Annotated in this window: 106 protein-coding genes, 1 pseudogene and 1 riboswitch (1 of these 108 running past the window's edge); of the genes and pseudogenes, 36 read left to right on the forward strand and 71 right to left on the reverse strand. The window is 72.2% G+C overall.

Annotation, left to right across the window (positions count from 1 at the left end; all coding sequences use genetic code 11):
- Nucleotides 1-67 precede the first annotated feature (67 nt).
- The gene (locus AQJ64_RS11630) at nt 68-832 is read right to left on the reverse strand and encodes an acyltransferase (RefSeq protein ID WP_055638107.1); all 765 of its coding nucleotides are present in this window, start codon (nt 830-832) and stop codon (nt 68-70) included.
- 132 nt (nt 833-964) lie between these two features.
- Here AQJ64_RS11630 and AQJ64_RS11635 point away from each other — a divergent pair, with 132 nt between their 5' ends.
- Nucleotides 965-1,495, forward strand: coding sequence for a gamma carbonic anhydrase family protein (locus AQJ64_RS11635; RefSeq protein ID WP_055638116.1), 531 nt, complete (start codon nt 965-967; stop codon nt 1,493-1,495).
- A gap of 9 nt (nt 1,496-1,504) precedes the next feature.
- On the opposite strand, the gene AQJ64_RS11640 is transcribed toward AQJ64_RS11635, so the two are convergent.
- A complete protein-coding gene (locus tag AQJ64_RS11640) occupies nt 1,505-2,149 on the reverse strand; it encodes a DedA family protein (RefSeq protein ID WP_055638106.1) in 645 nt (214 codons plus the stop codon).
- A gap of 214 nt (nt 2,150-2,363) precedes the next feature.
- On the opposite strand from AQJ64_RS11640, the gene AQJ64_RS11645 reads away from it, so the two are divergent.
- Nucleotides 2,364-2,762: a hypothetical protein gene (locus AQJ64_RS11645; protein WP_059202601.1), complete on the forward strand. Its 399-nt coding sequence runs from the start codon at nt 2,364-2,366 to the stop codon at nt 2,760-2,762.
- A gap of 361 nt (nt 2,763-3,123) precedes the next feature.
- Here AQJ64_RS11645 and AQJ64_RS11650 read toward each other — a convergent pair whose 3' ends face one another.
- Nucleotides 3,124-4,890, reverse strand: coding sequence for an RICIN domain-containing protein (locus AQJ64_RS11650; RefSeq protein WP_059202602.1), 1,767 nt, complete (start codon nt 4,888-4,890; stop codon nt 3,124-3,126).
- Between the two features lie 404 nt (nt 4,891-5,294).
- On the opposite strand from AQJ64_RS11650, the gene galU reads away from it, so the two are divergent.
- Nucleotides 5,295-6,275 carry a UTP--glucose-1-phosphate uridylyltransferase GalU gene (gene galU / locus AQJ64_RS11655; protein ID WP_059202603.1) on the forward strand — a complete coding sequence of 327 codons (981 nt, stop codon included), beginning with the start codon at nt 5,295-5,297 and terminating at the stop codon, nt 6,273-6,275.
- A 70-nt stretch (nt 6,276-6,345) separates the two neighbouring features.
- On the opposite strand, the gene AQJ64_RS11660 is transcribed toward galU, so the two are convergent.
- A complete protein-coding gene (locus AQJ64_RS11660; protein ID WP_055637426.1) occupies nt 6,346-6,783 on the reverse strand; it encodes a DUF4442 domain-containing protein in 438 nt (145 codons plus the stop codon).
- 154 nt (nt 6,784-6,937) lie between these two features.
- On the opposite strand from AQJ64_RS11660, the gene AQJ64_RS11665 reads away from it, so the two are divergent.
- Both AQJ64_RS11665 and AQJ64_RS11670 read left to right on the forward strand, forming a co-directional pair.
- Nucleotides 6,938-7,990 carry a DUF8017 domain-containing protein gene (locus tag AQJ64_RS11665; protein WP_055637425.1) on the forward strand — a complete coding sequence of 351 codons (1,053 nt, stop codon included), beginning with the start codon at nt 6,938-6,940 and terminating at the stop codon, nt 7,988-7,990.
- Nucleotides 7,991-8,069: 79 nt separating this feature from the next.
- Nucleotides 8,070-9,374 (forward strand): MFS transporter, encoded by a 1,305-nt coding sequence (locus AQJ64_RS11670; protein ID WP_055637424.1) that lies wholly within the window; start codon nt 8,070-8,072, stop codon nt 9,372-9,374.
- 11 nt (nt 9,375-9,385) lie between these two features.
- Here the strand turns inward: AQJ64_RS11670 and AQJ64_RS11675 are convergent, their stop codons facing one another.
- Both AQJ64_RS11675 and tuf read right to left on the reverse strand, forming a co-directional pair.
- A complete protein-coding gene (locus AQJ64_RS11675; RefSeq protein WP_055637428.1) occupies nt 9,386-10,177 on the reverse strand; it encodes a spermidine synthase in 792 nt (263 codons plus the stop codon).
- Nucleotides 10,178-10,344: 167 nt separating this feature from the next.
- A complete protein-coding gene (gene tuf / locus AQJ64_RS11680; protein ID WP_055637423.1) occupies nt 10,345-11,514 on the reverse strand; it encodes an elongation factor Tu in 1,170 nt (389 codons plus the stop codon).
- Between the two features lie 184 nt (nt 11,515-11,698).
- Here tuf and AQJ64_RS11685 point away from each other — a divergent pair, with 184 nt between their 5' ends.
- Nucleotides 11,699-12,082 carry a hypothetical protein gene (locus tag AQJ64_RS11685; RefSeq protein ID WP_162252549.1) on the forward strand — a complete coding sequence of 128 codons (384 nt, stop codon included), beginning with the start codon at nt 11,699-11,701 and terminating at the stop codon, nt 12,080-12,082.
- Here the strand turns inward: AQJ64_RS11685 and AQJ64_RS11690 are convergent.
- Nucleotides 12,079-12,807, reverse strand: coding sequence for a DNA alkylation repair protein (locus tag AQJ64_RS11690; RefSeq protein ID WP_055637421.1), 729 nt, complete (start codon nt 12,805-12,807; stop codon nt 12,079-12,081). The genes AQJ64_RS11685 and AQJ64_RS11690 overlap by 4 nt on opposite strands.
- A gap of 49 nt (nt 12,808-12,856) precedes the next feature.
- Here AQJ64_RS11690 and AQJ64_RS11695 point away from each other — a divergent pair, with 49 nt between their 5' ends.
- A complete protein-coding gene (locus AQJ64_RS11695; protein WP_055637427.1) occupies nt 12,857-13,639 on the forward strand; it encodes a TVP38/TMEM64 family protein in 783 nt (260 codons plus the stop codon).
- Between the two features lie 27 nt (nt 13,640-13,666).
- Here the strand turns inward: AQJ64_RS11695 and AQJ64_RS11700 are convergent, their stop codons facing one another.
- Nucleotides 13,667-14,836, reverse strand: a complete 1,170-nt coding sequence (locus AQJ64_RS11700) for a thiolase family protein (protein ID WP_055637420.1) — start codon at nt 14,834-14,836, stop codon at nt 13,667-13,669.
- Between the two features lie 116 nt (nt 14,837-14,952).
- On the opposite strand from AQJ64_RS11700, the gene AQJ64_RS11705 reads away from it, so the two are divergent.
- Nucleotides 14,953-15,432, forward strand: coding sequence for a winged helix-turn-helix transcriptional regulator (locus AQJ64_RS11705; protein WP_055637419.1), 480 nt, complete (start codon nt 14,953-14,955; stop codon nt 15,430-15,432).
- A gap of 455 nt (nt 15,433-15,887) precedes the next feature.
- Here AQJ64_RS11705 and AQJ64_RS49000 read toward each other — a convergent pair whose 3' ends face one another.
- Genes AQJ64_RS49000 through AQJ64_RS11720 form a run of 4 tightly spaced genes read right to left on the reverse strand, consistent with a single transcriptional unit; the run spans nt 15,888 to nt 18,850 of the window.
- A complete protein-coding gene (locus tag AQJ64_RS49000) occupies nt 15,888-16,040 on the reverse strand; it encodes a hypothetical protein (RefSeq protein WP_157881118.1) in 153 nt (50 codons plus the stop codon).
- Nucleotides 16,041-16,068: 28 nt separating this feature from the next.
- Nucleotides 16,069-16,776, reverse strand: a complete 708-nt coding sequence (locus AQJ64_RS11710) for a cupin domain-containing protein (protein WP_055637417.1) — start codon at nt 16,774-16,776, stop codon at nt 16,069-16,071.
- Nucleotides 16,770-17,699: a DUF6807 domain-containing protein gene (locus AQJ64_RS11715; RefSeq protein WP_055637416.1), complete on the reverse strand. Its 930-nt coding sequence runs from the start codon at nt 17,697-17,699 to the stop codon at nt 16,770-16,772. Before AQJ64_RS11715 ends, AQJ64_RS11710 begins: the two co-directional genes overlap by 7 nt.
- The gene (locus AQJ64_RS11720; RefSeq protein ID WP_099054093.1) at nt 17,696-18,850 is read right to left on the reverse strand and encodes a Gfo/Idh/MocA family protein; all 1,155 of its coding nucleotides are present in this window, start codon (nt 18,848-18,850) and stop codon (nt 17,696-17,698) included. Before AQJ64_RS11720 ends, AQJ64_RS11715 begins: the two co-directional genes overlap by 4 nt.
- A gap of 741 nt (nt 18,851-19,591) precedes the next feature.
- Between AQJ64_RS11720 and AQJ64_RS11725 the strand changes: the two genes are divergently transcribed.
- Nucleotides 19,592-20,467, forward strand: coding sequence for an undecaprenyl-diphosphate phosphatase (locus AQJ64_RS11725; RefSeq protein WP_059202604.1), 876 nt, complete (start codon nt 19,592-19,594; stop codon nt 20,465-20,467).
- 146 nt (nt 20,468-20,613) lie between these two features.
- The gene (locus AQJ64_RS45570) at nt 20,614-20,793 is read left to right on the forward strand and encodes a hypothetical protein (protein ID WP_079061590.1); all 180 of its coding nucleotides are present in this window, start codon (nt 20,614-20,616) and stop codon (nt 20,791-20,793) included.
- Between the two features lie 29 nt (nt 20,794-20,822).
- On the opposite strand, the gene AQJ64_RS11730 is transcribed toward AQJ64_RS45570, so the two are convergent.
- Entirely contained in the window at nt 20,823-21,950 is a 1,128-nt protein-coding gene (locus AQJ64_RS11730; protein ID WP_055637214.1) for an AI-2E family transporter, read from the reverse strand.
- Nucleotides 21,951-22,255: 305 nt separating this feature from the next.
- Here AQJ64_RS11730 and AQJ64_RS11735 point away from each other — a divergent pair, with 305 nt between their 5' ends.
- A complete protein-coding gene (locus tag AQJ64_RS11735) occupies nt 22,256-22,822 on the forward strand; it encodes a P-loop nucleotide/nucleoside kinase family protein (RefSeq protein ID WP_055637213.1) in 567 nt (188 codons plus the stop codon).
- A 30-nt stretch (nt 22,823-22,852) separates the two neighbouring features.
- On the opposite strand, the gene AQJ64_RS11740 is transcribed toward AQJ64_RS11735, so the two are convergent.
- A complete protein-coding gene (locus AQJ64_RS11740; protein ID WP_055637212.1) occupies nt 22,853-23,215 on the reverse strand; it encodes a hypothetical protein in 363 nt (120 codons plus the stop codon).
- A 159-nt stretch (nt 23,216-23,374) separates the two neighbouring features.
- On the opposite strand from AQJ64_RS11740, the gene AQJ64_RS11745 reads away from it, so the two are divergent.
- The 4 genes from AQJ64_RS11745 (at nt 23,375) to lnt (ending at nt 27,433) form a co-directional block, all read left to right on the forward strand.
- On the forward strand, nt 23,375-24,202 hold the full coding sequence (locus AQJ64_RS11745) for a DUF6585 family protein (RefSeq protein WP_055637211.1): 828 nt from the start codon (nt 23,375-23,377) through the stop codon (nt 24,200-24,202).
- Nucleotides 24,203-24,266: 64 nt separating this feature from the next.
- Nucleotides 24,267-25,238, forward strand: coding sequence for a threonine ammonia-lyase (locus tag AQJ64_RS11750; protein WP_055637210.1), 972 nt, complete (start codon nt 24,267-24,269; stop codon nt 25,236-25,238).
- A 69-nt stretch (nt 25,239-25,307) separates the two neighbouring features.
- Nucleotides 25,308-25,772 (forward strand): nuclear transport factor 2 family protein, encoded by a 465-nt coding sequence (locus tag AQJ64_RS11755; protein ID WP_055637209.1) that lies wholly within the window; start codon nt 25,308-25,310, stop codon nt 25,770-25,772.
- Nucleotides 25,773-25,855: 83 nt separating this feature from the next.
- Entirely contained in the window at nt 25,856-27,433 is a 1,578-nt protein-coding gene (gene lnt, locus AQJ64_RS11760; protein ID WP_059202605.1) for an apolipoprotein N-acyltransferase, read from the forward strand.
- On the opposite strand, the gene AQJ64_RS11765 is transcribed toward lnt, so the two are convergent.
- Nucleotides 27,351-28,262, reverse strand: coding sequence for a Gfo/Idh/MocA family protein (locus AQJ64_RS11765; RefSeq protein WP_055638937.1), 912 nt, complete (start codon nt 28,260-28,262; stop codon nt 27,351-27,353). The genes lnt and AQJ64_RS11765 overlap by 83 nt on opposite strands.
- Nucleotides 28,263-28,463: 201 nt before the next feature.
- Here AQJ64_RS11765 and AQJ64_RS11770 point away from each other — a divergent pair.
- The 3 genes and pseudogenes from AQJ64_RS11770 (at nt 28,464) to AQJ64_RS11780 (ending at nt 30,211) form a co-directional block, all read left to right on the forward strand.
- A pseudogene (locus AQJ64_RS11770) lies at nt 28,464-29,083 on the forward strand (TetR/AcrR family transcriptional regulator).
- 14 nt (nt 29,084-29,097) lie between these two features.
- Nucleotides 29,098-29,610 carry a DinB family protein gene (locus AQJ64_RS11775; protein WP_055638936.1) on the forward strand — a complete coding sequence of 171 codons (513 nt, stop codon included), beginning with the start codon at nt 29,098-29,100 and terminating at the stop codon, nt 29,608-29,610.
- A 112-nt stretch (nt 29,611-29,722) separates the two neighbouring features.
- Nucleotides 29,723-30,211 carry a hypothetical protein gene (locus AQJ64_RS11780; RefSeq protein ID WP_244902647.1) on the forward strand — a complete coding sequence of 163 codons (489 nt, stop codon included), beginning with the start codon at nt 29,723-29,725 and terminating at the stop codon, nt 30,209-30,211.
- Nucleotides 30,212-30,297: 86 nt separating this feature from the next.
- On the opposite strand, the gene AQJ64_RS11785 is transcribed toward AQJ64_RS11780, so the two are convergent.
- From AQJ64_RS11785 to AQJ64_RS11815, 7 genes are all read right to left on the reverse strand, one after another.
- A complete protein-coding gene (locus tag AQJ64_RS11785) occupies nt 30,298-30,762 on the reverse strand; it encodes a hypothetical protein (RefSeq protein WP_055635514.1) in 465 nt (154 codons plus the stop codon).
- Nucleotides 30,763-30,905: 143 nt separating this feature from the next.
- Nucleotides 30,906-31,592: a uracil-DNA glycosylase gene (gene ung, locus AQJ64_RS11790; protein WP_055635515.1), complete on the reverse strand. Its 687-nt coding sequence runs from the start codon at nt 31,590-31,592 to the stop codon at nt 30,906-30,908.
- A gap of 90 nt (nt 31,593-31,682) precedes the next feature.
- On the reverse strand, nt 31,683-33,263 hold the full coding sequence (locus tag AQJ64_RS11795; protein WP_055635516.1) for an ABC transporter substrate-binding protein: 1,581 nt from the start codon (nt 33,261-33,263) through the stop codon (nt 31,683-31,685).
- 199 nt (nt 33,264-33,462) lie between these two features.
- A complete protein-coding gene (locus AQJ64_RS11800; RefSeq protein ID WP_055635517.1) occupies nt 33,463-34,218 on the reverse strand; it encodes an SDR family oxidoreductase in 756 nt (251 codons plus the stop codon).
- A 12-nt stretch (nt 34,219-34,230) separates the two neighbouring features.
- Nucleotides 34,231-34,992 carry a 3-oxoacyl-ACP reductase FabG gene (fabG, locus tag AQJ64_RS11805; protein ID WP_055635518.1) on the reverse strand — a complete coding sequence of 254 codons (762 nt, stop codon included), beginning with the start codon at nt 34,990-34,992 and terminating at the stop codon, nt 34,231-34,233.
- A 125-nt stretch (nt 34,993-35,117) separates the two neighbouring features.
- Nucleotides 35,118-35,567, reverse strand: a complete 450-nt coding sequence (locus AQJ64_RS11810; RefSeq protein WP_055635519.1) for a DUF3037 domain-containing protein — start codon at nt 35,565-35,567, stop codon at nt 35,118-35,120.
- Nucleotides 35,564-36,328 carry a HipA family kinase gene (locus AQJ64_RS11815; RefSeq protein ID WP_055635520.1) on the reverse strand — a complete coding sequence of 255 codons (765 nt, stop codon included), beginning with the start codon at nt 36,326-36,328 and terminating at the stop codon, nt 35,564-35,566. Before AQJ64_RS11815 ends, AQJ64_RS11810 begins: the two co-directional genes overlap by 4 nt.
- Nucleotides 36,329-36,520: 192 nt before the next feature.
- Between AQJ64_RS11815 and AQJ64_RS11820 the strand changes: the two genes are divergently transcribed.
- Complete coding sequence (locus tag AQJ64_RS11820) at nt 36,521-37,021, forward strand: Rieske (2Fe-2S) protein (protein WP_055635521.1); 501 nt, start codon at nt 36,521-36,523, stop codon at nt 37,019-37,021.
- Here AQJ64_RS11820 and AQJ64_RS11825 read toward each other — a convergent pair.
- Nucleotides 37,008-37,655 (reverse strand): cysteine hydrolase family protein, encoded by a 648-nt coding sequence (locus AQJ64_RS11825; protein WP_055635522.1) that lies wholly within the window; start codon nt 37,653-37,655, stop codon nt 37,008-37,010. The genes AQJ64_RS11820 and AQJ64_RS11825 overlap by 14 nt on opposite strands.
- 110 nt (nt 37,656-37,765) lie before the next feature.
- Here AQJ64_RS11825 and AQJ64_RS11830 point away from each other — a divergent pair, with 110 nt between their 5' ends.
- Nucleotides 37,766-38,233: a pyridoxamine 5'-phosphate oxidase family protein gene (locus tag AQJ64_RS11830; protein WP_055635523.1), complete on the forward strand. Its 468-nt coding sequence runs from the start codon at nt 37,766-37,768 to the stop codon at nt 38,231-38,233.
- A gap of 10 nt (nt 38,234-38,243) precedes the next feature.
- Here AQJ64_RS11830 and AQJ64_RS11835 read toward each other — a convergent pair whose 3' ends face one another.
- Nucleotides 38,244-39,146 carry a LysR family transcriptional regulator gene (locus AQJ64_RS11835; RefSeq protein WP_055635524.1) on the reverse strand — a complete coding sequence of 301 codons (903 nt, stop codon included), beginning with the start codon at nt 39,144-39,146 and terminating at the stop codon, nt 38,244-38,246.
- A 74-nt stretch (nt 39,147-39,220) separates the two neighbouring features.
- Here AQJ64_RS11835 and AQJ64_RS11840 point away from each other — a divergent pair, with 74 nt between their 5' ends.
- Entirely contained in the window at nt 39,221-40,156 is a 936-nt protein-coding gene (locus AQJ64_RS11840; RefSeq protein ID WP_397799545.1) for a DMT family transporter, read from the forward strand.
- Nucleotides 40,157-40,257: 101 nt separating this feature from the next.
- Here the strand turns inward: AQJ64_RS11840 and AQJ64_RS11845 are convergent, their stop codons facing one another.
- Entirely contained in the window at nt 40,258-41,589 is a 1,332-nt protein-coding gene (locus tag AQJ64_RS11845; RefSeq protein WP_055635526.1) for an aminotransferase class I/II-fold pyridoxal phosphate-dependent enzyme, read from the reverse strand.
- 35 nt (nt 41,590-41,624) lie between these two features.
- Here AQJ64_RS11845 and AQJ64_RS11850 point away from each other — a divergent pair, with 35 nt between their 5' ends.
- Nucleotides 41,625-42,308, forward strand: a complete 684-nt coding sequence (locus AQJ64_RS11850) for a pyridoxamine 5'-phosphate oxidase family protein (RefSeq protein ID WP_055635527.1) — start codon at nt 41,625-41,627, stop codon at nt 42,306-42,308.
- Nucleotides 42,309-42,355: 47 nt separating this feature from the next.
- Here AQJ64_RS11850 and AQJ64_RS11855 read toward each other — a convergent pair whose 3' ends face one another.
- Entirely contained in the window at nt 42,356-43,360 is a 1,005-nt protein-coding gene (locus AQJ64_RS11855) for an EamA family transporter (protein ID WP_059202607.1), read from the reverse strand.
- A gap of 95 nt (nt 43,361-43,455) precedes the next feature.
- Nucleotides 43,456-44,088 (reverse strand): Clp protease N-terminal domain-containing protein, encoded by a 633-nt coding sequence (locus AQJ64_RS11860; protein WP_079061591.1) that lies wholly within the window; start codon nt 44,086-44,088, stop codon nt 43,456-43,458.
- A gap of 231 nt (nt 44,089-44,319) precedes the next feature.
- On the opposite strand from AQJ64_RS11860, the gene AQJ64_RS11865 reads away from it, so the two are divergent.
- Nucleotides 44,320-44,748: a type II toxin-antitoxin system Rv0910 family toxin gene (locus tag AQJ64_RS11865; RefSeq protein ID WP_055632335.1), complete on the forward strand. Its 429-nt coding sequence runs from the start codon at nt 44,320-44,322 to the stop codon at nt 44,746-44,748.
- A 110-nt stretch (nt 44,749-44,858) separates the two neighbouring features.
- Here AQJ64_RS11865 and AQJ64_RS45575 read toward each other — a convergent pair whose 3' ends face one another.
- Nucleotides 44,859-45,503, reverse strand: a complete 645-nt coding sequence (locus AQJ64_RS45575) for a PadR family transcriptional regulator (RefSeq protein WP_079061592.1) — start codon at nt 45,501-45,503, stop codon at nt 44,859-44,861.
- A gap of 95 nt (nt 45,504-45,598) precedes the next feature.
- On the opposite strand from AQJ64_RS45575, the gene AQJ64_RS11875 reads away from it, so the two are divergent.
- Nucleotides 45,599-46,390, forward strand: a complete 792-nt coding sequence (locus AQJ64_RS11875; RefSeq protein WP_055632333.1) for an SDR family NAD(P)-dependent oxidoreductase — start codon at nt 45,599-45,601, stop codon at nt 46,388-46,390.
- A 40-nt stretch (nt 46,391-46,430) separates the two neighbouring features.
- Here the strand turns inward: AQJ64_RS11875 and AQJ64_RS11880 are convergent, their stop codons facing one another.
- From AQJ64_RS11880 to AQJ64_RS11930, 11 genes are all read right to left on the reverse strand, one after another.
- Nucleotides 46,431-47,270, reverse strand: coding sequence for a class II glutamine amidotransferase (locus AQJ64_RS11880; RefSeq protein WP_055632332.1), 840 nt, complete (start codon nt 47,268-47,270; stop codon nt 46,431-46,433).
- A gap of 27 nt (nt 47,271-47,297) precedes the next feature.
- On the reverse strand, nt 47,298-47,717 hold the full coding sequence (locus AQJ64_RS11885) for a DUF7144 family membrane protein (protein WP_055632331.1): 420 nt from the start codon (nt 47,715-47,717) through the stop codon (nt 47,298-47,300).
- Nucleotides 47,718-47,757: 40 nt separating this feature from the next.
- The gene (locus AQJ64_RS11890; RefSeq protein WP_055632330.1) at nt 47,758-48,201 is read right to left on the reverse strand and encodes an SHOCT domain-containing protein; all 444 of its coding nucleotides are present in this window, start codon (nt 48,199-48,201) and stop codon (nt 47,758-47,760) included.
- Between the two features lie 80 nt (nt 48,202-48,281).
- The gene (locus AQJ64_RS11895; protein ID WP_055632329.1) at nt 48,282-48,869 is read right to left on the reverse strand and encodes an HdeD family acid-resistance protein; all 588 of its coding nucleotides are present in this window, start codon (nt 48,867-48,869) and stop codon (nt 48,282-48,284) included.
- Between the two features lie 157 nt (nt 48,870-49,026).
- Nucleotides 49,027-49,224 (reverse strand): hypothetical protein, encoded by a 198-nt coding sequence (locus AQJ64_RS11900; protein ID WP_055632328.1) that lies wholly within the window; start codon nt 49,222-49,224, stop codon nt 49,027-49,029.
- 115 nt (nt 49,225-49,339) lie between these two features.
- Entirely contained in the window at nt 49,340-49,858 is a 519-nt protein-coding gene (locus tag AQJ64_RS11905; protein ID WP_055632327.1) for a hypothetical protein, read from the reverse strand.
- Between the two features lie 19 nt (nt 49,859-49,877).
- On the reverse strand, nt 49,878-51,482 hold the full coding sequence (locus AQJ64_RS11910) for an MFS transporter (RefSeq protein WP_055632337.1): 1,605 nt from the start codon (nt 51,480-51,482) through the stop codon (nt 49,878-49,880).
- A 267-nt stretch (nt 51,483-51,749) separates the two neighbouring features.
- On the reverse strand, nt 51,750-51,986 hold the full coding sequence (locus tag AQJ64_RS11915) for a CDGSH iron-sulfur domain-containing protein (RefSeq protein WP_206189633.1): 237 nt from the start codon (nt 51,984-51,986) through the stop codon (nt 51,750-51,752).
- Nucleotides 51,967-52,635, reverse strand: a complete 669-nt coding sequence (locus AQJ64_RS11920) for a HemK2/MTQ2 family protein methyltransferase (protein ID WP_055632326.1) — start codon at nt 52,633-52,635, stop codon at nt 51,967-51,969. Before AQJ64_RS11920 ends, AQJ64_RS11915 begins: the two co-directional genes overlap by 20 nt.
- A gap of 61 nt (nt 52,636-52,696) precedes the next feature.
- Nucleotides 52,697-53,686: an iron-containing redox enzyme family protein gene (locus tag AQJ64_RS11925; protein ID WP_055632325.1), complete on the reverse strand. Its 990-nt coding sequence runs from the start codon at nt 53,684-53,686 to the stop codon at nt 52,697-52,699.
- A 633-nt stretch (nt 53,687-54,319) separates the two neighbouring features.
- Entirely contained in the window at nt 54,320-54,796 is a 477-nt protein-coding gene (locus AQJ64_RS11930) for an SRPBCC family protein (RefSeq protein ID WP_055632197.1), read from the reverse strand.
- Between the two features lie 293 nt (nt 54,797-55,089).
- On the opposite strand from AQJ64_RS11930, the gene AQJ64_RS11935 reads away from it, so the two are divergent.
- Nucleotides 55,090-56,190, forward strand: a complete 1,101-nt coding sequence (locus tag AQJ64_RS11935) for a fatty acid desaturase family protein (protein WP_055632198.1) — start codon at nt 55,090-55,092, stop codon at nt 56,188-56,190.
- Nucleotides 56,191-56,232: 42 nt separating this feature from the next.
- Here the strand turns inward: AQJ64_RS11935 and AQJ64_RS11940 are convergent, their stop codons facing one another.
- The 20 genes from AQJ64_RS11940 to AQJ64_RS12035 form a co-directional block, all read right to left on the reverse strand.
- Nucleotides 56,233-57,690 (reverse strand): DUF6519 domain-containing protein, encoded by a 1,458-nt coding sequence (locus AQJ64_RS11940; RefSeq protein ID WP_055632199.1) that lies wholly within the window; start codon nt 57,688-57,690, stop codon nt 56,233-56,235.
- Nucleotides 57,691-57,722: 32 nt separating this feature from the next.
- Nucleotides 57,723-59,927 carry a hypothetical protein gene (locus tag AQJ64_RS11945; RefSeq protein WP_055632200.1) on the reverse strand — a complete coding sequence of 735 codons (2,205 nt, stop codon included), beginning with the start codon at nt 59,925-59,927 and terminating at the stop codon, nt 57,723-57,725.
- On the reverse strand, nt 59,924-63,787 hold the full coding sequence (locus tag AQJ64_RS11950) for a putative baseplate assembly protein (RefSeq protein ID WP_055632201.1): 3,864 nt from the start codon (nt 63,785-63,787) through the stop codon (nt 59,924-59,926). The genes AQJ64_RS11945 and AQJ64_RS11950 overlap by 4 nt, the downstream gene beginning before the upstream one ends.
- Nucleotides 63,784-66,849, reverse strand: a complete 3,066-nt coding sequence (locus AQJ64_RS11955) for a putative baseplate assembly protein (RefSeq protein WP_055632202.1) — start codon at nt 66,847-66,849, stop codon at nt 63,784-63,786. Before AQJ64_RS11955 ends, AQJ64_RS11950 begins: the two co-directional genes overlap by 4 nt.
- Nucleotides 66,846-67,217 (reverse strand): GPW/gp25 family protein, encoded by a 372-nt coding sequence (locus AQJ64_RS11960; protein ID WP_055632203.1) that lies wholly within the window; start codon nt 67,215-67,217, stop codon nt 66,846-66,848. The genes AQJ64_RS11955 and AQJ64_RS11960 overlap by 4 nt, the downstream gene beginning before the upstream one ends.
- A 4-nt stretch (nt 67,218-67,221) precedes the next feature.
- Nucleotides 67,222-67,551: a hypothetical protein gene (locus AQJ64_RS11965; RefSeq protein WP_055632204.1), complete on the reverse strand. Its 330-nt coding sequence runs from the start codon at nt 67,549-67,551 to the stop codon at nt 67,222-67,224.
- A gap of 2 nt (nt 67,552-67,553) precedes the next feature.
- Nucleotides 67,554-68,066, reverse strand: coding sequence for a phage baseplate assembly protein V (locus tag AQJ64_RS11970; protein WP_055632205.1), 513 nt, complete (start codon nt 68,064-68,066; stop codon nt 67,554-67,556).
- A gap of 9 nt (nt 68,067-68,075) precedes the next feature.
- Nucleotides 68,076-69,203 (reverse strand): hypothetical protein, encoded by a 1,128-nt coding sequence (locus AQJ64_RS11975; protein ID WP_055632206.1) that lies wholly within the window; start codon nt 69,201-69,203, stop codon nt 68,076-68,078.
- A gap of 83 nt (nt 69,204-69,286) precedes the next feature.
- The gene (locus AQJ64_RS11980) at nt 69,287-69,619 is read right to left on the reverse strand and encodes a tail protein X (RefSeq protein WP_055632207.1); all 333 of its coding nucleotides are present in this window, start codon (nt 69,617-69,619) and stop codon (nt 69,287-69,289) included.
- 124 nt (nt 69,620-69,743) lie between these two features.
- Nucleotides 69,744-70,385, reverse strand: coding sequence for a hypothetical protein (locus AQJ64_RS11985; RefSeq protein ID WP_055632208.1), 642 nt, complete (start codon nt 70,383-70,385; stop codon nt 69,744-69,746).
- Nucleotides 70,382-70,945, reverse strand: coding sequence for a hypothetical protein (locus tag AQJ64_RS11990; RefSeq protein WP_055632209.1), 564 nt, complete (start codon nt 70,943-70,945; stop codon nt 70,382-70,384). Before AQJ64_RS11990 ends, AQJ64_RS11985 begins: the two co-directional genes overlap by 4 nt.
- Nucleotides 70,946-70,977: 32 nt before the next feature.
- Nucleotides 70,978-77,271, reverse strand: a complete 6,294-nt coding sequence (locus tag AQJ64_RS11995) for an eCIS core domain-containing protein (RefSeq protein WP_055632210.1) — start codon at nt 77,269-77,271, stop codon at nt 70,978-70,980.
- Entirely contained in the window at nt 77,268-77,510 is a 243-nt protein-coding gene (locus AQJ64_RS12000; RefSeq protein ID WP_157880849.1) for a hypothetical protein, read from the reverse strand. Before AQJ64_RS12000 ends, AQJ64_RS11995 begins: the two co-directional genes overlap by 4 nt.
- Entirely contained in the window at nt 77,507-79,477 is a 1,971-nt protein-coding gene (locus AQJ64_RS12005; RefSeq protein ID WP_055632212.1) for an ATP-binding protein, read from the reverse strand. The genes AQJ64_RS12000 and AQJ64_RS12005 overlap by 4 nt, the downstream gene beginning before the upstream one ends.
- The gene (locus AQJ64_RS12010) at nt 79,477-80,664 is read right to left on the reverse strand and encodes a Pvc16 family protein (RefSeq protein WP_055632213.1); all 1,188 of its coding nucleotides are present in this window, start codon (nt 80,662-80,664) and stop codon (nt 79,477-79,479) included. Before AQJ64_RS12010 ends, AQJ64_RS12005 begins: the two co-directional genes overlap by 1 nt.
- Nucleotides 80,661-81,377 (reverse strand): hypothetical protein, encoded by a 717-nt coding sequence (locus AQJ64_RS12015; protein WP_055632214.1) that lies wholly within the window; start codon nt 81,375-81,377, stop codon nt 80,661-80,663. Before AQJ64_RS12015 ends, AQJ64_RS12010 begins: the two co-directional genes overlap by 4 nt.
- A complete protein-coding gene (locus tag AQJ64_RS12020) occupies nt 81,370-82,098 on the reverse strand; it encodes a T4 family baseplate hub assembly chaperone (protein ID WP_055632215.1) in 729 nt (242 codons plus the stop codon). Before AQJ64_RS12020 ends, AQJ64_RS12015 begins: the two co-directional genes overlap by 8 nt.
- Before the next feature lie 9 nt (nt 82,099-82,107).
- Nucleotides 82,108-82,629 (reverse strand): phage tail protein, encoded by a 522-nt coding sequence (locus AQJ64_RS12025; RefSeq protein WP_055632216.1) that lies wholly within the window; start codon nt 82,627-82,629, stop codon nt 82,108-82,110.
- 10 nt (nt 82,630-82,639) lie between these two features.
- Nucleotides 82,640-84,442 carry a phage tail sheath subtilisin-like domain-containing protein gene (locus AQJ64_RS12030; RefSeq protein WP_055632217.1) on the reverse strand — a complete coding sequence of 601 codons (1,803 nt, stop codon included), beginning with the start codon at nt 84,440-84,442 and terminating at the stop codon, nt 82,640-82,642.
- A gap of 310 nt (nt 84,443-84,752) precedes the next feature.
- Nucleotides 84,753-87,533, reverse strand: a complete 2,781-nt coding sequence (locus AQJ64_RS12035; RefSeq protein WP_055632218.1) for a winged helix-turn-helix domain-containing protein — start codon at nt 87,531-87,533, stop codon at nt 84,753-84,755.
- 224 nt (nt 87,534-87,757) lie between these two features.
- Here AQJ64_RS12035 and AQJ64_RS12040 point away from each other — a divergent pair, with 224 nt between their 5' ends.
- Entirely contained in the window at nt 87,758-88,570 is an 813-nt protein-coding gene (locus AQJ64_RS12040; RefSeq protein ID WP_055632219.1) for a PhzF family phenazine biosynthesis protein, read from the forward strand.
- Nucleotides 88,571-88,582: 12 nt separating this feature from the next.
- Here AQJ64_RS12040 and AQJ64_RS12045 read toward each other — a convergent pair whose 3' ends face one another.
- Together AQJ64_RS12045 and AQJ64_RS12050 are read right to left on the reverse strand one after the other, a co-directional pair.
- A complete protein-coding gene (locus AQJ64_RS12045) occupies nt 88,583-89,368 on the reverse strand; it encodes a CPBP family intramembrane glutamic endopeptidase (protein WP_055632220.1) in 786 nt (261 codons plus the stop codon).
- A 171-nt stretch (nt 89,369-89,539) separates the two neighbouring features.
- Nucleotides 89,540-91,057, reverse strand: a complete 1,518-nt coding sequence (locus AQJ64_RS12050; protein ID WP_055632221.1) for a glutamate-cysteine ligase family protein — start codon at nt 91,055-91,057, stop codon at nt 89,540-89,542.
- A gap of 581 nt (nt 91,058-91,638) precedes the next feature.
- Between AQJ64_RS12050 and AQJ64_RS12055 the strand changes: the two genes are divergently transcribed.
- The 3 genes from AQJ64_RS12055 to AQJ64_RS12065 all read left to right on the forward strand — a co-directional run bounded on the left by AQJ64_RS12055 (nt 91,639) and on the right by AQJ64_RS12065 (nt 94,076).
- Nucleotides 91,639-92,232 carry a hypothetical protein gene (locus AQJ64_RS12055; RefSeq protein WP_055632222.1) on the forward strand — a complete coding sequence of 198 codons (594 nt, stop codon included), beginning with the start codon at nt 91,639-91,641 and terminating at the stop codon, nt 92,230-92,232.
- A gap of 374 nt (nt 92,233-92,606) precedes the next feature.
- Nucleotides 92,607-92,795, forward strand: coding sequence for a DUF5999 family protein (locus AQJ64_RS12060; protein WP_055632223.1), 189 nt, complete (start codon nt 92,607-92,609; stop codon nt 92,793-92,795).
- Nucleotides 92,796-92,996: 201 nt separating this feature from the next.
- Nucleotides 92,997-94,076: a LacI family DNA-binding transcriptional regulator gene (locus AQJ64_RS12065; protein WP_055632224.1), complete on the forward strand. Its 1,080-nt coding sequence runs from the start codon at nt 92,997-92,999 to the stop codon at nt 94,074-94,076.
- Here the strand turns inward: AQJ64_RS12065 and AQJ64_RS12070 are convergent.
- The 4 genes from AQJ64_RS12070 to AQJ64_RS12085 form a co-directional block, all read right to left on the reverse strand.
- The gene (locus AQJ64_RS12070; protein WP_055632225.1) at nt 94,073-95,128 is read right to left on the reverse strand and encodes an endo-1,4-beta-xylanase; all 1,056 of its coding nucleotides are present in this window, start codon (nt 95,126-95,128) and stop codon (nt 94,073-94,075) included. The two genes, AQJ64_RS12065 and AQJ64_RS12070, sit on opposite strands and share 4 nt — an antisense overlap.
- Nucleotides 95,129-95,170: 42 nt before the next feature.
- Nucleotides 95,171-95,935: a carbohydrate ABC transporter permease gene (locus tag AQJ64_RS12075; protein ID WP_240512496.1), complete on the reverse strand. Its 765-nt coding sequence runs from the start codon at nt 95,933-95,935 to the stop codon at nt 95,171-95,173.
- A 62-nt stretch (nt 95,936-95,997) separates the two neighbouring features.
- Nucleotides 95,998-96,993, reverse strand: coding sequence for a carbohydrate ABC transporter permease (locus AQJ64_RS12080; protein ID WP_055632227.1), 996 nt, complete (start codon nt 96,991-96,993; stop codon nt 95,998-96,000).
- Between the two features lie 4 nt (nt 96,994-96,997).
- Complete coding sequence (locus AQJ64_RS12085) at nt 96,998-98,290, reverse strand: extracellular solute-binding protein (protein WP_055632228.1); 1,293 nt, start codon at nt 98,288-98,290, stop codon at nt 96,998-97,000.
- A 397-nt stretch (nt 98,291-98,687) separates the two neighbouring features.
- Here AQJ64_RS12085 and AQJ64_RS12090 point away from each other — a divergent pair, with 397 nt between their 5' ends.
- The 6 genes from AQJ64_RS12090 to AQJ64_RS12115 all read left to right on the forward strand — a co-directional run bounded on the left by AQJ64_RS12090 (nt 98,688) and on the right by AQJ64_RS12115 (nt 104,502).
- Entirely contained in the window at nt 98,688-100,640 is a 1,953-nt protein-coding gene (locus tag AQJ64_RS12090) for an APC family permease (protein ID WP_055632229.1), read from the forward strand.
- 94 nt (nt 100,641-100,734) lie between these two features.
- Nucleotides 100,735-101,130, forward strand: coding sequence for a TOBE domain-containing protein (locus tag AQJ64_RS12095; RefSeq protein WP_055634831.1), 396 nt, complete (start codon nt 100,735-100,737; stop codon nt 101,128-101,130).
- 160 nt (nt 101,131-101,290) lie between these two features.
- Nucleotides 101,291-102,118, forward strand: coding sequence for a molybdate ABC transporter substrate-binding protein (modA, locus tag AQJ64_RS12100; protein ID WP_055634830.1), 828 nt, complete (start codon nt 101,291-101,293; stop codon nt 102,116-102,118).
- Nucleotides 102,115-102,972, forward strand: a complete 858-nt coding sequence (gene modB / locus AQJ64_RS12105) for a molybdate ABC transporter permease subunit (RefSeq protein WP_055634829.1) — start codon at nt 102,115-102,117, stop codon at nt 102,970-102,972. Before modA ends, modB begins: the two co-directional genes overlap by 4 nt.
- Entirely contained in the window at nt 102,969-104,054 is a 1,086-nt protein-coding gene (locus AQJ64_RS12110; protein ID WP_055634828.1) for an ABC transporter ATP-binding protein, read from the forward strand. Before modB ends, AQJ64_RS12110 begins: the two co-directional genes overlap by 4 nt.
- Nucleotides 104,055-104,082: 28 nt before the next feature.
- Nucleotides 104,083-104,502 carry a TOBE domain-containing protein gene (locus AQJ64_RS12115; protein WP_055634827.1) on the forward strand — a complete coding sequence of 140 codons (420 nt, stop codon included), beginning with the start codon at nt 104,083-104,085 and terminating at the stop codon, nt 104,500-104,502.
- A 53-nt stretch (nt 104,503-104,555) separates the two neighbouring features.
- Here the strand turns inward: AQJ64_RS12115 and gcvP are convergent, their stop codons facing one another.
- Complete coding sequence (gcvP, locus tag AQJ64_RS12120) at nt 104,556-107,441, reverse strand: aminomethyl-transferring glycine dehydrogenase (protein ID WP_055634826.1); 2,886 nt, start codon at nt 107,439-107,441, stop codon at nt 104,556-104,558.
- Between the two features lie 185 nt (nt 107,442-107,626).
- A riboswitch (glycine riboswitch) is annotated at nt 107,627-107,722 on the reverse strand.
- A 112-nt stretch (nt 107,723-107,834) separates the two neighbouring features.
- Between gcvP and AQJ64_RS12125 the strand changes: the two genes are divergently transcribed.
- Nucleotides 107,835-108,206, forward strand: a complete 372-nt coding sequence (locus AQJ64_RS12125; protein ID WP_055634825.1) for a PRC-barrel domain-containing protein — start codon at nt 107,835-107,837, stop codon at nt 108,204-108,206.
- Nucleotides 108,207-108,230: 24 nt separating this feature from the next.
- Here AQJ64_RS12125 and AQJ64_RS12130 read toward each other — a convergent pair whose 3' ends face one another.
- From AQJ64_RS12130 to AQJ64_RS45580, 5 genes are all read right to left on the reverse strand, one after another.
- Nucleotides 108,231-109,655 (reverse strand): DNA polymerase IV, encoded by a 1,425-nt coding sequence (locus AQJ64_RS12130; protein WP_169809743.1) that lies wholly within the window; start codon nt 109,653-109,655, stop codon nt 108,231-108,233.
- A gap of 55 nt (nt 109,656-109,710) precedes the next feature.
- Nucleotides 109,711-110,397 carry a MerR family transcriptional regulator gene (locus tag AQJ64_RS12135; protein WP_079061595.1) on the reverse strand — a complete coding sequence of 229 codons (687 nt, stop codon included), beginning with the start codon at nt 110,395-110,397 and terminating at the stop codon, nt 109,711-109,713.
- 244 nt (nt 110,398-110,641) lie between these two features.
- On the reverse strand, nt 110,642-111,115 hold the full coding sequence (locus tag AQJ64_RS12140; protein WP_055634823.1) for a bifunctional nuclease family protein: 474 nt from the start codon (nt 111,113-111,115) through the stop codon (nt 110,642-110,644).
- 84 nt (nt 111,116-111,199) lie between these two features.
- Nucleotides 111,200-111,937 carry a transcriptional regulator FtsR gene (gene ftsR, locus AQJ64_RS12145; RefSeq protein WP_055634822.1) on the reverse strand — a complete coding sequence of 246 codons (738 nt, stop codon included), beginning with the start codon at nt 111,935-111,937 and terminating at the stop codon, nt 111,200-111,202.
- 42 nt (nt 111,938-111,979) lie between these two features.
- A protein-coding gene (locus AQJ64_RS45580) for a zinc-ribbon and FHA domain-containing protein (protein WP_079061596.1) crosses the window boundary here: on the reverse strand, nt 111,980-112,602 show its 3' portion. The gene runs 262 nt beyond the window's last position; only the last 623 of its 885 coding nucleotides appear in the window; the start codon falls outside the window, past its right edge; it ends in the stop codon at nt 111,980-111,982.

The following is a 112,602-nucleotide window of genomic DNA, read 5'->3' on the forward strand; positions in this document are numbered from 1 at the left end:
CGCGCGGTCCAGGCGGCCGGCGCGGGACTGGCCCTGCTGGGCACCCTGCTGCCGGCGACCGGCTGAGTCAGCCCTCGGGCTCCAGCCGCGCGAGCCGCTCCACCGTCTCCTCGTCCAGTTCCGACAGCGCGACCAGCTGGTCCGAGGTGACCCCGTCCGGGATCGGGACCGGCGCGGGCGTCCGCAGCGGCGGCTGCCAGCCCTCGGCGGGAGTCCAGCGTCGTACGACCTTGGCGGGCGCGCCCGCGACGACGGCGTGGTCGGGCACGGTCCCGCGCACCACGGCCCCCGCCGCGACGACGACGTTCCGCCCGATCCGCGCCCCCGGCAGGATCACCGCTCCGGTGCCGATCCAGCAGCCGGGCCCGATCCGCACCGGCTCCATGCGCGGCCACTGCTTGCCGATGGGCTCGTGCGGGTCGTCGTAGGAATGATTGGTGGACGTCACATAGACGTACGGTCCGAAGTAGCAGTCGCTGCCGATGGTGACCGTCGTGTCGGCGATGACATGGCTGCCGCGGCCGAGGACGACACCGTCGCCGATGCGCAGGATCGGGTCGGGTCCGAGGTCGAGGTCGGGCATCAGACCGGCCGTCAGGGTGACCTGCTCGCCGACGATGCAGTGCGAGCCCATGTGGATCCAGGGTTCGCCGAAGACCGTGCCGAGCGGGAAGGCGAGCCGGGTCGCCGGGCCGATCGAGCCGAAGCGCAGCCTGCCGGGACGCTCGGCGGTCACGGAGCCGGTGCGCTGCACCCACGCCCAGCCCGCGTGGACGGCGCGCTGCAGGAGGCGGCCCCGCCAGGATGAGAACGTGTTCTTGCGCTTCGGCACCCGCTCACCGTACTCAGCGCGCCCTACCGGGATACGGCCCCGGGCCTGTGATCTTCGCCCCACCGGCTGGCGTACGGTACGACGGACACAAGGACATGGGCATGAGGCAAGAGGCGTGAGGAGACGGTGACGGTGACGACGCACAAGGCGCTGATCGTGGGCATCGGCGGCAGGGAACCGAAGGTCGACGCGGAGGCGTTCGTGGCGCCGACGGCCTCGGTTGTCGGGGACGTGACGCTGGAGGCGGGGGCGAGCGTCTGGTACGGGGCGGTCGTGCGCGGGGACGTCGAGCGGATCACCGTCCGCCGTGACGCCAACATCCAGGACAACGTGACCCTGCACGCGGACCCCGGCTTCCCCGTGACGGTCGGCGAGCGGGTGTCCGTCGGCCACAACGCGGTCGTCCACGGCGCGACCGTCGGCGACGACTGCCTGATCGGCATGGGCGCGACGGTCCTCAACGGCGCGGTGATCGGAGCGGGTTCCCTGATCGCGGCACAGGCCCTGGTCCCCCAGGGGATGGAGGTCCCCCCGGGCTCCCTGGTGGCGGGCGTCCCGGCGAAGGTCAAGCGCGAACTGACGGAGGAGGAGCGGCAGGGCGTGACGTTGAACGGCACCCTGTACGCGGACCTGGCCAAGGCCCACAAGGAGGTTCATGAGTGAGGGCGCGGCTCACTCCCCGGCAGGAACCGGTTCCGCTTCCTGCTGTGCCGCCTGTGCCTTCTTGGCCTTGCGCTTGATGACCAGGAACGAGGTGAGCCCGATCAGGACGGCCGCCACCAGCCCCAGGTACGAGAACCTCTTCAGCCAGGACTCCGCGACCACGCCCACGTAGTAGATGACGGCCGTGGTTCCGCCCGCCCAGACGATCCCGCCCAGCACATTGGCGATGAGGAACTTCCAGTACGGCATGTGCAGCACACCCGCGAGCGGCCCGGCGAAGATCCGCAGCAGCGCGATGAAACGGCCGAAGAACACGGCCCACATGCCCCACTTCTCGAAGGACCGCTCGGCGGTGGCGATGTGCCCCTCGCCGAAGTGCTTCGGGAACTTCCTGCCCAGCCAGGCGAGCAGCGGGCGTCCGCCCTTGCGGCCGATGGCATAGCCGATGGAGTCGCCGATCACCGCACCGGCGGAGGCGACCGCGCCGAGCACGACGGGGTTGACACCCGCGTGCTGGGACGAGAGCAGCGCGGCCGAGACCAGGATGATCTCGCCGGGCAACGGGATGCCGAGGCTCTCCAGCCCGATGACCAGACCGACCACGGCGTAGACGGCCGCCGCGGGCACCGTGTCGAGCCACTCCTGGACGTGCACCGGCGGGCCTCCCCTTCGACATTCCTTTTGACATTCTTGAACATCGCCTGCTGCCGGGAAGCCTACCGGTTCGCCCCGGCCCGGCCGGGCCCGTGGTGGAGCGGGCTCCACCACGGACCGGGGAGCAGGGCCCCTCGTGACGGCGCCCCGCGCACGTGATCGTGGTCGGTGAGGACACCAACGCGATCCGCGCAGTGAAGAAGGGACCCCTCCCATGCCCATGACCCGCCCGCCCCGCCGCCGTACCGCCGTCATCGCCTCCGCCGTCGCAGCCCTCGCGCTGACCACCGGCCTGCTCACCGGCTGCGAGTTCGGTGACACGGTCGACTGCCTGTCGAACGCCGACGACATCACGGACAGCATCACGGCGATCAACAAGGCGGGCGCGGACGCGATCGAGGACCCCTCGAAGACGGAGGACTCCCTCGCCACCATCGAGAAGAACCTCGACAAGATCAACGACAGGTCGGACGACGGCAAGGTCGACAAGGCGGTGGACAAGCTCAACCGGGCGATCGAGGACTACAACCGCGACATCCTCGACGGCCGCACCCCGGACTCGTCCGCGGTGGACAAGGCGTCCGCCGAACTGAGGGATGTCTGCGCCTCCTAGCCCTCGCTCAGCTCCCGACGCGTACGAGGGTGGATCTGCGGCGGTCGAGACGGACGGTGGCCGGTGCGGACGCCCTCCGCGCAGTCCCGCCGGTCCGCGCGGGCCAGGGCATCGCCGTCGAAGAGGACGTGTCAAGGACGACGGTGTCAGCGGCCCCCAGTGGGCCCCCTGTGGGCGACTGCCGTCGTCACCTGTGCGACACCGTCGCCCCTGCCCGGACCTGCGCCGACCGGACGGCGTGCAGTGGTCCGACAGGGTGCGGTGGCCCGACAGGGTGCGGCAGCCCGACCGGCCTCGGCACCGCCGCCGTCACCGCACCGGCACCGGCGCGGCGAGCTCCGGCAGCCGCGGCGGCTCATGGTCACCGCAGCAGTCGACCTGGGCGGCCTTCTTCTCGAACTCCCCCGCGGGTGGCGTCGGCCGGGGGCGCGACCGGCGCGGCACCGCGCGGTGCGGGAGGCGTCGGCCCCGTGTCGCGGGAGAGCGGCGGGTCGGCCTGGGGTGCCGGCGGCCGCGGCGTCGCCCCCGCCCCGGAAACCGCCGCCTCGAACTCCCACCGCTGCCCCGTCGAGCCGTCCCGCTGCGCGACGACGGCCTTCGCGCCGGCCTTCCCGGTGCCGGGGGCGACGAGCAGGCCGCCGTCGCGGCGCAGCAGGAGTTCACCGCGCGCGGTCAGGTCGAAGAAGACCTCGCCGGAGTGGACCGCACAGCCGGCCGGCGCGACCGACGCGTGGCCGGGGTCGGCGGCCAGGCAGAGCGCCGGGGCGGCGGCGCCGCGCAGCGGCCCGTCGTCCTGGTACGACCACTGCTGGGAGGCGGCCGAGGAGCAGACCGCCAGCACGGCCGCCGCACCGGACTCGGCCCTGCCGCCCGCGACGTCGAGGCAGTGTCCCGTCGCCGGGCTGCGCAGCCGGCCGTGGGCGGGCGCGGCGGAGCGGGCGGCGGAGGCGGCCGGAGGGGAGCCGGAGGACGAGGGTTCCTCGTCGCCGGGGGTGCGGACGCCCGGGGTGCCGGTGCCCGGCGTGCCGGTGCCCGGCGTGCCGGTGCCCGGCGTGCCGGTGCCCGGCGTGCCGGTGCCGCCGGCCGGGGCGCCCCAGGTGGCCCGGGGCCCGGGGACACCGTTGTCGTCGGACCAGCTCTTGGCCACGAGGACGGTCGCCAGCAGGGCGAGGGAGGTGAGGCCGACGAGGACGGCCTTGGGACGCCGGCCCGGCAGATCGAGCAGGCCGTTCGGCACGACGCGATGCCGGCCCGTCGGGCGGGCCGCAGCGGTCGGCCGGGACGGACGGGCGCCGGACGCGAGACGGGCGGGGCGCGAGTCGAGATAGCGGTGCGCGCCCCAGGAGAGCACGGTCTCGGCGAGCAGGGTGTCCAGTCCGCCGTCGAAGTGGCTGAGCTGTTCGGCGGCGTGCCGGCAGTAGCGGCACTGCGCGAGATGCCGGCGGACATCGGGCAGCAGCGTTCCCCCGCGACGCAGGGGAACGTCGAGGAGACGGTTGTAGAAACGGCATTCGGCGGTGGGCGCGAGTTCCCGGTGGGCGCGGACACAGCCCGCCCGGAATTGCTCGCGTGCCTGTTCCAGTCCGGCCGTCGCGGTGAGATCGTCGACGCCCAGCAGACCGGCCGGTACGGATAGGGGTTCCGCTTCCACCTCGGCGTGCCACAACAGGCATTGGGAGGCGGCGGGAAGCAAGGAGAAAGCACGTTCGGCGAGTTGCCGCCTTTCGGGGGTGACCGGCCGGACGGCGCGCAGTCCGCGGCCGCCGACGGTTTTGCGCAACTCCGGCAGGACGGCGGCGAGTCCTTCGGTCCCGGCCCATTCCCGGACCGTGTTCCGCACGGCGACGAGGAGTTGGGGCCGCAGCGCGCCGCCGCTGTGCCCCTTGGCGAGCCGGCCGAACACCGTGTGGAACGCGGCGGCGGCCACCAGCCGCGCCGATTCCCCGGAGTCGGCCAGGCAGACGGCCGCGTAGTCGTGGGTGGCCCGCCAGTGGCGGGCGAGCAGCAGGGCGACCGCACGGCCGGTGTCGCCCCGGGCCAGCCGGGACGCGAGATGGGGGTCGGAATCGCCGGGAGGCCAGCCGGGGCGGGGCGGGTAGGGGGGTCGCGGGGGGTTCGGGGATTGCACGGAACCAATTCCTTCCAAGCCGACGGACCGCCCGCGAATAGTGCGGCCGCCGGAAAGCAGGTGCCTGATTGGTGCGTACCTTCGGACCGGCCGGGTGGGGGAACCGATTCGGTCCGCGTAAGGGGAGGCTCACCTTCGCACACACGTCTCACGGGAAACAAGGAGTTCGATCGACCACAGTTCAAAGCGAGGGAATTCCAGAAAAGTTACCGCCGGTATCCGTACCCGCATTCGACATCCGTCCCGGACGGTCCGGCTCAACTTGTGAACGTGCAAAGGCTGTTGCCACACGGAATCTTCAACTTCTCGACGAGAGCCGATTCCCGGCCGGTACCGAACGCCGCACAGGAATCTCCCAGGGGACTCCCGGGGTTCTCCCATCCCCTTCGTCCACCCTGATCGTCATGAGTACCCCCCACTCCGCACCCACGGTCCGCAAGGCGGTCGTCCCGGCGGCGGGCCTCGGCACCCGCTTCCTGCCCGCGACGAAGGCGACCCCGAAGGAGATGCTCCCGGTCGTCGACAAGCCGGCCATCCAGTACGTCGTCGAGGAGGCCGCCGCGGCCGGTCTGGACGACGTCCTGATGGTCACCGGCCGCCACAAGCGGGCCATCGAGGACCACTTCGACCATGCCTTCGAGCTGGAGCAGGCCCTGGCCGCCAAGGGCGACACCGTCCGGCTGGACGCCGTGCGCGACCCGGCCCGGCTCGCCGACATCCACCACATCCGGCAGGGCGACCCGCTCGGCCTCGGCCACGCGGTGCTGTGCGCCCGCCACCATGTCGGCGACCAGCCCTTCGCCGTCCTTCTCGGCGACGACCTCATCGACCCGCGCGAGACCCTGCTCAGCCGGATGCTGGAGGTCCGCGACCGGTACGCGGGCAGTGTCGTCGCCCTCATGGAGGTCCCGCCGGAGCAGGTACACCTCTACGGCTGCGCGGCGGTCGAACCGTCCGGCGAGGACGGCGTCGTACGGGTCACGGGACTGGTGGAGAAGCCCTCGCGGGAGGCGGCGCCGAGCCGGTACGCGGTCATCGGGCGCTATGTCCTCGACCCGGCGGTCTTCGACGTCCTGGAGCGCACCGAGCCCGGGCGCGGCGGCGAGATCCAGCTCACCGACGCGCTCCAGGAACTCGCCGCGGACGGCACGGTGCACGGCGTGGTCTTCTCCGGCCGCCGCTACGACACCGGCGACAAGGCCGACTACCTGCGCACGGTGGTCCGGCTGGCCTGCGACCGGCCCGACCTGGGACCGGAGTTCACAGCCTGGCTGAAGGAGTTCGTGGCGGACCTGGAGACCGGCGCGACGGGCGCGAAGGGCGCGGGCAACGGGGACGGCCGGGACGGCAAGGGCGGCTCCGGCAGGGAGCGGCTGGCGGCCTGAGCCGGCTCTACGACCTCGGCAACCTCTACGACCTCGGCGACCTCGGCAGCCGACCACCGGTCCGCACCGCTCAGCCGTTGGGACGCAGGGTCCATACGACGGTCATCTCGCCGGTGACCGCACCGTCGGCGCGCCGGATCTCGATGGCCACCGGGAACTCGGGGCGCTCCCCCGCGTCCAGCTCGGCGACGACCTCGGCGGCCGGGCGGCCCAGGGTCGCGGTGGCGGTGACCGCGCCCATCGCGAGCTTGCGGTAGGCGATCTCGGCGCGGACGGCGAGCGGCACGGCGCGCGAGAGCTGGTCCCCGAACGCGGCCAGCACGATCGCACCGCTGGCGGACTCGCCGAGCGTGAACATCGCACCGGCGTGCGGACCGCCCACGTGGTTGTGGAAGTCACCCTGGTCCGGCAGGGCGACCACGGCCCGGTCCCGGCCGGTCTCCACGAACTCCAGGTTGAGGGTCCGGGCCATGGGCACGGTGGCGGCGAGCATCTCGCCGATGGACATCTGGTCTGCGCTCATGCCGCGATGTTACCCATGAGTAGCCTAACTGACCAGGGCCGGCGCGAGCGGGGTCGAGCCGACCGGCTCCTGATGCGGTACGGCCCCGTTGACGGGCGGTGACCACACCGTGTCCCGGACGGCACTAGGGTTTCAGGCCATGTGGCCAGGAAATCAGCCGCCCGGGGGAGAGCAGAACCCGCAGGCGCAGAACAATCCGTACCAGCAGCCGGGATACCAGCAGCCGAATCCTTACCAGCAGCCCGGCTACCAGCAGACCGGGCAGCCGGGGCAGCCCGGCCCCCCGCAGCCCAACCCCTACGGGCAGCAACCCCAGTGGGGCGCCCCGACGGCCGTCGGCGGACCTCAGCCCGCACCCGGGGGCGGCGGGGGCGGCGGCGACCGCACGAAGCTGGTCGCGATCATCGCCGCCACGGCCGTGGTCGTCGCCGCCGGTGTCACCGGCTATCTGGTGCTGGGCGCCAAGGACGACGGCAAGGGCGATGTGGCCAAGGGCAGCGCGAGCCCCTCGGCGTCCGCGTCCGCCTCCCCCTCCGTGTCCGCCGGCACCGACGACAACCCTCGTGACAACGAGGAGGAGAAGGCGACCGTCCCGGGCTGGAAGGTCGTGGTGAACCCGAAGTGGGGCCTCGCCTTCGACGTGCCCGCGGACTGGGAGGTCGAGAAGCCGGGTGTCGGCCGCGGCTTCGAGTGGGAGGACAAGAAGGAGCCCAGCGGCTACGGCTCGATCCTGATGTCGGGGGTGGCCGAGTACAAGTCCAAGTGGTGCGGCACGGACAGCGACAAGGACGGCAAGACCGACTACACGGCGCTGGCGATGGTCGGCACCAAGGGCGCCGAGGGCGCCAAGAACACCGACGAGATCGCCGTCAACACCCCGGCGTGGTGGGTCTTCGGCGGCTACACCGAGCCGGACAAGAAGAGCCTCACCTTCGACGAGAAGGCGACCCCGTTCACCACCGCCTCCGGCATCGAGGGCAGCTACGCCTGGGCCCAGTCGTCGAACACGCCCCAGAAGGGCAAGTGCGACAGCGACGGCAAGGCGATCACGTTCGGTTTCAAGAACTCCAAGGGCGACTACGTGTCGTGGAACTGGTTCGGGGCCAAGGGGGTCAAGGACGAGGTCCCGAAGGCGACGGTCATGCAGATCCTGAGCACCGTGCGCTGGCACGGGGAGCCCACGGCGAACTGAGCGGGCGGCCGGACCCCCGGGGTGTCTCCGACGGGTAATCCGTTTGGCGTACCGGGGGCCGGGCGGGGATAGTCGGCCGGTGACCCCATCCGCCGACACCCCCCGCCGCCTGCGCAAACCCGCCTGGGCGGGCCGCAACTACAGCCTGCTGACCGCCGCCGCGTTCGTGACGAACCTGGGCAGCCACGGCGCGCTCGTCGCCGCCGCGTTCGCCGTCCTGGGGTCGGGCGGCGACGGCGGTGACGTGGGGCTGGTGGCCGCCGCCCGCACCCTGCCGCTGGTGCTGTTCCTGCTGATCGGCGGCGCGGTCGCCGACCGGCTGCCCCGGCACCGGGTGATGGTCGCCGCCAACGCCCTGAACTGTCTCTCGCAGGGCGCCTTCGCGGCCCTCGTGCTGCTCGGCGAGCCCCGGCTCTGGCAGATGATGCTGCTGACCGCGCTGGGCGGCACCGGCCAGGCGTTCTTCTCACCGGCGGCCGAGGGCATGCTGCTCTCCTCCGTCCGGGGCGAACAGGCCGGGCGGGCGTTCGCGGTGTTCCGTATGGCGATGCAGGGCGCGGGCCTCGGCGGCGCCGCCCTCGGCGGCGCGCTGGTCGCCGTGATCGGCCCCGGCTGGGTCCTCGCGGCGGACGCGGCCGCCTTCGCGCTCGCGGGCTCCCTGCGCTCCCTCCTCGACGTACGGGACCTTCCCGCGCGCGAAGCGGGCGGCGGGATGCTCGCCGACCTGCGGGAGGGCTGGCAGGAGTTCAGGAGCCGGCCCTGGCTGTGGGGCATCGTCCTGCAGTTCTCCCTCGCGAACGCCGTCGTGGCCGCGGCGGACTCGGTCTACGGCCCCCTCGTCGCCCGCGACCACCTGGGCGGAGCGGGCCCCTGGGGACTGGCCCTGGGCTTCTTCGGCGCCGGCACGGTGGTCGGCGCCTTCCTGATGACCCGCTGGAAACCCCACCGCCTCCTCCTCGTCGGCACCCTCTGCGTCTTCCCCCTGGCCCTCCCCTCCGCGGCCCTCGCCGTACCGGTGCCGATCGGCGCCCTGTGCGCGGTGATGTTCACGACCGGGGTGACGCTGGAGGTGTTCGGGGTGTCCTGGATGACCTCGCTGCACCAGGAGATCCCCGAGGACAGGCTCTCCCGCGTCTGTGCCTACGACTGGTTCGGCTCGGTGGCGATGGTTCCGGTCGCGACGGCGCTCGCGGGCCCGGCCGAGTCCGCCTTCGGCCGCACGGCCGCGCTGTGGGGGTGCGCCGCTCTGGTCGTCGTGGTCACGGCGGCGGTCCTGTGCGTGCCGGACGTACGGAACCTGACCCGACGGGGTACGAGGCCGGTGACGGGTGGGAGCGCGGCCGTGGACAGCGAACCGGAGGGCGGCCGGAGTGCGGTGCGCTGAGGCCGGCCGTCTCAGCCGATGCCGAACGCCCCGTCCGGTGGCTCGGGGGACGGTACGGCGTCCTCGTCCCGGACCGGACGCGCGTCGCCGATGAACCGACGTACTCCGGGGCCGTGCTCCACCCGGGCCGGGAACGCGTCCGAGGCGGTGCGGCGGGCCAGCGCGGTCACGTCGACGGGGTGGTGCGCGGCGACGAGGACCGCGTTGCCGAACCGGCGGCCCCGCAGCACGGCCGGCTCGGCGATGAGTACGAGCTCCTCGAACACGGCCGCCAAGGTGGCCAGTTGGGAGCGCAGGAAGCCGAAGGGCGCCGCGTCGGCGAGGTTGGCGAGGTAGACGCCGTCGCCGCGCAGGACCCGGCCGGCCTCCCGGGCGTAGGCCAGGGAGGTCAGGTGCGCGGGGACCCGGGAGCCGCCGAAGACGTCCGCCACCAGCACATCGGCCGAGTCCGCGGGCGCCGCCTCCAGCCAGGCGCGGGCGTCGGCCGGGTGCAGTGCGACACCGGATCCGGCCGGCAGCGGCAGCTGCTCGACGACCAGTTCCAGCAGCCCCCGGTCGGCCTCGACGACGTCCTGCCGGGACCCCGGCCGGGTGGCGGCCACGTACCGGGGCAGGGTGAGCGCCCCGCCCCCGAGGTGCAGCACGTCCAGGGGCCGTCCGGGCTCCGCCACGACGTCGAGCACATGGCCGAGCCGCCGCGCGTACTCGAACTCCAGGTGCTCCGGCTCGTCGAGATCGACGTACGACTGCGGCGCCCCGTCGACCGTCAGCAGCCAGGCCCGCTCCCGGTCGACATCGGGCATGAGCTTGGCGGTGCCGTGGTCGACGACGCGGCTGACGGGTATGGACTCCACCTGTTCATTGTGCCTGGTGGGCAGCGTGCCCCCGAACGGGCGCGGGGCACTGCGCGACCGGCCACGAACCGGCCGGGCAGTCTCCCACCCGCATCAGCCACCCACCTCAGCCCCCCTCACAGAACGGACGTCACGGTCCCCGCCCCCACGGTCCGCCCGCCTTCCCGGATCGCGAACCCGAGCCCGGCCTCCAACGGCACGTCCCGCCCCAGCTCGACGGTCATCGCCACCCGCTCCCCGGGCCGCGCCACCGCCGCCTCCCCCAGGTCCACGTCCCCGACGACGTCCGCCGTACGGATGTAGAACTGCGGCCGGTACCCGGTGGAAATCGCGCTCGTACGACCGCCCTCGCGCGCCGACAGGACGTACACCTGCGCGGAGAACCGCCGGCGCGGGACGACACTCCCCGGCGCCGCCACGACATGGCCCCGTCGGACGGCGTCCCGGGGCACGCCCCGCAGCAACAGCGCCACGCTGTCGCCGGCCTGGGCCTCCTCCATCGGCTTGCCGAAGGTCTCGATCCCGGTCACCACGGTCTCCACGCCGGCGCCGAGTACCTGGACCGGGTCCCCGAGGCGGAGGGTCCCCCGCTCGACCGCACCGGTGACGACGGTCCCCCGCCCGGTGATGGTGAGCACGTTCTCCACGGACAGCAGGAACGGCGCGTCCAGATACCGCTCCGGCATCGGCACATACGTGTCCACCGCGTCGAGCAGCGCGTCGACCGACGCCGTCCAGCGCGGGTCGCCCTCCAGGGCCTTCAGCCCCGACACCCGTACGACGGGTGCGGCGTCACCGCCGTAGCCGTGGGCGGTGAGCAGGTCGCGGACCTCCAGCTCGACGAGTTCGGCCAGTTCGTCGTCGGCCCGGTCGGCCATCGTCAGCGCGACGACGATGTGGTCGACGCCCACCTGCCGGGCGAGCAGCACGTGTTCGGCGGTCTGCGGCATGATCCCGTCGAGCGCGGAGACGACGAGGATCGCCCCGTCGAGCTGTGCGGCGCCGGTGACCATGTTCTTGACGTAGTCGGCGTGGCCCGGCATGTCGACGTGCGCGTAGTGGCGGGTGTCGGTCTCGTACTCGACGTGCGCGATGTTGATGGTGATGCCGCGGGCGGCCTCCTCGGGGGCGCGGTCGATGCGGTCGAAGGGCACGAAGGTGCCGGCGCCGCGGTCGGCGAGGACCTTGGTGATGGCGGCGGTCAGGGTGGTCTTGCCGTGGTCGACGTGGCCCATGGTGCCGATGTTGAGATGCGGCTTGGTGCGTACGTACGCGGTCTTGGGCATGGCGGTACCTCGAAGCGTCTGCGTGGAAGATCTCCGATGGGAGAGGGGACCCCGGGAACCGGCCGACCCTCCCCCTGCGGGGTCCGCCGGACGATCCGGGGAGGGTCAGCTTCGGGCGCCGTCGAAAACGGCCGGGTACGGCGGGACGGCAGCCTTCGGGGCATCCGCGACGGCGGATGCTGTGATGACGAAGGCGTACCGGAACATGGTGCCGATCCTCGCCGATGGTTCGTTCGGCGTCGAATGGTTTTCGGGCGGGGGAGAGGGGTGCGGTTGCGGGGAGCGGGCTCGCCGCGGCCGAGTGGTGGGAACGGCTGCCGAGGAAGTACGGGCGCAGGCGGACGAGTTGATCCTGCGGGCCGCCGTCCTCCAGGCGGTGCGCGTCGTTCCGCAGCGGCGGACAGCACGGCGCGGGGCGCGCGACCGGCCGCTCGCGCTGACCGCCCGCGCGGCCCGTGCCGGTCCGGACGTCTGTTTCCTCCGGTCCGCAGGAGGGCCGACCCTCGCCCGGTTCGTCGACATCCACCTCACGGAGACCCGGCGCGGCACCCTCCGGCACCAGGACTAGCCCATGGCGCCGATGTTCTTGAGCGCCTCACGGACCGTCAGCGGCGCGAACCGGCCGCGCTCGCGGGCGAGGAAGGCGCGGACGGCCGCCGGGTCGGTCTTGGCGTACTCGCGCAGGCACCAGCCGATCGCCTTGCGGATGAAGAAGTCCGGGTGGCCGGACTGGCGCAGGCAGTAGGCGAAGAGGCGTTCGGTGTCGGTGCGGTCCTTGTAGCGGAGCTGGTGGAGCAGGGCCGTGCGGGCGACCCAGAGGTCGTCGTCGGCGATCCAGTCGTCCATGGTGGCGGTGAGCCGGGGGTCGGCCTCGACGAGGGCGCCGACGACATGCGCGGCGAGCAGGTCGACCGTGTCCCACCAGGAGGTCGTGGTGATCAGCCGGTGGGCCACGGGGAGGAACGCCGACGAGCAGCGTCCGGCGTGCCGGCGCAGATAGTCGACGGCGAAGTAGTGGTACTCGCGCTCCGGCAGGGCCCAGCAGCGCAGGGCGACGGCCGTGCAGTCGGCCTCGGCGGGCCGGGGCGTGCCGGCGAGGACGGTCCGGGACAGGGCGCGGCGCTCGGGGGTGGGCAGGCCCAGGAAGGGGGCCACGTCCTTCATGTACGCCCGCATGGCGGCGGCCCGGGCGGGGTCGGCCGCGCCCGCGTACACGGCGGTGAGGCGTTCCAGCACGGTGTCGGCGAGGGCGCTGCGCGGTACGTCCGTGGTGCCCGCGCCGGTGACGGTCATGAGACGAACCATACGGCGATCACACATGTCCGTCGGTTACTGTCGCGGGATGCTCGATGCCACCACCCGCTCTGGGGGCACCGCCGCGGCCACTCCCCGGGCCGCCGCCACGGAGCTCCTGCTTCCCGTGCCCCTCGTCACCCCCACCGCGCCCGCCCGTCCCCTGGCGCGCCTCGGCAGAGTGCTGCTGTCGCCCTGGTCGCGGTTCTCGCTGCTCGTCGCGCTCCTCGCGCTGGCCGGTTCGAGCGTGCTGCTGTTCGAGCCGCAGAGACTCCTCGCGGACGGCTGGCCGCCGCAGGTGGGCGGGGTGACGGCCGCCGTGGTGTTCGCGGCGGCGTACGGGCTGTGCACGGTCGCGTTCGTGCCCCGGCCGCTGCTGAACCTGGCGGCGGGGGCGGTGTTCGGCTCGGCCGTCGGGCTCGGTACGGCCCTGGCGGGCACCGTGCTGGGCGCCGGGCTCGCCTTCGGCCTCGGCCGGGTGCTCGGTCAGGACGCGCTACGGCCCCTGCTGCGCGGCCGGCTGCTGAGGGCGGCGGACGGTCAGCTGAGCCGGCACGGGATGCGGTCGATGCTGGGGGCGCGGCTGTTCCCGGGGCTGCCGTTCTGGGGCGTGAACTACGCCGCGGCCGTCTCCCGGATGCGCTGGACGCCGTACCTGGTCGCGACCGCGCTGGGCTCGATCCCGAACACGGCCGCCTACGTCGTCGCCGGGGCCCGGGCCTCCACCCCGACGTCCCCGGTCTTCCTGATCGCGCTGGCCTCGATCGCCCTGCCGACGGTGGCGGGCGCGGTGGTGGCCTGGCGCAAGCGCCACCATCTGCGCCGCCGGTAACCCACCAGCCGCGCCGCCGGTGGGCCCTTACACCGACTCCAGGATCATCGCGTTGGCCAGCCCGCCCGCCTCGCACATCGTCTGCAGGGCGTAGCGGGCGCCGCGCTCGCGCATCGCGTGGACGAGGGTCGTCGTCAGACGGGTGCCGCTCGCGCCGAGCGGGTGGCCGAGCGCGATCGCGCCGCCGTGGACGTTGACCTTGGCGAGGTCGGCGCCGGTCTCCTGACGCCAGGCCAGGACGACACTGGCGAACGCCTCGTTGACCTCGAACAGGTCGATGTCGTCGAGGCGCAGTCCGGCGCGGCGCAGCACCTTGTCGGTCGCCGGGATCACGCCGGTGAGCATCAGCAGCGGGTCGGAGCCGGTGACGGCGAAGCTGTGCAGCCGGGCGAGCGGGCGCAGGCCGAGGCGGGCGGCGGTCTCGGAGGAGGTGATGAGCACGGCGGAGGCGCCGTCGTTGACGGGACTGGCGTTGCCCGCGGTGACGTTCCACTCGATCTGGGGGAAGCGGGCGGCGAACACCGGGTCGTGGTAGGCCGGCCTGAGTCCGGCGAGGATCTCCGGGGTGCTGCCGGGCCGTACGCTCTCGTCGCGCGCGACGCCGTCGAGGGGGGCGACCTCGGCGTCGAAGAGGCCCTGCTGCCAGGCGTCGGCGGCCCGGTGGTGGGAGGTCGCGGCGAAGGTGTCCATCTGCTCGCGGGTGATCGACCACTTGGCGGCGATGAGTTCGGCGCTGATGCCCTGCGGGACCAGTCCGTCGGGGTAACGCTCGGCGATCCCGGGGCCGAAGGGGTCCTTGCCGGGCGGCACGTTGGACCACATCGGCACCCGGCTCATCGACTCGACCCCGCAGGCGACGACGAGGTCGTAGGCGCCGGCCAGCACACCCTGCGCCGCGAAGTGCACGGCCTGCTGGGAGGAGCCGCACTGGCGGTCCACGGTGGTCGCGGGGACCGTCTCCGGGAAGCCCGCCGAGAGGGCGGCGTAGCGGGTGGTGTTCATGGCCTGCTCGCCGACCTGGTCGACGGTGCCGCCGATGACGTCGTCGATCAGCGCGGGGTCGACTCCGGAGCGCTCGACGAGGGTGCGCAGGGTGTGGGCGAGGAGTTCGACGGGGTGGACGTGCGCGAGGGAACCGTTCGGCTTGCCCTTGCCGATCGGGGTGCGTACGGCTTCGACGACGACTGCGTCACGCATGGGCGGGCCTCCGCGACTACCGGTGAGTAGGAAATCCGAACTCACCATAACGCGGCGAGTTTGAAAAACCAACTCACCAGAGTCCGCTTTTCCAACCCTCCCCTAGACTGATCGGCATGGCCGCCTCCCGGAGCTCCAGAGAACCGCGCCCCTGCTCGATCGCGGACGCCCTCGCCCTCGTCGGCGAGAAGTACTCGCTGCTCGTCCTGCGGGAGGTCTGCCTGGGCAACGGCCGCTTCGACCAGCTGGTCCGCAACATCGGCGCCCCGCGCGACGTCCTGGCCACCCGGCTGCGCCGGCTCGTCGACGCCGGGATCCTCACCAAGCAGGCCTACAGCGAACGCCCGCAGCGCTTCGAGTACCGGCCCACGCGGGCCGGGCTGGAACTGGAGCCGATCCTGATGACCCTGATGACCTGGGGCGACCGCCATCTCCGCAAGGACACCGGCCGTCCGATGGTGATCGAGCACGTCTGCGGCCACGAACTGCTCGCCGTGGTCACCTGCACGGCCTGCGGCGGTGTGGTGCACCACGAGGACCTCACCGCCCATCCGCAGGCACCGGGGTGGACGGTGACGGGTCCGACGGCGGCCTAGCGTCCGGCCGACCGGTTCACGCGTGCGCGTGGCAGAACGCGCGCACGGCCCGGTTGAAGCTTTCCGGCGCCTCCAGGGCGGGCGCCGCCCTCCGGAGAAGGCCTCGGACCCGGGCGCCCCCCCGGACCCCACCTCACACCCGCGCGGCGCTCCCGGACCAGACCGCACACCCGCGCGGCGCTGTCCGCGAGGTCGAAGACCGTCTCGCACCCGGCGCACGTCCCCCGGCCGAACAGGCGGGTCACCCACCCGGCCACGGCGTCCTGGCCGGCCCGGAGGGCCATCGCGTGCCGCCGCGCGCCGATGCCGGTCAGTGCGGCGGGGTCCGCCGGAGGGAACGCGGCCGCGCAGTCGTCCGGGTACTCCCCCGGCATGACCTCGGTGAAGGCCTCGCACCGCGGGCACGGCACCCCCTCGCAGGCGAGCAGGAGGCGCGAACCGCCGATCCCGTCCTCCTACCTGCGCCGGTCCTCCGGCTCGGCCTCGCCCACGATGAACCCGGCCGGCGAGACCGCGTCGCCCCGGTCGCCGGCCGACCGCCCCGTGACCACGTCCGCGAGCCCGCAGGCGTGGCCGAGCGTCGCCCCGTCGGTCGTGGGATGCGTCATGGCCGGATGACGCACCGGCGAAAAGACGTCAGCCCTGCGAGTACACGTCCAACCGCCCGCACATCCCGAACTTCCCGTGCCAGGAGGGCTGTTCGGCCCGCACGACGGCGTCGGCGAGGTGAGCGGCATCGCCCCGCGCCAGCCGGTCGAGCTGCTCCCCCGTGGTCTCGGCCGCCGCCCGCGCACCGCGCCGCCAGCGTTCGCGCCACTCGTCGATCCGGGGCCGTACGAGCGCGGCGGCGGCCCCGTGGAAGGCGGCCAGCCCCTCGGGGGCCTCCCGCAGCGCGCGGTACCCCTCCAGGGCGAGGTCGCGCCGGGCCAGGGCGATCCGGGCCTGCTCCTCCTCGGGGGCGTCGGCCGGGACCGTGGTCGCGGCGGCGTACGCCTGCGGGTCGGCCAGGTACTCCGGGGGCAGGGTGAGGACCGCGTCGCCCGCCTCCGGGAGGCCGCTGTTCTGCATCAGCACGGTGATGCGCAGATCGCCCTCGTTGACCAGCCGGTGGATCGTGCCCGGCGTGAACCAGGCGACGGTGCCGGGCGCGAGGGGCGTGACCTCGTACCCGGACGCGGTCAGCGTCTGGACCGCGCCCCGGCCGCCCGTCACGACGTACCCCTCCGAACAGGCCAGGTGCATATGGGGGGTGCCGCCGTGCAGACCGTCGGCGGCGGGCCAGTCGTACACGCACAGGTGCGACAGCGCGACCCCGCCGGGCAGCCCGCCGTACGCGCTCACCACGGATGGGTCTCCAGGTACTTGGCGATCTCCTCCCGCTCCCAGGCGCCGTCGGCCACGACCACGCGGTAGCGGCGGGCGAGGGTGTCGCCCGGGGCGAGTTCCAGCTCGTCGAAGAAGGCCCAGGACGGGGCGATGCCCGCGAAGGGCTCGTTGCGGACGAACCAGTGCGCGGGGTGGCCGCCGTGCGCGCCCGCGTGGTCGTTCTCCGGGGCGTGCGCGAAGACGACGGTGGCGTGGCCGTCGGTGCCGTCGTGCTCGCCGGAGAGGGCGAGCCAGGGGCTCTGCGAGGCCATGAGGTCGGGGCCCTCGCCGTCGGGGCCGATGATCCGGCCGTCGCGGAAGGCGCGCGGTCCGCGCCAGAACAGGCCGGTGTAGCCGGCCAGCTCGCGTCCGGCGGTGGTCGGGCTGCCGAAGCGCAGCGGCTCGTCCCGCCGGTTGGTGATCGCGCTGGTCCAGGTCAGCGCCCACGACCCGGACTCGGCGTCCACGTCGTGGATCTCGATCCGGCGGGTCTCCTCGGCCCACAGCTCTCCGCTGTACGGGTGCCAGGTCAGTCGCTCGGCGATCACGGCGCGTCCCTCACCGGCGGACACCTCGTCGAACCCGACGTGGGCCATCGAGCCGACGCGCTCGGGGATCGCGACGTACCCCTCGCCGTGGATGTACGAATTGCCGCCCCACAGGTTCGCGCCGGAGAGGTGCGAAGCCGTCAGCGACAGCCCCTTGTGCCAGCGGTGGTCGTTGGGCCGGTAGTCGGTGACGACGTCGCCCGCGAGGGTGCGCAGCGGGTGCAGGTACGGCCTGGACGCCTCCCAGGCCGCCTCCGGCCGGTAGACGTAGGCCAGCAGCTCGACGCCGGTGGCCGGGTCGGTCACCGTGATCCGGTCGCCGTGGGCGTGGACGAGACGCAGGTCGCCGCTCATGCGGGCACCTCCACGTCCACCGGGGCCGTGCGGGGCGCCCAGCCGGGGGCGCCGCCGTGCAGGGCGGTGTAGTACGGGTCGCCGGGGCCGATCTCCCCGCGCCGAACCGTGGTGTCCGTGAAGGCGGACTTGTACAGCGAGGTGATCAGCTCCAGGCTGGTCCGCCCGTCGGCGCCGCTGCTGCGCGGCCGCTCACCGGCGCGCATGCTGGCGACCAGCTCCCGCAGCTGCGCCAGGTGCGAGCTGGGCACGTCCGTGCCGAAGTCCTGCCAGGCGGCCACCTCGTCGCCGGTCGCGTCGGGGGCCGGGGTGATGCGCCAGTCGGCGTTGGAGTGGCCGTAGAGGTGGGTGAGCTCGACGGTGGCGCGCTCACAGTCGATACGGATGCGGCTGACCTCGTCGGGGCTCAGCACGCTGTTGACGACCGTCGCCATCGCGCCGTTCTCGAAACGGAGCAGGGCCGTCGACACGTCCTCGGTCTCGACGTCGTGGACGAGCCGCCCGGCCATGGCGCGCACCTCGCTCCACGGCCCGAGGATGTCGAGCAGCAGATCCATCTGGTGGATCCCGTGGCCCATCGCGGGACCACCGCCCTCGGTCTGCCAGCGGCCCCGCCAGGGCACGGCGTAGTAGGCGGTGTCGCGGTACCAGGTGGTCTGGCAGTGCGCGACGAGCGGCCGCCCGAGGGCGCCGTCGGCGAGCAACCGCTTCACGTGCCGGGTGCCGGAGCCGAACCGGTGCTGGAAGACGATCGAGGAGTACGGCCCGTGCTCCGCGCCCTCCTCGGCCTGTACGGCGTCGTAGTCGGCGAGGGTGGGCACCGGCGGCTTCTCGCACCACACCCAGGCACCGGCCCGCAGCGCGGCCACGCTCTGCTCGCGGTGCAGGGTCGGCGGGGTGCAGATGGTCACCAGGTCGGGGCGCTGCTCGGCGAGCATCCGCTCCAGGTCGGTGTAGGCGTGCGGAACCCCGCCCTCCGCGCAGAACGCCTCGACCGCCGCGGCATCGATGTCAACGGCCGCGACCACCTCGGTCTCCCCCTCGGCGGCGAGCTGCTTGAGGGCCGAGAGATGGGAGCCGCGCCCGATGGCACCGGTCCCTACGACGGCGGCCCGGACCGGACGGCCGGAGAGCGGTGTGGTGGGGGACATGGGCGTGATCAGCACTCCTCCGAGGTACGGCCCGAAGGACCGGTGAGCGGCAAACGGAGCAGCAAGCACGCTCAGCAAGCGCTTTCCGCTCGGCAGCAACGTATGCGGCGCCCCTGGGGCCGGTCAACCATCCGCGCCTCTCCTCGCCTCCCGTCGAGGGGACGACTGTTCCGACCGGCCGGAGTGGGCCGGGGCGACGAAGGGGGGCGGGAGCCTGCGGGAGCGTTGGCCGGGGAGCCGCACGGATCGGCGGGCGGGGGTCGCACGGAGCGAACGTCGGGAGCCGGGCGGATCGGCGGACGGGAGCCGGGCGGATCGGCGGACGGGAGCTGCCCGGGCCGATCGCCGGGAGCCGGTCAGACCGACCGTCGGTCCCTCCGCCCGACCAGACGGTCGGCACATTCCCGACGACGGGCCGCCAGACCTCCGCCGCCCCACCGTCAGTACCCGGCCCGGGCCGGCCACCGGAACATCACGGAACCGGCCGGCTGCTCGCTCTTCCCCGGCCCGGCTCGACGGGCCGCCCGCTCCCCCCTGCCCCACTCACCGACTCCCATCCCCTGCCCCGTGCCCCGCACCCCGCCCGTGCCGTCAGCCCCCTCCCCCGGCGCCTACGAAACCCCTGTGGTGGGGCTGTCTCCCGGGACCGCTACGCTTCCCCCTGGCACACCCTTGATCACCGCGCGCGGGCGGCCGTCGCCCGTCGCCTCGCTCCGATCGGCGCTTGGACTCCTTAACCTCATGTCTTGGTTTGAATCGCTCATCCTCGGACTCGTCCAGGGGCTGACCGAGTTCCTCCCCGTCTCCTCCAGCGCACATCTGCGGCTGACCGCAGCCTTCTCGGGCTGGAAGGACCCCGGCGCAGCCTTCACGGCGATCACTCAGATCGGCACGGAGGCAGCGGTGCTGATCTACTTCCGCAAGGACATCGGGCGGATCATCGCCGCTTGGTCGAAGTCCCTGTTCGACAAGACGATGCGCAAGGACCACGACGCCCAGATGGGCTGGCTGGTGATCGTCGGCTCGATCCCGATCGGTGTGCTGGGCCTCACGCTCAAGGACCAGATCGAGGGCCCGTTCCGCGATCTGCGGGTCACCGCGACCATGCTCGTGGTGATCGGCATCGTCATCGGCATAGCCGACCGGCTGGCCGCACGTGACGAGACGGGCGGAAAGCACCGCGCGCCCAAGCAGCGCAAGCAGCTGGAGAACCTGGGCGTCCGGGACGGTCTGATCTTCGGTCTCTGCCAGGCCTGCGCGCTGATCCCGGGCGTCTCCCGCTCCGGTGCCACCATCAGCGGCGGCCTGTTCATGGGCTACAAGCGTGAGGCGGCGGCCCGTTACTCGTTCCTGCTCGCCATCCCGGCCGTCCTGGCCTCCGGGACCTTCGAGGTGAAGGACGCGCTGGAGACCGGCCATGTGGCGTGGGGTCCGACGCTGTTCGCGACGGTGATCGCGTTCGCGTCCGGTTACGCCGTGATCGCCTGGTTCATGAAATTCATCTCCACCAAATCCTTCATGCCGTTCGTCTACTACCGCGTCGCCCTCGGCGCCGTGATCATCGCCCTCGTCGCGACCGGCGCACTCAGCCCGCACGCGGCGGAGTCGGCGGGCTGAGTCAGGCCCGGCGGCGGCCCGTCCGGAAGATCTCCGAACTCCCGGGCGGAGCCGTCCGGTTGATCGATCAACCGTGACCAAGCCCATAACGGTTCACGTAGCGGGGGCATAGCGCGCTGTCAGTTGCGCCCCCTACGCTGACAGCCATGTCCCCCAATTCTGATGCCCCTGGTTCCGTGCGGTCCGCTTCCGAGGTGAACGAGCGGATCCGGTCCTTGTGGCTGCGCGCGGGCGGCTCGCTGTCGGCCCAGGAACGGGCGGAGTACGAGCTGTTGGTGGTGGAGTGGGCAGCGGCCATCCGCGGAGAGATGGTCAAGGCGGCCTGAAGGCCGGCCCGGGGCAAGGCCGCCGGGCCTCACCCGGCGACCACCGGGGCCGGCGCTCCCTCGGGCTCCCCGCCCTCCTCTTCCTGCGGCGCCTCCGGCTCGGTGAGCTGCTCCCGTACGTAGTTCCAGACCACCCCGATCAGTGCGGCGACCGGAACGGCGAGCAGACTGCCCACGATCCCGGCGAGACTGCCGCCCAGCGTCACCGCGAGCAGGATGACCGCCGCGTGCAGACCGAGCCCCCTGCTCTGGATCATCGGCTGGAACACATTGCCCTCCAGCTGCTGCACCACCACGATGATCGCCAGCACGACGAGGGCGTCCGTCGGACCGTTCGACACCAGCGCGATGAGAACGGCCACGAAACCGGCGAACAGGGCCCCCACGATCGGCACGAACGCGGAGACGAACGTCAGCACCGCCAGCGGCAGCACCAGCGGTACCCCCAGGATCCACAGGCCCAGACCGATGAAGACGGCGTCGAGCACACCGACGAGCGCCTGGGAGCGGACGAAGGCGCCGAGGGTCTCCCAGCCGCGCAGGGCGACGATCGGGACGTCGGTGGCGAACCGGCCGGGCAACTGGCGGGTGAGCCAGGGCAGGAACCGCGGGCCGTCCTTGAGGAAGAAGAACATCAGGAAGACCGCCAGGACCGCGGTGACCACGCCGTCGACCACCGTGCCCACTCCCGAGGCGACCGTGCCGACCACACTGCCGACGCTGCTCTGAACGCGGTCGACCGCCGCGTCGAAGGCACCGGCGATCTGCTCGTCACCGATGTTCAGCGGCGGCCCCTCGGCCCACTCGCGCACCCTCTGCATACCGGCGACCACCCCGTCGGTCAGCTCACCGGACTGCGAGGCGACCGGTACGGCGATCAGCGCCAGGATGCCCAGCACGACCAGGACGAACAGCAGGGTCACCAGCGACGCCGCGGCAGCCGGCCGCCAGCCGCGCCGACGCAGGAACCGGGTCGGCGGCCAGGTGAGAGTGGTGAGAAACAGGGCGACGGTGAGCGGCCACACCACCGACCACATCCGACCGAGCACCCACAGCGCCACCGTGAGCATCACGAGGACCAGCAGCAACTCACCGGAAACACGCGCCGATCCACGCAGCGCGGCGCGGCTTCTCGCGGAACTCAGCGGGGCAGACATGCGATCACCCTATGGCCGGCCTCGGCACCCCCTGTGACCAGGGCCCGACGGGCCACCTGTGCAACGGCTCGGCACAGTGCCGTACTGCACGGATCGGGGATGTCTGGTCAGCCGTCGGCGCGGTGAGCACAGCGCTCGGAACCGTCGTCGTCATCGCAGTCCCGAGCGGCGAGTCCGGACCGCCCGAGCGTTTCGATCCGGCCCACCGCTGTCCGCCCCGGGCATGGAACACCGTCGAGCCCTTGAAACGTGCTGTAGTACGCCTACTGGCGCGGCATGCGAGGCAACGGGGCGGGAGGATCGTGTTGATCGTCTGGGTGAACGGTGCGTTCGGCAGCGGGAAGACCACGCTGGTGGACGAGTTGCGTCCGCGCTGGCCCGAGGCACTGGTCTACGACCCGGAGATGGTCGGCTTCGTACTGCGGAAGATCGTGGAGGTGCCGACCGGCGACTTCCAGGACCTGCGGCTGTGGCGGCGTCAGGTCGCCGACCTGGCGGTGGGGCTGGTCGAGGAGTACGGCCGCCCGCTCCTGATTCCCATGACCTTGGTCAACCCCGGCTATGTGAGCGAGATCTTCGACGCGTTGCAGAACGCCGGCATCGAGGTTCACCACTTCTTCCTCAAGGTCTCCCGGCAGGAGCTGGAAAAGCGCATCGAGGGCCGCTCCTTCTGCCCTGACGATCCCGAACGGGACGAACAGATCCGGAGCTGGGCCAAGCACCGGATCGCACCGTGCATGGCCGCGGTGGACACCCTGCCCACCAGCACCGTGTTCCTGAACGGCGCACTGCCCCCGCGAAACCTGGCCGACCAGGTACTGGCCCGCGTGTCCGTCCCGCCCCGCGCCGTTGGGCAGGGTGCGACGCCGTGATCGACCTGTCGGTCTCGCGGTGCGCGCCACTCAGCCGTCGTGTCGGGTGGAGAGCAGCCACCGCCAGCGTCGGCGTTCCGTGACAAGGGTCGTGACCGCCAGGAGGGACACCAGGACTGCCGCGTAGGTGGGCCACACCACCCATGCGGCGATCGTGGCGGCGGCGAGCTGGAGCAGCACGAGCAGGATGGTGACCACGCCGGGAACGGGAACGATCACCTGTGCCTTGTCCCCCGGAGTGGAGAAAACGGTGGGCAGGCCGACCAGTACCACCACGGCCACGACAGCGAGCGGCCACGAGTGGGTGGACAGGGCCCACGGAGTCGCGACCCAGGCGACGAGTTCAGCGGCGAAGCGCGGGACGGAGGCGATGCGGTCGTCCGGCTTCTCCATGTACGTCCCCCAGGCTGCGTCGGCCGTCAGCGGGAGATCGTACGACAGGCGACTACCGGTTTCCAGCCAGACGCCGTAGCATCGCGATGGCACGCGGGATCGTCAACTCACCTTGTTGACAGGCCTGTTGGGGAACGGCAGCACGCGGTGGGAGTGACGATGGGGGCTCAAAACCTGTGGGATGAGATCCCGGCCACCGTGCCGGGCGCGGCGGCTCGGCGGCAGCTCGGCGCCGCCCGGTACGCGTTTCGCACACAGACCAGCTCGGTGGCCTGGTGGGGCTCGTTCATGCTCCTCCTGGTCACGGGGTTCTGCGTGATGATGGTCTTCGTCATCAGTGACGAGAGTGAGTGGACGAACGCGATCCTCTTCATCATCCTCGGCGGGTGCGCCTTCCTCGGGGCGGTCGCCGTCCCCCTGGCCGCACGGTTCAGACCGGTCGCCTGGTGTGCCGTCTTCGACCACGGCGTCGTCTACCAGTACGGCTCGCAGGCACCGATCGCCGGGGCCTGGGACGAGATCACCGGATGTCAGCGACACGCGACGGACCTCGTACGCAACGGGGTCAAGATGTCCACCACGTACTCCGTGTACGTCCAGATGCAGGCCGGCAACTTCATGGTGTCGGGTGACACGCCCGGCGCGCAGGAGATCGGCTCCCTGATCGCGAACGGCTGGGCCGCGGTCCAGAACCGGATCGCGGAAGAGGACGCCACGGCCCGACTGGCCGAACTCGCCGAGGTGTTGCAGGCCGGTGGGCGAGTGGCGTTCGGTCCGTTCACGGTGGGTCCGGCCGGACTCGAACACGGGGGAACTGTCCTGGACTGGAGGAGGATCAGCGAGGTCGAGCTGATGGGATCGACCATCTGCGTGGTGATCACCGGTGAGCGCAAGCCGGTGCGGGAGCCGGTCTCCGGCGTGCCGGACCCCGTTCTGTTCCTCACCGTGGCGGACGCCTTGCGGCGGGCTGCGCGGCAGCCCGGCTGAGTGAGATGCTGATCCACGGGAAGCGGCCGTCGCTCCGTCGACGGCGGCGCTACGCTCCTGTGCCGTGCGGAAGACGCGTCTCGACACCGCTCGGATCCGGGCGGCACGCCGGGTGATCGACCCGGTCTTTCTCGACAGTCCGCTGTACCGCTGCGAGGCGCTGGAACCCGCCCTCGGGTGCGCGGTGAGCATCAAGCTCGAAACGGCGAACCCGGTCCGCAGCTTCAAGGCCCGCGGCACCGAGGTCGTCGCGAGTCTGCTCGCCGACAGTGACGCGCGAGCCGTGGTCTGCGCCAGCGCGGGCAACCTCGGCCAGGCCCTCGCCTGGTCCGGTCGTGGCCGGGGGCTCGACGTCACCGTCGTGGCATCGCGCTTCGCGACTGCGGCCAAGCTTGACCGTATCCGCGCACTGGAGGCCAGGCTGGAGCTGGTGGACGGCGACCACGAGCTGGCTCGCGAGCGGGCGGCGGCCCTCGCACGGTACGAGGGCATCCGGCTGCTCGAAGACAGTCTGGACATCGAGACCTGCGAGGGCGCGGCGACCATCGGCCTGGAACTGGTGGACACCGCACCGTCGTTCGACACCGTCCTGATCGCCCTCGGTGGCGGCGCGCTGGCCACCGGCGTGGGTCATGTGGTGAAGGCCTTGGCACCCGGGGTCGAGGTGATCTGCGTCCAGCCGCTGGGCGCACCGGCGATGACCCACTCGTGGCGCCAACGGCGCGTCGTCACCACCGACTCGACCGAGACCATCGCGGACGGCGTCGCCGGCCGGTGTCCCGTCCCGGCCGCCCTGACCGACCTGCTGCTGGTCGCCGACGACGCCGTCCTGGTCCAGGAGGCGTCGATCATCACCGGTATGAGGATGTTCCTCGACCACGCCGGCCTCGTCGTCGAACCGTCGGCCGCGCTCGGCGTCGCGGCGATCCTCGAAGACCGTGACCGCTTCGCCGGCCGACACATCGTCACCATCGTCTGCGGGAGCAACGTTGACGTGGACGCCTATCACCACTGGGTCGGTGCGGCTTCGCTGTGAACCCGGTGAATGTCGCCGTTCGCCGCACGCCCCCTTGGCTCAGGAGCGTGGATGCCCAACACTCGGCCCATGACGCAGCGTGTGGAGCTCGCCACGGTGATGGATCGGCTGGCCGTCGACGGACTGGTCACCGAGTACGCGGTGGCCGTGGACGACGGCGACTGGGCGGCGTACCGGGAACTGTTCACACCGGACGGACGGGCGGACTACCGTTCGGCGGGCGGGATCGAGGGGGACGTCGGCAGTGTCGCGGCGTGGCTCGCGGAGAATCTGCGCCTGTTCTCGATGCGGCAGCACCTCATCGTCAACCGGCGCGTGCGGTTCGGGGTCCGGGAGCAGGACGCGGGCGACACCGCCCGGGTCGGCGCCGACTACGTCAATCCGATGCGGTTGGCCGGTCACGGGGACGAGGGCGGGGCACCCGACTTCGTCTGCGGGGGGCGCTACTCCTTCGGGCTGCTGCGCACGTACGACGGCTGGCGGTTGCGTGAGGTGGTCGTCGAGGAGAAGTGGCGGCGCCTGCCGACGGCGTGACGCCGGGCGCGCCCGAAAGCAGCCTGTCGGAGATCGTCCGTCGGGGCGCACACTGGAGGGCACCACGGGGTAGGAGGTGCCGCATGAACGCGTCCGGCCACTGGCTCACCTCCCCCTGGCGGCGCTCGGCCGCCGCGGCGGGTGCCGGTGCGCTGCCGGTGCTCGCCTTCCCGGCGCCCGCCCTGTGGTGGTGGGCGTACGTCGCCCTCGTCCCCTGGATGCTGCTCATCCGTTCCGCGCCGACCGGACGGCGCGCGGCCCGGGACGGCTGGTGCGGGGGCTTCGGCTTCATGCTGGCGATGCATCACTGGCTGTTGCCGAGCCTGCATGTGTTCACGCTCGTGATCGCCGCGCTGCTCGGTGCCCTGTGGGCGCCCTGGGGCTGGCTGGTGCGCCGTTCTCTCGCCCCGAGCGGGTCCGGGACGCCGGCCCGGGGGCGGGTCTGCGGCGCGCTCGTCGTGCTGCCCTCCGCCTGGCTGGCCGTCGAACTCGTGCGGTCCTGGCAGGGGTTGGGCGGGCCCTGGGGCATGCTCGGCTCCAGTCAGTGGCAGGTGGAGCCCGCGCTGCGGCTCGCGTCGGTGGGCGGGGTGTGGCTGCTGAGCTTCCTGGTGGTGGCGGTGAATGTGGCCGTCGCCGTGATCGTCTCCGTGCCCGGCTCGCGGACGCCGGCCCTCGCCGGGCTCGTCGCGACGGCGGCCACCGCCTCGGCGGCCTGGGTGTGGGCGCCGCGCCCCGACGTCGAGGGACGGGCGCGGATCGCCGTCGTCCAGCCGGGGGTGGTGGACGGGACCCAGCGCCGCTTCGACGTCGAGGAGCGGCTCACCCGGCGGCTGATCGGACAGGACGTCGATCTGATCGTCTGGGGGGAGAGCAGTGTCGGGTACGACCTCGGGGACCATCCGGGGCTGGCGACGCGGATAGCCGAGCTGTCGCGGGCCACGGGTGCGGACATTCTCGTCAACGTCGACGCGCGCCGCTCGGACCGGCCCGGTATCTACAAGAGTGCGATCCTGGTCGGTCCGGACGGCCCGACCGGCGACCGGTACGACAAGATGCGGCTGGTGCCGTTCGGGGAGTACATACCGGCGCGTTCGCTGTTCGGCTGGGCGACCTCGGTCGGCAAGGCGGCCGGTGAGGACCGGCGGCGCGGCGGCGAGCAGGTGGTGATGCACATCGGGCCGGGGCTGCGGATCGGGCCGATGATCTGCTTCGAGACCGCGTTCCCCGACATGAGCCGCCATCTCGCGGAGGACGGCGCGGACCTCCTCGTCGCGCAGTCCTCGACCTCCACGTTCCAGCACAGCTGGGCGCCCGCGCAGCACGCCTCCCTGGCCGCGCTGCGCGCCGCCGAGACCGGTCGATCGTTCGTGCACACCACGCTGACCGGCGACTCCGCGGTGTACGACGCGAGCGGCCGGCGCCTCGGCCCCTGGCTGGGCACGGAGGCGAGCACCGCGGCCGTGTACGACGTCCCGCTCGCCGACGGCGTCACCCCGTACGTCCGCTACGGCGACTGGCCGGTCCACGGAGCCCTGCTGGTGCTGGTGGCGCTGGGGCTGACGGAAGGGGCGCGGGCGATCAGGCTGCGGCGGACTGTTCCCGCACCGCTCGGACCACCCGCTCGCACAGTTCATGGGTCGCCAGCGCGTCCCGGGCGCTGAGCACCCTGCCCGCCCGCACCGCGTCCAGGAAGGCCAGCACCGCCTGCTCCATCCCGCGCTGACGGGCCACCGGCACCCAGTCGCCGCGTCGGCGCACGGTCGGCTGGCCCTTGTGGTCGATCACCTCGGCGAGGTTGACGACCTGCCGCTTGGTGTCCTGGCCGGAGACCTCGAGGATCTCCTCGTTGGAGCCGCTGAGCCGGTTCATCACGCCGAGCGCGGTGAAGCCGTACCCGGAGAGCTGGAGGACGACGTGGTGCAGCAGCCCGTCCTCGACCCGGGCCCGCACGGTGACGTCGTCGACCGGGGCCGGGGCCAGGAAGCGCAGGGTGTCGACGACGTGGATGAAGTCGTCGAGGATCATCGTGCGGGGTTCCTCGGGCAGGCCGACCCGGTTCTTCTGGAGGAGGATCAGGTCGCGCGGATGGTCGGCGCACTGCGTGTAGCCGGGCGCGAAGCGGCGGTTGAAGCCGACGGCCAGGGACACTCCGTGCCGCTCGGCGCGTTCCACCAGCCGCTCGGAGTCGGCCAGCCGGTACGCCAGCGGTTTGTCGACGTACGTCGCGACGCCCGCCTCCAGCAGCCGGGCGACGATCTCGGGGTGGGCGCCGGTGGGCGCGTGCACGAAGGCCGCGTCGAGGCCCGCGGCGAGCAGTGCGTCGAGGTCGCGGTGGCGCCGGTCGGCGGGCAGCCGGTAGGCGTCGGCGACCCGGTCGAGCGTGGCCGGCGTGCGGGTCTGCAGGTGCAGCTCGATCCCGGGCAGCGCGCCGAGGACCGGCAGGTACGCCTTCTGCGCGATGTCACCGAGTCCGATGCAGCCGACCTTCACGGGCGCTCCCTCATGTCGCACTCGTCCCGAACTCATCCCGGACTCATCCCGGACTCATCCCGGACTCATCCCGGGCTCATCTCGAACCACCTCGAACCGCGGGCCTCCACCGCAGCATACGGGGGCTGCGGCGGCCGCCAGCCGGCGATCCCGTCGGAGCTGCGCAGGAACAGCGCGGGTCCCGCCGCCGACAGCGCGGCGATCAGGGTGTCGCGTACGGCGACGGCGGCCGGGTTGGCCGTCGCCGAGCGCGGGATGCGCGGGCCGACCCATCGGGCGGTCGACGAGGCCGCGGGGCTGCCGCAGGGCTCCACCTCCCATCCGGCCCGCACCCGCGAGGCCCTGCTCGGCCTCGCCGTCCGGCGGCTCGCCGAGCGGGAGGCACGGGTGCTGGGCCTGGACGAGATGCCGGATCCGGCCGGCGGCCTCGACGGACCGGCCGCCGCCCTGGCCCTGGCGGTGCACCGCTCGCTGACGGGCCACCGCGACCTGCTCGTCGCCCGCCGCGAACTCGCCCTGGAGGCGACCCGGCGCCCCGGTCTGCGCGCGTTCCACGACACGACCGGCGCCGTCTTCCGCGACCGGCTGACGGCCCCGGCGGCGGCGTTCGGCTCACCCGACCCGGCCCGGCACGCGCTGTCGCCGGCGGCCTGGGCGGACGCGCCGACGTTCTCCTGCGTGGCCGGGTCCTCCAGCACCCGGCCCCCGGCCTGGACGAGGTGCGCACGGGAGTGCGGGAGCTGCTCGGCGGGATGCTGGGCGGCTGCAACGCCCGGAGAGCCGGGCCGCCGAAAACCCGTGGTCGCGCGCTGATGCGGTGAGCGATCATGCGGGGATGACGACTCAGCGCACCGAGCCCGCCCAGAACGCCGACGAACGCGCCATGCTGGAAGGCTGGTTGGACTACCACCGCCAGACGCTCGAGTGGAAGTGCGAGGGGCTCACCGACGCCCAGCTGCGCACCGCCGCGGTGCCGCCCTCCGAACTGTCGCTGCTGGGGCTGGTCCGGCACATGGCGGACGTGGAGCGCGGCTGGTTCCGCAAGGTGCTCGTGGGCGAGGACCTCGGTCCGATCCACTACAGCGAGGCCGACCCCGACGGCGAGTTCCATCTCACCGAGGAGGACACCTGGGAGGCGGCGTACGCCACCTGGCAGACCGAGATCGCGGAGGCCCGGCGGTGCGCGGCCGGCTTCGCCCTGGACGACCTCTCGCGCGGCACCAGCAGGCATACGAAGGAGCCGTTCAACCTGCGCTGGATCTACACGCACATGATCGAGGAGTACGCCCGTCACAACGGCCACGCCGACCTGCTGCGCGAGCGCATCGACGGCGCGACCGGCGAGTGACGTCAGCGCCGGCGGGGCCGAGCCCTCCCTGAGGGGGACGTGTTCACCCGTGCGGGGCAACCTGCGCCCGTCCGATGTCGCGCGCCCGGCCGGAACCAGCAGAGTTGCGCGGGTGCATCGAACGACGACGACAACCGCGGCGCTCCTGGTGATGGCCCTCTCGGCCCTCTCCGGCTGCGTCACCGTCCAGCGCCCGCCCGTGCCCGGCCCGCCCGCCGCCGTGCCGTCCCCGCCGTCGGCGCCCCGCCCCGGGGCGGACGCCGAACCCCAGGTCGTCCAGGCGCCGGCCCGTGAGGCGCTGGAGATGGTCGGGCCGGCCCGGGAGCGGGCGGCCACGACACTCCGTCAACGGCACCGGCCGGCCCCGTCCGCCGTCCCGGACGGACACGCGCCGGCGTACCGCGCCCACCCCCAGCACCCGCGCCCCAGGCCGGCGCATCCGGACCCGCGCAGGCGCGTACCGCGGCACGTCGATGTCCCGGACGTCGAGACGGAGATCCGCCGGAACACCGATGTGTGCGCCCTCGGCAGAAAGTACGGCGGCTGGCGCGACGACAGCCCGGAGGCGCTGGCCTGCCGACAGGTGTACGGCCACCGCTAGGGGCTGTCGTCCGGATCAGGCCGCAGGAAACGACAGGCCCCCAGGGCCGGCCGATCACCCACCCTGCGGCGCGTCCGGGACTGGTCCTAGCCCTCCGCGCCGCCCTCGCCCAGGCGGAGTTCCATTCTGCTGATCGCCGCCCGCACGCCGTCGCCGTAGCTGTCGTCGCCGAGGACACCGGCCGCCCCGCGTGCCCTGCGCACATGGGTGCGGGCGGCTCCGGCACGGCCGAGTCTGACGTAGTCCGCCGCCAGGTTCAGATGGAGCGAGGGGTACAGGGCCCGTACGGCGGGGGATTCCTCGTGCTCCTCGGCGGCGGTCAGGGCCCGCAGGTCCCAGGCCAGTTCGTCGAACGGGTCGTCCTGGGTGTCGGCCAGATAGTGCGCGAGGGTGCAGCGGTGCAGCGGATCGCCGTCCTCGCCCAGCTCGGTCCACAGGTCGAGGAGTCTGCGGCGGGCCTCCTCGCGGTCTCCCCCGTGATGCAGCATGACGACCTGCCCGATCCGCGTCAGCACGGCGTCGGGCGCCACCTGTTCCTGTCGCTCCGCCACGTCGTCCTCCTTAGCGTCCTCGCGACGGCACCGCGTCCCCGGGACGGCACCGCGCCCATGCACGACGCTAACGGCAGCGGGCGGCGATCCCGGTCAGGCGGCACCGGGCCGGCCCCCGGAGGAACCGGCGCGGCGGCACGGGCTCAGTCGGCCAGGTTCGGGATCGTCCAGTCGACCGGGGTGTGGCCCTGCGCCGCGATCGCCTCGTCGATCTGCGTGAACGGGCGGGAGCCGAAGAACTTCTTCGCCGACAGCGGGGAGGGGTGCGCGCCCTTGACCACGATGTGCCGGGACTCGTCGATCAGCGGGAGCTTCTTCTGCGCGTAGTTGCCCCACAGGACGAACACCGCCGGGTCGGGCCGGTCGGCCACGGCGCGGATCACCGCGTCCGTGAACTTCTCCCAGCCCTTGCCCTTGTGCGAGTTCGCCTCCCCCGAGCGGACCGTCAGGACCGCGTTCAGCAGCAGGACGCCCTGCTGGGCCCACGGCATCAGATAGCCGTTGTCCGGGATGGGCGTGCCCAGCTCCGCGTGCATCTCCTTGTAGATGTTGCGCAGGGAGGGCGGGATCTTGACGCCCGGCCGCACCGAGAAGCACAGGCCGTGGCCCTGGCCCTCGCCGTGGTACGGGTCCTGGCCGAGGACGAGGACCTTCACCTGGTCGTACGGCGTGGCGTCGAGCGCGGCGAACACCTCCTCGCGCGGAGGGTAGACGGGACCCTTCGCTCGCTCCTCCTCGACGAACTCGGTCAGCTCCTTGAAGTAGGGCTGCTGCAGCTCGTCGCCCAGGACCCCGCGCCAGGACTCGGGCAGCATGGCGATGTCGGTCACGTCAACGTCCTCCGTTGTGCGGTCACTTGCTCACCACAGAACCTACAGGCGACCACTGACAACGGCGCCACGGACCGTGCTTCGGGCCCGCTACCAGCTCGTCTTCCGGTACAGCTCCCACATCGTCATCATGGTCGCCGGGTCGATGACCTTCTCGAGGCCGGAGATCTCCTCGTCCGCGGCCACGTACTGCTTGCCCTGCCACAACGGCAGCAGGCGCGCGTCGTTCACGAAGATCTGCTGCGCGTCCTCGATCTCCTGTGTCACCGCCCCGCGGTCGCTCTCCGCGCGCGACTCCGGCAGCAGCTTGTCGGTGATCACCGGGGCCTTGTACGGGGTCCCGAGCGCGTTCTGCTCGCCCACGAAGGGCGCGATGAAGTTGTCGGCGTCGTTGAAGTCGGGGAACCAACCGCGCCCGAACACCGGGTACTCGCCGTCCTGGTAGCCCTTGACGTAGGTCTTCCACGGGCGGCTCTTGAGGGTGATCTTGAAGAGGCCGGAGGCCTCCAGCTGCCGCTTCAGCTCCTCGAAGGCGGGCTTGGTCGTCGAGCCGTAGCGGTCGGTGGTGTACCAGAGGGTCAACGGGACGGTCTCGGTGATCCCCGCTTCCCTGAGGAGCGCCTTGGCCTTGGTCACACTGGGGTTCCCGAAGTCGTCGAAGAAGCCCGTGGTGTGGCCGGTGAGTCCGGCCGGGACCATCGAGTACAGCGGCTCGACGGTGTCCTTGTAGATGTTGTGCACGAGCGCCGAGCGGTCGACGATCTGGGCGATGGCCTTGCGGACCGCGAGCTTCGCGGCCCACGGGTCGCTGGGATTGAACACCAGGTAACTGATCTCGGTGGTGGGGTTCTCCACGAGCTGGAGCCCCTCCGCGTTCTGGTTGGTGTCGATGTCCACGATGTCGGAGGCGCCGAGACCGCGGTAGACGACCGAGATCTCCTTGCTCTTGAGGGCCTTGACCAGCTCGTCCGACTGCTGGAAGTAGCGGATGGTGACGGCGTTGTTCTTCAGGTCCGCTATGCCCTTGTAGTTGTCGTTGCGGACGAGTTCCGCCTGCTTGCCCTCGTCGTAGGACTGGAGCCGGTACGGTCCGGAGCCGATGATCCCGGCGTCCTTGCGGAGCGCGTTCGCGGGATACTCCTCGGGATCCACGATCGACATGGCGGGCGTGGTGAGCACCAGGGGGAACGTGGCGTCGGGCTGGCTGAGACGGAAGACGACCTCGCGGTCGCCCTTCGTCTGCACCTGGGAGAGCGTTCCCAGCAGGCCCGCGGGTCCGCCGTTGACGTTGATCTTCTTGATCCGGTCGAACGAGTACTTGACCGCCTTGGCGTCCAGCGTGTGCCCGTTGGAGAACTTCAGGCCCTCGCGCAGTGTGCAGCTGTACACGGTGCTCTTGCTGTCCGTGAACTCACAGCTCTCGGCGGCGTCGGGTTCGGGGGTGGTTCCACCGGGGTTGTAGTTCAGAAGCGTCTGATAGACGTTGCGGAACAGCTCCCAGGAGCTGTCCCAGGAGGCCGCGGGGTCCAGCGTGCTCGGAGAGCTGGTGGTGCCCACGACGATCGGCCCGGCGTCATCGGAGCTCTCGTCTCCCAGAAGACCGCATCCACTCACCAGGGACAGGGACGCGATCACCGCTACATGCTGCAACGATCGATTCCGGTAGAACACGCACACGCTCCTCGTAAAAGCCATGCCAAGAGTGGCCAGACCATACCGCAGGCCTGGAAAGGCTCAACCGGTGAGGGGAAAGCGTTATTGATCAGGGAGAAATCGTGACGACGTTGTCATGCCCCTGGGCGGGTCGGGGAATGGACACGGGCCCCGTTTCCGTCAAGGAACCGGGGCCCGCGGCGGTGTCCGATGAGACTCAGGCCACACCGGCGTTGAGCAGGATGCCGCCGTCGACGACGAGCGTCTGACCGGTGATCCAGTCCGACTGCTCGGAGGTGAGGAAGGCGGCGGTGCCGCCGATGTCGGACGGCACGCCGAGCCGGCCCAGCGGGTAGCCGGCGGCCGCCTCCGCCTCCCGGCCCTCGTACAGGGCCTGGGCGAACTTGGTCTTCACGACGGCCGGGGCGATCGCGTTGACCCGTACGCGGGGCGCGAACTCGTGCGCGAGCTGCTGGGTCAGGTTGATCATCGCGGCCTTGCTGATGCCGTACGCGCCGATGAAGGGCGAGGCCGACAGTCCCGCGAGGGAGGCGATGTTGACGATCGCGCCGCCGTTGTCCTTCTGCCAGGCGTGCCAGGTCTTCTGGGCGAAGCCGAGGGCGGAGACCACGTTGGTCTCGAAGACCTTGCGCGCCACCTCGAGGTCGAGGTCGGCGATCGGCCCGAACACCGGGTTGGTGCCCGCGTTGTTGACGAGGTAGTCGACGCGGCCGAAGGCCTCCATCGTCGCCTCGACGGCGGCCGTCTGGTGGTCGAGGTCGTGCGCCTTGCCGGCCACGCCGATGACCCGGTCGGCGCCGAGCTGCTCGACGGCCTCCTTCAGCGCGTCCTCGTTGCGGCCGGTGATGCAGACCCGGTCGCCGCGGGCGACGAGGGCCTCGGCGACGCCGTAGCCGATGCCACGGCTCGCGCCCGTGACGAGCGCGACCTTGCCGGAGAGTTCCACGGTCATGGTTCCTGGTCCCTAGTCGAGCGGTCCGCCGGCGACGTACAGCACCTGGCCGGAGACGAAGCCGGCGGCCTCGTTCGTGAAGAAGGCGATGGCGTTGGCGATGTCGTCGGGCTCGCCGACGCGGGCCACGGGGATCTGGGTGGCGGCGGCGGCCTTGAACTCCTCGAAGCCCATGCCGACCCGGGCGGCGGTCGCGGCGGTCATGTCGGTGGCGATGAAGCCGGGGGCGACGGCGTTGGCGGTGATGCCGAACTTGCCGAGTTCGATGGCGAGGGTCTTGGTGAAGCCCTGCAGACCGGCCTTGGCGGCCGAGTAGTTGGCCTGGCCGCGGTTGCCGAGCGCGGAGGAGGAGGACAGGTTGACGATCCGGCCGAAGCCCGCGTCGACCATGTGCTTCTGGATGGCCTTGGACATCAGGAACGAGCCGCGCAGATGCACGTTCAGGACGGTGTCCCAGTCGGAGGCGCTCATCTTGAACAGCAGGTTGTCGCGGAGCACACCCGCGTTGTTGACGAGGATCGTCGGGGCACCCAGCTCCGCGACGACACGGGCGATCGCCGCCTCGACCTGGGCCTCGTCGGAGACGTCGGCGCCGATCGCGACGGCCTTGCCGCCGGCCGCGGTGATCTTCTCCACGGTGTCCTTGCAGGCGGCCTCGTCGAGGTCGATCACGGCGACCGCGCGGCCCTCGGCGGCCAGCCGTACGGCGGTGGCGGCTCCGATGCCGCGCGCCGCGCCCGTGACTACGGCGACCCGCTGTTCAGTGGTGGACATTCCTGTGTCTCCTCGCCCTTGAGAGAACCTGTGGTGCGGTGAGCGACCGCTTAGTACCTTCGGCAGACGTGACGCTAGAAGCCCTGGCACCCGGTGTCAACGCCACACGGCGCCGGTGTGATCCATTACCTCACCAGGAGGTCCAGCAACCGCTCGGCCTCGCCCGCCGGATCGGTGGTGAGTCCGGTGTGCACCGGCCCCGGCTGCACCATCGCCGAGCGCGGCGCGACCAGCCAGCGAAACCGCCGTCCCGGGTCGTCGCCGGCTGCCTGCCCGGCGGACGCGCCGCCGCCGCACACCCCCTCGACGGCCGCCAGCGCCGCCCTGATCCCGGCCACGTCGGCGCCCGGGTCCAGGGCGCGCAGCCGTGCCTCGTCGAGATGGGTGCGGGCGCCGACATAGGCCCGGGCGCGGCAGTAGACCAGCACGCCCGCGTTGATGCACTCGCCGCGCTCGACCCTCGGTACGACCCTCAGCAGGGCGTACTCGAAGACGTCCCGGTCGCCGCCCTGGCCGGACCGGGTGATGTGGCGCTCGGCCACATGGCCGGCCATGTGGATGTGGCGCTCGCTCACTTGCTCTCCTCGATGCCGGTGATGCGGTCGGCGATGACGGCCGCCCGGGCGAGCAGCGGCCGGGCGTAGGCCCGTCTGAGGTCGTCCGGGGTGTCGAAGCCCGGTTCGTCCTGGAGCCAGACGTCGGGGATCTCGGCGGTGACCTCGGCGAGCAGATCGGCGGTGACCAGCGGGGCGAGCCGCTCGGCCGCGCCGGCGATGTCCGGGGCGAAGGAGGCGAGGGCGTGGTCGCAGGCGTCGTAGGGGCGGGCCGCGGAGGTCTCGACCGTGGGCCAGTTGTGGTGCCAGATCAGGGTGGCGCCGTGGTCGATGAGCCACAGGTCGCCCTGCCGGAGCAGCAGGTTGGGGTTGCGCCAGGAGCGGTCCACGTTGTTGACCAGTGCGTCGAACCAGATGACCGCACCGGCTTCCGCGGGGCTCACCGGGAAGGCGAGGGGGTCGTAGCCCAGCGCGCCGGAGAGGAAGTCCATGCCGAGGTTGGTGCCGCCGCTGGACCTGAGCAGCTCCTGCACCTGCGGGTCGGGTTCGCCGAGGCCGAGGACGGGGTCGAGGGCGATGGTCACGAGCCGGGGCATCCGCAGGCCCAGCCGGCGGGCGAGTTCGCCGCAGACGACCTCCGCGACGAGGGTCTTGCGGCCCTGTCCTGCGCCGGTGAACTTCATGACGTACGTTCCGAGGTCGTCGGCCTCGACGAGTCCCGGCAGCGAGCCGCCCTCACGCAAGGCCGTGATGTAGCGCGTGGCGGTGACTTCCTTGAGCATCGCCCCAGGTTACTGGGGCCTGGTGGGACGGCGTTCGACAGCTCCGCGACAGCTCTGGCTTACGCGGGCCTGATCTCGAAAAGGTCAATATCTCGACACTGTCCGGACTTGGCGAGGGTTCTGAACAAGCGGCGTCCACCGCCCGTACCTCTCGGCAGATCCACGCACCCCCTCTGGAAGGAAATCCTCAGCATGACCAGCGCATCGATCAACTCCGCGTCGAAGCCCGCCCGCCGTACGGTCATGGCGGCCGCCGGAGCCGCGGGGCTCTCCGTCGCGCTGACGGCGTGCGGAGGGTCCGACGACGACTCCTCCTCGTCGGCCTCGACCGGCGGGACGACGGGTTCGACAGGGGCCAGTGAGGCCGCGAGCACCGGTGGCACGGGCGGCGGGGACAGCGCGGCCGGCGCGGCGCTCGCCGCGACCGCCGACATCCCCGAGGGCGGCGGCAAGATCTTCGACTCGCAGAAGGTGGTCGTCACCCAGCCGGCGGCCGGCACCTACAAGGCGTTCTCGGCCGTGTGCACCCACCAGGGCTGTGCGGTGAAGACCATCGCGGACGGGGTCATCAACTGCCCCTGCCACAACAGCAACTTCTCGATCGAGGACGGCAGCGTGAAGAGCGGTCCGGCGACCCAGGCACTGCCCGAGGTGAAGATCACCGTCAGCGGCGACTCGATCACGCTGGCCTGACGTCCGGCCGCCGGAAGGCCGCGAGCACCTCGTCCGTGGTCACGACCGTGGCGACCAGCGCGAGGGTGTGGCGGATCATCGCGGGGGTGTAGTCGGCAGGCACCCCCGCGATGGCGTCCGAGGGCACGACGGCGGTGTAGCCCCGGTTGACCGCGTCGAAGACGGCGTTCGGGATCGCCACGTTGGCCGAGACGCCGGTCACGACCAGGGTGCGGCAGCCGAGGTTGCGCAGCAGGGCGTCGAGGCCGGTGCCCTGGATCGGCGACAGCCCGTGCAGCCGTCGTACGACGAGATCCTGTCCGGCGACCTCGATCGGGGGCGCGACACGGGTGGCGTCCGTACCGGTGAGCTGCTGGACGGGCAGGCGCTCGGCGGCGCGGAAGAGGCGCGCGTTGCGGTTGGCGCCCCGGCCGTCGGGGCGGCGCTCGGCGACGGCGTGGACGACCTGGACGCCGCTCCGGTGCGCGGCGCCGACCAGCCGGGCCACCTGGGCCAGGGCGCCCGACTCCCTGGCGGCGGCGGCGAGTTGGGGCAGTGCGGCACCGGGGCCGACGACGCCCCGCTGGCACTCCACCGTGAGCAGCACGGTGGAGTCGGGGTCGAGGAGGTCCCGGAGCTCTTCGGACGACGGCACGGCTCCCCCTGGTGTCGGGATACTTGCCTTTCTGACACAGTGTCAGAAAAGTCGTACTGGTAAGCAGTACACGGGAAGCAGTGACAAGAGAAGAAGAATGAGGGGGCCGGATGACCGTCACTCAGCGCCGGGGCCGGAAGATCATGATGTCGCCGGGAGAGCTGGACGCGTTCCTCACCACCCAGCGCACCTGCCGTGTGGCCACCGTGTCCGCCGACGGCGCCCCGCACGTGAGCGCGCTGTGGTTCCTGTGGGACGGCAGCGCGCTGTGGCTGTACTCCGTCGTGCGCAGCAAGCGCTGGACGCAGCTGCGCCGCGATCCGCGGGTCGCGATCGTGGTCGACACGGGTGAGGAGTACGAGTCGCTGCGGGGCGTCGAGCTGTCCGGCGCCGTGGAGTTCGTGGGCGAGGCTCCGCGCACGGGCGAGCTGTGCGCCGAACTCGACGCCGTGGAGACGCTGTTCGCGCGCAAGAACTTCCACCTGGACGCGATGCCGCACGACGGGCGGCACGCATGGGTGCGGCTGCGGCCGGAGAAGGTCGTCTCCTGGGACTTCCGCAAGCTGGGCGACGGCTGACGCCCACCGGTCAACTCAGTGCAGCTCCGGCCGACTTGAGGGCCTCGACCGCCGCCCGGATCGACGGACGGCGGTCCGCGTCCGCCCGCCAGACCACGTACACATGGCGGCGCACCCGCTGCTTGAGCGGGACCATGACGACCCCTCCGGGCACGGGGTCGCGTCCGAGCAGCGGCACGATGCAGACACCCAACCCGGCCGCGACGAGCGCGAGTTGGGTGTGGGTCTCGGCGGCCCGATGGCCGACGATCGGTTCGACGCCCCGCGAGCGCAGGGTGAACATCAGCCACTCGTGACAGAACTCGCCCTCGCCCCAGGTGATCCACTCGTCCCCGGCGAACTCCCCGAGATCCACCTCGTCCCGGCCCGCGAGGGGATGCCCGGCCGGCAGGGCGACCTCGGCGGGGTCGTCCAGGACGGGTGCCTTGACCAGCCCGTCCGGCACGGGCATCGGCTTGTTGTACCAGTCCAGGACGACCGCGAGATCGAGATCCCCGCGGACGACCCCCGCGACGCCGTTCTCCGGCTCCAGTTCGCAGGAGCGCAGCCGCAGCCCGGGGTGCGCCTTGCGCAGCTCGGCGAACGCGACGGGGAACAGGCCGCGCGCGGCGGTGGGGAACGCGGAGATCCGCAGCTCCCCCGCCACCTGCCCGCGCCGGGCCTCCAGATCGGACTGCGCCAGCTCCACCTGGGACAGGATCCGGGCCGCGTGCTCGGCCAGCAGCCGCCCCGCGTCGGTCAGCCGCACCCCCCGGCCGTGCTTGGCCAGCAGCCGCTGCCCGACCTCCCGCTCCAGCTTGGCCAGCTGCTGCGAGACGGCCGAGGTCGTGATGTGCAGGCCCGCGGCGGCGGCACTGACCGAGCCGTGCCGGGCGAGGGCGTCGAGGGTCCGCAGGCGCTCCAGGTTCAACATGTAAGCAATGCTACGAGGTATCGGGTTCGAATTCTCGATTGTGCTACGAGGTTCCGTGCAGCATCGTTACGGCCATGACCACCGCCGCCGACGCCGCCGCCACCCGCGCCTCCGCGCCCGCAGCCCCCCGCACCCGTCGCACCCTGGACTGGCGTCTGCGCTTCGGCGCGCTCTCGCTGATATGGGGCTTCAGCTTCCTGCTCATCAAGGTGGGCACCCACGGCTACGCCCCGTTCCAGGTCACCCTGGGCCGGCTGGTGTTCGGGACGGCGGTGCTGGCGGCCGCGATGGTGGTGAGGCGGGAGCGGCTTCCGCGCGGGGCCCGAACCTGGGCGCATCTGACGGTCGCCGCGTTCCTGCTCAACGCCCTGCCGTTCTCGCTGTTCGCCTACTCCGAGCTGACGATCCCCTCCACCCTGGCCGGTATCTGCAACGCCACCTCGCCCCTGTGGGGCATGGTCCTCTCCCTGGTCGCCCTGTCCGAGGACCGGCCCACCCGGGTCCGGGTCGCGGGGCTCGGCCTGGGCTTCCTCGGGGTCCTGACGGTCCTGGGCGCCTGGCAGGGCTTCCACGGCCTGGACGCCCGCGGCACGGCGATGGCCCTGCTGGCCTCGCTGAGCTACCCGATCGGCTGGATCCACGTCCGCCGCACCCTGGCCGGGACGGGGGCCTCGGCACTGTCGATGACCGGCGCGCAACTGGGCGTGGCCAGCCTGCAGCTGGCCGTGGTCACCCCGCTGTTCACGAGCGTTCCCGACCGCTTCCCGCTCCTGCCGCTGCTGGCGATCGCCGCGCTGGGCGCCCTGGGCACGGGTCTGGCCCTGCTGATCCAGTACGGCCTGGTCGCCGAGGTCGGTCCCACGACCGCGCAGATGGTCACGTACTTCATCCCGGTGATCGCGACGGCGGCGGGGGTGGCGCTCCTCGGCGAGTCGCTGAGCTGGTCGACGCCGGTGGGGGCGGTGATCGTGCTGGCGGGGGCGGCACTCACCCAGGCACGGACGAGATGACCGACCCGAAGGGGCGCGGGGAACGGCGCGACCGGCCACGACGCACGCGCACGCGCAGACGACCGACGCCCACGCCGACGCCCCCACCCCCACAGCACTAGCTAGACGTAGGTACGAGAAGAAACCGGCCCCACGGCCGAGGCCACCGCGTCCGCCAGTGGGCCCGTCTCCTGTTCCGTGAGCGTCGACACGGTGATCCGGATGCCCGGCCCGGCGCTCAGCCGAAAACGCGCCCCCGGCGACACCGCCCACCCCGCGTGCAGCAGCCTGGCCACCACCCCGGTCTCGTCCGGCACCGGCACCCACACGTTCATCCCGCTGCGCCCGTGCGCGGCGACCCCCCGCTCGGCCAGCGCGGCGATCAGCGCCTCGCGCCGTTCCCGGTACGCCGACGCCACCGCCGTACCGTCCACCGCGCCGTCGCCCCACAGCAGCACCACGGCCCGCTGGACGAGCAGGCTCACCCAGCCGGGCCCCAGCCGCTGGCGGCCCCGCACCCGGTCCACGGTGACCTCGTCGCCGGTCAGCACGGCGAGCCGCAGGTCGGGGCCGTAGGCCTTGGCGACCGAGCGGACGAAGGCCCAGTGCCGGGTGACGCCCGCGAGGGGACTCAGGGGCAGGTCGACGATGCCGTGTCCGTGGTCGTCCTCGATCAGCAGGACCCCGGGGTGGTCGGCGAGGACCGAGCGCAGCGCACGCGCGCGGGCCGCGGTCACGGAGGCGCCGGTGGGGTTCTGGGCGCGGTCGGTGATCAGTACGGCGCGCGCCCCGCCCTCCAGGGCCGCGCGCAGGTCGTCCGGGAGCGGACCCTCGTCGTCGACACCGACCGGGACCGGGCGCAGCCCGAGCGCCGGGACGAGGTCGAGGGTGCGCCCCCAGCCGGGGTCCTCCACCGCGACGCCGTCCCCCGGCCTGAGGTGGGCGGCGAGGACGCGTTCGACGGCGTCCAGGGAGCCGGAGGCCACGGTGAGCGGTCCGGCGGGCACACCGTCGGCGTCGAGCGCGGCGCGGGCCGCGCGGGCCAGGCCGGGGTCCACGGGATCGGCGCCGTACAGGACCGGCTCGCGGTCGGCGCGTGCGGCGGCCGCCGCGAAGGCGCTCGCGAGCGGGGGCAGCAGGGCCGGGTCGGGGTTGCCGTCCGCCAGGTCGCGGACCCCCTCCGGCACGTCGAGGCGCACCTTCTCACGGCCGGTGGTGGCGGGCTTGGGGCGCACCCGGCTGCCCCGGCGCCCGTGCGTCTCGATGACCCCGCGCTCGCGCAGGGTGCGATACGCGGCCGCGACCGTGTTCGGATTCACCCCGAGCGTGACCGCCAACTCCCGCATCGGCGGGAGCGGTTGGCCCGGCTCTAGGGCGCCTTCGCCCACCGCGCGCTCGATGTTCGCGGAAATGTCTGCTGCGCGCCGACCTGCGATCCGATACTCTCCTAGCACAAAGCAGATTATGCACTAGTGCAATGGAGAGCGCAATGCAGGGGACCCACCAGCCGACGCCGCGGCCCGCCGCGTATCCCGTGACCGACCGCACGGTCCCCACCCGTGCCGCGCAGAAGGCCTCCTACGACAAGGACCTGGTGCACGCGATACTCGACGAGGGGTACGTCTGCCACCTCGGCTTCGTCCGCGACGGCGCGCCGGTCGTGCTGCCGACGCTGTACGGACGGGTCGGGGAGGTCCTGTACGTGCACGGTTCCACGGGCTCGCGTCCGCTGCGGATGGCGGGCCAGACCGACCCGGGGCTGCCGGTGTGCCTCACGGTGACGCACGTGGACGGTCTGGTGCTGGCCCGCTCGGCCTTCCACCACTCGATCAACTACCGCTCGGTCGTGGTGCACGGCCTCGCGTACGACGTCACCGACCCGGAGGAGAAGCGCGCCGCCCTCGACGCCGTGGTCGACCAGGTCGTCCCGGGCCGCGTCGCCGACTCCCGCCCGGCGAACAAGAAGGAACTGGCGGCGACCGCGGTCATCCGCCTCGATCTGAACGAGGTCTCCGCCAAGACCCGCACCGGCGGGGTCAACGACGAGCCCGAGGACCTGGCCCTGCCGCACTGGGCCGGAGTGCTCCCGCTGCGCAAGGGGTACGGCACCCCGCTCCCGGAGGCCGACCTCGCCCCCGGCACCCCGGTCCCGGACTACCTGGCGGCCCTGTGACGCGCTGACGCCGCCGGAACGCCCTCCCCCGCCTTCCCCCGCCCGCGTCAGGCCGTGGCCTCGTGGGCGGACGGATCCCGCTCGGGCTCACCGCCGGCGACCGGCCGCGGGGAGCCCTTGGCGGGCGCGGACGACTGGGCGATGTACGCGCCCAGCAGCACCATCGCGCCACCGGCGAGCTGCGGCGCCGAGAGGTGCTCGCCCAGCAGGACCCAGGCCAGCACGGTCGCGACGACCGCCTCCAGACAGGCCACGACCCCCGCGACCTGCGGGGAGAGCCGGCGCACGGAGAGCACCCCGGTGACGTACGCGACGACCGTGGCGATCAGCACGATCCAGCCGAGCAGCAGCCAGGCCGGGACCCGGGTGCCGTTCAGGTCGGCGGAACCCGTGAGGACGGAGAAGTCCAGGTTCCAGGGGCGGGCCACGACGGTGAGCACCAGCGCGCCGATCAGCAGACCGTAGGCGATCACACCGAGCGGGTCGGGGGCGTCGTCGCCGGCGTCGCCACCCTGGTCGGCCAGCACGAAGTAGCCGACCTGGCAGCAGGCGGCGGCCAGCGCGAGCACCAGCCCGAGGGCGTCGAAGCGGAGCCCCGACCACACCTCGACGACACAGGTGAGCCCGCCGACCGCGAGGACCACCCCGAGCGCGGCGGCGCGGGTCACCGGACGCCGCTGCACGAACCGCACCCAGCCCAGCACCAGGGCGGGCGCGAGGTATTCGAGGAGCAGGGACACCGCGACGGGCATCCGGGAGATCGAGGCGAAGTAGAAGGCCTGGACACCGGCCACCGCGAGCAGACCGAACCCGGCGAGAAGCGCGGGGCGACGGCGCAGCAGCGCGCGGTGGCGCACGGCGAGCGGCAGCATGACCAGGGCGGCGCCGGTCACCCTCAGCCAGACGACGTGCAGCGGGTCGAGCCCCGCCTCGATCAGCGGCTTGGCCGCGACCCCCGATCCGCCGAAGGCGATCGCCGACCCGACCGCCAGCCCGAGCCCGATGCCCTTGCCGCGGCCGCTCTGACTGCTCCCAGAGGTACGCACCGGCACATGATGACAGGCGATGACAGGACCGTCATCCCCGATGACACCTGTCTCAGGAACCGGACGGCGGCCGGCGGGAGGGGCTGGGCGCCGGGTGGATCTCAGTGGGCCGGTTCGGCGCCGCCCCCGGCGTACTCCTCCAGTTCCTCCAGCTCCTCCAGCTCCTCCAGCTCCTCCAGTTCCCCCAGTTCCCCCAGTTCCTCCCGTTCCTGTGCCGCGAGGCTCTCCTCGACGCGGGCGCGCAGGTCGCGCACGTCCACCCCGGCATGGGCGAGGACCTCGACGGCCCGGGCCTGCGGGTCCGCGACGAGCGCGGCGAGGAGGTCGAGTCCCAGGGCCCGGACACCGCCCGGCCGGCCGCCGCGCGCACCCGCCTGCTCCAGCGCGGCGGCGGCGAGCGGCGAGAACCCCTCCACCGCCGGGGCGACGGGCAGCGCCCCGGAGTCCTCGACACCGCTCTGCCAGCGCAGGCCGTAGCCGATGCTGCGCTGGACGAGATAGCCGAGCAGCCGCGCGAGCTGCGGCCCGTCACCGAAGGCGGCGCGGACCAGGGGGTCGTGTTCGAGGAGGGAGTGCAGCAGGTGGGCGGTGTCGATCTGCCGGTCCCCGTCGCGCACCGCGCGGCGGCGGGCAGCGGCGAGAACCGCCGCGGACTCGTCGTCGAGTCTCAGGTCGTCGTCCGTCCCGCGCGCCGCCTGGTCACCTGTCGACTGCCGGGGAATACGGGGTTGCACATCCCCACCTCATCAGCCCCGTCCGGTCGCGTCATCCCCGGAGGGAAGCATCTGCGCGTCCCACGCAGAGCGGACACCGGCGGACGGAATCTCCTCCTTACGGATGAGATCAGGCCAGTGAAGGACTTCCTCCACATTCCCTGACGGTTCATCAGTATTGAATGTTCGAGGCCCTGGAGCTACGTTCCGCGACACCGCAGCCCAGTTGCCCGACACGAGGAGGGTGGTCTCATGGCCGAAGTCAGCGCGGAGGCACGCATCCAGGCACCGGCCGAGAAGGTGTGGGCCCAGCTCACCGACTGGCCGGCCTACGGGGAGTGGAACGCGACGCACACCAACTTCCCCCGGGGCGGCCCCGAGACCCTCGAGGTGGGCGCGACCTTCCAGGAGAACATGAAGCTGATGGGCTTCCCGGCCGAGGTCGAGTGGACGGTCGCGGAGCTGGAACCGGCACGGGTGCTGGTGATCCGCGGCAAGGGCCCGATGGCGGTGTCCGTGGCCACCCGCTACACCCTCACCCCGGACGGGGACGCCACGACGGTCCGTATCGACGGCGAGTTCACGGGCGCCGCCGTGTCGCTGATGGCGGGCAAGCTCAAGGACTCCGGAACCGCCGCCCTGAACGAGTCGCTGCGCAAACTGGGCGGACTCGTGGCCTGACCCGGCCCGGCCCGGCCACGGTCGCCGTACGGCACGGGAAGGCGCCCCGCGGATCGCTCCACGGGGCGCCTTCGTCGTCGTACGACCGCCGTCGCGCCGTACGACCGCCGTCAGTCCTCGTCGGCGAGGATCAGGTACAGCTTCTTGCGGGCCTCGTTGATGACCGTGAGCGCCTTGTCGCGCTGGTCCTTGCTGCCGGTCTTCCAGACCTGCCCGAAGGCCTCCATCAGACCGAACCCGGCCTGGCGGATCTCGCCCAGCGCCTCCCAGTCGACGCCACGCGTGGCCTCCTCCCAGGGGGCTTCCGGGCCCTCCCCGGCCGCCGTACGGCCCTCCTCGGTGAGCGAGAACAGCTTCTTGCCGCCTTCGCTCTCACTGCTGATCAGGCCCTCGTCCTCCAGGAGCTGGAGGGTCGGGTACACCGAGCCGGGGCTGGGCTTCCACGCCCCGCCGCTGCGCTCGGCGATCTCCTGGATCATCTCGTAACCGTGCATCGGACGGTCCTTGAGCAGGGCCAGGATCGATGCCCGTACGTCACCGCGCCGCGCCCTTCCCCTGGGTCCGCCGCGCCCTCGCCCGCCCCAGGGGCCGGGACCGAAGCCCGGTCCGCCCGGACCGAAACCGGGACCACCGGGGCCGAAGCCGGGGCCGCCCGGACCGAAGGGCCCGAAGGCCGCACGCCGGCCGCCCCGTCCACCGCGGCCGCTCCAGGGGCCGTCCTCACCATGTCCACGCTCGAATCCGTGGGTACGCATCGCCCATCACTCCATTCCATCGTTGATCTGTCGCGATGCGTCAACGATATATCGGAATAGTTCGCTTGGCAAGGCTCCACCGATAGGGTGCGGGCATGACATCGCAGCGCGGCCCGCACGCCTACCTCTCCGAACTGTTCTCGCTGGACGGCCTGGTCGCCGTGGTGACGGGCGGCAGTTCCGGCATCGGACGGGCCATCGCCGGCGCGCTCGCGCGGGCCGGCGCGAGTGTGGTGGTCGTGGCCCGCCGGGAGTCGGAACTGGTCGCCACCGTCGAGGAGTTGACGGCGGAGGGCGGCCGGGCGGCCTGGGTGGGCGCGGATCTGAGCACCCGCGACGGGGTGCGCGCGGCGGCGGAGAAGGCGGCCGCCGTGTTCGGCGAGCCTGACATCCTCGTCAACAGCGCGGGCATCAACCTGCGGCCGCCGATGGGCGAGCTGGGCGAGGACGTGTGGGACGCCACGATGGCCGTGAACCTGGAGGCGCCCTACCTGCTGGGCCTGCGGTTCGGCCCCGGCATGGCCGAACGGGGCTTCGGACGGATCATCCACCTCACGTCCCAGCAGGCGCACCGGGCCTTCGTCCAGAGCGGCGCGTACGGGGTCTCCAAGGGGGCACTGGAGTCGCTGGCCCGTTCCCAGGCGGAGGCGTGGTCGCCGCACGGCGTCACCTGCAACACCCTGGTGCCCGGCTTCGTCATGACCCCGCTCAACACACGGCTGTCGGCCGACCCGGAGCGCGTGGCCGCACTGGCCGCGCGCACCATGGTCGGCCGCAACGGGCTGGCCGAGGACTTCGCCGGGGCGGCGGTGTTCCTGGCCTCCCGCGCCTCCGGCTATGTCACGGGACAGGCGATCTTCGTCGACGGCGGGTTCTCCGTCCACTGAACCGCCTGCCCCACAACCGCCTGGCCGGTGGACGGGACGGCTAGGCCGCCTGTGGGGTGAACTGGTGCAGCTGGTCGTTGCCCGGTTCGACGACGCCGTAGCTGCTCTCGGGCACCTCGTTCCAGGCGCCCGGGAGGTCACCCAGGGGCTCGGAGACGACGAGCCGGGTGTCGTCGGAGACCTCGCGCAGAAAGGCGAGGTCGGGGTGGAGCTGACGCAGGGTCTCCACCGCGGTGCTGTAGAAGAGCGAGCGGGACTGTCCCTGGCTGGAGTAGCGGAAGCCCCACAGCCGCTCGCCGTCGGCCACGGAGACCGTCATCTGGAGCGGGAACTCCACGTCGTGGTCGTGCCCGACCTGCTCCACGAACCCCGCCATCCGCTCGACGGCGGCCGCCGGGTCCTTCTCCAGGCCGAAGGTGAGGGCCAGGTAGAACATCATCTCGGAGTCCGTCGAGCCCTCCATGTCGAGGAACAGCTCCGGGTCGACGGCGAGGGCGAGGTCGCGGCGTATCCGGCGGAAGTCGGCGATCGCCCCGTTGTGCATCCACAACCAGCGGCCGTGCCGGAAGGGGTGGCAGTTGGTCTGCTGCACCGCCGTGCCGGTCGTCGCCCGGATGTGGGCGAAGAACAGCGGGGAGCGGACATGGCGGGCGATCTCCCGCAGATTGCGGTTGCTCCACGCCGGTCCGACGTCCCGGAAGACCGCCGGGACCTGGTCGTCCGACTCGGGCGCGTACCAGCCGATGCCGAAGCCGTCGCCGTTGGTCGTCTCCACGCCCATCCGGGAGTGCAGACTCTGGTCGATCAGCGAGTGTTCCGGCTTGTACAGGATCGTGTCGAGAAGGATGGGGGTCCCCGAGTAGGCCAGCCATCGGCACATGTCGTCAGTCCTCCTGTGGCGAACGGGTCAGGCGTACCGGTCGGGTCGTACGACGCACAGCGCCCAGATGACGAACGCGGAGAAGGCGATCATCACCACCGACCAGACCGGGTAGTACGGCAGGGAGAGGAAGTTGGCGATGATGATGAGGCTCGCGATGGCGACACCGCCCACGCGGGCCCACAGGGCCGTCTGGAACAGACCCAGGCTGACGATCACCGCGACCGCCCCGAGGATCAGATGGACCCAGCCCCAGCCTGTGACGTCGAAGCGGAAGACGTAGCTGCGCGTCGTGATGAAGATGTCGTCCTCGGCGATCCCCATGATCCCGCGGAAGATGTCCAGCACCCCGGCGATCATGAGCGTGACCGCGGCGAACGCCGTCAGGCCCTCGGCCCAGTGCCGCCCGGTCCCGCGCGCGTGCGCCGGCGTCGGATTGGTCGTCATGCCCTGCCTCGATTCGGTGTCTTCGGTGTCGTCCGGCGGGTCAGTGGTGGCTCGCGGAGCCGTGTCCGCTCAGGACGAGCTGCTTGGCCCGGTCGAACTCCTCGTCCGTGATGTCCCCGCGGGCCTTGATCTCGGACAGCTTGGCGAGTTCGTCCACGCTGCTGGTCGGGGCACCGGAGCCCTTGGCGGTGTCCCGGATGTAGTCGTCGAACTGCTGCTGCTGTTCCCTCGCCTGCGCGATCTCCCTGCGGCCCATGTTCTTCCCGCGCGCCACGACGTAGACGAACACGCCCAGGAACGGCAGACAGATGCAGAACACCAGCCATCCGGCCTTGGCCCAGCCGCTGAGGTCGTCGTCGCGGAAGATGTCCACGATCACGCGGAACAGCAGCACGAACCACATGATCCACAGGAAGAAGATCAGCATGGTCCAGAAGGCGCTGAGCAGCGGATAGTCGTAGGCGAGGTACGTGTCCCCGGTCATCTCGGTCCTCCGTTCCGGGCCTTGCGCCCGTCGGCGGTTGACTGCCGTCTTCAGCGTGCGCACGGCAAGCGGCGGGCGCCTCACCCCGGGCGGGTGAGACCCGCCCGGCGCAGAGCCGCCCGCCAGGCGAGGGCCAGCACGACCTCCGCGAGGCCCAGCAGCACCAGCCACAGCCCGAGCAGCCGGGTCAGTGCCCGGGCCGACTCGGTGGGCAGGGCCAGGACGACGATGCCCGCGACCACGGCGAGCAGCGCGGCGGCCAGGACGAAGCCCCGGTGCGGCAGGTCCCGGGCGGCCAGGGCGGTGTAGAGGGTGAGGACTCCCGACACCAGCCAGACGACCCCCACGATCAGGGAGAGCGCGGTGATGGTCTGCAACGGGTTGCGCAGACACAGCACGCCGGCCAGGACGTACAGCACGGAGAGCAGGAGTCCGGGCAGCCGTTCACCGTGGTCCTCCCGGGCGAAGACGGCGACGAACCGGAACAGCCCGGTCACGAGCAGATACAGCCCGATCAGCACCGCGAGGACGTGCAGGGTCTCGTCCGGCCAGACCAGCACCAGGACGCCCGGTACGAGCGTGGCGACGGCGGACCCGAGCAGCCAGGTCCAGGAGCGGCCGAGGGCGGAGAGTACGGCGGCGGGGTCCGATCCGGGCGGCACGGTCATGGCTCCTCCTGGCGGGACGAGGTCGGCGGGACGAGGTCGGCGGGGTGAGGTCGGCGGGGTGAGGTCCGCGAGGTGAGGTCGGCGGGACGAGGTCCGCGAGGTGAGGTCGGCGGGACGAGGTCCGCGAGGTGAGGTCGGCGGGGTCGGGTCGGCGGGGTCAGTCCGGCATCTGCCGCATCTCCAGGACGCGCAGTCCCAGGGACTGGCAGCGGGCCAGCAGGCCGTACAGATGCGCCTCGTCGACGATGTGTCCGAACAGGACGGTCTGGCCGGACATCACGACGTGGTCCAGCTCGGGAAAGACCTTGATCAACGTCTCCGACATCTGTCCGTCGACACGGATCTCGTAGCGCATGAGCCTTCCTTGTGGTCTCCCTGCGATGGTCCGTCGCGGCGGGCCGCGGAGCCTCACCCACCAGAGGTGAGACGCCACCCGGGCCACTCGGCTGATCTGCGGCGACGCCTCCCGGTCAGTGGGTGATGAGCAGCTTGAACGCGATGATCGCCAGACCCAGCACCAGGTTCACCGCAGCCGTGACGGCCACCAGCGGCCACGCGGCCCCGGCCCGCCGCGCCGCGGCCACCGACCAGCCGACCTGTCCCGCCACGGCGACCGACAGCGCCAGCCACAGCGTGCCCGTCAGATCGAGGCCGAGGAGAGGGCTGACGGCCACGGCCACCGCGGGCGGGACGGCGGCCTCGACGATCGGCCACTCCTCCCGGCACACGTGCACCAGGACCGTACGGTCCGGCCGCAGCCGGGTCAGCCGCGCCCCGAACATCTGCGCGTGCACATGCGCCAGCCAGAACACCACCCCCGTCAGCAACAGCAGCCCCACCAGCTCCAGGCGGGGGAAGTCGCCCAGCGCCCCGGCGCCGACGACGACGGACGCGGCGAGCATCGAGCCGTAGACCCCTCCGGTGTAGTCGGCGCGGGACCGCCGCCCGATGGTGGGCTCCCTGGCCCTGATGTGCTCGGTGTCGGACATGACCGAGCTCCTTCGCAGGTCAGGCCGCGCCGACGCGCGACGGCTGGGGACGGGTGGACGGCCGGCCCGGCAGATGCGAGGTGACCAGGAGACTGGCCAGGGTGATGCCTCCGGCGGCCAGGATCCCCGCCTTCAGACCGTCGAGCTGCGCCGCGGCGTAGGACTCGGTGAGCGCGTCGACCTCGGCGGGCGGCAGCCCGGCGTCCTCGGCCGCCGAGCGCACCTGGTCGGTGGGGACGAAGGAGATCCCGGCCTCCAGGGCCACGCTCGTGCGCTGCACGGCCTCCTCCGACAGCCGGGGATCGTTCTCCACCTGGGTGGTGAAGGCCTGGGCGAGGGCACCGACGAGCAGCGACCCGATGAGCGCGGTACCGAGCGCGGACCCGAGGTTCTGGGCGGTGAACTGCAGCCCGCCGGCCTCGCTGCGCTCCTCCTCGCCCACGCTGGACTGGACGACGTTGCCGAGCTGCGAGGCGAGCAGGCCCATCCCGATGCCGAGCAGGCCCATGGCACAGCCGAACTGCACGTCGTCGATGTCCGGGTCGATGGTGGCCAGCAGCCACACGATGGCGGCGAGCAGGGTCAGCAGGGCCAGCCGTACCACCAAGCGCGCACCCACCTTCCGCCCGAGCCGTGCGGCGAGTGTGGACGCCACGAGCATGGTGACGGACACGGGCAGCAGGCGCAGTCCGGTCTCGAAGGCGTCGAAGCCCTGGACGACCTGAAGGTAGAGCGGGATGGCGAAGAACAGCCCGAGCAGGATGAGGTTCTGGCTGAGCAGACACAGCAGGCCGGAGCGCAGGGCGGGCTTGTGCAGCAGGGCGAGATGGACCAGGGGGTCGGCGTGGCGCTGCTCCTGGTGCCGCTCCCAGCGTACGAAGGCCGCCAGGACCGCGGCTCCGAGGCCGATCACGAAGAAGGTCGGCGCGAACCCCAGGACGGTGAAGGGCGGGTTGCGCGGCTGCACCCAGCCCCAGGTGCCGCTCTGGAGCACCCCGAGCACGCCCAGCGCCAGGCCCACCGCCGAGAGCGCGGCGCCGATGCCGTCCAGCCGGGGCCGGGGCCCGGTCTGCGGGATGTCCGTGATCACGCTGCGGAAGGCGAGGATCGCCAGGACGACCACGACCTCACCGGCGAAGACCAGCCGCCAGGTGAGATACGTCGTCACCCAGCCGCCGAGCAGCGGTCCGACCGCGATGCCCGCACCGGCGAGCCCGCCGATGACGCCGTACGCGACGGCCCGGTCGCGCCCCGGGTAGGAGGCGGCGACGAGCGCGGCCATGGCGGGCAGCACCATCGCGGCGCCCAGCCCCTCGATGACCGACCAGCCCAGGGCGAGGACCCACACGGTGGGGGCGGCGGCGGTCAGGGCCGAGCCCGTGCCGTAGACGACGAGCCCGAGCAGGAACATCCGGCGCCGTCCGAGGATGTCCCCGAGTCTGCCGCCCGCGATCATGAAGGCGGCCATGACCAGCGCGTACAGCGTGATGACGGCCTGGATGACGGTCACCTCGGTGTCGAAGTCCTCGACCAGCTGGCTGATGGAGACGTTCATGACGGACGTGTCCAGCACCATCAGGAACTGGGCCGTCCCCAGGACGATCAATGCCCGCCAGTGCTTCACGTCGTCCACCTCGCCGAGTCGGCCCGGGACGCCGGGGGTGGTGGCGTCCGGCAGCGGCCGTCACCGACCGGCTGCCACCTCCATCGCAGCTCGGAGGCCCCGTCCGGTGCCTCACCCGCCACGGGCGAGCCTGCCACCGCACGGGCGTGCGCACGGGTCGGCGGAGCCGTGAACAGGTCGTGGCGGAACCACGCCGCCCCGGCACACCCGTCGGCGCACCGGATCTCACCGGCGCCCGGTACTCGCTCTCCTGCGCCGTCCGGGAGGTCAGGAGTCGGATCGGGTTACGTCGTGCGGAGGCACGGGGCGCTCGGACTTGCGATGGCTGGTGTCGCACCAGGGGTAGGTCCGACTGCGTCGGCAGGTGCACAGGGCTACCCGGAACCGGTCGGACGTCACGGTGGTGCCGTCCTCCAGAGTGACCTCCACCGGGCCTTCGACCAGCAGCGGTCCCGCGCGCCGCGCGACGATGCGGCAGCGGCGTTCATCCGAGTCGTACACCACGAATGATCACCAGCTCTTCCTTCTCGTCGTCGTCTTCGACCAGGCCGCAGCCGCGCAGCCAGCCTTTCCGGGAACGCAGGACGGGGCCGAAGCTGATGTGGTGGCGTTCCAGGATTCCGGCGCGCAGGCCCATCGCCCGCAACCGGCGCAGCGACTCTTCCGGACCGCTCAGGGCGGACTGGACCAGAAGCAGCACGCCGCCGGGCCGCAGGAGCACGGGTGCGTCCTGGCATATGCGGTTCAGCACAAGACGGCCGTCGTCTCCGGCGTCCCAGGCCCGTGCCACGCCCCGTCGTGGGCACGCGGCGGCGGGGGCCGGCACGTACGGCGGGTTCGACAGGATGAGGTCGAAGGAGCGGCCCGACACCGGAGCCAGCAGGTCGCCCCGTCTCACGTGCAGCGGGAGACGCGCCAGCACCGCGTTGACCTTTGCGTTCAGAGCCGCTCGCCAGGAGATGTCGACGGCCGTGACGCGTGCGCCGAGCCGGGCCGCGGCCAGTGCGACCGCACCTGTTCCCGTGCCCACGTCCAGGACTTCGGCCCCTGAGGGAAGGGGGTCGGGGCGCAGGTATTCGTGGCGCAGGTACTGGACGAGCAGGTCGGTGTCGTCCTGGGGGGTGTAGACGCCGGGCAGAGTAACCGTGGTCATGGGGTTTTCGTCTCCGGTCCTCAAGGAGTGCGCGAGAACCTGTTCGCCGCAGGCACGCCGGTCAGACAGGTATCCGCAGCGATGACTCCCCGGTCCGCCACGCGCCGAGAAGACGCTCGGCAAGGCGGTCTTCGAGATATGTGGTGGCTTCCACTCCGAAGGCGACATCGCCGTCGAGGTGAGGCTCTTCCTCGAGGAGGCCCGCGACGACTTCCCAGCGGACGACCTGTTCGTGCACGGCGTCGGCCTCGACGTGCTCGTCGTAGAAGTGCTCGGCGGCCGGTCCGGCGCCGGTGCGCCGCATGGCCTGGGCAAGACGCCGCGACCCCGGGGACGAGGTGATTTCGACGGCGGCGAAATGTCCCACCAGGGCCCCTCGCAGCGCGCGGTGCAGGCCGAAGAGGGACATCATGTTCACGATGGCGAGGGCTTCGGCACCGGCCGCGTCGAGATAGTGCCCGTACGAGGTGTTCAGGTCGAGGTCGGCCATGAGCTCGGCGAACAGGCGGGCGTGCACGCGATCCGCGCGACCTCCTCCGAACTCGTCGAACTCCACGGCCGCCATTCCCGCCTTCGCCCTCCCCCACAATCGGGGCAGGACCCAGGCATGCGGGTCGGCTTCCTTGAGGTGGTAGAGCGACCGCTGGGCGGCGTATTCGCGCAACTGCCACAGCTCACCCTCATGCTGCAAGAACCGGCTGACGCCGCTGCCGTCGACGGGCTCGACGAGCAGTTCCTCCAATGCCTCATCGGCGCGCCCGTGCCGGGGCGCCCCGTCGCGGAGGGCCTCGAGAAACCGCTGCTCGACGGCGGCTCGGACGTTGAGCAGGTCGGGATCCCATTCACGGTCGGCATCGACGTCGGCAAATCCCCGGTAATGCAGCTCGTAGCAGACATACAGGGCGAGCTGTAGATCATCTCCGAGCGGGGCGGCGCGGAGAACCGCCTGCTCGTCCGGGAGCGGCCCCGTGTTCCGCAGGTATCCGCCGATCGCCGCCGAGATCCGGCCACGGGCGCACGGCAGGGTCGGCTCTCTCGATGGGACGTCCATGGCGACCGAGTACCCGTGATCCAGGGCTTGGCACCTGCGCCTCGCGGCGAACTGGACGGACGGGCCCGTCCAAGGGTCGCCCTGCCGGCGGCACCCTCCTTCGGCGGGCGGTGGCGCCGGTACGGCCGGCGACCGCCTCGGACAGCACCTCGGCCGACGCCGCCGCAGCCACCCCGACGACGGCGGCCGTACGGCCCCCACACCCGGCCCCGCAACACGATCCCCCTCCCCGCAGAGCCCGGCCGCACGCCATGTGCTCCACCACCACGGGGTCCGGCCCGGTGGTGGCCCGGAGCCGTCGGCCGACGCCTTGGAGGCGGCCGCCGACGAGCACTCCGGAATGGTGCCGGACGCTTCCGACATCACCTTCGCGGATTCGACGCTGCATTCTGGAGATCACCGGGGTCGCTTCCGTGCGGGCTGTACGGGACACCGTCGACGCCGCGGCCTCGGCCTGCCGCGGCGAACGGCGGCCCACCAGGCTTCGGCGTGAGCCGCAGTCAGGAGCAGGCCCTGTTCCGATCGAGCCCGTCGGAGCCGGCTGCTGGACCATGACGGTGCCTCGGACGCCTTCCTGGGAGAGGCATGGCGGCCGGGGCTCCCGTCCGGGAGCCCGATGCGTGTCCCGAGTGGTCAGAAGGCCGAGCCGGGATTCCCGGGCCGGATGCGTCCTCGCCAGGCGCCGGTCTCGCCCCCGCGCTGTTCGATGTAGTCCTTGAAGCGGTGCAGATCTCCCCTGACCTGGCGGTCGATCATGCCGAGCATGTCCGCGCCCTTCTCGGCCATGCCGCTGGGCTCGACGTCCATCGTGAGCTCCACCCGGGTGCGGGTGTCGTCCAGCCGCTGGAACCTGACCGATCCCCGCTGCCGGGTCTCTCCGTCCACGACCCGCCAGGTGATCCGGTCGTCCACCAACTGGTCGACTATCTCCGTGTCGAACTCGCGCCGCACCCCGCCGATCTTGGTGGTCCAGTGGTTGTGCCGCTCGTCGAGCTGCCTCACCTCCTCGACGCCCTCCATGAAGTTCGGGAACTCCTCGAACTGCGTCCACTGGTTGTAAGCCGTATGGACGGGGACCTCGACGTCCACTGCTTCCTTCACCGTGCTCATCGTTTCCTCCTCGCCGGCGGTCGTTCCGCACCACACCGGGTACCCAGGTACGGGGGATATGAAGAACCGCGTGTCGGGCGGCACCAAGGACGCCTCCGCGACGATCCCGGTGTGAGACCCGCCTGGCAGGGAACCCGCCTTCGGACAAAGGGCCTGCGTTGCCGCCGGCGGACGGAGCAGAGGTCGTCCTCGCTCCACGGCCTGGCGATGCGCATCCCCGCCTGCGGCCCGGTCTCGGTGACTCCCGAGGCGGCGGCGAGCCATCTGCCTCCTTCGGAGAGAGTTTCACCATCATGACCAGAGATACCGCCCCGACCGGAGACACCGCGGTCGGCCCCCGGCCCTCGGAGACGTCCGGCAGTGACTTCGCCCGGCTGTCGAGAAAGATCGCTGATGCCGGCCTGCTGGGGCGCCGTCCCGGCTACTACGCACTGCGGATCACGGCAGTGGCCGGGCTCTACGTCGTCGGGTGGGCCGCCGTCGCGCTCGTCGCCGACAGTTGGTGGACCCTGGCGGCCGCCGCCTTCCTGGCCGTCGTCTTCGGTCAGGTCGCCCTGCTCGCCCATGACGCGGCCCACCGTCAGGTGTTCCGCCGTCGCCGCGCCAGCGAAACGTCCGGACGGATCGCCGGTGCGGGCATCGGGATGGGCTACGGGTGGTGGCAGGACAAGCACACCCGTCACCACGCCCACCCCAACCACGAGGAACTCGACCCCGACCTCGACCCCAACCTGCTGGTCTGGTCCCAGGACCAGGCCCGGGCCGCCAAGGGGCTCCCCCGCCTGATCGGCCGCTGGCAGGCGTTCCTGTTCTTCCCGCTCCTCACACTGGAGGGCTTCAACCTGCACGTGTCGAGCGTGAAGGCGCTGGCCAACCGCTCGCTCAAGCACCGAACGCTCGACGGCACCCTGCTGTTCGCGCACTTCGCGGTCTATCTGGCCGTCCTGCTCTGGCTGCTGCCGCCCGGCATGGCGATCGCCTTCCTCGCCGTCCACCAGGGCCTGTTCGGCGTCTACCTCGGCTCCCTCTTCGCGCCCAACCACAAGGGCATGCCGATCCTGACGGGCGACGACCGCCCGGACTTCCTCCGCCGCCAAGTGCTCACCTCACGCAACGTGCGCGGCGGACGGCTCACCGACATCGCACTGGGCGGGCTGAACCACCAGATCGAGCACCACCTCTTCCCCAGCATGCCCAGCCCCAACCTGCGCAAGGCCCGAACCATCGTCCGCCGCCACTGCGAGGAACTGGGCGTGGACTACGTCGAGACCGGGCTGATCACCTCCTACCGGCACGCCCTCACCAGCCTCCACCGGGCCGGCGCGCCGCTCCGGCCCGCCCGCGTCCCCGCCCAGGGAGGTCCGGCGGACATCGGCGGTGACCGTGTGCCCTGAGAGCCTTCCGGGACTCGGGACACCGGGCGCGGCACCGGCGGGTCATGCCGTGAGCTGTCCGAAGACCTTCCTCAGGTCCTGGGCCTGGCCGTCGTTGATCCACGCCAGCGGCGCGTAGTGGTAGGCGACGCCCGCCGGACGCGCCAGCAGCGGCCGCCCCCCGGCGTCCGTGGGCCACTCGACGGCGCCGGTGACGGTGCGGGCGGCGAAGGTCCAGTAGTCACCGGACACATACCGCCCGCAGGGCGCGAAGTAGACCTGCACCCCGTCCTCGAGGTCGATCCACTCGCCCTCGACCACCTTCACCGCCCCGCCCTCCAGCCTGGGCGCGCCGCGCCGACGGCTCTCCAGCTGGTCCCAGCGCCGCAGGTACGGATGCCGCCCCGGCTGCCGCCCGACCGTCCCGTCCGGTTCCGCCGACAGGCGCACCCGCCGCCCGGCCAGGTCGACCTCGACCACCTGGAGCAGGTCGAAGATCTCACCGCGCCCGACGGACGCGTCGTCACAGACCTCGACGAAGTCACCGACGTCCAGGTCGAGCTTGTCGTCGCGGCCGAGCGCCTCCAGGGTGACCCACTCGCCGATGGCGGTCAGCGGCAGCACCACCGACCCGTTCTCACGCGACCACTTGTAGGACGCTTCGCCGACCTCGCCGCCCCGGTGGATCTCCACCCGGTAGAGCTGGTTCTCCGGTCCCCGGTAGCGCGCGTCCGGCGCCACCAGGCACGGGTCGTTCTCGACCCGCGCCGGCCGCTCGGCGCGCGCGGCGAGCCGGCAGGTGCGGTCCTGCTGCGCGGCGACCCACGCGTCGAACGCCCCCGCGGGATCACACCGCTGGTCCTCCCCCAGCTCCAGCGGCAGCACCTCCCAGTCGACCCGTACCCGCGCCGTGGTGTCGGGCAGCGCGGCACCGAGCGCGGTCTCCCGCAGCAGCGGGTCCTGTACGGCCGTCACCAGCCGGTCGTGCACCCGCAGGTAGGCCAGGAACGGACCGGACGGCAGCTCGTCGTCGTCCCGCTCCACATCGCGGTAGGCGTACGGCTGGTCCCAGTACGTCCACACCGGGCCGGCCTCCGTGCCGTCGACGGCCCTCGCCCCGGCCTTCGCGGACGCCGGTTTCTTCGCCGCGACGGGCTTCTTCGCGGCCGCGTCCGGGTGAGCGTGCCCGGCGTCCGCCGGCCGGCCACCGCACTCGTCCACCGCCGGCAGCGGCTCCGGGCGGGTGGCGTCGACCGCGATTCCGTCCACGTAGTACCGGCCGGGCGCGATCGTGAGCGAGGCCTTCTCGCCCTCGGACTCCGCGCCGTACTCGATCCTGAAGCCGTCACCGGGCCCGCCGTGCCGGCCGATCAGGTCGGCGGCCAGTGACCGATCGGCCGACAGACCGAGTTGGGCCTGCTCGTTGGACTCGGCGTCCAGCAGCACCCGGCCCTGCTGGCTCACCACCGCGGCATAGTGCTCCTGTGGCCGGTACGTCAGGCGCGAGAAATCGCCGTGCATCTTTCCCTCCCGAATCATCGATTGACGCCGTGTCAGTTGACCGGGACGATCCCGGCGTCCAGGCCGGCCGGCGAGAACTCCGCGAGCCGCGCCCGCAGGTTGTCCTCCCGCTGCGGCTGGTACAGGTCGTGCAGCACCCCCAGCTCGGAGCCGTCGTCCGCGCCCCGCCAGATCTCCACCGCGCACGACAGCGCGAGCTGGAGGTAGGCCGGCGCCCCGTACCGTCTGCCGGTGAACCGGGGCCGGACCCGGGCGGCCTCCAGCGCGCCCCACCGCGGCAGGTCCGCCGGGTCCACGTCACCGGACTCGGCGAGCCGCCGCAGGTCCTCCCCGACGAGGTCCGGCTGGCAGTGGTAGCGGCGCGGCGTCCGCGACCCCGGCGGCACGTAACAGAACCGCAGGCACCCGATCCCCCGCCGCGCGACGTGCATCAGACCGTCGAAGACCGAGTTCTCGCCCAGCCGGACCGCGTGCGCGTGCACCTCGCCGATCACCGTCGACCGCCGTACCGTCAGCTCCGCGTGCGCGTGCCGGCACTCCGGCGCCGACACCGCCTCGCGGTCGGCGCCGGTCGCGTCGAGCACCGAGTCGGTGACGCACACCGTGACGGGATCGGTCCCGGCCTCGTCGTTCACCACCAGGATCGATCCGACGACGCTGTGCGCGATCTCCACGCACGCCGTGGTGTTCTCCAGCACCAGGCTGGGCTCCTCCGGGTGCGTGGGACGGCAGTGCGGCTCCAGCGACCACCCGGGCACCAGCGTCGAGTGCCGTACGACGACCGCGCCCATCGGCCCGGTCACGCTGATCCCGCGGCCCGTGATCAGCAACCCGTCGAGCACGAACCGCGGCGGCGGCCGGTCGTCGCCCTCCTCCGCGCAGAGCGCCCGGATCTGCAGCGAGTCCGGCCGGTTGCTGTACCAGTCCAGCAGCCGCAGCACCGGCCGTCTGCGCTCCGCGCCGCGCACCTCCAGCCGGTCCCCCGGCGACAGCACGAACTCCAGCTGCTCCTGGTACGCCCCGGAGTCCGCGATCTCGATCACCGCCTCCGGCTGGGCGCCACCGGCGTTGTCGCGCTGCCACGCCCCGTAGGCCAGCTGGATCCGCTCGAACTCCTCGTCGGGCCCCACCCGGTACACCTTCGCCGCACCCGGCGTCGTCACGTCCCGCGGGTACTCCCCGCCACCGAGTTCGGACGGCTGGAGGAAGTGGTAGCTCACCCACACGCCGCGGCGCGGCGCCGACCGCGCCCCGAACACGATCCGCCCGAGCTCCGGGTCCACCACCACCTGGCCGCGCCGCGCCCGGTAGAACCAGCCGGACAGGTCGGCCACCACGATGTCGGTCACCGGGACCGGGTCCCGCTGCCCGTCCCGCCAGATCGCGAAGCTCTTGTCCCGGCCGTAGAAGTCCGGCAGCCGGTCGGCCAGCTCGCGCCGGGTGATCGGCGCCGGCACGTGCTCCCGTCCCGCGATGTGCTCCGGCGACGGCTCGGGCACCGGCCTGGTCGTCAGCGGCACGTCGTTGCCGAGGATCGAGAACGTGAACTGGTTGCGCGCCCGGTCGATGCAGTACGCCGGCGCGTAGGTCAGCGGCTGCGGCCTCAGCCGCCACACGTACGCTCCGACGTTCGCCGGCCGGTACCGGCCCTGCCGCCGCGCCGAGCTGATGCGCGCGGCCTCGGCGAGGCGTCCCTGCGTCTCGAAGGGCCCGCCGATCCCCACCAGCCGCGCGTCGTCGCGGACGTCGACCAGCCCGGGCGACGCCTGTGCCCGCCGCACCGCGGCCTCGTCCGAGGACGGGTACAGCCTGATCGGCTGGTCGCGCAGCAGCAGCCGATGGAACTCGACCGCCCGCGAAGGCCAGTCCGCCACCGACGACGCCAGCTCCTCCAGCATCGGCAGCGTCCCCTTGCGCCGCCTCGCCCCCACCGTCGCGGCGACGTCCCGGCGCGGCGCCAGCCGGGCCACCAACCGGTCCGTGGCCGCCGTCGCGAGCGCCTCCTCGTGCCCGGGCAGCAGCCGGTAGCCCACCAGGTCACCCAGATAGGGGACCGCCCAGCTCTCGGCGGTCTCCACGAACCAGTTGTCGTACAGCCGCTCCAGGTCGCTCTGCACCAGGTCGACCTGCTCGCCGATCACCGCGAGCAGCGCCCGCAGCGCGGACCCGTTCTCGGTATCGGTCTTGCGGATGTGCAGCGCGATCAGCTCGCTGAGTCGGTCCGGACTGCGGCTCATCCGCGTACCTCCTTCAGGATCAGCGTGGTCGGGACAGCGGGTGACAGCAGCACGAGCTGCGCGGGCCGGACGCCGGCAAAGACCACGACACGGGTGCCCGCCGGCAGCGGCTCGGCCGGTGGCAGCCCGGGGTTCAGCCGGAGCAGCTCGGCGACCGTGATGCCGTTGCGCGCGGCGACCGACGTCAGCGACTCGCGGTACGACGCGGGGTCGCCGCCGTCGGGCGGCCGCACGTCGTGGTACTCGACCGTGCAGGACGCCTGCCGGGCCGGCACCGTCGGGTTCGGCGTGGTCAGCGTGGACGCCAGCTTCTGCAGCCCGGCCGGCGTCATGCTGCCCGGGACGCCGGCGAACACGTCCACATCGACGTACTCGACGCCCGGCACCGCCTGCGCGGCGGCGATCGCCTCGGACAGGTACGCCGGCTGGCCCAGCTCGCGGTTGTCGAACCCGAGCCGCTCCAGCAGCGCGCGCCGTACCTTCGGCTCCACCAGGTCGTAGGAGTGGTCCGGCGCGATCTTCAGCCCGGCCGACATCACCAGCAGCACCAGCTCGCGCACGTCCACCCGGACCGGCAGCTGCGGGTCGCCGTACAGTGCGAGCGCGGAGCGCAGCGACCGGACGATCTCGCCGTCCTCGTCGAGGGTGATGTCACCGGCGCCCGCGATGGTGACGTGCATCAGCTCGCGGCCGCCGAAGATCCGCCGTGCCGCGGCCCGGCCGATCCCGGCCCGTGACCGGGTGAAGTCCTCGTAGTCGGTGATCCCGACCAGCCGGTCCAGCGCCGCCACCGCGAGCGGGATCTGCCGCCGGGTCTGCCGCAGCCCGTCCGGGTCGGCCCCGCCGCCGGCCGGCAGCGGGTTGGTGACGGCGGTGACACCGAGCGGGCGGGTCAGCGGCGTGGTCACGGTGCCGGCGGCGACGTTGCCCGCGGCGCCGATCCCGACCCGGTAGCGGGCCCGGACGTTCTCGTGGCCGGTGGGCAGCCGGGCGCCGTGCACGCCGTCGCCGAAGGCGATCGTGGTGCGGCCGCCCTCGCCGGTGCCGGTGACGTAGACCTTCGCGGTCGGCGGCTGCCCGGCGAGGCTGTCCACCTCCTGCCACAGCACCCCGTCGACCCGTACCTGCAGTGTGCTGCGCGCGCCGCGCGGGTTGTCGGCCGGCAGCCAGGTCAGCGGCGCGGCGAACAGCGTGAAGGTCTGCCCGGCCTGCCCCGCGTCGCCGCTGCCGATCGGTTCGTCCCGGGTCGCGCCGGCATCGGCCCGCACGACGTTGCCGTGGATCGTCACCGTGGTGCGGCGGTAGGTGTACGCCAGCGGTCCCGCGAGTGTGATCGTGGTGTGCACGGGCTCCCCGGGCTTGGCCGGGTCGACCGCGTGCGAGACGCCGGCGATCATCGCGAGCTCGGCGGCCTGCACCCCCGGTGTGTCCGGGATGTCGGTGCGCTCGCCGGCCACGATCACCCAGCGGCCCGGCTCCAGCTCGTCGTACAGCTCGGCCAGCTCGATGACGCCGTCGGCCACGTCGTCCGGGATCGGCTCGGTGGCGACGGTGAGCGGCTCACCGCCCGCGTACACCGTGGTCTTGCGGATCTGGGAGAGCTGTGTGTCCTCCGGGCCGAGCCACGCGTCCGCCAGCGTCAGCTCGGTGACCTTGCCGGTGATCCCGAAGTCGGCCTGTGAGATGACCCGGGCGGTCTCGACCCGGGTGACCAGCTTCTGCAGCGACGGTACGGCGCCGGGCCGCTCGATGACCACCCAGCTCTCCGGTCCGATCCCCGGGTACACGGCGTCCAGCACGAGCACCTTGGTCGACACCGTGCTGGTGGTGGTCAGCGCGACCGTGACCTTGTCCGGGTCGTCGGCCCGCTCGGCCCGGCCGAGTACGACGTTGATGCCGCCGTGGGTGGTGGTCTCCTCGTCGCCGGGCTGGAGGTCCTTGACGACCGGCGCCGGGTCGGTCCCGAACGTCGGGGCGACCTCGACGGTGATCCTGCCGTCCGGTGTGCCGCTGTCCGGCTTCGGCCCGGTGAAGGTGACCTTGCGTGCGACGTCGTTGCCCCAGCACAGCAGCGTCACGGTGGCCGGTGCGTCGGCCGGTGTCGTGGTGGTGACCCAGACGCCCAGCGGCCCCACCCGGAGGAAGCCGTCGAACGGCAGCGTCTTCGGGTCGCCGACCGGGCTGCCGGACTCGATCCACCGCGGGACGAGCGTCTTCGGCTTGCCGGTCTGGTACTCGACGGTGAAGGTCAGCGACTGCGATCCGGTCAGCGGCCACTCGAGGTGCCCGACGATCCGCCCGTTCTCGTCGTAGTCCGGCTGCAGCGGCGCGGTCGCGCCGAACGGGGTCGCCACCGTGCGCATCGCCTGGAGCCCGGCGAGCGGCAGCGGTTTCGTGAGGTTGACGTTGCGCCAGGCCTCGTACAGCGAGGCGAGCCGCGGGTCGAGCGCGGTCAGCAGCCGGACACCGGCGTCGGATCCGGTGCTGAACACGTTCGCCGGGTCCAGCCGCAGCGCGCGGGCGGACGAGGGCTGCGGCGTGAGCGGCTTGCGCAGCGACCCGAGCAGCGCGGCCAGTCCGAGCAGTGCCGGGTCGTCCTCGGACGGCGGCGCGCCACCGGACCCGTTGCCGGTGGCACCGTTGCCGGTGACGACGAAGCGCGCGAGGGCGAGCCTGTCGTACAGCTTCTCGTCCTCCTCCGTGGGCCGGTCCTGCGCGGGCTCCAGCCGGCCGGCCTGGGTGCGGATCCCGGTCAGGTCCGTGCGCAGCGCGACGAGGAAGTCGTGCACCGCCGGATACGGCGCTGCCGCCGCCAGCGACTCCTCCAGCAGGTGCAACGCGTTGTCGAGCGCCCGCGCGAACTCGGTCGGGGTCGTGATCGCGTCCGGGTCCCCGCCGTCCTCGTCGGGGCCGATCGCGAGGCCGGGGCCGGATACGCCGCCCGGGACGGATTCGAGGACGACGGGCTCCGACGGCAGCCGGTCGCGCAGCGGCACGAGCACGCCGTCGACATAGCGCCTGACGATCCTGCTGTTGCGGTACTTGTCGTCCTCCAGCAGGTCGGCGACCTTGTCCCGGAACCTGTCCTCCAGCGCGGCGAGCGTCGGCAGCTTCGCGCCCGGCATGAGCACCGAGGTGATCCCCTCGGCCTCGTCGACGGTGCTCGCCTGCACCACGTCGAGCGCCTGCCGCCCCGGTTCGGTGCCGAACACGAACAGCAGCCGGTCACCGGTCTGCAGCCGCGCCCCCGCGCCGGCCAGGTGCACCTCGCGCCGGTCGATCGTGCGGTCCGCCCGCAGCCGCACCGGGTAGGGCCGCCGCAGCCGCACCTTCAGGTCGTTCCACGCCGCCCGTGCCGCGAGGTCCTCCACGGTCTCGAACGACTGCGGTTCCTGACCCGTCCCCGGCACGCTCTGCGCCCGCGCCCCGGCCGGGATCGTCACCGCCCGGTCCCGGTCCACCTGGTAGGCGAGATACACACCCGCGCCGACGCCCGGCCGCGGCGTGTGCCCCAGCAGCCGGCCGAACAGCAGCAGCGAGTCCGCCCGGGTCGCGGTGCGCAGGTAGCCCTCGTTCGCCACCCGCTCGGTGTGGAACCCGAGCAGGTCGCCCAGCACCGCCCACGCGTCCAGCCACGACAGCGCCGGGTCGTCGGGGGTGCGCACCAGCAGGTCGCGCAGCTCCGGGTACGCCGGGCTGGACAGCCGCGCCAGCATCGACGACCAGAACGCGTGGTGGTCTCCGGTCCGGTACGCGATCTGCGCCAGCCCCGGCGGGTTCACCCGGCTGAACGGCGTCTCCAGCTCGGTTCCGGTGCAGCAGCCCCCGCCGCCCGCGCCGCACCGACAGCCCCCGGTCATCGGCCTCCCCCGATCTCGATGTGCAGCCGGCCGTTCTCCGGCCGGTCACGGTCGTCCTCCAGCTGTGCGACCTCCAGCGGCCCGATCCGCAGCAGCCCGTCGTCCAGCTCGCCGGCGTCCGGCGCGAACAGCCTCCTGAGCCGGGTCACCAGCACGCTCGTCACGCCGGGTACGGCGGCCGCCGCCGCGACCACCCGGCTGATCCGCACCGGATCGCCGAACGTCACCGCGTCCGGCGCGAACAGCGCCAGCACCGTCCGCCGTACCGCGTCGCGCACATGACCGCGCTGGTGGCCGGCGGCGGCACAGACCTTCAGCTCCAGGTCCACGGGCACCGCCGTCGCGGGCCGCACGACCACGTCGTGCCCGATCCGCCGTACACCGTCCAGCGTGTGCGCGACCCGGTCCAGCAGCTTCGCGCCCGGAGCTCCGGTACCGAGGGCGTCGACCGCGACGTGCACCTCCTGGCCGGTGCCGGTCCAGCGGAAGTCGGCCGCCGCCCGCTGCACACCCGGCACCGCCGAGGCCAGTTCGGCGTAGTCGTCCGCGGTCACGGCCCGGAGCCTGACCCGGTGCGGCTGGAGCGGCGCCAGTCGGCGTACCTCGTCGAGGGCCTCCGGCTCGGTCCCGCCGCGGGCCGGCAGCGGGTTGCGCACCAGCGTGACGGCGTCGTCGCCGTCGCACAGCACCAGGTGCCCGATCGCCTCGGCACCGACGTTGCCCGCGGCACCGTTGCCCACCCGGTGGCGGACCGCGATCCGCCCGCCCGCCGGCGGTGGCTCACCGTTCACGCCGTCGCCGAACCGCAGCGCCAGCCGGCCGTCCTGCTCGGCCTCGCCGACGAACGCCCTCGTGTCCGGCGTCGCGGTCAGCAGGTCGCGGCGCGGCGTCCATTCCCCCGCCGGGGTGCCGTCCGGCGCGTAGGCCGTGACGGTCACCGCGGGCAGCGCGGCGCGGGGGTCCTGGGTGAGCGCGGCCGAGGCCGGCCCGGCCAGCCGCGGGTCGTCGGCCCGCAGCCCGTCGGCGTACGAGGGACCCCAGGTCTGCGCGAGCTCGTCGAGCAGCCAGCCGCCGAGCACCTCGCCCTCGCGTGCCCGGCGGGAGAGCCGCGCCAGCCGCCGGATCTTCGCCCCCAGCAGCGCCTCGTAGCGCAGCAGCAGGTCGCGCAGCGCCCGCGCCTCGTCGTGGGCGAAGCCGAGCCGGTCCAGCACCGCCTGCCCGACCAGGAGCCGCAGCTCGGCGGTCTCCTCCTCGGTCAGCGGCCGGGCCGCGCGCCACAGCGCGGTGACCCGTGCCCTGGCCCGCGTCGCGATGCCGTCGAGCAGCTCCGCCTGCCCGGACGACACCAGCGCCGGGTCCGGGTACGCCGTCCGGTGCGTCACCGGCCCGTCGGTCGGCTCGGGGCGGAACGGCTCCACCGTGCCGGGGTAGCGGAGCTGCGCCAGCAGCGTGTCCAGGCTCGCCGCCTGGTCGGCCGCGGGCGCGCCGGCGTCCAGCCCGGCCCGGTCCAGCGCCGCCCGGCCGACCAGCCCGCGCAGCGTCGTGACCTGCTCCTCGGTGAGCTGCTCTCCGCGCCGCGCCACCGTCATCAGCCCCACGATCGCCTCCCCGGCGGGTCCCTGCTCGGGACGGTCCGGGCAGCAGCCGGACCCGCACACCGGCGGGGGCGCCGGCGCCGACGGGACGGCGTACTCCTCCGGGGGCCCGCCGCAGAACGTCAGGTCCCGCCCGTGGTCGACCAGGAGGACGTTGCCCCGCGCGACGGTCACGTCGACCAGCCGCTCGCACGCCGGGCCGCCCGTCGTGGTCAGGCAGGCGCTGAAGGCCAGCGCGTCCTCGTCCGCCCAGGTGACCTCCACGACCGCCCGGTCGTAGAGCGCGTCGCACGCCGGCGTCACCGAGGTGAGCCGCACCACCTGCCGGTGCGCCGGGTCGGCGTCGGCCGCCGCGCCGGTGCGCGGGCCGAGCACCTCCTCGATCACCAGCAGGTCACCGGGCACCAGGTACAGCCCCTCGTCGACGAGCGTCGCCGAGGTCGCGCCCCTCGGCAGGCAGCACTCGTCGTCGCCCCAGGTGTGGAACCGGATCCGGTTGTGCGTCGGCCGCAGCTCGGTCTCGCCACTCGCGAGCGGCTCGAAGACATCGGTCCGTGCGGCCGGCGGCAGGGCGGCCAGCGCCCTCTCGGTCACGACCGCCCTGAGGTCCGGCCGCTCCACCGGGTCCACCTGGCTGATGTCGATCGCCGCGAACCGGAACGTGCCCGGCCGCAGCGTCATCTCGTCGTCCACGCTCAGGGTCACCGCGGCACGCGCGTTGCACCCGTCGTGCATCAGGTAGTCGATCAGCCTGACGTGCCTGCGCACCGAGGTCCGCCGCCGCGCGGTGTGCAGATACGCCTCGGTCGCCACCGCGTCCAGCTGGTATTCCAGCTGGTCACCGGCGTACGCGAGCAGCTCGACCACGGTCGTCCCGAGGTCCGGCACATGCCGCTCCACCCAGGAGGGCGCGACCAGTGTCATCCGGTCCAGCAGCTGCCGGCGCAGCGTCGCGTAGTCCCGCGCCGTGTAGTCGATCACCGGTGCCGGCCGGACGTCGTGCTCCCCGCCGCACCCGCACACGCAGTCGGACCGCGCCGGGCACTGCGGGTGGAACACGAAGTCGGCCCGGGAGTAGCGCGGGTCGAACCCGGCCAGCGGCTCGGTTCCCGGCCGCCCGTAGGCGTCCGGCTCCACCACGGACAGCGTGTACGGCGAGGTGTCGCCGGTGCGGTCGACCACGACGAACGCCCGGTCGTCCAGGTCCGCGTCCTCCGCGCGCTCGATCGTCACCTCGGTGACGTGCACACCGGTGATCCGGCGGCCGCCGTCGATCCGGACGTTGCCCGGGGCGAGCCGCCTCGGCGCCTTGCCGAGGAAGGTCACCACCAGTGTCAGCCCGTCGTCGTGGGCCTCCACGGCATCGACGCCGTTGAGCCGCGCGGTCCTGACGTCCCCGCGCCGGTGCCCGGTTCCGCACGGTGTCGTCCCCCCGTGGTTCCTCCCGGTGTCGCCCCCGTCGTTCATGCCGCCCTCCCCTCGAAGGTCTCGGTACGGCGGTCGCCGGTCGCCCTGACGACGTACGCCACCCGGACCCGCAGCACGTTGTCGTCGCTCTCGACGACCACCGCGTCGATCTGGATCGCGTCACCCAGCCAGCGCTCCAGCTGTGCGTGGACGGCCAGTTGCAGGGTGGCCGCCAGCTCCGGGCTGTTCGGCTCGAAGACCAGGTCCAGCAGGCCGCAGCCGAAGTCCGGCCGCATCACGCGTTCGCCCGGGCTGGTGAACAGCACCAGCTCGATCAGGTCCCCGATGTGGCCGTCGTACCCGACGTCGGCCGTCCGCCCCCGTCTGTCCACCCGGAACGGGAAGTCGATGTCGATCCGCTCGGTCACTTGTTCAGACCCCCTTGGTTCGTTGCTGTACGACCGTCACCAGCGGCGGCCCCTGCGGGACCTGCTCCGCGCTGAGGCACAGCCCGGTCGAGGCCTGCGTCACCACCGGTGCCCCCGCCACCGTCACCCGCGCCGCCGGTGTCACCCAGCGGATCGTCACGCACGGCTGCGGCTTGGGCCCGACGGCGAACGGGCAGCCCGCGATCAGCCAGGCGCCGGCCACGGTGGCGGCCGGCTGGCCGGACAGGTTCACCCGTGGGGACGCCGGCAGGTACGACGCCCGCCCGCCGTGCGGGCAGCTCACGGTCGCGTTCACATGCAGCACGTTGGTCATCGTCAGGTCACCGTGAGCCCGCCGGTGTTGACGTCCACCACGTTGCCGACCAGCGAGATCGTCGCGCCCTTGCCGTTGCTGATCAGGATCCCGGTGTCGTTGACCGTGATCACCGCCCCGCCCGGTGAACGCAGCGTGATACCCGGGCCGCCGGGCAGGTCGGACAGGAGGACGCTGTACTGGCCGCGGGTCTGGAGCACGATGTTCGGCTGCCCCGGCGGTCCGGCCAGCGCGGTCGGCGGCACCTCGGCCACCGAGCCGAACCAGCAGCCCGTCCAGATCGGGTAGCTGGGGTCGCCCTGCTCGAACTCGATCCACACACCGGCCCCGACCACCGGCACGACGTACATCCCGGTCTGCGGACCGGCCACCGGAAGGCACGGCATCGCGAACGTGCACGGGGTGTCGCCGAGCACGTCCGGCACCGTGGCCTGGATCCGGCCCTGTTGCAGCGGGTCGACGTTGTTCACCACGGTGCCGCGGTACTTGCCGAGATACTTCGTCGCTTCGAGCATCTGTCGTCCTCACGGGAGCACGGCCGGGGTCAGGGACACCAGGCCCTCGCGGGCCAGGGTGAAGTTCTGGGTGTACGAGCCGCGCTGCAGGTTGTGCGTCACGGACTTCACGTAGTAGAGGCCGTCGTACGTCAGCCCCGCCCCGCGCACGCCGACCAGCTCGCGCGGCCGCAGCACATGCCCGTACCGGGTGACGTCCAGCTGGCCGGAGCCGCTCACCGCGTCGGACGACTCGACCGCCTTGGCGAGCATCTCGGCGACCGCCTGCGCCGGCTCCTTCTTCGCGGTGTCCGCGATCACCTTCCGTTTCAGCGCCGGCGCCGGCCGGGCCGCGAGCGGCGGCCGCAGCACACTCACCTCGGGCACCGGCAGCAGCAGCGCCACCTTGGTGGCGGGGATCTGGATCCGGGCCACCGGTTGCTCCCGGGCCGAGCCGTCGAACCCGAACGTCATCTGGTCCACGTTGGACAGATGGTCGGAGTTCACGGTCAGCGCGTGCTGCGGGACGCCGAGCCGCAGCTCAGGTCCCCAGTAGCCCTTGCTGATCCCGGGCACCGGCCCGGGGTCGAGGTAGAACACGTACCCGTTCGCCTTGGCCAGCTCGTTCAGGTAATCGAGATCGGTGCCCTTCTGGACGTCCACCCGCTGCGTCGGCAGCGGCGTCTGCGGCACCAGCTCGGGGACGATCAGCGGCACGATCCCGTACTGCGCGTACTGCGCGATGATCGTCGCCACCCGGATCGCCGGCCCCATCGCCGGATACGCCACAGCCTCGCGTTCCTCGAGGTTCATCAGCACCGTCAGGTCCTCGCCGGTCAGCGTCAGCGTCGACTGCCCCGGCACCCCGCTCACACCGACCTCGTGCCGCAGGATGATCCCGTCCATCAGCACCGTCGGTGTCCCCCGCACGATCGCCGTCAGCACCACCCGGGTCGGCGGGTCGAAGAACCCCGACGGCAGCAGTGTCCGCCCGATCAATCCGCTCTTCGACAGGTCGAACGCGAGCTGGAACCCGCTGCGCTGCCCGGCGCTGACCGTGATCTGCGCCGACAGCAACGCCTCGGTCACCGCCTCCGGCGCGGGCACCGCGATCTGCCGCCCCATCATCAGCAACAACCGAACGGGCACTTCAGCCATCCGTCCCCCTCTCCTCTCCGTACACCGGGCCCTTGCGACCCGGCCCCTCTCCCTTGGCCGGGCCCTTGAGGCCCGTCGTCCCGTCAGCCGGTCCGGTCCGGCAGCGTGATCCGCAGTACCCGGCCCGGGGTCCGGGTCAGGTCGGCCGGATCCATGACGGGGTTCGCGTCCGCGATCCGCCACCACTGCTCGGCGTCGCCCAGGTACCGGTTCGCCAGGTTGTCGGCGCGGTCCCCGTCGGCCACCACGTGCTCGTCGATCTGCACCAGCCGCTCCGGCGGCGGCAGGATCCGCCGCGGCGTGTACGGGATCTCCCGCCCGTCCTCCGTCGTGTGCACCGACTGCCCGATGCCGTGGTACCTGCTGGTCCGCGGATACGGGTCCGGCGCCGGGATGTCGTCGAGCAGCCCTGCCATGCGCTTCCCCCTTCGTCTTCGTCGTTCGTCTTCGTCGTTCGTCTTCGTCGTTCGTCTTCGTCGTTCGTCTTCGTGGTTCGTTTCGTCGTTCGTCGTTCGTCGTTCGTCGTTCGTCGTACGAGGCTCAGATGCCGGTCAGTCCGAGCTGTGCGAGCCGGCCCGCGGCGAGCTGCCCCGCCAGGCGTTCCTTCTGTGCGAGGTGCGCGAGATACAGCTCCGCGCCGCGGTGCCCGGCGGGCAGGTCGCTGACCGTCAGCAGCCGCAGCCCGACCCCGAGCGTGGCCCGGATCGGCTGCAACTGCTGGTCGAACGCCTCCTCGGTGACCGAGAGCTCGGTCAGCCGGACCGGCACGACGCGTCGCGGGCCCCAGACGAACAGCGTCAGCGGCTGCTCGACGGGCGTGATCTCGAGCATGCCCAGACCGGCCAGCCGGCTGTTCGCACGCACCTGCGCGGCCGGCGGTTGGATCAGCATCTCCAGTGCCGCCAACTGCGGGTGGATGCCGAGCGGCGCCGGCACGGTGAGCTGGTCGGTGGCGTCCAACTCGGCGGTGAACTTCCACGACTCGACCGCCGGCCCCTTCAACCGCAGCGCCTCGGTCCGGTCCCCCTGCTGCTCCCCACCGCCCGCCTGCGGCGCGATGCTGCGCTCCAGCGAGTCCGGATTGAACTGCAGCACGATCACCCGCTGCGGCGTCCCCCGCTCGGGGTCCACGATCACGATCCCGGCCTGCACCGGCTTGGGGAGATCCGCGTACCGGGTCATGAGCCGACCTCGAACTCGTCGAACGCCCGCAGCGTCGCCCGGGCGAGATCCCTGATCTCCTGCTCGGCGTCGTTCCGAGCGAGTTCCTCCAGCGTTGGCCGGTACTCCGCCACGGGCGAGTACGCGCAGGCACGGATGCCGATCGCGCGCATCGCCGGCTCGCCGGATCGCATCGCCCCCGTGATCAGGTCATAGAACTCGTGGTCGAATTCCATCGGAGCTCCCAGACCGGCACGCAGGATCGCGCGCCCGCGCGCAGGACCCTCGTCGTGCCGGGCGGCCTCGCGCAGCAACTCGTCCCTCGACCAGAGGTCGAGGGATCCGGTCAGATCCGCTTCAAGGCGCTCGACCCGAGCCCTGTCCCTGCCCGCGAGGTAGACGTATCCCTCGTTCAGGACGTGATCCTCCTGGAACTGAAAGGTCACCGGGCCGTCCGTGGCCCAGACCACCTCGAGCTCCGCACCGCGCTCGGGATCCGCGACGTCACGAGCGATCAGGTCCCAGTCGCGCTCGGCGGCGAACCGTTCCGCAACGGTCTCTCCGTCATCCGCGCGGAGCACATACCGTGGTGTGGCTCTCGGACCAAAGATTGTCATCGCGAGCCCACTTCCCTTCGAACGGAGCTTCTCTCGGTCGGCGTCAGAGCGTAGATATCGAACAAACGTTCCTCGATAGCCTTCTCGAGACGTTTCTGGACGTCTTTCGCCGATGTGTCGTCGTCCGTGACGATATTGAGCGTCTCGACCCAGAGCTTGACGACATTGATCTCGGCCTGCGCGAGCTCACGGGCCCCCTTGGGCGCGTCGTCCAGGCTCTTGCCGGGGTCGGCGAGCACCTTGTCGAGGTCGCGGGCGCTTTGCTGGGCGCCCTGCGGCGCCATCGGAAGGTCACGGGTCACGCGTTCCAGATCGGGCATGCCCTTGTCCCGCGGGGTGCTGGCCACGGTGTCCAGCGCGAGAGCGGACGTCGCCAGCGCCGCAGGGTTCCTGCGAGCCTCGGCGTGCACGATCCAGGTGGACAACTCGTCGGAGACTCCGGCCTCCGACCCAGCCGGTGTCCTGCCCCCCAGTCTGGCCAAGGCACCCATCGCGATGCGCCGCTGCTGACGGGGGTCAGTCCCGGCGATCTTCTCCGACAGCTCCGAGTATCTCAGCGCACGCAGCCTGCGGGACTCCGGATCCTCCATGAGAACCAGTTGGTTCTGCGGATCCGCACCGACCTGAATGCGCTTCTTCGAAACCGGCTCGGTGATCCACCGCCCGCCCTGCTTCCGTTTCACGTCGTGGCTGTAGCCATGCCCTTCGTCCAGATAGCGAATGATGCTCTGCGTGGCGGGATTGGCCTTGGGATCGCGATCGATCACAGCCTGCACGTCATGTCCGCGAGCACCCGGCCGCACCTCGATGAGTTCGCGCTGCTTCTTCACCGGGAGTTGTGCCTGCTCCTGCGGAGTCAGGCGGCGTTTGGTCTGGCTGTGCGCCTTGGTCCGTTCCACGTGCGGCGATCCCGAGCGGCGGCCCTCCTCGATGATCGCTCGGGCAACCCGGTGCAAGTGGCTGACCAGCGCCTTCGGGTCGAACTCGATGCCCGCGATCACCGCGGTCACCGGGTTGAGCCAGGCCTTGACGTCGAAGTGCCGTCCGGCTGACGCGGCCAGGTCCGAGAGCCGGTACCACGCTCGCAGCCCGAGCAGGACCCCGCTCATGATCCTCCGGCCGATGCCGCGGTCGAGCAGTCGCTTCACCGTCGGTCGGATCCGCGCGACGATCCGCGCCAGCCGGGCGTCCTTGGACTCCTGGGGCTTCTTCTTCCTGTCCCGGCGGTTCTGCCTACGCCGGTCCGCGACCTTCTTGCGCCAGTCCCTGAACTTCTCCTTGCCCTTGGCCACCAGGTTCTTGAGCTTGCGGGCGCTCGCCTTCAGCGCGCGGCCGAGCCTGCTGTTCGCGAGCTTGCCGCCCAGCCGCTTGATCGTCCGGTTGACCGTCTTCAGCGCGGGCCCGACCACCCGGCCGACCGCGCCCGCCGCACGTCGTACGCCGTCCGCCGCCCCGCGCAGACCGCTCCGGGCCGCGGCGCCCACCCGACGCGCGCCCGAACGCACCGCCCGCGCGCCCGCGGTGACGCCGCGCCTGACCGCGCGGGCGGTGGCGACGGCACCGCCCTTGACGGCCGTCACCCCGCGCCGTACCGCCTCGCGGGCGGCGTTGACCGCCCGGCCGGCGGCCTTCTTGACGGCGCGGGCGCCGCGGCCGAGACCCTTCATGATCTTCTCGGCGATGCCCTTGAGCTTTGTGCCGACGCCCTTCAGGGCCCTCCCGATCCGCGCCATCAGGAAGTTCGTGATGAACTCCAGCAGCGCCACCGCACCGGCCGCGACGGCGTTCGCGAAAAGGCACGCCGCCGCCACACCACCGGCCTTCACCGCCTTCAGGAAGGTCAGGAACGCGCTGAACGCGGCGATGACCTTGCTGATGCTCTGGTAGGCCGCCATCACGCCCTGGGCGATCGCGATGATGCCGCCGGCGGCCGGGACGATCAGGCCGATCAGCTTCTCGATGACGATCGAGATGATCATCGCGGGCAGCGACTTCACGATCGCCTGCCAGGCCATCCTGCCGATCTGCGCGACCGACATGCAGCCCTTCACCAGCACGTTCCACAGCAGCTTGCCGATGCCGACGACGGACTCGACCTTCTCGTTGAACCACGCCTTGACCGCGGTCCTGATCGCGCCCCAGAGGAAGGTGCGGACGCCCTCCTTGGCCGCGGCGCCGAGCTTGCGGATCCAGCCGATCGGGTCCGGCGCGATGTCCTTGACCAGGGCCGCGACCTCCCCCAGCAGCTTGATCGCGGAGTCGACGAACTCGATCGCCTTCATCACGACGCCGCGGACCACCTCGACGGCCGCGAGCAGCAGTTTCTCGTACACCCGCAGGACCGCGACCAATGCGCCGGCCAGCGCGTCGATGAGCGCGTTGACCGCCTTCTTCAGCCGGTCGGCGAGCTGCTGCACCTTGGCGACGGCGGCGTCGCGCATCGAGACGATCGCCTTGCGCATCTTCTCCGCGATGCCGGGGAAGACCGTGCCGATCACGCTCACCACGGCCAGCAGCACGTTCGCGAGGCCCTTGATGATGCCGGTGATCGCCTTCGCGGCCAGGTCGATCAGACCGTTGACCGCCTTCTTGAAGCCTTCCTTGATCGCGTCGATCGCCCTGACCGCCAGGTCGAACAGGCCCTTGATCACCGAGACGAGCGCGTCGAACGCCGCCTTGACCTTCGACTTGACCCAGCCCCACCAGCCGGAGGACTCCTGCTTCTTGGCCTCGCGCTCCTTGCGGGCCTTCTCCTCGGCGGCCTTGCGCTCCCGCCCGATCCGCTCGTTGTCCTCGTTCCTGCGCTTGTCGATGTCGGCGTCGGCCTCGGTCTTCTTCGCACCGGCGTCCTCGCGGGCCTTCGCGTGCGCGCCGGTCGCGGTCCTGGTGTTGTCCTCGACCGCCTTGTCCTGCTCGTCACGCCACTCGCCGCGCCGGCCGGCGGCGTCCTCGCGTGCTTCCTGGCGTACGGCGGCCTGCTGGTCGCCGTTCTCCGCGATCGCCTGCTGGACCTGGGCCCGGTTGTCCGCCCTCGCCTGGTCGGACTGGTTCTGCCTGTCCTGCCGGGCCTGGCCCATCCGGCCCTGGCCGTCGGCGAATCCCGCCTGGATCTGCGGGCCGCGTTCCTGTACGGCGACCGCCGACACCGTGTCCGGATCCGTCCCGCCGGCTCCCGGACCGCCTGCCGCAGCGGGCGCACCGCCGGCGGGCGTGCGGCCGGGCACCGAGGCGGTGAGCGTCTCCCCGGGCGCGTCCGGGTAGATCCGGTCCTCGCCGAGCCCGACCGCCGCGTCCTGCCGGCCGAGCGCGTGCGTCCGGTTGATGCGGTCCTCGGTCTGCCGGTGCTGCTCGTCGGCGAGCGCCGGGTCGGTCCCGCCCTCGAGCCTGACCCTGGGCGCGGCGCCGACGGTGGTGTACAGCCGGTCGTCAGTGGTGGGGACGCCGTTGACCGCGCCCTGGAGCTGCTGGATCTCGGCGTCACTGGCCTTGTCCTCATGGCCCCCGGCCACGACCGGTTCCCTGACCCGCATCGCGGGGTTCGGGGTGTTCGCGGTCGGGGGCGGATGGGCCTCGCGCTGCGCGGCGAGCGTCCGCGGGGTCACCTCCGTCATCGGCTCGACCGCGGTGGACACCGGCTCACCGGTCTGCGGGGCACCGGTCTGTGTCCGAGGGGCGCCGCTCGGGCGTTCGAGCGTCGGCGGGGCGTCCCGGAGGTCCTGGTGCTCCTGGCCGACCGTGGTGCTCACGGCCTGGTCGACGCCGCCGAGTGCCTGCGGCATCCGGGCCGGTGGCTGGGACGAGATCGTCGCGAGCGCGGCCGTCGGCTCCTGGCCGGAGACGTCCGGCGGCTGCGCCTGCGGCTTCCTCTCGGCCGGGGCCGGTGCGCCGCCCCCGCCCCCGCAGCCGCCTCCCTGGGCGTCGGTCTCCGTCGTGGCCGCCGGCGCTCCGGCGCATCCGCCGCCGCCGGTCTCCAGCGAGCCCTCGGGTCCGGCGCCGGGAGCGGCACCCTCGGGCCCCGGCTGTCCGGGCGCCGCCGACTGCGCTGCCACGGGGCCGCCGCCGGGTGCGGCCTCCGCGAGTTGCGGGTCGCCCGGCATCGGTTCGGTGGGCCGCGGCTCACCCGGGACACGCGCGCCCGGCCCGAGTGCCGTACCGCGCGATACGGCCGAGGTGCCGGCGGGACCGGGGCCGGCGCCGTCCGCTTCCCGGCCGAGCGTCTCAGGTCCGGTCGCCGGGCCGACGGAGTCCCCGGCGACCGCGGGCGCGGCCGTGGCGGGTGCGGCAGCCGGCGCCGCCGAGGCCGGACCGGCAGCGGTCGCGGCAGGTTCGGCGGCGGCCGGTGCCGCGGTGGCGGTCGGGGTGGCCGGGGTGGCTTCGGCCGGCCCGCCGGACCCGCCCACGGCCGCGGTGGCCTCGACCGCGGACGCCGTCCCCGGCGAATCGGACGCGGCCTCTTCGCCCTCGGCCTGAACCGCCCTGTCCTGTGGGGCCTCAGCGTCCGCGCGCTCCAGCTCGGGCTCGGCGGCCTGCTCGGCCTGCTCGGCGCGGTCCAGATCCCGCGGCTCGGCCTCGACCGGCGGTGGCGCGGGCATGCTCGGCAGCTCGCGCGGCCTCGGCGGCGTGGTCCCCTGCGCGGCCTTCAGTTCCTCGTCGGCGGTCGGCACCGCGGACAGGTCCGGGTCGGTCTTCGGTACCGGGTCCGGCGCCGGCCTGTCCGCTCCGGCCTCCTGCTCGGCCCGGTCGGCGGCCTGCTGCGGCGGTTCGGGCTCGGCGGCCGCCTCCGGCGCCGGCACCTCGGACTCCGCACCGGCCTCGGTGTGGAGCGGCTTCTCCTGCTCCGGCGGTTCGTCCCGCCCGCCCTTCTCCTTCGCCAGCCCGTGCCGGGCGAGCGGGCCCTGCGGGTCGTTCGCGGCCTCCTCCGCACGGTCCTCGCGCACCGGGTCCGCGCCTGAGCCGCCGACCGGGGCGGCCGTCCCGACCTGGGCACCGACGACGGGCGCCTGACCGATCGGCTCCGGCCCGGCCCCGTCCGTCCCGGCCCCGGGTGCGGCCACCGCCGGTGGCTCGGCCGCACCGCCCGCCGCTGCCTGCGCCTGAGCCGGCCGGTCCTCGGCGGCGGGCTGCTCCTCGCCCTCCGCCGCCGGCCGCTCACCCTTCTCGGTGGCCTTGCGGTGCTCCTCGTCCTCGCGCTTCTGCCGGTCCTCCTCGGCGGAGTCCTTGCGGCGCTGGTCGTCGAACGCCACACCCTTCTCGCGCTCGGCGTCCCGTTCGTCCCGCTCGTCCTTGCGTGCCGCGTCCTGCCCGGCCCGCTCCCGGTCCTGGTCCTCCGCTCCCTGCCGCTCCTCGTCCCGTCCGTCGCGGTCCAGGTCCGCGCGGCCCCGCTCGTCGCCCGCCTTCTGCTCGGCCCGGTCGCGCCGCTCGGTCCGCTCCCGCTCGGCCGGCTCCACCACGGGCTCCGGTACCACGGCGGTGTCCACCGGCGTGCCCGCGGACGTCTCGGCCGCGACCACCAGCTGCTCGACCCGCAGGTAGTCGGCCGACGGCAGCCGCTGCCGCAGCCGGTCCAGTACGGCGGACCGCAGCTCCGGCGCCAGCCGTACGAGCTGCTGCCGTACGCGCCCCGCCGCGTCCGCCGGGTCGCCCCGCAGCGTACGTTCCACGCCGGCGACGATCCGGTCCACCAGCGCCGCCGGGTCCAGCTGCTCGGCCCGCAGCTGGGACACGTCGACGCTGATGAACCGCAGCCACGACACCGGCTGCGCGCCCCGTTCCGTCACCGCCCGCTCGCCGCCGCCCCCGGCCGCCGCGCTCCGGTCGCCGTAGGCACGGTCCACCCGTTCCTCGGCCTCGCGCTCGACCCCGTCCAGCGGTCGGCTCAGCGTGCCGTCCTGCCGGCCGAGCCGCAGTCGGCCGGGCGCGTCCGGCATCTGCACGGTGTGCAGGAGCTCGTGCGCGAGCAGCCGCAGTCCCTGGGCGGTCTCCGGGCGGTACCTACCCGCGGCGAAGAAGATGTCCTGGCCCACGGCGACGGCGTCCGCGCCGACCAGCGCGGCCAGCGCGGCGGCGTCCCGGTCGCTGTGGATCCGGACCGCGCTGAAGTCGTGACCGAGCCACTCCTCCATCGCGCGCCCGACCCCCGGCTCCAACGGCTTCCCGGCCTGCGCGAGCACGGCGTCCGGCGACGGCGGTGTGCGTCGTGCCCACTTCTCCCGCAGCGGCGTGGACCGTTTCGCGCGCTTGCGGCGGGGCGGCTCCGGCTGCTGCTGCCGTACCGGCGTGACGGCGCTCATCGCACCAGCTCCCGGTGCACGGCACGCGCCAGCTCGCGCCCGAGCCGCCGCGGGGACGTGGTGGCGGGCAGCGGACGCAGGCCGCCCAGCACGTCGTACGACACGGACTCGGCGGTCGGCGGCTGCTCGGTCAGCAGCCGGGTGAGCTCACGGGTGAAGGCGCGCGCGATCCGGTCCGCGTCGGCGCGTCGCACACCGTCGACGCCGCGGATCACCAGCTCGTCCACGTGCAGGCTCACACCCATCCGGCCACCTCCGTGGAGGTGACCGAGCGCTCGAGCTTGGCGTACTCGGTGTGCGCGGCGGCGAGCAGATGCCGCATCCGTACCTCGGTGCCCTCGTCGGCGGCCAGGAAGGCGGCCGACAGCGCGATGTTGCGGATGCTGCCGCCGGCCACCGTCAGCTGCGCCAGCCGCTCGACCGCGACCCCGTCGACCGGGACCTGGGGCGGGATCACCCGGCGCCAGATCTCGGCCCGCTCGGCCACGTCCGGGAACGGGAAGTCCACCACGAACCGCAGACGCCGCAGGAACGCGTGGTCCAGGGCCTTCTTCTGGTTCGTGGTCAGGATCGCCAGGCCCCGGTACGACTCCATCCTCATCAGCAGATAGCTGACCTCGAGGTTCGCGTACCGGTCGTGCGAGTCCTTCACCTCGCTGCGCTTGCCGAACAGCGCGTCCGCCTCGTCGAAGAGCAGCACCGCGCCGCCGCGCTCGGCCGCGTCGAAGATCCGGCGCAGGTTCTTCTCGGTCTCGCCGATGTACTTGCTGACCACCTGGGACAGGTCGATGACGAACAGGTCCAGCCCGAGCGCGCCCGCCACCACCTCGGCGGCCAGTGTCTTGCCGGTGCCGCTGCCGCCCGCGAACAGCGCGGTGACGCCGAGCCCGCGCCGCAGCACGTCCTCGAAACCCCAGTCCTGGTAGACGGTGGCGCGCTGCCGGACGTGCGCGACGATCTCGCGCAGGATCCTGCGCTGCCGCTCCGGCACCACCAGGTCGTCCCAGCCCGCCCCCGGCTCCACCAGGCGGCCGAGCTCGTCGAGCGCGATCCGCGCGTGCGCCAGGCCCGCCCGCCAGGCCGCCGCCCGCAGGTCGCCGCCGGCCTTGCGGGCGACCGCGCCGGCGGAGCGGATCACATGCCCGGGCAGGCTGAACTGCGCCACGAGTCCCGCCACGTCGACGTCGCCGCCGCGGCCGTCCAGCTCGGCGCGCCACAGCTCGCGCTGCTCGGCCTGCTCCAGCGGCTCGACGACCAGCTGCGCGCGGTGCGTCGCGGCCGCGGTGAGCGGGTCCTGGCCGGACAGCACGACCGGCACGCCGAGCATCGCCACGAACGCCTCCGCGGCCGCCGCCTGTGTCGTCTCGGAGACCTCGACCAGCAGCACGGCGGGCAGCAGGACGCCCTCGCGCTCCCAGAGCCGGGCCAGCACCGCGCGGTCCGCGGGCTCGGCCGGCAGATCGGCCGCCGACAGCGTGAACGTCGCGAAACCGGCCGCCAGCGCCGCGGTGGCCGTCACTTCGCGCCGGGTCTGCAGGTCGCCACCGGACAGCGCCGCCACCCGGTCGGTGCTCACCGCCGCCGCCAGTTCCGCCGCCAGCCGCGCTTGTGACTCCGGCAGACGGCCGGGTACGGCGGTGCGCGCGACCAGTCCCTGCAGCCGCGGCTCGACCTGTGAGACTCCCAGCAGGAAGTGCAGCACCCGCTCGTCGATCCGCAGCCGCGCGGTGGTCAGCACCCCCTCGTCGGCGACCTCCACGAGCCGGTACCGGCGCAGCGGCGCGTCCGGCGTCAGCGCGCTCCAGTGCGGCTCGGCCAGCGCGGCGAGGGCCAGCGAGAAGGTGGGGAACTCCCGCCCGCCCGCCGCCGCACAGCGCGCCGCCGCCGTCGGCCCCAGCTCCATGGCCGCGCACAGCACCAGCAGGTCCCGCTCGAAGGAGGTCAGCCCGAAGCAGGCGACCACCGTCGCCAGCGAGCCTTCGTCGTACGACGGAGGCTCGCCGCGGCCGTCCTCCGGGGTCCCGCCGTCACCGGCGTCCGCCGCCGCGTGCCGGGACCGGCGCCGCCGCCGGACGGCGGCGCCGTCGGCCGCGTTGTCGGCCGCGTTGTCGGCCGCGGCCCGGGCGTGCGCGTCGAGGCGGGCGAGGACGTCGGCCACGGCCGCGGCCATGACCGCCGCGTCGACCTCGCGCCCGTCGTCGTGCATCAGAACTCCACCGCCGGCGTGCGCAGGTCCTCGGCGACCGCCGTGTCGACGCCGTCGATCCGCACCCGCAGCAGATAGCTGCCGGCGGCGACGCCCTCCGTCGCGACCTCGACCGCCTTCGCATTCCGCGGACCGGGCAGCGGGTACGCCGCGTCGAAGTGGTGGCTGCCGGGCCCGTCGAGCTCGTCCAGGAGCACCGACACCCGCTGCCGGTCGCCGACCGCGATGTCCAGGGTGGCGAGGACCCGGCCGTCGGTGACCTCGGACGCGGTCACGGTGGCCTGCCGTGCCATCGCGATCTCGTTCGAGTCGAGGATCCGGACCGAGTCGCCGAGGGCGACCTCGTGCAGCACCCGTACCGGGTGCACCCCCGGGGTCAGGCCGGCGGGCGGGGTGAACACCACCCGGCCGTCGTCGACGGCGGACGGGTCCACCGGCTCGCCGCCGGCGTCGACGGTGACCTTCTCGCCGTTCAGGTCGTGCCCGGTCAGCACGACCTCGTGGCCCACCGGCACCGGTCCGGGCCGCGGCTCGGCGTCCGAGCCGGCCGGGCGGCTGCGCAGCTCCTCCACCACCGGGCGCCGGCCCGGGACCACCCGGACCCGGTGTTCCTGGACCGGGCGGCCGGCGGCCGGCGTCCGCCGGCTCTCGAGCAGCAGCAGTGACGCCTCGAACGCGATCGACGGCGTGTACGGCGTCTGGATCAGCATCGACCACAGCTTCGACAGGTCCTCGAGATCCATCTTCGACGGCGTCAGCCGGACGGCCTGCGGCGACGCCGCGAGGTCGGCGCCGGCCAGGAACGCCTGCCCGGCGGCGGTCTCCAGGTCGTGCGCGGACAGCGCCGGCTGCTCGTGCAGCGTGCGCGCCACCGAGCCCAGCAGTGCCTGCGGCACCAGCTGGGTCTCGTTGCCGTAGCAGCTGATCAGGTAGTGCAGGTCGTAGGCCGCCGTGGGCCTCCGCAGCAGCCGCCCGGCACCGTCCCGGGTGGGCGTGTCGGCGTTGCGCCGGGACGCGTTCGGGGTGATCCGGTAGCAGAACACCGTGATGGTCGGCTCGGTCACGGGCTCGCTCGGCGGCCTGCGCGCCTCCACCTGTACGGCGTAGGGCACGTCGGACTGCACGGAGCGGGCCAGCAGGCCGCGCAGCGCCTCCGTGGCCTGGGCGATCGCCAGGTAGTTGCTCACCTCGCCTCCCGCCGGTCCAGGAAGGCCGCCAGGCCCACGGCCGGCTCGGGACGTCCGGTCCGGCCGTCGCGTTCCCGCTTCGGTTCGGGCGCGGCTGTGGTCACCTCGAGCCGGCCGATGGTGATCTGGACCGACGGCTCGGCCGGTGCGGCCTGCGCCTCGCGCCGCCGGACCTCACCGGCGGTCCGTGGCGCGGAGGGAAGGGCCGCGGACCTCGTCGGTGCGGCGGCCGCGGGCCGGACGGACGGGGTCCGCGCCGGGGTGTCCGCGACGGGTCGTCGATACAACGGCTGTTCCACGGCCTCCGCGGCCGCGGCCGCGGAGGGCACGAGTCGCTCCACGACGCTCCGCAGGACATCCGGCGCGGCGCCCTGCTCCCGGCTCGGCGCCCCCGGGGACACGGTGCGCACCGTCTCGATCGACCGCAGGGTCCGCTCGATCCGGCTCAGCACCGACGGTCGGGGCGCGGGCGCTGCCCGCTGCGGGCCGGCCTGTGCCGTCGCCTGTCGTGCTGCCGAGGCCTCCGGCACCGGCCGTGACGGGGCGGCGGCGTAGGTCTCGGCCTCGGTCTCGGTCGGCGCCGCGGCCGGCAGCCGCTCGTACGGCATCGCCGTCCGCGGCCGTGCCAGCGGCGCCACGGCGTCCGGCCGGCTCACCGTCCCCGTGCGGGCGAGCAGCCGGTCGAACAGGTCCGGTGTCCGTGTCTCAGCCATGTCCGGCCAGCTCCAGGTAGTAGCGGCGGCGCAGGGGTGAGAGCGCCAGTACGTCGGGTTCGGTCCACCCGTAGCTGGAGGCCAGCGCATGTACGTCGGCGAGCGTCGTACGGGCCCAGGAGTCCAGCTCGTCCCACAGATAGGTCGCGATGTCGAGCTGTGTCCGCACCTGCTCCCCGCAGTCCGGGCATGCCATGGCGAACGAGATGTCGGCCGCCGGATCCGCCGCCGCCACCGCCTCGGCGAGCAGGTGGACGACGCGCTCCGGCAGCCGGTCCGCGGGTACCGCCCGGTCACCGCGCCGCGCCTCGAGCACCAGCCGGGCCGCGAGCCCGCGTCGTGGATCCTCCGCGGCCCGGTCCCGCACCGCGAGCAGGTCGGCGGGCGTCGGCAGCCGGAACCGGACGGTCCAGTCGCCGTCGGTCAGCGGCTCCGGCTCGGTCGCGGGCGCGGGGGCCGCCAGGCCGGTCGCGTCGACGTCGAACTCCAGGTCCGCACCGCACGCCGGGCAGCCGATCCGGACCGACAGGACGTCGCCGAACAGCGCGGCGCGCAGGCCGAGCAGTTCGGCGTCCCGGGTCCCGACCGGAACGCCGAGCAGTTCGTCGGCCGTCCGCCCGGGCCGGGCGAGCGCGTGCAGGAGTACCGCCCGCTGGGCCGAGGAGGCGGGCAGCGTGAGCCCGATCTCCCAGGCGGCGAGCAGCTCCGTCGGGGCAGCCACCTCGCGCCCTTACGGAATCTGGTACGACGGCTCGGCCGGCTCGGCGACCTCCAGGTCCCGCTCCCAGCCCTCGCACTCGAGCTTCAGGTGCTGGATCGCGACCGCGTTCGCGTTCGCGTCCATCTCGCCGAGCACCTGGTACTCCGACGGGAACGCCCGGTACACCTTGTACGCGAGCGCCACCTGCCCGGCCTCGTTGAGGACCTGGATCACGATGTCCTTGCGGAAGTCCTTCAGCGAGGACTCGCTGCCGAGGCCCTGGCCGACCATCCAGACCTTGTTCGCCCAGCGGTCGAACTCCGGGTCGTGGGTGACGCCGCGCTCGATGGTGATCGCCTCGAACTCGGTCCGGCCGGCGGATTTCCTCGGTGAACTGGGATCGCCGCCGTTCCGGTGCTTGATCACCTCGGTCGTCCTTTTCAGCGGGCTGATCTTGCTGCACCCGGCGACGGTCTTTCCGTCCCAGAGCACCAGGAACTTGAAGTTCTTGTAAGGGTCGAACCGCTGCGCGTTGACAGTGAACTCTGCCATTTTGAATTCCTCACACCTCGATCCGGCCGGCCATCTGCTCGATCTTCACCACGACGAACTCGGCCGGCTTCAGCGGCGCGAAACCGACGATCACATTGACGATGCCGCGGTTGATGTCGTCCTGGGTGGTGGTGTCCTTGTCGCACTTCACGAAGTAGGCCTCGCGCGACGCGGTGCCCTGGAACGCGCCCTGGGTGAACAGGGTGTGCAGGAAGGCGCCGACGTTCAGCCGGATCTGGCCCCACAGCGGCTCGTCGTTGGGCTCGAACACCACCCATTTCAGGCCGCGGTAGAGGCTCTCCTCGAGCATGAACGCCAGCCGCCGGACGGGGACGTACTTCCACTCCGAGGCGAGCGCGTCCGCGCCGAGGAGGGTGCGCGCGCCCCAGACCACCGGGCCGACGATCGGGAAGCTCCGCAGGCAGTTCACCCCGAGCGGGTTGAGCAGGCCGTTCTCGGCATCGGACATCCTGACGCTCATCGAGCGCACGCCGGTCAGCCGCACATCGGTGCCGGCGGGCGCCTTCCACACGCCGCGCTCGGCGTCGGTCCTGGCCATCAGCCCGGCGATCGCTCCCGACGGCGGGAACCTGCGCAGCCGTCCGGTCAGCGGGTCGGTCATCGTGATGTGCGGGAAGTACAGCGCCGCGTGGTCGCTGCGGACCGCGTCGTACGCCGGCAGCCCGGTGCGGGCCTGCTCGATGGTGGTCCACTCCGGCGGGCTGTCGACGATCAGCAGCATCCGCTTGTCCTCGCAGAGCTCCACAGCGGTGGCGATCACGCCGATCGCGTCACCCGCGTAGTCCTGCCCGGCCAGGTCGGGAAGGCAGAGCAGGTTGACGTCCGGCACCTCCCGCAGCGCCTGCATACCGGTCTTGTCGGCCTCGCTGCCGCGGAACTCGGCGTCCGTCGGCGGGTCGCCGTCGTCGCCGTCCTCCAACGCGTAGGCGGTCGCGTGCGCCGTGGTCAGGCCGAGCGCGTTCGCCACCTCGCCGGTGAGCGTCATCGTGGCCCCCGCCGTCCCGGCCAGCACCTGCAGCCGCTTGCCGGCCACGTCGACGTCCGCCCTGGTGAAGGCCCTGTCGGGCGACGCCGCTCGCAGTCTGCGCTCCAGCAGCAGGCCGAGCGCGGTCAGTGACGCGGGCTTGGTGTCGGAGGCGGTGTAGAGCGTGATCTCGACCGGTTCGACGCCTCCGACGGCCGCGGTGAGCTTCTTGCCCGCCAGGTCCGGCAGCGTGTCGACCGGTGCCGAGACCGTGCCGGAGAAGTCCGGCACCGCCTCACCGGTCGCCTTGACGTCGATGTACGACGACTCGTTGACGACGGCCTCGACGAAGCGCGGCGCGTCGGGGCTCATCGACAGGTTGCGGTAGCGCTCCAGCACCGCTCCGGAGGCGTCCAGCACGCGCAGGCCGAACGTGTCGTCGGTCGTGCCCGGGTCGATCGCGACCCGCAGCCCGTTGCCCCAGTCGCTGGCGTCGCGCGAGGTCACCGTCAGTGCCTTCGGCTCGCCGCCCGCCGCGATGTCCTTCGACGCCGGCTCGGCGCCCTTCGCGACCCGGACGACGACCGCGACCGAGCCGCCCGCCAGGAAGAACTGCTGCACCGCGTAGCTCAGCAGGCTCTTCGTGTCCAGGCCGCCGTACTGCCGCTCGAAGTCGGCGAAGCTGGTGATCGTCACCGCCTCGTCGATCGGCCCGCGCCGGGTCGCCCCCACGAACGCCGTCACCGACGTCGTCACCGCGGTGATCGTGCGGACCGCGCTCGACAACTCCTCGATGTACACCCCGGGATACGAGACAGACGTCGCCATACCCTCTCCATTCCCCTTTGTGTTTTAGGCATGGAGGCACGCAGCGACGGCCCCCCAGGCAATGCACTGAAAAATCGCGCGTGAATACGCGAAGGAAAGCGACGATCAGAAAGAAGATTCCCCTGCCCCGTACCCCTCCCCCGAGAGATTTGTGTCGACCTATATCGACCGACACCATAAGTAACATGCACACAGCGTCAGGGTCAACCACTCATCGTAATTTCCATGATTAGCCGAGGTCATTGCGCAACTACCTGACAACCCGACTTTATAATCAATTGCGATCTTGCCTTCGATGCGCGGCGCGCCGTCAGAGCAGTCCGCGTTCCCGTGCCCGGCGTACCGCGTCGTGGCGGCGGTTGACCCCGAGCTTGCGGTAGGCGCTCTTGAGGTGGGTCTTGACCGTGTTCACCGACACATACAGATCCGCCCCGATCTCCTCGGTGGACATCATCATCGCCAGCCGTCGCAGCACATCGCGCTCACGTCCGCTCAGCTCCTCCACGACCACCGGGGGCGCATCCTCGGCGGGCGGCGGCGGGGGCGCGCCGGGGGTGAGCCAGCCGCCGGCCAGTTCCTGGAGGGGGCCGGTGCGCAGGAGGGGCCGCAGCCAGGGGCCGGTCTCCAGGAAGGGCCGGCGCAGCCGGTCGCGGCGCGCCTCGCGCAGGGCCCGGGCGACGAGCCGGCGCGCGGCGGCGGGATCGCCGCTCCGCTCGGCGGCCCGGGCCCGCACCAGCGTGGCCCGGACGGTCACCGCGGGCCCGCAGTGGTCCTCGGGGCGCGTCCGGTCGAGCAGCTCGACGGCAGCGCCGGGCTCCCCGGCGGCCAGCCGGGCCCGTGCCTCCTCCACGGCACACGCCAGCTGGTCCTCGGGCACCTCGCGCAGCAGGCGTACGGCGGCCTCGGGCCGTCCCTGGGCGAGATGCGCGGCGGAGGCGACCAGCGCCGACTGCCCCGCCGCCCAGGGCGAGACGACTTCGGCGGTGACGGCCGGCCGCACCGCGTCGAGCGCGCCCCGGGTGTCGCCGCGGGCCAGACGCAGCCGGGCGGTGGCGAGAGCGCGGCCGGCCTCCATCACCGGGTCCCGCAGTGCCGGGTGCGACTCGGCCGCCGCGTCGAGCAGGGCCTGCGCCTCGTTCAGTTCGTTGCGGTCGACGGCCACCGCGGCCAGGACGAGCAGCCCGATGCCGGAGCCGGCCGACCGGGGCAGTCCGAACCGTTCCGTCTCGGCCATCGCCGCGCGGGCCTTGCGCTCGGCCCGGCCGGCCCAGCCGTCCAGACAGTCGATCAGGGCCAGCCGGCCGAGGGCGTCCTCGCGCAGCAGCGCCGTCGAAGCTCCGCCGGGACAGTCGGCGGCGGGGGTGAGGGCGGCCCGCGCCTCCTCGAACCGCCCGGCCCACAGCCGGGTCGAGCCCAGATGGGTCAGCAGCAGCGCGGTGAGTTCGGGGTGCTTGGCCAGCAGATGGGCGGGGACCTGTCCGCGTACCTTCTCGGCGTCCGCCGCGGCCGCCTCCGCCCGCGTCGGCGAGCCGGTCAGCCGGGCGGCGGAGGCCTCCAGCAGGGCGCAGCTGAGCCGGGCGGCGGCCTCGTCGGGGACGGAGGCGTCGCCCGGCGAGCCGCCCGCCTCCCGAGGATCCGCGTCCGCAGGGGCCGTACCCGGAGAGCCCGCGTCCGCGGAGCCCGCCGCCTCCCTCTCCGCCAACGCCCGCTGCGCCTCCCGCAGATGAGCCAGCCCGTGTTCCAGATCGCAGCGCGACAGGTCCCGGGCCGCCCGGACGAGTTCCGTCGCCGTGCTGCCGGCCTCGGGGCCCATGTGGGAGAACAGCTCGACGAACTCGTCGGAGCGCAGACCGGTGAAGAGCTGGCCGATCGCGAGGTCGTCGACGAGGGCGCTCGCGGTGAACTCCCAGTCGCCCGCCGCCGCCCCGTGCCCGAGGGTCTCCGTGAGCAGTCCGGACCGCCCGAACCAGTGGGCGGCCCGCAGATGGAGCTCCGGCTCCAGACCGGGCGCGCGCACCCGCAGATGGGCCCGCAGGATCTCCCCGAACAGCGGGTGGAGGCGGTACCAGGCGTGCCCGAGGTCCTCGACGAACGCGTTCTCCCGGTGCAGCCCCGCCAGGATCGGCTCGGAGTCGGCACGCTCGGTCAGGGCGTTGGCGAGCTCGGGACAGAGCCGTTCGAGGACGCTGACCCGCAGCAGCAGGTCCTGGACCTCCGGGCTCTGCTGCTTGAGCACCTCCGCCAGCAGGAAGTCGGCGACGGTGCTGCGGTCGGCCTCGAACTCCTTCAGATACGTCTCCGGATCCGGGCTCTCCTGCGCGGCGAGGGCGCACAGGCGCAGCCCGGCGGCCCAGCCCCGGGTCCGCTCCACCAGCGCGCCGGCCGCGGGCAGGGGAAGGCGCAGCCCGTGCAGTGCGAGCAGTTCGGCCGTCTCCTGCGGGGTGAAGGCCAGCTCCGCGCCCCGGATCTCGGTCAGCTGCCCGGCGGCCCGGTAGCGGTGCAGCGGCAGCAGGGGTTCCGTGCGGGTGACGAGGATCAGACGCAGACCGCCGCCCGCGTGGTGCAGGACGAACTCCAGTTGCTGGGCGATGTCGGGGTCGCGTACCTGGTCGTACTCGTCGAGGACCAGGGTGACGGGCCGCTCGCGGGCGCTGAGGTCGGCGGCGAGCCGCGCCAGCAGGGTGTGGGTGACCCGGCTGGCGTCCGCCGGGCTGCCGACCCCGGAGGGCGGCGGCACCCCGGCGGCCCGCAGCGCCTGGAGCAGATACGCCCAGAACATGCCGGGGCCCTGGTCGGCGGCCTCGGTGGTGAACCAGGCGACGGACGGCTCCCGCTCGGCGGCCCAGTCGGCGACCAGCAGGGTCTTTCCCGCGCCGGCGGAGCCGTTCACCATGGTCAGCGGGGTGCTCAGGGCCTGGTCGAGATGCCCGAGCAGCCGCTTGCGGCGCAGAAACGTCGCGGGCCGCGCGGGGATCGCGAACCGCGTCCGCAGATAGGGATCCCCCTGCGGATCGGCCCCCGGAGCCGTCCCGCCCGGGGCGTCGGCTCCCGGAGCCTTGGGCTCCGCACCGTCTTCCTCGAACCCTGCCATGCGCTCACCGCCCGGTGTCGATCGTGGGTAGCGCTCGCCTCCTCCAGCATCGCAGGGACCGCGCTCCCGCGCAGCGGGAGGAAACCGCAGGTCAGATGCCCGCCGCCGGGCGCCTGGCGCCACCGGGCCCGACAGTGGCGGTCCCGGGCGGCCCGGAAGAACCGGTCCACGCGTCCTCGATTGGCCTTGGCCGGCGGCTCCGCCGGCCCCCTACCGTCACCGCCATGCGGATGCGAATCGTCGACGCCTTCACCGACCGTCCCTTCGCCGGAAACCCGGCCGGGGTCCTGCTCCTCGACGCCTTCCCGGGCGACGACCGGCTCCAGAACGTGGCCCTGGAGGTCAACCACGCCGAGACGGCCTTCGCCCACCCGCTCCCGCCGGGCGGCGAGGCGGACTGGGCGCTGCGCTGGTTCACCCCCGTCGCCGAGGTCGACCAGTGCGGCCACGCCACCCTGGCCACGGCCCACGTCCTGTTCGGCACGGGCGCCCACACCGGCCCGGTGCGGTTCGCCACCCGCAGCGGCGTCCTCGTCGCGACCCCGGCCGAGGACGGCTCGATCACCCTGGACTTCCCGACCGCTCCGCTCACCCCGGTCGAACTGCCGGACGGGGTCGCCGAGGCCCTGGGCGCCGAACCGCTCACCGTCCTCGACACCGGTCCCCACCTGGGCGACCTGCTGGTCGAGCTGGCCGACGAGAAGACCGTGCACGCCCTGCGGCCGGACCACGGGGCGCTCGGCGCCCACTCCCGGCGCGGCATCATCGCCACGGCCCGCGCCGAGAACCCCGCCCTCGGCTACGACTACGTCTCCCGCTGCTTCTTCCCGAACCTCGGCATCGACGAGGACCCGGTCACCGGCAGTGCCCACACCGCGCTGGCCCCGTACTGGAGCGAACGGCTCGGCCGTACCGCGCTCACCGGCCTCCAGGCCTCCCCCCGCTCCGGCCGCGTCCGCACCGAACTGCGCGGCGAGCGGACCATGCTGACCGGCCGCGCGGTGACCGTCATCGAGGGCGAGCTGCTGGCCTGGTGAGCGGTCGGCGGCTCAGGCCGTGGGCAGCCAGGACACCTTCCCCGCCAGCAGCGCGTACCCCACGAACGCGCCGATGTCCAGCAGCGAATGGGCCGCCACCAGCGGCCCCACCCGCCCCCAGCGCCGGTACAGCAGGACGAACACCACGCCCATCACCATGTTGCCGATGAACCCGCCGATGCCCTGGTAGAGGTGGTACGACCCGCGCAGCACGGCACTGGCCACCAGCGCCGTGCCCGGCGTCCAGCCGAGCTGTCCGAGGCGGCGCAGCAGATAGCCGACCACGATGACCTCTTCGAGGATCGCGTTCTGGAGCGCCGACATGATCAGCACGGGGTACTTCCACCACACGTCCGGCAGGGCCTCGGGGACGACGGTGAGGTTGAAGCCGAGCCCGCGGGCCAGCAGGTAGAAGGCGATGCCGGTGCTGCCGATGACGGCCGCGACACCGGCGCCGCGCCCCAGGTCCCACCAGGGCCGGCTGCGGTCGAAGCCGAGCGTCCGCAGCCCGCTCTGGCCCTCCCGCACCAGGAGATGCGCGACGAGCGCCACCGGGACCAGCGCCGAGGCGATCCCGAAGAGCTGCCAGGCGAGGTCCAGCCAGGGCCGCCCCGGCGCGGCCGAGGCGTTGAGCGTCGCCGCCTGGTCCTTCAGCCCGCCCGGCTTGGTGACCGATCCGATGAAACTGATCAGCGCGGACACTCCGCTGGCACCGAGCGAAAGCCCCAGCACAAGCAGCGTCTCGTCCCGGAAGATCCGCCGAGACGGCCGCTCGTCGTACACCTCGCCCACCCGCACACCCGCTTCCGTTCAAGGGACACAACAGCTTGCCCGATGCCACGAAAGCAAGGAGAACCGCCCCTGGCCCAACGGCCGACGCGCGCATGCCGACCTGAAGGGGCGCGGGGAACCGCGCGGTCAACCCCCATCGCCCCGCACAAGGCACTCAGGCCCGCGCGCCCCCGAACCTCACCGCACTCCCACCACCTCCGGCAACCCCACGGGCCACGTGTGCACCGGCTCCCCCGCATGCATCAGCTCCGCGTACCGCCGCGTGGTCGCGGCCAGCGCGGCGTCCCGCGACAACCCCGACTCCACGGCCCGCCGAAACGTCGCCACCTGCCACGTCGCCCCGTTCACCCGCCGCCGGCACCGCTCCTCGATCACCCCGAGGTAGTAGTCCCGATCGGCCGGCTCCACCCCCCACGCGTCCAGCCCGGCCTCCGCGAGCGGCAGCAGTTCCTCCCGTACGAGACTGACCGCGTCCACCTCGCCCACTCCCCCGAGCCGCCCGCGCCGCGGCCACTGCAACCGTGCGTCGATGCCGTACCGGCAGGCCGCGTCGAAGTTCGCCTCGGCCGCCTCGAACGGCAGCCGGGACCACACCGGCCGCGCGTCCTCGGCGAGGGCGCGGACGACGCCGTAGTAGAAGGCCGCGTTGGCGATCACGTCGGTCACGGTGGGCCCGGCGGGCAGCACCCGGTTCTCCACCCTGAGGTGGGGGACGCCGTCGGCGATGCCGTACACGGGCCGGTTCCAGCGGTAGACGGTCCCGTTGTGCAGGACCAGCTCGGCCAGCGAGGGGACCCCGCCCGCCTCCAGCACCTCCAGCGGATCCTCCGCGTCGCACAGGGGCAGCAGCGCGGGGAAGTAGCGCAGGTTCTCCTCGAACAGCTCGTACGCCGAGCCGATCCACCGCTCCCCGAACCAGGTCCGCGGCCGTACGCCCTGCGCCTGGAGCTCGGGCGGCCGGGTGTCGGTGGCCTGTGTGAACAGCGGGGGCCGGGACTCGCGCCACAGCTCGCGGCCGAACAGGAAGGGCGAGTTGGCGCCCACGGCGATCTGCGCGGCGGTGACGGCCTGCGCCGCGTTCCACACATCGGCGAAGCGGGCCGGGGTGACCTGGAGGTGCAGTTGCACGGAGGTGCAGGCGGCCTCGGGGACGATCGACTTCGAGGTGCACGACAGATGCTCCACGCCTTCGATGTCGAGGGCGAAGTCCTCGCCCCGGGCAGCCACGATCTGGTCGTTGAGGAGGGCGTAGCGGTCGACGTCGGAAAGATTGGTGGAGACCAGATCGTCACGGTCGAGGGTCGGCAGAATACCGATCATCACGATTCCCGCGTCGACCTCGCCCGCCTTTCGATGGGCATATGCCAGTGACGTACGAAGTTCCTCGGCGAGCCGGTCGAATACCCGCCCGCCCAATCGGTGTGGAGCTATGTTGACTTCCAGGTTGAACATGGCGAGTTCTGTTTGGAAATCTCGGCTCGCGATCCGTTCGAGCACTGCGCCATTCAGCATTCTCGGCAGGCCGTCGGCGCCCGCGAGATTCAGCTCGATCTCAAGCCCCATGAGGTTCTTCGGCCGGTCGAAGCGCTTCTGGGCCAGAAGCCGCTCCAGCCCCGTCAGGCACCTTCGGAGCTTGTCGCGGTACTGCTGCCGATCGGACAGGTCGAACGCGCCCGCCACGACCTTCTCCCCCATCGAAGCGTCCCTCCTCGCATGGGCGGGCCGGTCATCCGGCCGCCGGTCTCCCGGGTCAGGTGGGATGATGCCCAGCCGGACCGATCGATAACGTCCCCGTCGGCTCCCGCCACCCGCTAGGCTGACCGGAAGCGCCCGGACTGACCGGAGGCACATTCACGGGGCAAGCGGCGGACCACTCTTTCACTAACTCCCGGAACTCGCACTCGGGAACTCGTGAAAAAGTCCGACGAGAATGGGCCGACCATAGCGTGCGCATAACCCGAGGTCATCGCGGCGCCCGCCGCCCTGAATCGGGATGATTCACACGTATCGCCGACCGAATGGACTCTTGTCGGGTGTCCCGGAATCGGCTAGACGAAACACAGTCTGAACACGCGTCGTATAAACTCCTCGCACAAGGCGGAGAAGGTGGGCCCCGCGGTCGGAGGAGCCTGTCGTCCAGGTGGCGGCAGGCCGCTTGCGCACCCCGGCTGTCCGAAGACCCCGGCCCCTGCCTCTCCGACCTTCACGAGAGCTAGCTGACAGCGCCGTCCGCCCCCGCCCTCGCGCCACCGCCTGTGAATGAGAGGCGACCCATCATGCCGCTGCACGTCCCTCCGGCTCCCGCGCCCGCCCTTCGCTCCGTCCTCACGGCCCTCGGTTCCCCCACCGCGGTCCGTGAGGCCCGAACTCCGTCCCTGCGCTCCGCCCAGGACGAGGCCACCCCCGAACTCCCGCTGCCGCTGCACGTCCTGGACCGGATCACCCCCGAGGGCGTGTCCGCGACCCGGCTGGCCGGCTGGCGCTTCCTGATCCGTTGCGGCGACCGGGCCGTGGCAGCGGCCGAGACCCGGCTCACCCCGGACGGCTGGGCGTTCTCCCATTTCTTCGAGGGCCCCTACATCGCCTCCACCGAACGCGCCCTGCGGCAGGCCGAGTCGGCGACCCAGCCGTACCAGGCGCGGCTGCTGTCGGTCCCCGGGCTCTACATGCTCACGCTCTGGCTGCACGGCGACACCGAATCCGACGGCACCACCGGTCATCCCGCGGCGACCGATCTGCTGGTGCCGCTGGCCCCGGCGCCGCCCGGGATCGCCGCCCATCGCGCCCACCGCGTCGCCGAGTTGCTCCCGGTGCTGACCCTGCGGGTGCCCCCGTCGGCGCCGCCGCCCCTGCTGGGTTCGCCCGCCTGACGCCGTACCGCGGACCCGCGGACAGCAGTCGCCCGTACCCCGTACCCCGGCACCACGGCCCGGTGCCGGGGTACGGTGCCGTCCGCGGTGTTCGTCCCCGCTTCCCCGTCCGGACTAGCCCTATCCGGCCACGGAAAACCACCCGAAGTGACAGTGCGGTTGAGATGAACCGCCCGCGCGGGTGATGCGTCATGAACCTGTGAGAGGCGGTGCCGCCAAATCCCTGCGGAACGACGTCCGTGGGGCAACACTGGGTTCCGACCGACTTATCACAACGGGGGGCGGCCATGAACGACGTACACGACGCTTCACGCCGCGGGACAGACTCGACCACACTCACCACACACATCACGCCAGAGCGGAAGAACCCATCCATGTGCCAGCACCAGCCGCCGTGCCCGACAGCAACCTCCGCCGACCGGGAGTCCGCCCGGCTCGTGGCGCACCACCCGGAACAGGGCTGGAGCCTGCTGTGCAACGGCGTCCTCCTCTTCGAGGACACCGGTGAGCTCCTGCCGGACGGCCAGGTCATCGCCCCGCACCGGGTCGTGACCGCAGCCTGAGCAGCACCGGACGGCGCGGGACCGCCGTCCGGGGTCTTCGAGGGGCCGGACCGCAGCCAGCCGCTGCGAACCGGCCCCGACGCGTGTCCGGGGGCGCTCACTCCTCGTAGCCTCCGCCTTCCCTTCCGTACGCACGCGTTTTCCGGAAGACTCCTGGAAGTTTCGGCACCGCGCCCGGAACGAGGCGACGGAGGTGGGGGAATGACGGCGGACGACACGGCATCCGCAGGCCGGGGCAAGGTCACCATCACGGAGATCGCCCGCCGGGCCGGTGTCTCGGTGCCGACCGTCTCCCGGGTGGTCAACGGCCGCTCCGACGTCTCCCCGCGCACCCGGGCGCGCGTCGAGGAACTGCTGCGGGAACACGGCTACCGCAAACGCCCCGCCACCCCCTCCGCGACCCGCGCGGCCCTGCTCGACCTGGTCTTCAACGACCTCGACAGCCCTTGGGCGGTGGAGATCATCCGGGGGGTCGAGGAGGTCGCCCACGCGGCCGGGGTGGGCACCGTCGTCTCGGCGATCCACGGCCGCTCCGGGGACGCCCGCGAGTGGATGCGCAATCTGCGCGCCCGCGCCTCCGACGGCGTCATCCTGGTCACCTCGGCCCTGGAGCCCACGCTGCACGAGCAGTTGCGCATCCTGAACGTCCCGCTGGTGATCGTCGATCCGATGGGCTCCCCCGCCCTCGACACCCCGACGATCGGCGCCGCCAACTGGTCCGGCGGCCTCGCCGCCACCCAGCATCTGCTGGCCCTGGGCCACCGCCGCATCGGCCTGATCGCGGGCCCGCCCCGGCTGCTGTGCTCCCGCGCCCGCCACGACGGCTACCGCGCCGCCCTGGAGGCGGCCGGCCTCTCCGTCGACGAAAGCCTCGTCGTCCCCGGCGACTTCCACCCCGAGTCGGGCTTCACCGGCTGCACGGCACTCCTCGGCCTCCCCGAACCGCCGACCGCGCTCTTCGCGGCGAGCGACCAGATGGCCCTCGGCGCGATCGAGGCGCTGCGCCGGCGCGGTCTGCGCGTCCCGGAGGACATGAGCGTGGTCGGTTTCGACGACCTTCCGGAGGTCCGCTGGTCGGCGCCGCCGCTGACCACCGTCCGCCAACCCCTGGCCGACATGGGCAAGCTGGCCGCCCGCACGGTCCTGCGCCTGGCCCGCGGCGAGCACCCCGACTCGCCGCGGGTGGAACTGGGCACGGAGTTGGTGATCCGCTCGAGCACGGCACCGCCGAAGGGCGAGGGCGTCTCCCGGATCCTCGAAGATCGGGGAGACGCCCCCTAGCCGAGCGCCTCCCGGATCGCCGTGTACGCCGGCTTCGGCGCGAGCTGCTCGTCCCAGGGCAGGGCGGCTCCCTGGCCGGGGAAGAAGGCCGGGATCCAGGAGTACTTGTCGGTGTAGTCCCAGACCGTGATGCCGACGCACCGCCGCACCGCGAGGCAGGCCTCGGTCAGATCGCCGTACCACTCGGCCTGCTGGGCCAGCTTCTCCTCGGTCGCGGGCAGCAGCATCCGGATGTCGACCTCGGTGAGCGCGGTGTCGAGGCGCAGGCGGGCGAAGCGGCGGAGGTTGTCCTCCAGGGTGGTCGGATAGCCGTACTGGAGGGCGAGATGGGCCTGGAGGCCGATGCCGTGCAGCGGGACGCCCTGTGCCTTCAGCTCCTTGGCCAGGCGGTAGTAGGCGTCGCTCTTCGGGCCGACGGCCTCGATGTTGTAGTCGTTGAGGTACAGCTTGGCCCGGGGGTCGGCCTGGTGGGCCCAGCGCAGGGCGTCGGCGATGTAGCCGGGGCCGAGGGTCTTGTAGAAGACGGTCTCGCGGTAGGTGCCGTCCTCGTTGAACGCCTCGTTGACGACGTCCCAGGCGTAGACCTTGCCCCGGTAGTGGCGCACCTCGGTCTGGATGTGGTTCTTCAGTACGGCGCGCAGCTCGTCGGCCGTCCACTCCCGGCCCGTGAGCCAGCCGGGCAACTGGCTGTGCCAGACGAGGGTGTGGGCGCGCACCTTCTGGTGGTTCGCCCGGGCGAGGTTCACGATCTCGTCGCCCTTGGTCCAGTCGAAGACGCCCTGCTGCGGCTCGGTGGCGTACCACTTCATGCCGTTGCCGGGGGTGATCATGTCGAACTCGCTGCCGAGGATCCGTGTGTAGGCGGTGTCGGTGAGTTCGGGGTTGTCGGTGGCGCTGCCGAAGTAGCGGCCGTGGCGCTGGGCCAGGTCCGCGAGGGTGGTCCGGGGTTTCTCGTGGGCCTGGGCGGCGGGCCCGCCGGCGATCCCGGCGGCGACCAGGACGGCGGCGAGTGCTCCGGCGAGTCTCAGCCGGGTGCGGACGGTGCTGGACATGGTGCGACTCCTCACGGTCGGTGGGGCGTGGGCAGGCGCGGGTCATCCCTTCGTGGCGCCGGTGGCGAGACCGCCGACGAGCTGGCGCTCGGCGACGGAGTAGAAGGCCAGGGCGGGAACCATGGCGAGGACGAGATAGGCGAAGATCCGGGCGTACTCGGAGGAGTACTGGCCCTGGAACTGCTGCACACCGATCGGGAGCGTCCACCAGGAGGGCTCGTTGAAGACCAGCAGCGGCAGCAGGAAGTTGTTCCAGCTGGCGACGACGGCGAGCACGGAGACCGTGCCGAGCGCGGGCCGGGCCATCGGCAGCAGGATCCGCCAGAAGAAGCCGAGCGGCCCGCAGCCGTCGAGGGTCGCCGCCTCCTCCAGCTCGGCCGGTATCTCCCGGAAGAAGCCGCGCAGGATGACGATCGTCATCGGCACCCCGAAGGCCGCCTGCGGCAGGATCACCCCGAGCGGGTTGTCCAGCAGGTCCATCGAGCGCAGCAGCAGGAACAGCGGCAGGACCGCCACCGCGAACGGGAACATCAGGCCCATCGTGAACAGCGTGAACAGCAGCTCACGGCCCCGGAAGGCGAACCGGGCGAAGGAGAACGCGGCGAGCGCGGACACCGCGACCACCACCACCGTCGTCCCGGCCGCGATCACCGTGCTGCTGCCGAGCAGCTGCCAGAAGGAGCCCGAGCCGAGGATGTCGGTGTAGTTGGAGGTGACCCACGGGTCGGGCAGCCCGAAGGGGTTGCGGGAGAGCTGGTCGGTCGACTTGAAGCCGGACAGCACGGCGTACAGCAGCGGTACGGCCATCACGGCGCCGACGACCACCAGTACGGCGTGCACGGGAAGGGTCCGGCCTCTTCTGCGGACGCTCACGAGCCGCCTCCTCGCATGGTCGTGGTGGCGCCCTCCAGATCGCGGCGGAGCACGAACCGCTGGTAGGCCAGGGCGAAGACGAGGCTGATGCCGAAGATGACCACACTGATCGCGCTGGCGTAGCCGACCTGGTAGCGCTTGAAGCCGTACTGGAACATGGTCACGGCCATCGTCTCGGAGTGATGGTCGGGGCCGCCGGCCGTGACGATCCACACGAGGTCGAAGAGCTGGATGGAGCCGATCACCGACAGGAAGACGCTGATCCGCAGGGTGGGCGCGAGCAGCGGCAGGGTGACGCTGCGGAACCGCTGCCAGGGCCCGGCCCCGTCGATCAGCGCGGCCTCGGTCAACTCGGCCGGGATGGACTGGAGTCCGGCCAGGTAGAGCATCATGTGGAAGCCGAAGTACTTCCAGGTCATGACCAGGAACAGGGTGGCCATCACGGTGGAGGGGTCGGCGAACCACTGCCCCCCGAGCCCGTCCAGGCCCACCGCGCCCAGCAGATGGTCGGCCAGTCCGTCGTCGGGGGCGAAGATCATGCTGAACAGCACGCCGGTGATCGCCTCGGAGAGGATGTACGGCGCGAAGAACAGCATGCGGTAGACGGCCCGGCCGCGGATCCGCTGGTTGAGGGCGACCGCGAGGGCGAGCGCGAACGGCAGCTGGAGCAGCAGGGAGAGTCCGACCAGGACGAGGCAGCGCCACAGGTCGCCGAGGAAGACCGGGTCCTGGAAGAGGCGGGTGAAGTTGTCGCCGCCGATGAAGTCCTCGGGCATCCCGAAGCCGCCCCATCGGAAGAACGCGGCGTACAGCGCGAACAGCATCGGCAGCAGCACGAGCGTGCCGAAGAGCACCAGGGCGGGCACCTGGAAGCCGACGGCGGTGAGCCAGTGCAGCACCCGGCGGCGGGTCCGGCCGGCGGCCGCGGGGAGGGGCGGCGGTCGGCCGGTGTCCGGGGCGCTGCGCTTGTCCGGGAGGTAGGTCGAGGCCATCCGGCTACTGCTCTTCCTTGGCGACCTTGGTGATCGACTCGGTGACCTGCTGGGGGGACTTCGATCCGGCGATGAGTCCGGCGACGCTGTCGTTGACCTCCTGGCCGACGGCGGGCGCGTACGCCTGGTCGAGATAGAGCTGGAAGCCGGTGGCGGCCTTCAACTGGGCCTGTACGGCGGACAGGTTGGGGTCGGTGAGGGCGCTCTCGGCGGCGGGTACGACGGGCAGCACGCCGGTCTTCTTGACCAGCTCGGTGTCGGTGGCGGCCGAGGCGAAGAACTTCAGGAAGTCGACGGCCGCCTGCGGGGCGCCCTTGCGCAGCGCGTGTCCGCCGCCGCCGCCGAAGACCTCGGTGATCGCGCCCTGGCCGCTCTCGACCGCGGGGAACGGGAAGAACCCGAGGTCGACGCCGAGCCCCTTGCCCGCGTCGGCCTCGACCACCGGCGCCCACTGCCCCATCAGCTCCATGGCCGCCTTGCCGTTGCCCATGGTGGCGGCCTGGCCGGTGGGGGTGCTGTAGGCGGCGCCGAGGAAGCCCTTCTGGAACGGCTGGAGGTCGACGAGGTCCTGCAGATGCTGACCCGCCCGGACGAATCCGTCGCCGGTGAAGTCCTTGTCGTCGTTCGCCTTCCGCAGGGCGTCGATGCCGGCGGTGCGCATGGCGAGGTAGGCCCAGTAGTACATGCCCGGCCACTTCTCCTTGCCGGCCAAAGCAAGCGGGGTGATCCCGGCGGCCTTCAGCTTCTTCACGGCGTCGAGGAAGCCGCTCCAGGTGGTGGGGGGAGCCCCGAGGCCGGCCTTCTTGAAGAGCGCCTTGTTGTACCAGAAGCCGATCATGCCGATGTCGAAGGGGATGCCGTAGACCTTGTCGTCGAAGAGGTACGGCTCCCGGGAGACGGAGAGCAGCCCGTCCCCCCATCCCTTGCTCCTGTCGGTCAGGTCCTCGACGAGCCCGGCGTCGATCTGCTGCTTGAGGACCCCGCCGCCCCAGGTGTGGAAGATGTCGGGCAGCTTTCCGGAGGCGGTCAGCGCGGTCATCTTCGACTTGTAGGGGTCGTTCTCCAGCTGGACGATCTTGACCTTGACCTTGGGGTTCCGGGCCTCGAACTGCTTGGCGAGTGCGGCCCAGACGTCCTTGGTGGGCTGGGTGGTGGAGATGTTCCACCACTCGATCGTGGTCGTCCCCGACGACCCTCCGTCCGAGTCGCCGCCGCAGCCGCTCAGTGCCGTCATGCTCACCCCGGCCGCGGCGGAGGCCGCCAGGAAGCCGCGGCGGGACAGTGCCGGGTCGCCCATCATGCGCTCCTTGGGTAGATCGAAAGTTTCGAACCAGATCCAGAAAGCTTCGCTGCTGCCGCACCCTAGAGACACCCTCCGACAGGTGGCAACCCCCTGAACACAGGGAATCCTGGCATCTGTTCATCAAGCGGAGACCGGCAGCGGCCCGGACGGCTCCGAAACATTCGGATCTGTCAGCGAACCTTACGAAGAGGCGCAGGAGCCAGGAGGGAGTGGCTGAAAAGCGCCTTCCGATCGGCGGCCCCCGACGCCTGGCCGCGACCAGTCTTAACGGAAGCTTGACGCCGTCCGGCCCATGATCCGCGGGCCTGTGCGTCACTCTCCGCTTACGCTGAAGCCGCCGTCCGCGTGATGGCCGAAACCCCACGCCGGACCCGCCCCCAGGAGCACGCGTATGGCCACCACCGAGCACCCTCCCCCCGGTCGCCTGCGCGCCTGGATGCTGGAGGGCCTGTCCGACATGGGCAAGGGCCATGCACAGCCGGGCCGGCGGGCCGAGGCCGAGCCCGCGCACAAGGGCCAGCGCTGGTACCGGGTGATGTGCCTGACCGGTGTCGACTACTTCTCCACCCTCGGTTACCAGCCCGGCATCGCCGCGCTCGCGGCCGGTCTGCTGTCACCCATCGCGACCATCGTGCTGGTGATCGTCACCCTGGCCGGCGCGCTGCCGGTCTACCGGCGGGTGGCCGACGAGAGCCCCCACGGCGAGGGCTCGATCGCGATGCTGGAGCGGCTGCTGTCCTTCTGGCAGGGCAAGCTGTTCGTCCTGACCCTGCTGGGCTTCGCCGCCACCGACTTCCTGATCACCATCACCCTGTCGGCCGCCGACGCCTCCACCCACCTGGTCGAGAACCCCCATCTGACCAGCGCCCTGCACAACCAGCAGATGATCATCACCCTGACGCTCGTCGCCCTGCTCGGCGCGGTGTTCCTCAAGGGCTTCCTGGAGGCCATCGGCGTCGCGGTGGCCCTGGTCGGCGTCTATCTCGCGCTGAACGTCGTGGTCGTGATCGTCGGCTTCTGGCACGTGGTCACCGCGGGCCATGTCGTCACCGACTGGGCCGACGCCCTGACCGCCGAGCACGGCAATGTCTTCGCGATGATCGGCGTGGCCCTGATCGTCTTCCCCAAGCTGGCCCTGGGCCTGTCCGGCTTCGAGACCGGCGTCGCCGTCATGCCGCACGTCAAGGGCGACCCGGGCGACACGGAGGAGACCCCCAGGGGCCGGATCCGGGACACCAAGAAGCTGCTCACCACCGCCGCCCTGATCATGAGCGTCTTCCTGATCGCGACCAGCTTCATCACCACGCTGCTGATCCCGGAGAAGGAGTTCGAACCCGGCGGCCAGGCCAACGGCCGCGCCCTCGCCTATCTGGCCCACGAGTACCTGGGCAGCGCCTTCGGCACGGTCTACGACATCTCGACCATCGCGATCCTCTGGTTCGCCGGCGCCTCCGCGATGGCCGGCCTGCTCAACCTGATGCCCCGCTACCTGCCGCGCTACGGCATGGCCCCGCACTGGGCGCGCGCGGTCCGCCCGATGGTCATCGTCTTCACCCTGATCGCCTTCCTGGTCACCTGGATCTTCGACGCCGACGTCGACGCCCAGGGCGGTGCCTACGCCACCGGCGTACTGGTGCTGATCAGCTCCGCCGCGATCGCCGTGACCATCGCGGCCCACAAGGCCGGACAGCGCAACTGGACGATCGGCTTCGCGGTCATCTCGGCGGTGTTCCTCTACACCACGGTCGTCAATGTCATCGAGCGCCCGGACGGTGTGAAGATCGGCGCCTGCTTCATCGCCGGCATCATCCTCGTCTCCCTCCTCTCCCGGCTGGCCCGCGCCTTCGAGCTGCGTGTGACGAGCGTGACGCTGGACCCGATGGCGGAACGTTTCATCCGGGACATGGCCAGCCGCAAGCTACGGTTCATCGCCAACGAGCCCGACCAGCGCGACCAGCGCGAGTACCGCGACAAGATCGAGCAGATCCGCGAGGACAACGACCTCCCCGGCGAGGACTTCGTCTTCGTCGAGGTGACGGTCCTCGACCCCTCCGAGTTCGAGGCGGGACTGACGATCCGCGGCGAGGTGCTGCACAACCGCTACCGGGTGCTGACCCTGGAGTCCTCCTCCATCCCGAACGCCCTGGCCGCCCTGCTGCTGCACACCCGCGACACCACCGGCTGCCTCCCGCACATCTACTTCGAGTGGACCGAGGGCAACCCGTTCGCCAACTTCCTGCGCTTCTTCCTCTTCGGCCAGGGCGAGGTCGCCCCGGTCACCCGCGAGGTCCTGCGCGAGGCCGAACCGGACCGCGCCCGCCGGCCCCGGGTCCACACCGGCTGACCTCGCCGCGCCTACGGCGGCCAGGGGGCGCCCCCTGGCCGCCGTAGGCCCCCTCCGCCGCCCCCTCGTGCGCCGCGGCCCTATCGTGACCCGCATGCAGAGCTACACAATCGGACAGGCGGCACGGCTGCTCGGCGTGAGCCCCGACACCGCGCGCCGCTGGGCGGACGCCGGCCGGGTGGCGACCCACCGGGACGAGGGCGGACGGCGCCTCATCGACGGCAAGGACCTCGCCGCGTTCTCGGTCTCCCTCGCCCGCACGGACCACGCCGACGAAGAGGCCCCGTACACCTCGGTCCGCAACGCCTTCCCCGGCATCGTCACCGCGATCAAGCTCGGCGACGTCGCCGCCCAGGTGGAGATCCAGGCCGGCCCGCACCGGCTGGTCTCCCTGCTGACCCGGGAGGCCGTCGAGGAACTGGGCCTGGAGGTCGGCATGGAGGCCACCGCCCGCGTGAAGTCCACGAACGTGCACATCGACCGCGTCTGAACCGCGGCGGGCTGCCCCCTCCGTACGAACGCACATGCGTGCCCCACACCCAGCTCACCCCGGATTATGCGAAGCCCCAGAAGACGCCTGCCTTGCATATGCGGCATCATCATGATGTTGGGCCGTTCGAGGGACCGCAGAAACCGAGGAGTACACCGTGATGACCCGTACCGAGCGCCGTACCCGCCGCGCCGTGCAGGTGACCGGCGCGGGATTCGCCGCGCTGCTGGCCCTGAGCGCCTGCTCCTCCGACGACTCCGGCGGCACATCGGCCAAGCCCGACGCCTCGTCCTCCTCCGCCTCCCCCGAGCTCTCCGGCACGGTCACGGTCTTCGCGGCCGCCTCGCTGAAGGAGAGCTTCACCTCGCTCGGCCAGGAGTTCGAGAAGGCGCACCCGGGCACGAAGGTCACCTTCAACTTCGGCGGCAGCGACACCCTGGCCGCGAGCATCACGGGCGGTGCCCCCGCCGATGTGTTCGCCTCCGCCAGCCCCAAGACCATGGCGATCGTGACCGACGCCAAGGACAACGCCACCGAGCCGGTCACCTTCGCGCGCAACCAGCTGGAGATCGCGACCCTGCCGGGCAACCCCGACAAGGTCTCCTCCCTCGAGGACCTCACCAAGTCCGGTCTGAAGGTCGTGCTGTGCGACAAGGAGGTGCCCTGCGGCGCCGCCGCCCAGAAGGCGCTGGAGGCCGGCAGCCTCGAGCTCACCCCGGTCTCCTACGAGCAGGACGTCAAGGCCGCCCTGACGAAGGTCGAGCTGAAGGAGGCGGACGCGGCCGTCGTCTACAAGACCGATGTGCACGCCGCGGGTGACAAGGTGGAGGGCGTGGAGTTCCCCGAGTCCGCCGACGCCGTCAACGACTACCCGATCGCCCTGCTGAAGGACGCCCCCAACGCCGAGGCCGCCGAGGCCTTCATCGCACTGGTCCGCTCCGCCGACGGGCAGAAGGTCCTCACCGCGGCCGGGTTCCTCCAGCCGTGACCCCACCCGTGAAGCAGGCCGCCGCGGACACCCTGGAGGGCGGCCCGCGGCGCGCCCGCGTCCGCGTCCGCGTCCGCACGGGCATCCCGCTCGCCCTGCTCCTGCCCGCCCTGCTCGGCCTCGCCTTCCTCCTCCTGCCGCTGGTCGCGCTCCTCGTCCGGGCACCCTGGCACACCCTGCCCGAGCAGCTGACCGGCGCCGAGGTCTGGCAGGCCCTGCGGCTGTCGCTGGTGTGCGCCACGGCGGCGACCGCGGTGAGCCTGGTGATCGGAGTGCCGCTGGCCTGGCTGCTGGCCCGCACCGACTTCCCCGGCCGGGGCCTGGTCCGCGCCCTGGTGACCCTGCCGCTGGTCCTGCCCCCGGTGGTGGGCGGTGTGGCCCTGCTGCTGGCCCTCGGCCGCAACGGCGTGGTCGGCCAGTGGCTGGACTCCTGGTTCGGCGTCACGCTTCCCTTCACCACGGCCGGCGTGGTCGTCGCCGAGACGTTCGTGGCGATGCCGTTCCTCGTCATCAGCGTCGAGGGCACGCTCCGCGCGGCCGACCCGCGCTACGAGGAGGCCGCCACCACCCTCGGCGCCTCCCGCTTCACCGCCTTCCGCCGGGTCACGCTCCCCCTGATCGCACCGGGCATCGCGGCCGGCGCCGTGCTGGCCTGGGCCCGCGCCCTCGGCGAGTTCGGGGCGACCATCACCTTCGCGGGCAACTTCCCGGGGCGTACCCAGACCATGCCGCTCGCCGTGTACCTCGCCCTCCAGAGCGACCCGGAGGCGGCCATCGCCCTCAGCCTGGTGCTCCTCGCCGTGTCCATCGCCGTCCTCGCCGGGCTGCGCGACCGCTGGATGACCGCGTCATGACCACGCTGCGCAAGGACACCCCCGTGTCACCGGCCCCGCCCGTCGAGGGCCTCGACGCCCGCCTCGTCGTCGACCGCGGCGCCTTCCGCCTCGACGTCGCCCTGACCGCCGCCCCCGGCGACGTCGTGGCACTCCTCGGACCCAACGGCGCCGGCAAGACCACCGCCCTGCGCGCCCTCGCCGGTCTCGTCCCGCTCACCGGCGGGCACCTCCGCCTGGACGGCACGGCCCTGGAGCGCACACCGCCGGAGGCCCGCCCGGTCGGCGTGGTCTTCCAGGACTACCTGCTGTTCCCGCACCTCAGCGCCCTGGACAATGTCGCGTTCGGGCCGCGCTGCCACGGCGCGAGCAAGGCGCAGGCCCGCGCCGTGGCCGCCGCGTGGCTGGACCGCATGGGGCTGGCCGCGCACACCGGCGCCAAGCCCCGCCGGCTCTCCGGCGGCCAGGCCCAGCGCGTCGCCCTGGCCCGCGCCCTCGCCGTCCACCCCCGTCTGCTGCTCCTCGACGAGCCCCTCGCCGCCCTGGACGCCCGCACCCGGCTGGAGGTGCGGGCCCAGCTCCGCCGCCATCTGGCCGAGTTCGAGGCGGTCGCCGTCCTCGTCACGCACGACCCGCTGGACGCCATGGTCCTCGCGGACCGCCTGGTCGTCGTCGAGGAGGGCCGGGTCGTCCAGGAGGGCGGCCCCGCCGACATCGCCCGCCATCCGCGCACCGAGTACATCGCCCAGCTGGTCGGCCTGAACCTCTACCGGGGCCGGGCCGACGGCCACGCGGTGCGCCTGGACACCGGTCCGGCCATCACCACCACGGAGATCCTCACCGGGCCGGTGTTCGTCGCGTTCCCGCCGAGCGCGGTCACCCTCCACCGCGACCGCCCCACCGGCTCCAGCGCCCGCAACCTCTGGCGGTGCGAGGTCGCGGGCCTGGAAACCCACGGCGACCAGATCCGGGCCGCCCTCACGGGCGAACTCCCCCTCGCCGCCGACCTCACGACGGTCGCCGCGGCCGAACTGGACCTGCACCCGGGCGCGGCGGTCTGGGCGACAGTCAAGGCGGCACAGACCCATGCATACCCGGCATGAGGCACTCGGGGCCCTAGCGTGGGTGCCCATGACCCTGAGCATCCGCAATCAGCTCCCCGGCACCGTCACCGCCGTCCACCCCGGCGAGGTCATGGCCACCGTCCACGTCCGTCTGGACGGCGGACAGGACCTCACGGCAGCCATCACCCTGGAGGCCGTGCAGGACCTCGGCCTCACCCCCGGCACCGCCGTCCGCGCCCTGGTGAAGTCGACGGAGGTCTCCCTGGCCACCAACCGCGTCGAGGGCCTGTCGATCCGCAACCAGGTCCCCGGCGCCATCATCGGCCTGACGACCGGCACGGTCATGGCCGTCGTGAGGGTCTCCGTGGCCGGCGGTGAGCTCACCGCGGCGATCACCAAGGACGCGGCCACCGACCTCGGGCTCTTCGTGGGCTCCGACGTCGTCGCCCTGATCAAGGCGACCGAGGTGTCCCTGGAGACGGTCTGAGGACGCGCAAGGGCCCGTCCGACACCCGGACGGGCCCTCCACCGCCTGCCTGATCAGTCCTCGTACGCGTCCAGCGGCGGGCACGAGCAGACCAGGTTCCGGTCGCCGAAGGCCTGGTCGATCCGGCGCACCGGCGGCCAGTACTTGTCGGCGACGGACACCCCGGCCGGGAAGACGGCCTCCTCACGGGTGTACGCGTGCTCCCACTCCCCGCCGAGCGCACCGGCGGTGTGCGGTGCCTGGCGCAGCGGGTTGTCCTCCGCCGGCCAGTCCCCCGCGCCCACCTTCTCGATCTCCGCGCGGATGGCGATCATCGCCTCGCAGAACCGGTCCAGCTCGATGATGTCCTCGGACTCGGTCGGCTCGATCATCAGCGTCCCCGCCACCGGGAACGACATGGTCGGCGCGTGGAAGCCGTAGTCGATCAGCCGCTTCGCCACGTCGTCCACGCTCACCCCGGTCGCCTTGGTCAGCGGCCGCAGGTCGATGATGCACTCGTGCGCGACCAGCCCGCCCGGGCCGGTGTACAGCACCGGGTAGTGCGGCTCGAGCCGCTTGGCGATGTAGTTGGCACTGAGCACCGCCACCTGGGTGGCCCGCTTCAGCCCCTCGCCGCCCATGAGCCGGACGTACGCCCACGAGATCGGCAGGATCCCCGCCGATCCCCAGGGCGCGGCCGAGATCGGCCCCACACCCGTCTCGGGCCCGGCGGCGGGCTGGAGCGGGTGGTTCGGCAGATACGGCGCGAGGTGCGAGCGTACGGCCACGGGGCCGACGCCGGGACCGCCGCCGCCGTGCGGGATGCAGAAGGTCTTGTGCAGGTTCAGGTGGGAGACGTCACCGCCGAAGTGGCCCGGCTTCGCCAGCCCGACGAGCGCGTTGAGGTTGGCGCCGTCGACGTAGACCTGTCCGCCCGCCTCGTGGACCCGGGCGCAGATGTCGGCGACGTGCTCCTCGAACACGCCGTGCGTCGACGGGTACGTGATCATCAGCACGGCCAGTTCGTCGCGGTGAAGTTCGATCTTCGCCCGCAGGTCCTCGACGTCGATCTCGCCGTCCTCGGCGGTCTTCACGACGACGACCTTCATACCCGCCATCACGGCGCTCGCCGCGTTGGTGCCGTGCGCGGAGGACGGGATCAGGCACACGGTCCGCTGCTCGTCCCCGCTGGCCCGGTGATAGCCGCGCACCGCCAGCAGCCCGGCCAGCTCGCCCTGCGACCCGGCGTTGGGCTGGAGCGACACCTTGTCGTACCCGGTGACCTCGGCGAGCCGCTCCTCCAGCTCACGGATGAGCGTGAGGTAGCCCTCGGCCTGCTCGGCGGGTGCGAAGGGGTGCAGCTGCCCGAACTCGGGCCAGGTGACCGGCTCCATCTCGGTGGTCGCGTTGAGCTTCATGGTGCACGAGCCCAGCGGGATCATGCCCCGGTCGAGCGCGTAGTCCCGGTCGGCGAGCCGGCGCAGATAGCGCAGCATCGCGGTCTCGGAGCGGTGCTGGTGGAACACGGGGTGGGTGAGGATCGCGTCGGAGCGCAGCAGCCCCTCGGGCAGCGCCTCCCCGGCGGCCGCGTCGAGCGCCTCGACGTCCCCGTCCACGCCGAAGGCGGCCCATACGGCGGCCAGCTGGGCCCGCGCCGTGGTCTCGTCGCACGCGATCGAGACGTGGTCCGCGTCGACGAGGCGCAGGTTGACCCCGCGCCCGCGGGCGTCGGCGACGACCTCGCCGGCCTTGCCCGGCACCCGCACGGTCAGCGTGTCGAAGTAGGAGCCGTGCACGACATCGACGCCGCCGGCCGTAAGTCCCGCGGCGAGGATCGCGGCGTAGCGGTGGGTGCGCCCGGCGATCGCCCGCAGCCCGTCGGGCCCGTGGTAGACGGCGTACATCCCGGCCATGACCGCGAGCAGCACCTGGGCGGTACAGATGTTGCTGGTGGCCTTCTCCCGGCGGATGTGCTGCTCACGCGTCTGGAGCGCGAGCCGGTAGGCCTGGTGTCCGTCCGCGTCCACGGACACCCCGACGAGCCGTCCGGGCAGGCTGCGGGCGAACTTCTCCTGCACCGCCAGGTATCCGGCGTGCGGCCCGCCGAAGCCCATCGGCACACCGAACCGCTGCGTCGTCCCGACCGCGATGTCCGCGCCCAGCTCACCGGGCGACTTCAGCAGCGTCAGCGCGAGCAGATCGGCGGCGACGGTGACGAGCGCGCCGAGCCCGTGCGCCTGCTCGATCACGGCCTTGATGTCGCGTACGGCTCCGGAGGCTCCCGGGTACTGGAGCAGCACGCCGTTGATCTCACGTCCGGCGACCTCGGCCGGGATGCCCTCGCCGAGATCGGCGACCACGATCTCCACGCCCGTCGGCTCGGCACGGGTCCGCAGCACGGCGATGGTCTGGGGCAGCACATCGGCGTCGACCAGGAAGAGGCCCTTCTTGTTCTTCCCCATGCGCCGGGACAGGGCCATCGCCTCGGCGGCGGCCGTGCCCTCGTCGAGCAGCGAGGCACCGGAGGTGGGCAGCCCGGTGAGGTCGGCGACCATGGTCTGGAAGTTCAGCAGCGCCTCGAGCCGGCCCTGTGAGATCTCCGGCTGGTAGGGCGTGTAGGCCGTGTACCAGGCCGGGTTCTCCATGACGTTGCGCAGGATCACCGGCGGCGTGAAGGTGCCGTAGTAGCCGAGTCCGATCATGGAGTCGAGGACCTGGTTGCGGTCGGCCAGCGAGCGCAGCTCCGCCAGGACCTCGGCCTCGGTGCGCGCGTCCGGCAGGTCCAGCGCATCGGCGTTCTTGATCACGTCCGGGACCGCGGCGGCGGTCAGTTCGTCGAGCGAGCCGTAGCCGACCTGCGCGAGCATCTTGGCCCGCGCCTCCTGGTCGGGCCCGATGTGACGCTGCTCGAAGGGGATACCCCGTTCGAGCTCGGAGAGCGGAATGCGATCGGCGGTCATTTCTGAGGCCTCCTGGTCTGACGCGACCTTCGAGGGGCACCATGGCGCGGGTACCCGGACGGCCTCCCCCTCTGTCATCTCAACCTGAGAGCTTCACCGGCCGCCACCGGGGCAGCCGGCTTTCACCGTCGGTGAGGACGGAGGCCGTCGACGCCGTCGACATCCGTCCTGCTTTCCAGAGTGACCTCGTCCGCGCGGTACGTGTGCCTGAGAGATTCCGGGGAGGAGTTGCTCCTTCGGCGCCTCCGGTGAACTCCGGAGGACTCTCCCGCACGGGGTCAGCAGCCGTTGTCAGACTACCAGCGAGGTCCATGAGGCCTGCTCGAGTGGCCGCTCGTCCCAATGTGTTCTTTTGTAGTGCTTACGGATGAGTTGCGACCAAGTGGAGGGCCCGTGCAGACCGACATCGATCCGCGCAACCTGATCGGCCGCAAGGCGTTCGACCGCAACGGCACCAAGATCGGCACCGTCGACGAGGTCTACCTCGACGACGCGACCGGTGTGCCCGAGTGGGCCGCCATACGCACCGGACTCTTCTCCCGGGACGCCTTCGTCCCCCTCGAGCCCAGCGAACTGGTCGAGGGCGCCCTCCACGTCCCCTTCGACCGGGCCCTGATCAAGGACGCCCCCGACTTCGGCGTGGGCCGGCACCTCTCCCCGGAACAGGAACTCCAGCTCTACCACCACTACGGTCTCGACGTCGCCGCTCCTCCGCCCCTCCCGGACCATGACTTCGGCCGACTGGCGGGCACGGACGAGAGCTGACCACCCAGAGCTGACCGACGCGTGTCATCCGATGTCGCCGAATCCCCCGGCATGCTCCGGGAGCGGGGGACCGGGATCCCGCTCGTCCTCGCCGTCCTCGCCGTCCTCGCCCGGTCTTCGCCGCACCAGCGGCAACGGCTCCGCCGACGCCAGGTCCGGATCCTCCACCCGGAAGGTCCGCACCCGCCCCGGCTCCGACTCGGGAGTCTCGAACCGCACGGTGACCCGGCCCAGCCCGCTCCCCTGCACCCAGCCGTGCCCCAGCTCGGCATGGACCACGTCATACCCGGGGCGCCACCGGTGCTCGACCGGCACGGCCTCCCGCACGGCGGGTTCCTCGGGAACCTCCTCCTCGGTCCCCTCGCCCCGCTCCTCCCCCGCCGCCTGGGCGAACAGGTCCTCCTGGGTGAAGTCCGCCAGACCGCTGACACCGACCCCGAGCAACCGCACTCCGCCCGTGGTGTCGACGGAGTCCAGCAGACGCCCGGCGGCCTCCCGCACCACCACCGGATCGTCCGTGGGCCCGCGCAACGTCTCCGACCGGGTGAGCGTGGAGAAGTCGTAGCGCCGCACCTTCAGCACGATCGTCCGCCCGGACAGACCGGAGCCGCGCAGTCTGCGCACGCAGCGCTCCGCCAGCCGCTTCACCTCCAGCTCCACCCGCACCCGGTCGTGGATGTCGACGTCGTAGGTGTCCTCGACCGACACCGACTTGGCCTCCCGCTCCGCGACCACGGGCCGGTCGTCGCGGGCCAGCGCCATCGCGTACAGCCCGTGCCCGTGCGCCTTGCCCACGAGGCGCACGAGTTCGTCCTCACCGGCCTCGGCGAGCTCGTCGACCGTGGTGATCCCGGCCCGGCGCAGATGGTCCCCGGTGGCCGGGCCGACCCCGGGCAGTGTCCGCACCGACATCGGCCCGAGCAGGGCCCGCTCGGTACCGGGCTCGATGAGCACCAGACCGTCGGGCTTGGCCTGCTCGGAGGCGATCTTCGCGAGCATCTTCGAGGCGGCCAGGCCCACCGACCCGGTGAGGCCCGTGACCGCCCGGATCTCCGCCCGCAGCCGGATGCCGGCCAGCCGCGCCGACTCGCCGTCCCAGGCCGCTCCCCCGGCCTCCAGATCCACGAACGCCTCGTCCAGGCTCAGCGGCTCCACGAGCGGCGACAGCGCCCGCAGCAGCCCCATGACCTGGTCGCTGATCTGGCGGTAGAAACCGAAGCGCGGGACGAGATAGGCGGCGTTCGGGGCCAGCCGGCGCGCCTGGGCCGTGGGCATCGCCGAGTGCACCCCGAAGGCGCGGGCCTCGTAGGAGGCGGTGGCCACCACCCCACGCGGCCCGATACCGCCCACGATCACGGCCTTCCCCCGCAGGCTCGGCTTGGACGCCTGCTCCGCCTGGGCGTAGAAGGCATCCATGTCGAGATGCAGGATCGTGGGCGCGTTTCTCACATCTCCGATGCTGCACCACGCCACTGACAATGCGGCCGCCCGGCGGGGCGGGGCTTCAGACCGCCCGGTTGCGTCGGCGCGCCAGCTCGTCCGCCGGGTTGGGCCCGACGAGCGTCTCACCGGTGTCGACCCGCTCGCCGTGCAGCTGCGACAGCGCGCTCTCCACATCCCGCCAGACCACGCCGACGGCGATCCCGAAGATGCCCTGACCGCCCTGGAGCAGTGCGTGGACCTCGTCGGGCGAGCTGCACTCGTAGACCGTCGCACCGTCGCTCATCAGCGTCATCCGCTCCAGATCGCGGAAGCCGCGCTCACGCAGATGCTGGACGGCCGTACGGATGTTCTGCAGCGACACCCCGGTGTCGAGGAACCGCTTGACGATCTTCAGGACGACGACGTCCCGGAAGCTGTACAGCCGCTGTGTCCCCGACCCGTACGCGGGCCGCACACTCGGCTCGACGAGGCCGGTGCGGGCCCAGTAGTCGAGTTGCCGGTAGGTGATGCCGGCGGCCGCACAGGCCGTCGGTCCGCGGTAGCCGATCTGCTCGGACGCCATGGACGCCGCCCCTCCGCTGCTCGGCACGGCCGCGGGTCGCTGCGGGGCCGCGTGCTCGGCCGCGCCGCCCTGGTGGGGATATCCCCTGCCCGGGCGTAGCCGAGAGCTCGGGGGAGGGTACGGACCGCTTCCCCCGACACCGAGTCCGGGGGCACCCCCAGCCGTACCGTCGCCGCTGCTTCTCACGCCGACCTCCGTCCTTGACCTGCCTTCTCGACGGTAGGCAGTCACCAGGGGTGCGTCAACGATCGCCACACTCGCCACGCCGAGTGATAATCACCCTAGGAGTGGTTTCCCGCACCCCACCGCGGGGAAAGGCTAGCCGAATGCGTGGAGAAGGAGCCGTAGGACGCTCACACGCGCCGCTGGCAAGTGCCGCAAACGGGGCGGCCGACCTGCGGCCTTCCTGGTGCCTCGGGCCGCACTCCGGCTACTGGTTGCTGGTGCCGAAGTCCTCGGGCGAGATCTGGTCGAGGAACTCGCGGAACTTCTCCACCTCGTCCTCCTGCTCGTCCGGAATGGCGATGCCCGCGTCGTCGAGCACCGTGTCGCTGCCGAAGATCGGCGTCCCGGTGCGCAGCGCCAGCGCTATGGCGTCGGACGGGCGCGCGCTCACCTCGACGCCGCTGGCGAAGACCAGCTCCGCGTAGAAGACGCCCTCCCGCAGATCCGTGATGCGCACCTCGGTGAGCTCCTGGCCGACGGCTTCCAGCACGTCCTTGAACAGGTCGTGGGTCAGCGGTCGCGCCGGGGCCATGCCCTGCTGGGCGAAGGCGATCGCCGTCGCCTCCCCCGGTCCGATCCAGATGGGGAGGTAACGGTCGCCTCCCACTTCACGCAGCAGCACGATCGGTTGGTTGGAGGGCATTTCGACCCGGACACCTACGACATCGAGCTCGTTCACACAGCAACCCTAGGCCGTGCCCGGGACGTTTGGGTAGTCGGGCCGGGAACGGGTGACCGATCCGCCGAGGGCGAAACCGGTGGCTCAGGGCAACCGGACGCCGAGAGCGGTCTGCACGAGCGCCGCGTGCAGCCGGACCGTGAGCCCCGCCAGCTCCTTCGTACGGGCCTCGGCGTGCGCCCTGGTCTGCGGGTTGCGGTGGCGCCTCAGCGGGGCGACCACCTGGTCCACCAGCCCCGCCTCACGGTCCGCCGCGGCCTTCATCACCCGCAGATGCCGGGGTTCGATCCCGAACCGCCCCAGCTCGGCGACGAGCGAGGCGACCGTGGCGGCCTCGGCGTCGTAGACCCCGTTCTCCAGCGGGACCAGCAGCCCGTAGGACTCCCACTCCACCAGCGCCGACTCGTCGATCCCGGCGGCCGCGAGCAGCTCGGCCCGCCCGATCCGGGCCGCCGTGGGCCCCTCGACGGGCTCCGGAAGGGCCTCTCCGTCCCGCTGCCGGCCCACGGTCGGCAACGGCACGGCCTCGCCCCGCTCCATGGCGTCCAGATGCTCCCGGATCACCTTGAGCGGCAGATAGTGGTCCCGCTGCATCCTCAGCACGTGGCCCAGGCGCTCGACGTCCTGCGCGCTGAACTTGCGATACCCCGAGGGGGTCCGCTGGGGCTCGATCAGCCCCTCCGCCTCCAGGAAACGGATCTTGGAGATGGTGACCTCGGGAAACTCGTCCCGCAGCGCGTTCAGTACGGTGCCGATGCTCATGGGACCAGCGTCCGCGGCGGCGGTGCCGTCCCCGGCACCGCCCCTCGGTGTTCGAAGCATGGACCTTCCCTTGGTTCCCCCCGGATGGACTCCGGGGGAGGGTCAGTAACCCTGCTGGCTCGCGTAGAAGACCAGCCGGTACTTGCCGATCTGCACCTCGTCACCGTTCGACAGAGGGACCTCGTCGATCCGCTCCCGGTTGACGTACGTGCCGTTCAGACTCCCGACGTCCGCGACCTTGAAGGTGCCGTCCGGGTTGCGACGGAACTCCACATGGCGACGCGAGACCGTCACGTCGTCCAGGAAGATGTCGCTCTGCGGATGGCGCCCGGCCGTCGTCAGGTCGCCGTCCAGCAGGAAGCGGCTGCCCGAGTTCGGACCACGACGGACGACCAGCAGCGCCGAACCCAGCGGCAGCGCGTCGACCGCGGCCTGCGCCTCCGGGGAGAGCGCCGGCAGCTGGGTCTGGCCGGTGACCTCGGAGTCGTAGGCCTCGAGACCGGAGATGGAGATGGTGGAGGTCGTCTCCGACGCACGCTCCGGCGTCAGACCGGGACGCAGCGGCGCGCCACAGTTGGAGCAGAAGCGGCTGTTCTCCGCGTTGCGGTTACCGCACCTCGTACACACCAGGGCCGACATGGGAGAAAACCCTCCACCCGTACTTGAGGTTGACGGTTGGCCGAAACCTATGCCGCCGGACTGTGCGGGGTCAACAGACGCCGCGC

It is taken from the genome of Streptomyces griseoruber (genome assembly GCF_001514205.1).
Classification (GTDB): Bacteria; Actinomycetota; Actinomycetes; order Streptomycetales; family Streptomycetaceae; genus Streptomyces; species Streptomyces griseoruber.

Bases quoted from the DNA above. Each gene is read 5' to 3' on its own strand.
- AQJ64_RS11645 (WP_059202601.1), top strand. From the start codon at position 2,364: ATGCCCATGACCCGCCCGCCCCGCCGCCGTACCGCCGTCATCGCCTCC.
- galU (WP_059202603.1), top strand. From the start codon at position 5,295: ATGAGTACCCCCCACTCCGCACCCACGGTCCGCAAGGCGGTCGTCCCG.
- AQJ64_RS11660 (WP_055637426.1), bottom strand. From the start codon at position 6,783: ATGTCCATCGGCGAGATGCTCGCCGCCACCGTGCCCATGGCCCGGACC.
- AQJ64_RS11665 (WP_055637425.1), top strand. From the start codon at position 6,938: ATGTGGCCAGGAAATCAGCCGCCCGGGGGAGAGCAGAACCCGCAGGCG.
- AQJ64_RS11675 (WP_055637428.1), bottom strand. From the start codon at position 10,177: ATGCCCGATGTCGACCGGGAGCGGGCCTGGCTGCTGACGGTCGACGGG.
- tuf (WP_055637423.1), bottom strand. From the start codon at position 11,514: ATGCCCAAGACCGCGTACGTACGCACCAAGCCGCATCTCAACATCGGC.
- AQJ64_RS11685 (WP_162252549.1), top strand. From the start codon at position 11,699: ATGACGAAGGCGTACCGGAACATGGTGCCGATCCTCGCCGATGGTTCG.
- AQJ64_RS11690 (WP_055637421.1), bottom strand. From the start codon at position 12,807: ATGACCGTCACCGGCGCGGGCACCACGGACGTACCGCGCAGCGCCCTC.
- AQJ64_RS11695 (WP_055637427.1), top strand. From the start codon at position 12,857: ATGCTCGATGCCACCACCCGCTCTGGGGGCACCGCCGCGGCCACTCCC.
- AQJ64_RS11700 (WP_055637420.1), bottom strand. From the start codon at position 14,836: ATGCGTGACGCAGTCGTCGTCGAAGCCGTACGCACCCCGATCGGCAAG.
- AQJ64_RS11705 (WP_055637419.1), top strand. From the start codon at position 14,953: ATGGCCGCCTCCCGGAGCTCCAGAGAACCGCGCCCCTGCTCGATCGCG.
- AQJ64_RS49000 (WP_157881118.1), bottom strand. From the start codon at position 16,040: ATGACGCATCCCACGACCGACGGGGCGACGCTCGGCCACGCCTGCGGG.
- AQJ64_RS11715 (WP_055637416.1), bottom strand. From the start codon at position 17,699: ATGAGCGGCGACCTGCGTCTCGTCCACGCCCACGGCGACCGGATCACG.
- AQJ64_RS11720 (WP_099054093.1), bottom strand. From the start codon at position 18,850: ATGTCCCCCACCACACCGCTCTCCGGCCGTCCGGTCCGGGCCGCCGTC.
- AQJ64_RS11725 (WP_059202604.1), top strand. From the start codon at position 19,592: ATGTCTTGGTTTGAATCGCTCATCCTCGGACTCGTCCAGGGGCTGACC.
- AQJ64_RS45570 (WP_079061590.1), top strand. From the start codon at position 20,614: ATGTCCCCCAATTCTGATGCCCCTGGTTCCGTGCGGTCCGCTTCCGAG.
- AQJ64_RS11730 (WP_055637214.1), bottom strand. From the start codon at position 21,950: ATGTCTGCCCCGCTGAGTTCCGCGAGAAGCCGCGCCGCGCTGCGTGGA.
- AQJ64_RS11740 (WP_055637212.1), bottom strand. From the start codon at position 23,215: ATGGAGAAGCCGGACGACCGCATCGCCTCCGTCCCGCGCTTCGCCGCT.
- AQJ64_RS11745 (WP_055637211.1), top strand. From the start codon at position 23,375: ATGGGGGCTCAAAACCTGTGGGATGAGATCCCGGCCACCGTGCCGGGC.
- AQJ64_RS11755 (WP_055637209.1), top strand. From the start codon at position 25,308: ATGACGCAGCGTGTGGAGCTCGCCACGGTGATGGATCGGCTGGCCGTC.
- lnt (WP_059202605.1), top strand. From the start codon at position 25,856: ATGAACGCGTCCGGCCACTGGCTCACCTCCCCCTGGCGGCGCTCGGCC.
- AQJ64_RS11775 (WP_055638936.1), top strand. From the start codon at position 29,098: ATGACGACTCAGCGCACCGAGCCCGCCCAGAACGCCGACGAACGCGCC.
- AQJ64_RS11800 (WP_055635517.1), bottom strand. From the start codon at position 34,218: ATGACCGTGGAACTCTCCGGCAAGGTCGCGCTCGTCACGGGCGCGAGC.
- fabG (WP_055635518.1), bottom strand. From the start codon at position 34,992: ATGTCCACCACTGAACAGCGGGTCGCCGTAGTCACGGGCGCGGCGCGC.
- AQJ64_RS11815 (WP_055635520.1), bottom strand. From the start codon at position 36,328: ATGCTCAAGGAAGTCACCGCCACGCGCTACATCACGGCCTTGCGTGAG.
- AQJ64_RS11820 (WP_055635521.1), top strand. From the start codon at position 36,521: ATGACCAGCGCATCGATCAACTCCGCGTCGAAGCCCGCCCGCCGTACG.
- AQJ64_RS11830 (WP_055635523.1), top strand. From the start codon at position 37,766: ATGACCGTCACTCAGCGCCGGGGCCGGAAGATCATGATGTCGCCGGGA.
- AQJ64_RS11835 (WP_055635524.1), bottom strand. From the start codon at position 39,146: ATGTTGAACCTGGAGCGCCTGCGGACCCTCGACGCCCTCGCCCGGCAC.
- AQJ64_RS11840 (WP_397799545.1), top strand. From the start codon at position 39,221: ATGACCACCGCCGCCGACGCCGCCGCCACCCGCGCCTCCGCGCCCGCA.
- AQJ64_RS11850 (WP_055635527.1), top strand. From the start codon at position 41,625: ATGCAGGGGACCCACCAGCCGACGCCGCGGCCCGCCGCGTATCCCGTG.
- AQJ64_RS11865 (WP_055632335.1), top strand. From the start codon at position 44,320: ATGGCCGAAGTCAGCGCGGAGGCACGCATCCAGGCACCGGCCGAGAAG.
- AQJ64_RS45575 (WP_079061592.1), bottom strand. From the start codon at position 45,503: ATGCGTACCCACGGATTCGAGCGTGGACATGGTGAGGACGGCCCCTGG.
- AQJ64_RS11875 (WP_055632333.1), top strand. From the start codon at position 45,599: ATGACATCGCAGCGCGGCCCGCACGCCTACCTCTCCGAACTGTTCTCG.
- AQJ64_RS11880 (WP_055632332.1), bottom strand. From the start codon at position 47,270: ATGTGCCGATGGCTGGCCTACTCGGGGACCCCCATCCTTCTCGACACG.
- AQJ64_RS11885 (WP_055632331.1), bottom strand. From the start codon at position 47,717: ATGACGACCAATCCGACGCCGGCGCACGCGCGCGGGACCGGGCGGCAC.
- AQJ64_RS11890 (WP_055632330.1), bottom strand. From the start codon at position 48,201: ATGACCGGGGACACGTACCTCGCCTACGACTATCCGCTGCTCAGCGCC.
- AQJ64_RS11895 (WP_055632329.1), bottom strand. From the start codon at position 48,869: ATGACCGTGCCGCCCGGATCGGACCCCGCCGCCGTACTCTCCGCCCTC.
- AQJ64_RS11900 (WP_055632328.1), bottom strand. From the start codon at position 49,224: ATGCGCTACGAGATCCGTGTCGACGGACAGATGTCGGAGACGTTGATC.
- AQJ64_RS11905 (WP_055632327.1), bottom strand. From the start codon at position 49,858: ATGTCCGACACCGAGCACATCAGGGCCAGGGAGCCCACCATCGGGCGG.
- AQJ64_RS11920 (WP_055632326.1), bottom strand. From the start codon at position 52,635: ATGACCACGGTTACTCTGCCCGGCGTCTACACCCCCCAGGACGACACC.
- AQJ64_RS11925 (WP_055632325.1), bottom strand. From the start codon at position 53,686: ATGGACGTCCCATCGAGAGAGCCGACCCTGCCGTGCGCCCGTGGCCGG.
- AQJ64_RS11930 (WP_055632197.1), bottom strand. From the start codon at position 54,796: ATGAGCACGGTGAAGGAAGCAGTGGACGTCGAGGTCCCCGTCCATACG.
- AQJ64_RS11935 (WP_055632198.1), top strand. From the start codon at position 55,090: ATGACCAGAGATACCGCCCCGACCGGAGACACCGCGGTCGGCCCCCGG.
- AQJ64_RS11940 (WP_055632199.1), bottom strand. From the start codon at position 57,690: ATGCACGGCGATTTCTCGCGCCTGACGTACCGGCCACAGGAGCACTAT.
- AQJ64_RS11945 (WP_055632200.1), bottom strand. From the start codon at position 59,927: ATGAGCCGCAGTCCGGACCGACTCAGCGAGCTGATCGCGCTGCACATC.
- AQJ64_RS11950 (WP_055632201.1), bottom strand. From the start codon at position 63,787: ATGACCGGGGGCTGTCGGTGCGGCGCGGGCGGCGGGGGCTGCTGCACC.
- AQJ64_RS11955 (WP_055632202.1), bottom strand. From the start codon at position 66,849: ATGAACGACGGGGGCGACACCGGGAGGAACCACGGGGGGACGACACCG.
- AQJ64_RS11965 (WP_055632204.1), bottom strand. From the start codon at position 67,551: ATGACCAACGTGCTGCATGTGAACGCGACCGTGAGCTGCCCGCACGGC.
- AQJ64_RS11970 (WP_055632205.1), bottom strand. From the start codon at position 68,066: ATGCTCGAAGCGACGAAGTATCTCGGCAAGTACCGCGGCACCGTGGTG.
- AQJ64_RS11975 (WP_055632206.1), bottom strand. From the start codon at position 69,203: ATGGCTGAAGTGCCCGTTCGGTTGTTGCTGATGATGGGGCGGCAGATC.
- AQJ64_RS11980 (WP_055632207.1), bottom strand. From the start codon at position 69,619: ATGGCAGGGCTGCTCGACGACATCCCGGCGCCGGACCCGTATCCGCGG.
- AQJ64_RS11985 (WP_055632208.1), bottom strand. From the start codon at position 70,385: ATGACCCGGTACGCGGATCTCCCCAAGCCGGTGCAGGCCGGGATCGTG.
- AQJ64_RS11995 (WP_055632210.1), bottom strand. From the start codon at position 77,271: ATGAGCGCCGTCACGCCGGTACGGCAGCAGCAGCCGGAGCCGCCCCGC.
- AQJ64_RS12005 (WP_055632212.1), bottom strand. From the start codon at position 79,477: ATGCACGACGACGGGCGCGAGGTCGACGCGGCGGTCATGGCCGCGGCC.
- AQJ64_RS12015 (WP_055632214.1), bottom strand. From the start codon at position 81,377: ATGGCTGAGACACGGACACCGGACCTGTTCGACCGGCTGCTCGCCCGC.
- AQJ64_RS12025 (WP_055632216.1), bottom strand. From the start codon at position 82,629: ATGGCAGAGTTCACTGTCAACGCGCAGCGGTTCGACCCTTACAAGAAC.
- AQJ64_RS12030 (WP_055632217.1), bottom strand. From the start codon at position 84,442: ATGGCGACGTCTGTCTCGTATCCCGGGGTGTACATCGAGGAGTTGTCG.
- AQJ64_RS12035 (WP_055632218.1), bottom strand. From the start codon at position 87,533: ATGGCAGGGTTCGAGGAAGACGGTGCGGAGCCCAAGGCTCCGGGAGCC.
- AQJ64_RS12040 (WP_055632219.1), top strand. From the start codon at position 87,758: ATGCGGATGCGAATCGTCGACGCCTTCACCGACCGTCCCTTCGCCGGA.
- AQJ64_RS12050 (WP_055632221.1), bottom strand. From the start codon at position 91,057: ATGGGGGAGAAGGTCGTGGCGGGCGCGTTCGACCTGTCCGATCGGCAG.
- AQJ64_RS12055 (WP_055632222.1), top strand. From the start codon at position 91,639: ATGCCGCTGCACGTCCCTCCGGCTCCCGCGCCCGCCCTTCGCTCCGTC.
- AQJ64_RS12060 (WP_055632223.1), top strand. From the start codon at position 92,607: ATGTGCCAGCACCAGCCGCCGTGCCCGACAGCAACCTCCGCCGACCGG.
- AQJ64_RS12065 (WP_055632224.1), top strand. From the start codon at position 92,997: ATGACGGCGGACGACACGGCATCCGCAGGCCGGGGCAAGGTCACCATC.
- AQJ64_RS12070 (WP_055632225.1), bottom strand. From the start codon at position 95,128: ATGTCCAGCACCGTCCGCACCCGGCTGAGACTCGCCGGAGCACTCGCC.
- AQJ64_RS12075 (WP_240512496.1), bottom strand. From the start codon at position 95,935: ATGGCCGTACCGCTGCTGTACGCCGTGCTGTCCGGCTTCAAGTCGACC.
- AQJ64_RS12080 (WP_055632227.1), bottom strand. From the start codon at position 96,993: ATGGCCTCGACCTACCTCCCGGACAAGCGCAGCGCCCCGGACACCGGC.
- AQJ64_RS12085 (WP_055632228.1), bottom strand. From the start codon at position 98,290: ATGGGCGACCCGGCACTGTCCCGCCGCGGCTTCCTGGCGGCCTCCGCC.
- AQJ64_RS12090 (WP_055632229.1), top strand. From the start codon at position 98,688: ATGGCCACCACCGAGCACCCTCCCCCCGGTCGCCTGCGCGCCTGGATG.
- AQJ64_RS12095 (WP_055634831.1), top strand. From the start codon at position 100,735: ATGCAGAGCTACACAATCGGACAGGCGGCACGGCTGCTCGGCGTGAGC.
- modA (WP_055634830.1), top strand. From the start codon at position 101,291: ATGACCCGTACCGAGCGCCGTACCCGCCGCGCCGTGCAGGTGACCGGC.
- AQJ64_RS12110 (WP_055634828.1), top strand. From the start codon at position 102,969: ATGACCACGCTGCGCAAGGACACCCCCGTGTCACCGGCCCCGCCCGTC.
- AQJ64_RS12115 (WP_055634827.1), top strand. From the start codon at position 104,083: ATGACCCTGAGCATCCGCAATCAGCTCCCCGGCACCGTCACCGCCGTC.
- gcvP (WP_055634826.1), bottom strand. From the start codon at position 107,441: ATGACCGCCGATCGCATTCCGCTCTCCGAGCTCGAACGGGGTATCCCC.
- ftsR (WP_055634822.1), bottom strand. From the start codon at position 111,937: ATGCTTCGAACACCGAGGGGCGGTGCCGGGGACGGCACCGCCGCCGCG.